The sequence below is a fragment of the Pseudomonas putida genome (assembly GCF_028682175.1).
Taxonomy (GTDB): domain Bacteria; phylum Pseudomonadota; class Gammaproteobacteria; order Pseudomonadales; family Pseudomonadaceae; genus Aquipseudomonas; species Aquipseudomonas putida_AD.
On record NZ_JANHKS010000022.1, the window covers coordinates 1 to 89,905 of the forward strand.

The window sequence follows — 89,905 nt, forward strand, 5'->3', positions numbered from 1 at the left end:
CTACGGGGCGGAGTACAAACAAAGATCTTGATCTGGCTTTTGATCTTCTTACGCGATGGTGCAGACACCGCTGAACGCGACGTTAAGGCGCCAGGCCGAGCGCAGGTGTCGTAGAGGGGGATGAGCGGCAGGAAGCCGCGAAAGCCGTGCGGGCCAGGGACGGCCCATCACGGCGTGCCCCCGGAACGGCGCCGGAGTCGAGGGAAGTCCGAAGGACCCCAGCCTGTCGCAGGGCTTTTTTGGTTACTTTTTCAGCTCTTGGAAAAAGTGACCCGCCGTAAGGGCGGAAGGCGCAATCAGCACCAGCCTAAGAAACGGATATACACACGATTCAACCGCCGCCGACGCGGATCGTCGCTCAAGGCGTTACCACGCAGAGCGTGGGAACGATCAGGACCACGCGATCAAGAACAGATCACCGAGCCTTGGGCGTCGCCACCTTGTCCCGCAAATAAACCGGCTGCGCCTCATCAGCAACAATGGCCTCGCCGCGCTGCCAGGCAAAGGTCGCCAGCGTCAGCAAATCCTGCGCATGGGGCAGCATCAAAGCATCCTGCCCAGAGACAGCGACAGGCATACGCCCCGCATACCCCCAACCCGTACCCGCGCCAAACCACTCACCCGACGCATCGGCAGGCAAAGCGGCACGCTCTGGCGGCATCACCGCCTCCTCGCCCACCAGCCGCATCTCACCGGCAGCTTCGCGATAGCAACCCCAATACACCTCATCCATCCGCGCATCGATTGCAGCAGCCACCTGCGTGGCGCCATGCTCACGCAAGGCCCGCTGCGCCAGCACCGCCAGATTCGACACCGGCAACACCGGACGATCCAGCCCGAACGCCAGCCCCTGCACCACACCAATGGCAATGCGCACGCCAGTGAACGCCCCCGGGCCACGCCCGAAAGCAATCGCATCCAGCGCCGACAGCCCGATGCCGGACCCTGCCAGCAGCTCCTTGATCATCGGCAGAAGCTTCTGCGCATGCAGCCGCGGAATCACCTCATAGTGCGTGGTGATTTTTCCGTCGTGCAACAGGGCAACAGAGCAGGCTTCAGTGGCGGTGTCCAGGGCCAGCAACGTGGTCATCGGAGTTTCCATGATCGGGGGAGAAAAGTGGGAGAAATGCGCGGGCATTATAAACAACAACGGCCCGCAAGCGGGCCGTCATCGCAACGCCTGGTGAAGATCAGGCCAGTGCTGCGCTCACCTTGGCGGTGATTTCCTTGACCGAACCTACGCCCGGGATGCTGCTGAACTTCGGCGTGCCGTCCTTCTCTTCGAGCTTCTTGTAGAACTCGACCAGAGGCTCAGTCTGCGCGTGGTAGACCGACAGGCGATGACGCACGGTCTCTTCGACGTCGTCCTTGCGCTGAACCAGGTCTTCGCCGGTCACGTCGTCCTTGCCTTCAACCTTCGGCGGGTTGTAGACGGTGTGGTAGACGCGGCCCGAACCTTCGTGCACACGACGGCCGGAGATACGCTGGACGATCTCTTCGTCGTCGACCTTGATCTCGACCACGTGGTCGATGGCAAGGCCGGCATTCTTCAGGGCTTCAGCCTGGGGAATGGTACGCGGGAAGCCGTCGAACAGGCAGCCGTTGGCGCAGTCGGGCTGCGACAGGCGATCCTTGATCAGACCGATGATCAGGTCATCGGACACCAGGCCGCCGCTGTCCATGACGCTCTTGGCCTTCAGGCCCAGCTCGGTGCCGGCCTTGACCGCAGCGCGCAGCATGTCGCCGGTGGAGATTTGTGGAATGCCGAACTTTTCAGTGATGAACGTTGCCTGAGTACCTTTACCGGCCCCGGGAGCTCCCAGCAGAATCACGCGCATTGTTGTGCTCCTCAATTTTTATAGAGATTTCGTCGGATTCGCCTACATGGGGCCAATCACTAAAAAAAATTAACTGACCCAACGGCCAAAGGCTGATCAAGATACACAGCCGATTCATGCCGCACAAGACGCCAAAAGTCGCAGCAACCCGCGACAAACCAATAGCTTGGCAACGATCGGTACTTTGGTAGCACCGCAGTGCAACTTCAGGGGGCAGCTCTGCGGCGGATCGGCTGTGCGCCGCAGGATGAAGCCTTCGAGCCTCATCTGCGGCACCAATCTCACCTTAGCCGGTATTGCGCAAACCGGCGGCAATGCCTGCAACAGACACCAGCAGCGCCTGTACCAGAGGACTGTCCAGGCTGACCTCGCGACTGCGCGAGCGTGCCAGCAGTTCGGCCTGCAATAGATGAAGCGGATCGAGGTAGGTGTTGCGCAAGCTGATGAATTCAAGGGTTTCCGGGCTGTGGGCCAGCAGTTGCGACTGGCCGGTCAGCCCGAGCACCACGTCGCACGCCTGCGACAATAGGTCGCGCAAATGCGCACCCAAATGCAGCAGTTGCGGCTGCACCAGACGTTCGTCGTAGAGCTGGGCAATGTCGCTGTCGGCCTTGGCCAGGACCATCTCCAGCATGTCGATGCGGGTGCGGAAGAACGGCCACTGCTCGCGCATCTGCCCCAGCAACTCGCCCTGGCCCCGCTCCAGCGCCTTGCTCAGCGCGTCTTCCCAGCCGAGCCAGGCAGGCAGCATCAGGCGGGTCTGGGTCCAGGCGAAGATCCACGGGATCGCCCGCAGGCTTTCCACCCCGCCCTCGCGACGCTTCGCCGGCCGGCTGCCCAGCGGCAGACGTCCCAGTTCCTGTTCGGGTGTGGCCTGGCGGAAGTATTCGACGAACTCGGGATTTTCCCGGACCACGGCGCGATAGGCGTTCACGCCATCTGCGGCCAGTTGATCCATCATCTGACGCCACTGCGGCTCAGGCATCGGCGGCGGCTGCAAGGTTGCCTCCAGCACCGCGGCCAGATACAGGTTCAGGTTCTGCTCGGCGATGTCCGGCAGGCCGAACTTGAAGCGGATCATCTCGCCCTGTTCGGTGGTGCGGAAACGCCCGGCCACCGAACCTGGCGGCTGCGACAGGATCGCCGCGTGAGCAGGACCACCCCCGCGGCCTACGGTGCCGCCACGGCCGTGGAACAGCAGCAGTTCGACTTGCTGGGCCTTGCAGATCTCCACCAGTTTTTCCTGGGCCCGATACTGCGCCCAGGCGGCTGCCGTGGTGCCCGCGTCCTTGGCCGAGTCGGAATAGCCGATCATGACTTCCTGCGGGCCATGCAAACGCTGGCGATAGCCCGGCAGGCTGAGCAGGTGCTCGATCACAGGCCCCGCGTTGTCCAGGTCCGCGAGGGTTTCGAACAACGGCACTACCCGCATCGGTCGCTGCAAGCCAGCTTCCTTTAGCAGCAACTGCACGGCCAGGACATCGGAAGCCGCGCCCGCCATGGAGATCACGTAGGAACCCAGCGATGCCGCAGGCGCCGCCGCCACCACCCGGCAGGTCGCCAGCACTTCGGCGGTGTCGGCTGCCGGCTTGAAATGCGCGGGCAGCAGTGGGCGTTTGTTGCTCAACTCGCCGAGCAGGAATTCGATGCGGGTTTCTTCGTCCCAGTCGTCATATCGGCCCAGGCCCAGGTAGTCGGTGATCTCGGTCATGGCCGAGCTGTGCCGGGTGGAGTCCTGGCGGACATCGAGCTTGACCAGGAACAGGCCGAAGGTGACCGCACGGCGCAGGCAATCGAGCAGCGGGCCATCGGCGATCACGCCCATGCCGCACTCGTGCAGCGAGCGGAAACACAATTGCAGCGGTTCGAGCAGCTCGCGATTGTCGTGCAACACGCCCTCAGGCGCAGGCTGGGTGACGCGCAGCGAGGCATGGGCCCAGTTGCGGGTGGCCCGCAGGCGCTCGCGCAGTTGCTTGAGCACGGCGCGATAGGGCTCGGCGCTGTCGCCGGCCACGGCCATCAGCTCGGGGCTGGCCTGTTGCATCGACAGCTCGGCAGCCAGTTGATCGACATCGCGCAGGTACAGGTCCGCGGCCATCCAGCGCGCCAGTAGCAGCACTTCGCGGGTCACGGTGGCGGTGACATTGGGGTTGCCGTCGCGGTCGCCGCCCATCCATGAAGCGAAGCGGATCGGCGCCGCTTCCAGAGGCAGGTGCAGGCCGGTGGCCGCTTTCAGCGCCTGGTCGGCCTTGCGCAGGTAGTTGGGGATGGCTTGCCACAGGGAGTTTTCAATCACCGCAAAGCCCCATTTCGCCTCATCCACGGGCGTGGGTCTGACACGGCGAATTTCTTCGGTGTGCCAGGCTTCGGCGATCAGGCGTTGCAGGCGCTCGGTGATCTGCTGGCGCTCGATGGCATTCAAGTCGCGATGATCGAGGGCCGCCAGTTGCGCGGCGATGGCATCGTACTTCTGAATCAGCGTGCGCCGTGCCACCTCGGTGGGGTGGGCGGTGAGGACCAGTTCGATTTCCAGTTTCCCCAACTGGCGCGCCAGGGCTTCAGGTGACTGACCGGACGCCTTCAAACGCTCAAGCAGTTCAGGCAGCACGCGCGATTCGAAGGGCTGCGGCTTGCTGTCGTCGCGGCGATGGATCAACTGATACTGCTCGGCGATATTGGCCAGGTTCAGAAACTGGTTGAAGGCCCGCGCAACCGGCAACAGTTCGTCCTCCTTGAGGCTTTCCAGATTGGAACTCAGTTGCTCGGTGCTTTGTGTCGTAGCGTGCCGACCGGCCTTGGCGCTCTTGCGGATACGTTCGATCTTCTCCAGAAAATCAGCCCCGTGCTGATCACGAATGGTGTTGCCCAACAGCTCACCCAGGAGGTGAACGTCCTCGCGCAAACGTGCATCGATATCAGCCATCCAGCCCTCTCCTTCAGCGTTTTTTGTTGTTCCGGTCACGCGTGGCTTCGGGTCCGAAAAGTCCCTGAAACTGAACGCTCGGTAAAAATCCGTCTCTATCTACTGTGCATACAGCGACAAATTCATACAAGCATGCAACCCCTTGCCTCACATCCGTGGGGAAAAGGCTAGGGTTTGTAGTGGACCCCACGAAGGTCTGCATACTCGCCAGCTCCCGTCATCCTGCGGGCGCCAGGTGCGAGAACCATGAAGAGGTCTTTATGAAAATCCGTGAGCTCGCAAAACAATGGGAACAGTCCGCCAAAGGCCGCCTGACCAAGACCGGGTACGCCGTGCATCTGGACGTCGAAGCCGCAGCGCGCCTGGCGGCCATCGCCGAAATGTACCCCAAACGCTCCCCGGAGGAACTGCTGGGCGAATTGATCGGTGCTGCCCTTGAAGAGCTTGAAGAAAGCTTTCCGTACATCCAGGGCACCCACGTGGTCGCCACTGACGAAGAAGGCGATCCTCTCTACGAAGACGTAGGACCGACACCGCGTTTCCTCGCCTTGTCGCGTCGTTTCCTACAAGACCTGTCGGATCTGACAGACAGTCAGCAGCACTGATAACGACGTCGTTTTCAATGCCAGTCAAAGTGCCGCGCCGCCCCGTAAAACCGGGGCCGGCGCGTCTTTTTATGTGTCATTAAAAAAGCGCCAGTTTTACAACGCGCAACAAATCACCCGTTTGGCAGCTGTAAAAAACGCTGAACTATTCAAAAACCGTGTTGGTCCGAGCAATTAGCCATGACAGAAAAAGCCGACCAATGGCATCAGGCGCGACGCGTGTTTGCTGCAAGCCGCCCGCTCCCGACCAGGGCAAGACTGAAATGGACCATCATGTTTTCAGGAGTTTCGAAATGGAGTTGACCACCATGAACATCAGCACTGCCAACACCAAGTCCAACCGCCTGCGCGGGCTGAAACTGGCCGCGTTGGTCGTGGGCACCAGCGTGCTCCTTGCCGGTTGTGCAGGCAAACCTCCAAGCGAGCAGTACGCCGTGACCCAGTCGGCGGTGAACGCTGCCGTGACCGCAGGTGCCACCGAGTACGCTCCGGTCGAGATGAAATCGGCGCAGGACAAGTTCAAGCAATCGGAACTTGCGATGCAGGAAAAGAAATACGACGAGGCCCGCAAATACGCTGAACAGGCCGAGTGGGACGCCCGTGTAGCCGAGCGCAAGGCGCAAGCGGCCAAGGCACAGAAAGCCGTGCAGGACGCTCGCCAGGGCGTCAATGAACTGCGTGAAGAAGGCATGCGCCAGGCCCAGCCGGTCAGCCAGTAACCCTTCGCATTTCCTGCATTGCCATTGATTTAAGGACGAAACCATCATGCGTAAACAAGTACTGATTCCTGCCCTGCTGGCCCTGAGCGTTGGCCTGGCTGCCTGCTCTTCGCAACCGAACGTGAATCTGGAGCAGGCCCGCACCAACTATTCGGCGCTGCAAAGCAACCCAAAGGCCACTGAACTGGCGGCCCTGGAAACCAAAGACGCGAGCGAATGGCTGGACAAGGCCGATGCGGCTTTCCGCAGCCACGAAAACGAGCAGAAAGTCGACCAACTGGCTTACCTGACCAATCAGCGCGTGGAGCTGGCCAAGCAGACCATTAACCTGAAGACCGCTGAAAACGATCTGAAAAACGCCTCGGCTCAGCGTGCACAGGCACGTCTGGATGCACGCGATGCGCAGATCAAGGCGCTGCAGAACAGCCTGAACGCCAAGCAGACCGAACGCGGCACCCTGGTGACCTTCGGTGACGTGCTGTTCGATCTGAACAAGGCCGAGCTGAAATCCAGCGGCCTGGTCAACGTCAACAAGCTGTCTCAGTTCCTGCAAGAGAACCCTGACCGCAAGGTGATCGTCGAGGGTTACACCGACAGCACCGGCTCCGCGAGCTACAACCAGTCGCTGTCCGAGCGTCGCGCCAACTCCGTGCGCATGGCGCTGGTGAAGATGGGTGTGAGCATGGACCGCGTCGTGTCCCAGGGTTACGGCAAGGAATACCCGGTGGCTGACAACGCCAGCGCGTCGGGCCGCGCGATGAACCGTCGCGTGGAAGTGACCATTTCCAACGACAACCAGCCAGTGGCACCGCGTTCTTCGATGCAGTAACGCAGCTCTTGCGGTAATCAACAGCCCTGCCTGGCGATGCTCAGGCGGGGCTGTTTTGCGTCCGTCTGTGGGAGCGGGCTCGCCCGCGAAGGCGGTGTGTCAGGCACCCAAACAGGCGTCTGGCAAACAGCGTTCGCGGGCGAGCCCGCTCCCACAGATAACAGATATCAGGCGGCGATGCTTAGCGTGTTATTGAACCTGCTGTGGCGTCTGCTGCCCCATGCAGCGCACCGCCTGTTTACGGTCGTTGACCAGCACGCCGGTCAGGCCCTTCTGTTCGGTATCGAACAGCACCAATACCCCTTCGATGCATTGCGCAGCCTGCGGCGCGGGTTCCAGCGCGACTTTGTAATCCTCCCCCGGCATGGTCTTGAGCATGGTGAACTGGCTCAATTGCAGGGCGTCCTCAGGCTTTGCGAAGTGCAGGTAGCCGTAGTACCACAACACCCCCACCGTGCCGAAAATACAGGCGATGCCGGTCAGAATCTGCGGGATGACGTTACGCTCTTCACTCATTTGTGGCTCTCTGCTGGGTTGCCTGGCGACGGTTTCGCGTCAGGATCGGGGTAGTTGGGGATTTCTGCCAGACGCCGCAAACCGTTGAAGTGCTGCGGGTCGTCCAGGTAGTTGACCATGACTTGCTGCCAGGTCGGGTCGGCGAAGGTCTGTACGTGAGGCCCGCGCGTCAGTTGCAGCACCCGCGGGGGCGGTGCGGCCTGATACAGGCTGATGCCGTTTTGCAGCGGAATCTGCGCATCGTCCAGGCTCTGGAACAACAGGATCGGCGTGCCCTTGAGCCGGGGGATGGCGGTGATGGCGCTGTCGCCGTCAGGAATCACCCAGGACAATGGCCGCTTGAACGCCCAGGTCAGCCACGACGTGCTCAGGGTGTAGCGCGCAATTTCACGGTAACTGGCCGGGACGCCGTCGAGTACCAGTGCCTTGAGCCGCGAGCGTTGCTGCGGATGTTCGGCCAGGTAATGCACGCCGATCGCGCCGCCCAGGCTCTGGCCCAGGACTATCAGCGGTTTGCCCTGTACTTCGGGGGCCTTGCTCAGCCAGTCGAAGGCGGCGTCGACGTCCTGATACACGGCAGGCAGGCTTGGATCGCCCTCGGAGCGACCATAGCCGCGGTAGTCCAGCATCAGCACCTGGTAGCCGCGCTCGGGTAGCCAGCCACTGCCGCCCAGATGCCAGGCCATGTTGCCGCCGTTGCCGTGCAGGTGCAGCACCGTGCCCTTGACCGGCACGCCCGCCTTGGCCGGCAGCCACCAGCCGTTGAGCCGGGTGCCATCGGCGGCGACGAGGGTGACATCGCGGTAGGCCAGTTGCGCCTTGTCCGGGGTCATGGGCACATGGCGCTCGGGGTAGAACAGCAACTCGCTGCAGCCGGTGAGGGAGATGAGCAGGAGCAAAGTCAGAAGCGGCTTCAAGCGATGTCCTTTTAAGTGAAATATCCAACCACACCCAGGACCTGTAGGAGTGAGCTTGCTCGCGATAGCGGTGTGTCAGACGGTACGACTTAAACTGACACTACGCCATCGCGAGCAAGCTCACTCCTACAGGGGAGGCGGTGGGTCAGGTAGATCCGAGTCGTCTGACACCACGCCATCGCGGGCAAGCGCGCTCCTACGGGATGTGTTGTTCAGAGGATGTTCGAGTAATCCGCCTCGATCCGGTCCAGGCTCAGGTGATTGAGGAAGTTGGAGAAGCACATCCACGCCGACAGCGCGTTCATGTCGCGGAACTGGTCGGGCAGGTACTTGGGCGGCACCACCAGTCCTTCGTCCACCAGTTGGCGCAGGGTGCGCATGTCTTCCAGGGTGGTCTTGCCGCAGAACAGCAGCGGCACCTGCTCAAGCTTGCCCTTTCTCACGGCCAACTGGATGTAGTTGTAGACCATGATGAAACCCTTCAGGTACGAAAGGTCCTTGGTGAATGGCAGACCGTTCGGCACAGAGCCTCGGAAAACGCGGCTGGCGTTGCCGTAGCTTTCCGGCATGCCGAAGCCCTGCTCGCGATAGAAATCGAACACCTGGAGGAAATCCGCGCCCTCCTCGGCCATGTGGATGGCGCGGGTGCGGTTGGTGAGCTTGCGCAGGCGGCTCGGGTACGAGGCGAAGCCGATCACTTCCATCAGAATCGCCAGCCCTTCCTGAGTCACCGTCGACGAGGGCGGACCCTTGGCCAGGAAGGTGCAGATTGGCTGGTTCAAGCCGTTGAGCGTGGTGCCCACGTGGACCAGGCCTTCGTGGACTTCCAGCGCCCGCACGTCACGCTCGTTGAACATCGCGTCGCTGCGGATCTTGATGTAGTCGGCGCCCGCCGCAGCGTCAGCCACGATGCCGTCGGACTCGAACACGCGGATGGTTTCCTCGGCCTCGCCGAAGGTGCGGTTCAGGCGGCTTTGCAGCATGGCCACCGCGTCCTTGGCGTTGAGTGTCTTGGGTTCGTCCTTGAGGTCACCACGCCCGGCGATGTTGTTCAGGTAATCGGAGAGCATCATGCCCAGGTCGGCCAGGGTCGGGTCGCCGGCATGGAACGCATCGGAGGCCGCGCCGTACAGCTCCTGGGAGATCAGGCCGAAATCCGGCGTGCCCCGGGCTTCGAGCATGCGGATCACCATGCGGTATTCCTTGCACATGCGGCGCATGATCTGCCCGACCGGGTTGAACTGGCCCAGTTGCCGGGTGATGTCGCGCTCGATGTTCTGGAACTCGAGCTTCACCGCGCCCGAATCGAACCCCAGCGGGCGGTTCTGGTAATAGGCGCGGTCGACCTCGGGCGGTTCCTTGCCCTTGGCGGCCAGGAACGTCTTGCGGATGCTGTCGTCCCATTTCACGGCATCGAGTACGCGAATCGGCGTCTGCGCCAACACAATACGATCGGACAGCGTGCGTATGGTCTGTTGGTAATCGTCCACCCAATACCCCTTTGATTAACCGGTAGCGCTATTTGGTCATGCGCTGATATTTGGCCGCATTGATGAAGACATCGGAATTGGCGGTGTCGTCCAGGTAGGCGAACACCTTGTCCATGGAGCTGGTGATCAGGACGCCGTCGCCCTTCTCGGTGTCCACCGTCTGGCCGTCGAAGACCTTCTGTTCCACCAGTTGCTGGAAGCGTTCGAGGTCAAGATCATAGACCTCCAGCTCGTCGGCGGCGTTTTGATTGTCGATCAGGTCGAAGCCTGCGATCACGTAGTTGGCGCCGTACTTGTCCGGCAGCGAGGCGCACAGGTACCAGCGGCTGCCGTGGCGGGCCACGGTGAAGGTGTATTCGTCACGGTTCTGGCGATCGCCCTTGCGATAGCTGACCGCCCGGTATTGATTGGTGCCGGCGCGACTGATCTCGAGCTCCAGCGGCTCGCCCCAGGCGTTCTTGCTGGTCCAGGTGCCGAGCAGTCCGGGCGGCGCGGTATCGCGGGTCGCGATCGGGTCCTTGAACGTCACCAGGCATCCGCTCAACAGGGCGAACGACAAGGCGAGCACGACGCTCCAGACTTTCATCCTTTCCTCCCCATGTGAGCCGTGAACCGGCGAACGATCAACCCGCCACGGGCCTTGCAGTGCCCAGCACCAAGTGCATCTGGCGGGTAAGAATAGCGAGCATTTGCTCGTCTGCGTCGGGCCGTGGGCCTTCGAGCAGCCCCTGATATTCCATCCGCCCGATAATCCCCGTCAACACTTGCGCGTCCGTCTGCGGCTGGGCCGAGCCCATGACCTCGAGAAACTGGGCACTTCCCTGCAGCAGAATCTCCTGATGGGCGCTCACCAGAGGTGCCAGGCGCGGGTTGATCAAGGCTTCGAGGCGGAAGGCATGCTCGGCGATCAACTGGTCGCGGCGGGTCATCAGTTGATGACGCACGTATTCCATCGTCATGCGCGCGATTTCGTCGGCCAGGCGTCCACGGGCCTCGGCACTGCCATCGTTGCGCGCAACCATTTCGCGCAGCAACACTTCGGTGTTGGTCCACAGCTTGGCCATGTAGGCGGCGCTGCGCTCGACGTATTGGGCGAAGGCATCGGTGAGCAGGTCGTCGATGTCCTTGAAGTAATAGGTGGTGGCCGACAGCGGCACCTGCGCCTCGGCAGCCACGGCACGATGGCGAACGGCGCGCACGCCATCGCGGATGAGGATGCGCATGGCGGCATCGAGAATCTGCTGGCGACGCTGTTCACTGCCCTGTCGGCTCGCTTTGCGGCCTTGATACTGAACACTCTGCGCCACAGCCGTGGCAAGGCCGGCGGCTCCCTTTTGAGCGATCGTACGATTCACGACAGGTTTCCTTTTTAGTCTTCGAAATCGGGGCATCGGAAAGCTTCGGTGTCTGCACCGGCCCCGTCGCGGGCGAGCGCGCTCCTACAGTCGAGCACAATACAGTGTAGGAGCGCGCTTGCCCGCGAAGGCGTCAGCACAGGTAACCGAACATCCGCAAAACAGGCAAAAAAAAGCCGCCCTCTCCAGGCGGCTTTTCTGACAACGCTTAAGCCTGAGGCCGCATGTGCGGGAACAGGATCACGTCGCGGATCGATGGCGAGTTGGTCAGCAGCATCACCAGACGGTCGATACCGATACCCTCACCCGCCGTCGGCGGCATGCCGTATTCCAGCGCGCGAACGAAGTCGGCGTCGTAGTGCATGGCTTCGTCGTCACCGGCGTCCTTGTCGGCCACCTGGGCCATGAAGCGCTCGGCCTGGTCTTCCGCGTCGTTCAACTCGGAGTAGGCGTTGGCGATTTCACGGCCGCCGATGAACAGCTCGAAACGGTCGGTGACGTTCGGGTTTTCGTCGTTGCGGCGCGCCAGCGGCGACACTTCGAACGGGTACTGGGTGATGAAGTGCGGCTGTTCCAGCTTGTGCTCGACCAGCTCTTCGAAAATCATCACCTGCAGCTTGCCCAGGCCTTCGAAGCCCAGCACCTTGGCACCGGCTTTCTTGGCGATGGCGCGAGCCTTGTCGATGTCGTTCAGGTCATCGGCGGTCAGATCCGGGTTGTACTTGAGGATCGAATCGAACACCGACAGACGCGCGAACGGCTCGCCGAAGTGGAACACCTTGTCGCCGTACGGCACGTCGGTGGACCCCAGCACAAGCTGCGCCAGTTCGCGGAACAGTTCTTCGGTCAGGTCCATGTTGTCTTCGTAGTCGGCGTAGGCCTGGTAGAACTCCAACATGGTGAATTCAGGGTTGTGACGGGTCGAGACGCCTTCGTTACGAAAGTTGCGGTTGATCTCGAACACCTTCTCGAAGCCGCCAACCACCAGACGCTTGAGGTACAGCTCAGGCGCGATACGCAGGAACATTTCCATGTCCAGGGCGTTGTGGTGGGTTTCGAACGGCTTCGCCGCGGCGCCGCCCGGAATGGTCTGCAGCATCGGCGTCTCGACTTCCAGGAAATCACGCTTCATCAGGAAGCTGCGGATGTGGGCGATGACTTGCGAGCGCACGCGGAAGGTGTCGCGTACTTCTTCGTTGACGATCAGGTCAACGTAGCGCTGACGGTAGCGCTGTTCGGTGTCGGTCAGGCCGTGGTGCTTGTCCGGCAGCGGGCGCAGCGACTTGGTCAGCAGGCGCACGGTGGTCATCTCGACGTACAGGTCGCCCTTGCCGGAACGGGCCAGGGTGCCTTCGGCGGCGATGATGTCGCCCATGTCCCAGGTCTTGACCGCGGCCAGGGTTTCCTCGGACAGGGTCTTGCGGTTGACGTAGACCTGGATGCGACCGGTCATGTCCTGGATCACCATGAACGAGCCACGGTTGAGCATGATGCGACCGGCAACCTTGACCGGAATCGCCGCTTCAGCCAGCTCTTCCTTGGTCTTGTCCGCGTACTGTTTCTGCAGGTCGTTGCAGTAGTTTTCGCGGCGGAAGTCGTTCGGGAAGGCGTTACCCTTCGCGCGCTCGGCTGCAAGCTTTTCCTTGCGCAGGGCGATCAGGGTGTTTTCTTCCTGTTGCTGGGCTTGCGGGTCGAGTTGTTGGTCGCTCATGTCTTCAGTTATTCCATCAGGTTCGTTGCCCATCATCCGCCACGGGTCAGCGGTGAGGAATCGCGGGCCGGTCATGCGCAGTGGCGTGCCGTGCCCGCAACGGTAGTTTCGCGGTTACAGGCCTTGCTTGAGGCTGGCTTCCAGGTAACCGTCGAGGTCGCCGTCCAGCACCTTGTTGCAGTCACTGCGCTCGACGCCGGTACGCAGGTCCTTGATGCGCGAGTCATCGAGGACGTACGAACGGATCTGGTGACCCCAGCCGATGTCGGACTTGGTGTCTTCCAGGGCCTGGGACGCCGCGTTGCGCTTCTGCATTTCCAGCTCGTACAACTTGGCCCGCAGCATTTTCATGGCGGTGTCCTTGTTGGCGTGCTGGGAGCGCTCGTTCTGGCAGCTGACCACGGTGTTGGTCGGCACGTGGGTGATACGCACCGCCGAGTCGGTGGTGTTGACGTGCTGACCACCGGCACCGGACGAACGATAGGTATCGATGCGCAGGTCCGACGGGTTGATGTCGATCTCGATGCGGTCGTCGATCTCGGGGGATACGAACACCGCCGAGAACGAGGTGTGGCGACGGGCGCCGGAGTCGAACGGGCTCTTGCGCACCAGGCGGTGAACGCCGATCTCGGTACGCAGCCAGCCAAAGGCGTACTCGCCCTTGATGTGCACCGTGGCGCCCTTGATGCCGGCGACTTCGCCTTCGGACAGTTCCATGATGGTGGCGTCGAAGCCACGCTTGTCGGCCCAGCGCAGGTACATGCGCAGCAGGATGTTGGCCCAGTCCTGTGCTTCAGTACCGCCGGAACCGGCCTGGATGTCCAGGTAGGCGTTGTTGGGGTCCATCTCGCCGCTGAACATGCGACGGAATTCAAGCTTGGCCAGCGATTCTTCAAGGCCCTGGAGCAGCTCGACGACGTCATTGACGGCGCCTTCGTCGTTTTCTTCGACGGCCATGTCCAAAAGCTCGCGCGAATCGGTCAGGCCGCTGGACATCTCGTCCAGGGTCTCGACGATCTGCGCCAGGGTGGCGCGCTCGCGGCCCAGTGCCTGGGCGTACTCGGGCTTGTTCCAGACGTTCGGGTCTTCCAGCTCGCGGTTGACTTCGATCAGACGATCACTCTTGTGATCGTAGTCAAAGATACCCCCGAATGGACTGGGAGCGTTCGGTCAGGTCCTTGATGGTGTTCAGGATCGGGTTGATTTCCATGGTCGACAGGACTCGCAGGCGAATTTAGCAAAGCCCGCGAGTATAGCTCATTCGTCCCCATTGCGGCAGTCCGTCCGGCTGCCTGGCCTCCTGACTAATCGCGAACCGCGATAACCCTCATCGCGAAACAGCCTAGCGCCCGCATCGGCTGCGCACATACTCGGAAAAGGACATCAGGAAACACCGAAAAGGAGGTCGAGATGAAACCCGGGCAACTTGCCTTGTGGGTGATGGTGACGCTGTTCGCGGCGTCCCCCATCCACGCAGAAGAAAACCCGTCGACTGTCTATCCTGCCGCGACACAGGCCGAACAGTCCGGCGTGGGCGACGAAATACCGTCGCAAGCACCGCCCACCTCCCCCGAATCAGCGGCCAGCGGTGTCTTTCAGGCTCCGGCTTCCGCTTTCGCCACCGATGGCAACCTGGACATCGGCAAAGCGGGCGCTGCGGTACCCTTCAAAGTCGATTACTCGAGCTTCGGCCCGGGACACAAGGTGATCCTGCGCTGGACCGGCACCAGCACCTATAATGCGCCGGTGCAGACCACCGCCGCCGCGCACCCGCTCACGTTCACGGTGCCCAAGGCCACAGTCGCCCAGGATTTCGGCAAGACAGCGACCATCACCTATACCGTCGAAGTGCCCGGCGCACCTATCCAGACCTCCGAGCCACTGACGGTCAACGTCATGCTCGAAGCGCTGCCGGCACCCGAGTTGCCGCTGGCCCCGGACAACAAGCTGGACGTGGGCAAGGCCCCGCTGTCCGTCCCCTTCAAGGTGGCCTTTGCGAGCCTGGCCGCCGGCCAGAAGGTCACGCTGATCTGGGGTGGCGTCACGCCTTACCGGGCGGCGGCCCAGAACACCACGAGCACGGCACCATTGGTGTTCAACGTGCCCCGGGAGGTGATTGCCAGGGAATTGGGCAACACGGTGCCCGTGACCTACACAGTCGAGATTGCGGGCGTCGCGCTGCAAACCTCCCAGCCCCTGAACATACAAGTGCAGATCGGTGACTTTCCGCCGCCCAACCTGCCGCTGGCGACCGGGGTGGACACGGCGCTCAGCCTAAACAGGCGCTATGCCGATACCCGCGAGCAATGTGACGAGGGCACGCCGGCGTTCTACTGCAGCGGCGTGGTGATTCGTGCAACGCAGAATGGCAACTACGACCCCTGGGACCCAAGCACCACGGCCATCACCCTGGGAGGCGTGTCGTTTTCGTACATGCGCAAGGATGCATTCGTCAGCACGCTTTACCACAACAGCGGCTTCATCTTCCTCGCCCAACAGGACGCAATTCGCCAGGGCAAGGCTCAGGAGTATCTGTGCACATATCCCTATGATGCCTGGACTGCCCAGCCCAGAAGGCCCGACGCAGGCTGTGGTTTCCAGCCAAGAGCCGCCCAGGCGGACCTGAGCACTTGCCAGAGCGTGGACGCCATCACCACCGAAGGCTGGTACGCATTCGCCCGACAACTGACCCACCCGCAGGAACAGTGCTCGTTCAGCACCCGGGACTGGAGCCAGTTCCTCACCAGCCTGAAAGTGCGGGCCAACCGGCCTGCCAACATGCCGGACGCGTGGAACGAGATTCTGGTCAGGGTCTGGGACCAGAACATCCCGGCCCAGTTGCCGATCGAGGCGTTCTTCTACAAGAACCCCGCAGGCCTTGCCGAGGCCAGGACCTATCAGCAGAAATACGCGGCACGGACCGCAGGCGCCTGGCTGCCGGTCATCAAGCTTGACCTCGCTGCCCCCAACGATGCGCCCTTCAGCTACATCCCCACCGACCAATTGATTCAACCCTGATATCGACAGGACCGACTCCCTGCCGGGCATTTTCGCAGGCAGGGAACGATGCATGACTCTGCCGACCGACGACATGGAGGTCACATGAAACTCTTGTATGCGTTGCTGATCACAACGCTGATGTCCCTTGCAGCCCTGCCCGGGGTACAAGCTGACAGCCAGCCATGCAATTGCCAGTGCCAATGCGAGGCATCCCCTGCGACGTCGCCCGGCGGCAGCGTGCTGGCGATACCCAAACCGCCGCCGCCTGTGGTCGTCGAAGCATCGAACGACGAGCTCGATCTGCAGACCCTGGGCACTGCCGATGCGACAGTCGAGGTGAGCTACCCCGAAATCGCCGACGGGCATACCGCAGGGTTGTACTGGACCAGTCCTGCCGGGCAGTACCGGGCGCCGGTGCAGACCGTCAGCGGTGGCGCCAAAAAGCTCATGTTCAAGATCCCCAATGCCACCGTCGTCAATGATCTTGGCCAGTCCCCGGAGATCACCGCAAGTGTCGGCGTTGCCAACGAGAAACTGGTGATCTCCGAGCCCCGCACCATCACGATCATCAGCGGCGCGCCACCGGGCGAATACCCGGCAGCGGCATTACCCGATTTCACGGATAACCTGGTGGACGTCGGAGTGCTCACCGGCGACCTGAACGTTCGTGTGGCCTATGACAGCCTGGCTGCCGGACAGCAGGTAAAGGTGCTGTGGCGGGGTCCGGTGACCTATGACACCCCTTTGCAGTCCCCTGAGGACGACACGCCCCTGGGCTTCACCATCCCCCGCGACGTCGTCATCGCCAGTCTCGGCAAGCCGGTCACCTTGAGCTACGAGGTCACGCTCGACGGACAGGTGTTTCAGCCCTCCGATAGCCTGACCCTGAACGTCGTCCTCAGAACCCTCAAGGAAGTTCCGGTCATCCCCTCGGCGGTCGATGGAAAAGTGGATCTGAAAGCTTTGCTGTTCAAGCCCCTGATCATTACGTACAGCTACACCGGCATCACCCCGGGCCACACCGCGGGCATCCGTTGGGCCGGCAACCCGGCCTATGACACGCCGCACCCTGCAATCGGCACCACGCCCAGGCCACTGGAATTCACTATCCCCTACGACAAGGTCCGGCTGGAGAGAGACAAGACCGTGCTGGTCAGCGCCTCGGTGGGTACCGGGGACAACCATCTGACGATATCGCCAGAGGTGTCGGTGGAGGTGGTCGACACCCGCCCCGGAGGCGAGGAAGTCGCTGCCGATCTCAACGCGCGCTACAACGACACGCGCAAGACCTGCGACAGCGATCTGCCGTCCTATTACTGCAACGGTGTCACGATCCGCGGGACGGTCAATGGCGGTTACGACCCCTGGGATCCGAGCCCTACTCAACTGACCAAAGGCTCGATGTCCTTTTCCTATCTGCGCAAGGACGCCAGGGTCACCCAGCTTTTTCGTCCCAGCGGCTACATCCTGCTGTCCCAGGACAACGCCATCGCCCAAGGCAAGGCCTACGACTACCTGTGCAGCTATCCGCACGATGGATGGACTGACCTCGTCGGCAGGCCAGGCCTGGGCTGCGGCCTGCAACCCAAGGCGAACCAGCCGCTTATTGACATGCTCACGCAGAACCCTGAGCTGGCCAACCTGCTCAAGAATGATGATGCCCTGGTTGAGCGTTTGAAGAACGACCAGAGCCCTGCCGGCCTGCTCACGAGCGATTCCAGGCTGGCCGAGTTGCTCAGGGCGGCACCCACTCTGGGCGCCTTGCTCAGTGATAACGAGCGAATGGTTGAGCACTGGCGCGTGGCGCCTTACGCTGACGACCTGAGCACCTGTGCCGGGCAGAACGCAGCGACCATGGCGACATGGAACAGCTATTCGAGCAAGTTGACCCATCCATCGCAGCAGTGCTCCCTCAGCGCCCAGGATGCGACGCAATTCGACACCAGCCTCAAGGCCCGAGAGTTTGCCCTTCCGGTGATCAAAAGCACCTGGAACGAAGTTCTCGTCAAGGTGTGGCCAGCCGGCATCCCCAACCGGCTGCCCATGGAAGGCTTCTTCTACACCAGCGCGCCGGGCCTTGCGGAAGCCAAAGCCTACCAACAGAAGTACGTGACCCGGACCGGGGGCATGTGGCTGCCCGTCATAAAGCTGGACATGACGAAGCTGGCGGGCAACCCCTTCAGCTACAGCACAGCCGATCAGGCCGTACAACCGTAGCGGCCGGACGGCAAGGGTCGCCTCGAGTGACATTTGCCCCGCCGTCGAAAAGGAGATCGACATGAAAACCAGGCCATTTATCCTGTGGGCACTGACAGGGCTGCTGGCAGCATTCGCCATCCAGGCGGACGAGGCCGTACCGGCTCCCGATTCCGGTCTGTGGGTGGCTGCGGTAGTCGCCAGCCCCCAGGCAGCGCCTGCCACCTCGCTGCAGGGCACCGTCAGGGCGATAGCCACCCCACCGCCACCGCTGGTGGTCGAGGCGGTGAACGACGAACTCGATCTGCAAACCCTGGGCGCTGCCGATGCGACGGTGGAGGTGACCTATCCCGAGATCGCAAAGGACCATACCGTAGGGCTGCGCTGGAAAAGCAACAGTCAGACTTATAATGCTCCTGTGCAGAGGGTCAGCGATGGCGCCAGAAAGGTCACGTTCAAGATTCCGAATGCCACGGTCGCGAAGGATCTGGGCCTGTCGCCGGTGCTGACCGGCAGCGTCGGCATAGGGAATGATCCGCTGGTGATTTCCCAGCCGCGCAGCATCAGGATCATCCGCAATGCACCACCGGCGCAATACCCGGCACCGACGCTACCCGGCGCGCCTGACAATGTGGTGGATGTCGACGCCTTGACGGGAGACCTGGTCGTCCGGGTTCACTACCCCGACATCGGCGCAGGACAGACCGTGAGAGTACTCTGGAGGGGTGCCACTTCCTATGACACACCTTCGCACGACACCGTGGACGACAGTGCGCTGACCTTCACTATTCCCAAGGCAACTGTTGCAGCGACAGTGGGCGTGGCTGTGAGCTTGAGTTATGAGGTGATTCGCAATGGGCAACCTGCACAGTCTTCCGCCCCCGCTTCAGTGAGGGTGATGAGCAAGGCGCTGAGCACCGCACCGAAAATCAGCTTGCTGCAGGGCGGTTTGCTCGACCTGGCATTCGTCCAGTCCAAGGACGTCAGGGTTACCTATACCTACCCCGGCATCGCAAAAGGCGACACCGTGGGCATTCGCTGGGCTGGCAAGCCCGTCTACGAAACCCCGCATCCACCGATCGGGGACACGCCACGCCCGGTGAGATTCGACATTCCCTATGACAAGGTCCGCGACGCCAAAGGCACGCTGGTCACGGTCACGGCGACCGTGGGCAGGCCTGGCTTGCCCCTGGAAACGTCACAGGAGCTGAAGTTCATTGTCCTCGACTCCCGTACCCCAGGCGAAATCGTGATCGAGGATCTGAACAACCGTTTCAACGACACGCGTTCCACCTGCCTCAACAATCAGCCTTCCTACTACTGCAATGGCGTTACCACCCGCGGTACGGACAACGGTAACTTTGATCCATGGGATCCTAGCGCGACCCAATTCCGCAAAGGCTCAATCTCGTTCTCGCATATTCGCAAGGATTCCAGAGTCACCTACCTGTGGAGGAACAGCGGCTACGTCCTGCTTTCTCAGGCGGAGGCGATCAAGCAAAACAAACAGCAGGAATACCTCTGTGTATTCCCGCACGATGGCGCCACCGACCTGGGAAGACTCGCGTACGGTTGCGGATTCGCAGGAAAGGCCGGGCGGGCAAGCGACACCGGGGAGAAGCTGATGCAGATCGCTATCGAGCATCCCGAGCTGCCAGCGCTGCTCAGGAACAACGAGCAACTGGCTGACCGACTCGCCAATGGCAAAGACGCCAGCGATCTTCTGCAAAAGGATCCGGCCTTTGCCGCCTTGATCCGCAAAGTGCCCAATCTGGGAATGCTGTTGAGCCATAGCCTGGACGAGGTGCAAGCCTCCAATCAGTTTTCCATCAACGTTGCGGACCAGAGCACCTGCGCAGGCCAGAATGCCACGACACTCAACACCTGGCTTGCCTACACCAACCGTTTGACCCACCGCCTTCAGCAATGCTCGCTGAGCGCGCAGAATCCGGCGCAATTCTCACTCAGCCTGCTGGCACGGGGCTCTTCGGTACCCGCTGCGGTATTCAGCACCTGGAACGAGGTGCTGATAAAGGTCTGGCCTGCCGGTATGGCTTCCAGAGTGCCGCTGCAAGCGTTCTATTACCAGAGCGCAGCTGGGCTGCCGGAAGCTCGGGCTTATCAACAGAAGTACAAGACCCGGACATCGCTATGGGTGCCTGTCATCAAGCTTGACGCAACAAAAATGGCGGCCGGGGTTGCCCCATTCAGTTACATTCCCGCCGACCAGGCCGTGCAGCCTTGAGCGCAGCGCAGACAAGGCCGGATTCATGTCCGGCCTTGTCTCACCCCACCGCCACCTGATTGCGCCCGCTGTTCTTGGCCGCATACAACCCCTGATCCGCGCTCTGGATCAGTTGCCGGCTGTGGCTGCCCACGGCAGGCACTACGGTGGCCAGGCCAATGCTGATGGTCAGCACGGAACCTTCTACCGGGGCGATGTGCGGGATGTTCATGCCGGCCACGGTCTGGCGCAGTTTCTCGGCCAGCAGGCGCGCACCGCCCGGCGAGGTGTTGGGCAGCACCAGGGCGAATTCTTCGCCGCCGTAACGGGCGGGCAAGTCCGAAGGACGGCTGCAGCTTGCGCGGATGGCCTTGGCCACCTGACGCAGGGCCTCGTCGCCTTCAAGATGGCCGAAACTGTCGTTATAAGCCTTGAAGTAGTCGACATCGATCATCATCAGCGACATCTGGGTCTGTTCGCGAATGGCCCGGCGCCATTCCAGTTCCAGGTATTCGTCGAAGTGCCTGCGGTTGGAGAGGCCCGTCAGGCCGTCGGAGTTCATCAGGCGCTGCAGCACCAGGTTGGTGTCCAGCAACTGCTGCTGGCTCACGCGCAGGGCACGATAGGCCTCGTCGCGCTGCAACAGGGTCATGTAGGAACGCGAGTGGTAGCGAATGCGCGCCACCAGTTCGATGTTGTCCGGCAGCTTGACCAGATAATCGTTGGCCCCGGCCGCGAACGCCGCGCTCTTGATCAGCGGGTCTTCCTTGGTGGAAAGCACGATGATCGGGATGTCGCGGGTGATCGGGTTGTTGCGGTATTCACGCACCAGGGTCAGGCCGTCGAGGCCTGGCATGACCAGGTCCTGCAGGATCACCGTCGGCTTGATCTGGATCGCCTGGGCAATGGCCTGATGCGGATCGGCGCAAAAGTGGAAATCGATGTTTTCCTCATTTGCCAGCCCGCGCCGGACGGCCTCGCCGATCATTGCCTGATCGTCGACCAGCAACACCATGGCAGCGTTTTCATCCGTGGTGTTTACATCGTCCAGTTGCAAATCATGCATCAGGGTGCTCCTGGTCACAGCCGGGCTGTGAAATCACCTGGTAATTCATTGGGTGAAAACCTCTTTCAAACGAGGTGCAATGGTGTCCAGCGGGCGAATTTCCACGGCTGCGTCGATGGCCGCTGCCGCCTTGGGCATGCCATACACCGCGCAGCTTTCCTGATTCTGGGCGATGGTCAGAAACCCCCGCTGACGCATCAGCTTGAGTCCCTGCGCGCCATCACGCCCCATTCCCGTCAACAGAACGCCCACTGCATCCCCGCTCCAATAACTGGCTACGCTCTCGAAAAAGACATCGATCGAGGGCCTGTAAATTTCGTTTACCGGCTCGGCGGTGTAAGCCAGCGTGCCGTTCTTCAAAAGACGTATATGGTGATTGGTCCCCGCCAGCAATACAGCGCCAGGCTGCGGCGGCTCGCCGTCACGGGCCAGGCGCACGGCAAGGCCGGACGAGCTGCTCAGCCACTGCGCCATGCCGGCGGCGAACACCTGATCCACGTGCTGAACCAATACGATGGGGGCCGAAAAATCCTTCGGCAGCCCTTTCAACAGTATTTCCAGGGCAGCAGGGCCGCCGGCCGAGGAGCCGATTGCCACAAGCCCGCGCCGCTGAACCGCATCGCGAACCGGCACAGGGGCCTGGCGCACGCGGCTGTCACGCTGGCCAATCAGCCAGCCTATATTAAGTATCTTGCGCAACAAAGGGGCGGCAGCTTCTTTAGGGTCACCCGCACCGATCGCTGGCGTATCTACCACATCCAGCGCACCGTGGCCCATGGCTTCGAATACGCGGTGTACGTTCTGCTCGCGGTCCACCGTGACGATCACGATGGCGCACGGCGTGGCCGCCATGATACGACGAGTCGCCTCCACGCCGTCCATGACCGGCATGATGAGGTCCATCAGGATCAGGTCCGGCAATACCTCAGCGCATTGCTCGACCGCCTCGGCGCCATTGCGGGCGACCCAGACCACCTGATGCGCAGGCTCGAAAGCCAGCGCACGGCGCAGCGCTTCGACGGCCATGGGCATGTCGTTGACGATGGCGATTTTCATCCTTGCGCATCTCCTATCAACTCAACGACCGCGTCAAGCAACGCATCGTCATGGAAACTGGCCTTGGCCAGGTAGTAGTCGGCGCCTGCGTCCAGCCCTCGTCGACGATCCTCTTCGCGGTCCTTGTAGGACACTACCATGACCGGCAACGACTGCAGACGGCTGTCGCGTCGCAGCAAGGTCACCAGTTCGATACCGTCCATGCGCGGCATGTCGATGTCGGTGATCAACAGGTCGAAATCTTCGGCACGCAAGGCGTTCCAGCCATCCATGCCATCCACCGCCACGGCCACTTCGTAGCCGCGACTGAGCAGCAGTTTGCGCTCGAGCTCGCGTACGGTCAGCGAGTCGTCCACCACCAGCACCCGTTTACGCGGCTGGGCCTGGGCCTCGCGACTGCGCCGGTCGATGCGCTCCAGGCGCCCGGTGTTCAGCAGTTTTTCCACCGAACGCAGCATGTCTTCGACATCGACGATCAGCACCGCCGAACCATCGTCGAGCAAGGCGCCGGCCGAAATATCCTGAACCTTGCCCAGCCGCGGGTCCAGCGGCAACACCACTAACGTGCGCTCGCCGATGAAACGTTCCACCGCCACGCCATACACCGCGTCGCGTTCGCGGATTACCACGACCTTGAGCACGTCTTCACGGTGTTCTCCGGCCGGACGATTGAGCAACTGGCTGGCCGCAACCAGCCCGACATGCCGTTCCTCGTGCCAGAAATGCTGGCGCCCTTCGAGCTGCACGATCTCATCGGCCTGCACATCGCGCATGCGTTCGATGTGCGCCAGCGGGAAGGCGTAGGCCTCGCCGCCCACTTCCACCACCAGGCTGCGGACCACCGAAAGCGTCAGCGGTACTTCAAGGTGGAAGCGACTGCCCTGCCCCGCCTGCTGATGCAGATCGACCCCGCCGCGCAACTGGCGAACCATGTGCAGCACCGCATCGAGCCCAACACCACGGCCCGACACCTCGGTCACCTTGTCGCGCATGCTGAAACCGGGCAGGAACAGGAAGCTCAATAGCTCTTCCTCGCTCAACTGCGCGGCGGTTTCAGCGGGCGACAGTTTGCGCTCGATGATGTTCTGGCGCAGGCGTTCCAGATCGACACCGGCGCCGTCGTCGATCAACTCGACCACCAGCAAGCCGGCCTGATGGGAAGCCCTGAGCTGAATCAGGCCCTCGGCAGGCTTGCCCGCAGCGATGCGCCGCTCAGGGGATTCGATGCCGTGGTCCACCGCGTTACGCAGCAAGTGCGTCAGCGGTGCTTCGAGTTTTTCCAGTACGTCGCGGTCGACCTGGGTCTTCTCGCCGTCGATTTCCAGACGCACCTGCTTGCCCAGCGAGCGGCCCAGGTCGCGGACCATGCGCGCCTGGCCTGCCAGCACGTCGGCGAACGGGCGCATGCGACAGGCAAGGGCGGTGTCGTAGAGCAGTTGCGCACGCTGGCTGGCCTGCCAGCCGAACTCGTCCAGGTCCGAAGTCTGCTGGATCAACAGGTGCTGCGCTTCGCCCAGCAGGCGGCGCGCTTCTTCCAATGCCTTTTGTGCATCGGGGTCGGCGTTTGCGCCCAGCAATGCATCAAGGTTGTCCAGTGCCCGGCTCGCGCCGCTCTGCGAGCGTTTGACCCGCTGCATCGCGGTCAGATAGGGCTTCAGGCGCTGGGTCTCGACCAGCGATTTGCTCGACAGGTCCAGCAGGTTGTTCAAGCGTTCGGCGGTCACCCGCAGGACACGTTCGCCGCCCTCGGCCACGCGACGCTCGCGACGCGGCTCGGCCCTGGCCGCAGGCGCCTGCTCGGTAACGGATTCTTCTTCGGCGACAGGCGCTGGCGCAGGGGGCACAACGGGCGGCTCGGCAAGAGGATGGTCGAACGCCGCCGGGCCCAGTGCCGATTGCACGGACTGCACCAGGGACTGGGCGTTGGCCAGCAGGATGTCTTCCATCGACGGCGCAGCACTCGGCGGCGCAGCCGAAGGCCTGGCGCCGGGTTTGATAAGGTCGTTCATCAACGCGACGTAACCGTCGACGTCGCTCTGCCCTACGCTGCTCTCACCGGGGGTGGCGATGCGCATCAGCATGTCGGTGCCCATCAGCAGCGCATCGATGTGCTCGGGCGCAAGACGCAGGCGGCCTTCCTGGGCTTCGACCAGGCAATCCTCCATGACGTGGGACACGCTGACCCCGGCGTTGACCCCGACGATCCGCGCCGCGCCCTTGAGCGAATGGGCGGCGCGCATGCAGGCTTCCAGTTGATCGGCCTGGGCCGGATTGCGCTCCAGCGCCAACAGGCCTGCGCTGAGCACCTGAGTCTGGGCTTCGGCTTCCAGGGTGAAGAGTTCGAACAACGAGGCGTCGCGCATCTGATCGGGCGTCATGTCATGCTCCGGTTCACTGCCGACAACAGCTGTTCTTCATCCAGCAGGCGCAGGCTGCGGTCGCGCCATCGCACCACACCCCGGGTGAACCGGGCATTGGCGTTGTGCGCAGGGGCCGAGGCCGAATCCAGCAGGCGCGCCTCGATGGCATGAATGCCGTCGACTTCATCCACCGGCACCACCACCGGCCCGCCTTCGGCAGCCACGATCAACATGCGCGGCATGACCCGCGCCTTGCTGGCAGGGGCGAAAGACACATCCAGCCCCAGCAGTTCGACGAACGACAGGCACGCCACCAGCGCACCACGCACGTTCGCCACACCCAGCAGGGCGCGGGAACGCTGGTGCGGCAGCGAATGAATGGTCTGCACCGGCGACACCTCGACCAGGCAACGGGTCGGCAGGCCGAGCCACTCCTCCCCTAAGCGAAACACCACCAGCGAGCGGGTCTGAACGTCACTGGCAAGCTCTTCAGCGCCGGCCACCACGCGATGTTCCTGGGCCAGCGCGTAGCGGTCCAGCAGGCGCGTGGCCGCTGCCGAATACACCGAGCAGTTGCGGCAATGGATGTGTTCTTCGAGCAGCGGACAGGAACGGTCTCCATGGATACCGATGCGGTTCCAGCAATCGTCGATGGCCTGGGCGTCGTTGCTGATGAGTTCGCTGTGCACGCCGGTCATCGGTTGCGTCCTTCTTTATTCACACCGCGCGCAGCACGCTCCTGCAAGCGTCTGGCACCTGCCGTGTCGCCTTGGGCGGCCAGCAGCGCGGCCAGTTGAGCCAGGGCCTCGGGGTGTTGCGGCTCAAGGTAAAGCGCCTTGCGGTAGAAGCCTTGCGCACTCGCGGCATCGCCCTCGACCTCGGCGAGCAGGCCCTGCCAGTAGAACACCCGCGCGACGGGCTCGAAACGCTTGAGGTATTGCTCGCACGCAGCCTTGGCCTGGGCACTCTTGCCCTCGTTGGCCAGGCGCTTGATGCTGTCGAGCAGGGTCGTGGCTTCGCTGTTGTCCAGCGCCGGGCTCGCCGGAGTACGCGGCGGCGCGGCGAACGGACGGACGCTGGCCTTGACTCGCGGCGGGGCAACAGGAACCGGCCTGGCACTGACCGGCAGCGACTCGCTGCGCGCAGGCACGCTGGGCGCGGGGGACTGTTGGGCCAGCGGTTCAGCCCGATGCCTGAAGGCAAACGACTGGGCCACGCCAATGGACGCCATGCCCATGCGCCCCAGCAGGCTGCCCTCGGCAGGCCCGATGAACAGCACGCCGTCGTCGCGGGTCATGCGTTTGAGCGCCTCGAAACCCCGGCGCTGAGTCTCGACATCGAAATAGATCAGCAGGTTGCGGCAGAACACGAAATCGTACGCCGACTGCGCCACCGGCAAGGCCGGATCGAGCAGGTTGCCGGCTTGAAACCCGACCCGCTCGCGCACCCGATCCTCGACCCGATAGCCCTCATCGACCTGGGTGAAGTAGCGCTGGCGAAAACCCTGGTCCTCGCCACGAAAGGAGTTCTTGCCGTAGACCGCACGCCGCGCCCGTTGCAGGGACAAGGGGCTGATGTCCACCGCTTCGACCTTGAACTGCTGCGCCTGCAAACCGGCATCGAACAACGCCATGACGATCGAATACGGCTCCTCGCCGGTCGAACACGGCAGGCTGAGGATGCGCAAAGGCCGCGCGCCGTTGAGCTGCGCCAACCGTGCGGCCGCAAGTTTGCCGAGGGTGACGAAGGATTCCGGGTACCTGAAAAACCAGGTCTCGGGCACGATCACCGCTTCGATCAGCGCCTGTTGTTCTTCAGCCGATCCCAGCAGCAACAGCCAGTAGGCGTCGTGGTCGGCGGCATTGGCCTGGATGCAGCGCTGACGCACCGCGCGCTCGACAATGGCCTCGCCCACCGATGCCACGTCCAGCCCGATGCGGTTTTTCAGGAAACCGAAGAAACGCGCGTCGGCACTCATGGCGTCGCCTCGAACTGCTCAAGGCTCATGGGCTCGCGGGGGAACAGCAGGTCACGCACCGCATCGTTGAGCAGGTCCGGCACGCGAATCCACTGCAACAGGCCCAGTTCATCCTCGCGCACCGGCCCCAGGTACGGCGCCTGGCGGTTGTCCAGCCCGTAGGCCTTGAACTCCAGAGGGCTGCAACGCAGGGTGTCGGTGGCCTGTTCCAGAATCAGCCCCAGCCGCTGCGGCGCCCGGTCGGCTCCGGGGCGATAGTGCACCAGCACCAGCCGCGTACTGGTGCGCAGCGGGGCCAGTTCGCCGAAAGTCAGGGCGCTCAGGTCGATGACCGGGATCACCGCGCCGCGATGGGCAAACACACCGGCCACCCAGTGCGGTGCCTGGGCGATGGGCTTGAGCATCAGGCGCGGCAGCACCTCGGCGACTTCCGTCGCTTCCAGCGCATAGCGTTCCGTGCCGATCCGGAACAACAGGAACAGCTTGTTCTTGGGCAGCACGGGCGCATTGCGTTTGGCGGAATGCTCAGTCATGGAAAGGCTCAGACCTTGAATCGCGAAACGCCGCTGCGCAGCCCCACGGCCACCTGACTCAGTTCGTCGATGGCGAAACTGGCCTGACGCAGGGACTCCACGGTCTGGCTGCTGGCATCACCCAGTTGCACCAGCGCCTGATTGATCTGTTCGGCGCCGGTGGCCTGGGCCTGCATGCCTTCGTTGACCATCAACACCCGCGGCGCCAGCGCCTGGACCTGGTGGATGATCTGCGAAAGCTGCTCGCCGACCTGGGTCACTTCGAACATGCCGCGACGCACTTCCTCGGAGAACTTGTCCATGCCCATGACCCCGGCCGACACCGCCGACTGGATCTCGCGCACCATCTGTTCGATGTCGTAGGTGGCCACGGCGGTCTGGTCGGCCAGGCGCCGCACTTCGGTGGCGACCACGGCAAATCCGCGGCCGTACTCGCCGGCTTTTTCCGCTTCGATGGCGGCGTTGAGCGACAGCAGGTTGGTCTGGTCGGCGACCTTGACGATGGTCACCACCACCTGATTGATGTTGCCGGCCTTCTCGTTGAGGATCGCAAGCTTGGAGTTGACCAGGTCGGCTGCGCCCATCACCGAGTGCATGGTCTCTTCCATGCGGGCCAGGCCTTGCTGGCCGGAGCCTGCGAGAATGGATGCCTGATCGGCGGCAGACGTGACTTCGGTCATGGTACGCACCAGGTCTCGGGAGGTCGCGGCGATCTCCCGTGAAGTGGCGCCGATTTCAGTGGTGGTGGCCGCCGTCTCGGTGGCGGTGGCCTGCTGCTGCTTGGAAGTGGCGGCAATTTCGGTCACCGAGGTTGTGACCTGCACCGACGAGCGCTGCGCCTGGGACACCAGCGCCGCCAGTTCCGTGACCATGTCATTGAAGCCGGTCTGCACGGTGTTGAATTCGTCCTGGCGTTCCAGGTTCAGGCGGCTGCTCAGGTCACCTGTGCGCATGGTTTCCAGAATCTTCACGATACGGTTCATCGGCGCCAGGATCGTGCGCATCAGCAGCAGGCCGCAAGCGACCGCCGCCAGCACGGCGATGATCAGCGAGATCCCCAGGGTGATTTTGGATACCGAAACCGCCGCCTGAATGTTATCGGCGGCGCGGTCGGCATTGACCTTGTTCTTGGTGCCCAGGGCATTGAGCACCTTGCGGCCATCGAACCACAATGGGGTCAACTGTTCGACGAAGATGCGCTGGGCCAGGGCGTAGTTGTCACCCTGATAGGCCGCCAGAATGCCATTGAGCACTAACTGATAGCGTTCGCGCAGTTGCAGGAACTGGGCGAAGTCGGTGCGATCGGCTTCTTCGAAGATACTCTTCTGGTAGTTGGCGATCTGCGCCTGCAAGCGGTCTTCGAAGTCCTTGTACTGGTCTTCTTCGGCGTTGGTCAGGCTGCGCCCGGTGCCCTCGGCGAGCAATTGCTGGGTGCGCACATAGCTTTCCACCCAGGCGCCGCGCACGGTGCTGCTGTAATAGACGCCAGGCAAGGCATCCAGACGCACTTCATCTGCACTGTCTTCAATGACCAGAAGCCGGGTGAAAGCCACGACAACCATCAGCAGCATGATGGCGATGATTACAGCGAAGCTCGCCAAGATACGTTGACGCAACGTCCAGTTCTTCACAGTCAGCCCTCAAGAGTTCAACACCGGCGCAACCGGGTTCAAGAAGCGGACCGAAGAACGGCCCGAAGCGAGCGGAGTATAGCCTAGTGCCTTACCGATTAATCTGGCTGTTTCCGACATAACTTACGTAATTACGCACACATATAACGGAAATATCTGACAGGTTATCGGCATTGGGGGCGTTTACCTTACCCGTAGCAGCACGGCTTGCCGGCGACAGCGCCAGCTGAGACACGTTTATATCAACTGACACACTGCGATCGCGGGCACGCGCTCCTACGGCCTCCGGCCAGAGCCCGGTTGCGCGTCCGACACAAACCCGTAGCAGCCGGGCTTGCCCGCGGGATCGATCTTGCGGCCGCCCCGCCGGCAAGCCGGACTGCTACGGGGCGATGGTGTGCTTTCGACTTTGACTCGGAGCTTTGTGCGCGGGCTATTGTTGCGCTTGGCGGACCTGGTTTTCCAGTTCGGCCTTGAGGCTCGGTTCAAGCTTCAGTTGGCGGGCCAATTCATCCAGGTATGCGCGCTCCATGAAGTGCTCTTCATCGACCATCATCACGCTGGCCAGGTACATCTCGGCGGCGATTTCCGGGGTCTGGGCGGCGCGGGCGACGTCGGCGGGGTCCAGCGGTTTGTTCAGCTCGGCGTGGAGCCAGTGCTGCAACTGTTGATCGCCGGTCAGGCGGGTGAATTCGCCTTCGATCAACTGCCGCTCATTGTCATCCACATGCCCATCGGCCTTGGCCGCTGCCACCAGCGCCTTGAGGATCGCTTCGCTGTGTTGCTCGACCTGGGCGGGCGGTACGCGGTCGACGGTTTGCGGTTCGGCGGCGTTGGTCGCGCCCTGGTTGGCCTGCCAGTTGCCATAGGCCTTGTAGGCCAGCACTCCCAGCGCGGCGAGGCCGCCGTAGGTCAGCGCCTTGCCGCCGATCTTGCGGGCTTTCTTGTTGCCCAACAGCAAACCCATGGCCCCGGCCGCCAGCGCGCCGCCTCCGGCCCCGGACAGAAACCCGCCTGCATTACCGCCGGCGACTTTGCCGAGCAAGTCACCCAGGCCGCCCTGCCCGCCGCTGCCCTGAACGCTTCTGCCTTGGCCGCCGGCCTTGCTTTGCAGCAGGTCCTGGCCGGATTTCAACAACTGATCGAGCAAGCCGCGCGTATTCATGGAAAACCTCGTGATAACGGAACAGACCATTCGACTCGCAGGTTAAGGCGAAGTCGTCAGGCCCGGTTTTCGGGAGTGCTTCCAGATGTTGCAGCGGTATTCCGGGCCGCTGGCAGCCTTTCTAAAAAAACGATATACACTCGACAAAATCAAAAAAACCAAGCGAGCTACCCTTTTCATGATGACGCTACGCCAGATCCGCCACTTCATCGCCGTGGCCGAGACCGGATCGATTTCCGCTGCGGCCCAGGCGGTGTTCATTTCCCAGTCCACGTTGACCCTGGCCATCCAGCAACTGGAAGAGGACATCGGCGTCAGCCTGTTCAGCCGCCACGCCAAGGGCATGACCCTGACCCATCAGGGGCATCAGTTCCTGCGGCAAGCGCACCTGATTCTCGCCACCGTGGAAAACGCCAAGCGCAGCCTGCAGCAAGGTGCCGAACAGGTGGCCGGGCAGCTCATCATCGGGGTGACCAGCCTGGTCGCCGGTTATTACCTGGCGGACCTGCTGATCCGCTTTCAGCGCGCCTACCCCAATGTCGACATCCGCGTCATGGAGGACGAACGCCCATACATCGAGCATTTGCTGGTCAGCGGCGAGATCGATGTCGGGGTGTTGATCCTGTCCAACCTCGAAGACCGTCATGCGCTGCAGACCGAAGTACTGACCCATTCCCCGCACCGGTTGTGGCTTCCGGCGCAGCATCCGTTGCTTGAACACGACAACATCAACCTGAGCGACGTGGCGTGCGAGCCGCTGATCCAGCTCAACGTCGACGAGATGGGGGTGAACGCCCAGCGCATCTGGTCCCGCGCCGGCTTGCAGCCCAAGGTGACGCTGCGCACCGCGTCCACCGAGGCGGTGCGCAGCCTGGTGGCCGCAGGGCTTGGCGTCTCGATCCAGCCGGACATGACCTACCGGCCATGGTCGCTGGAGGGCGACATCATCGAGGCGCGCCCGATTGCGGACCTGACCCAGACGCTGGACGTGGGCCTGGCCTGGCGCCGGGGCACGGCACGGCCTTCGCTGGTCGATCCCTTCTTGAGCGTGGCGCGGGAACAACCCCACCCCGGGCGCAGGCCATCGATTTAATCGAACGCTGCATTCTTTATTTAGAATTTGTCGAGCGCTGTATGTGGCACTAGGCTCTGAGGCTTGGAAACAGTTCCATCCTCGTCGCGGGCAAGCGCGCTCCTACAGGGGAATGCGATCGACTGTAGGAGCGCGCTTGCCCGCGACGACGTTGGCATCAACGACCGTTTCATCGGATCGGACACTGACACAAGGACGCTCGAACAATGGCTGGCACTGCAACCCCACAATTCTTCACCTCGCTGTTGATCGACGGTGAACTGGTCGCGGGCCAGGGGTTTGTCGAGCCGATCGTCAATCCGGCCACCGGCGAGGTGCTGGTTCATATCGCCGAAGCCAGCATCGAGCAGGTAGAAAGCGCGATCCTGGCCGCCAACCGCGCGTTCATCGGCTGGTCCCGGACCACCCCGCAACAACGCTCCAACATTCTGCTCGGCATCGCCGACGCCATCGAAAAACACGCCGACCACCTCGCCCGCCTGGAATCGCTGAACTGCGGCAAGCCGCTGCACCTGGCGCGTCAGGATGACCTGAGCGCCACCGTCGATGTGTTCCGCTTCTTCGCCGGTGCCGTGCGCTGCCAGACCGGGCAGTTGTCCGGTGAATACGTGCCGGGCTACACCAGCATGGTGCGCCGCGATCCGATTGGCGTCGTGGCTTCGATCGCGCCCTGGAACTACCCGATCATGATGGCTGCCTGGAAAATCGCCCCGGCGCTGGCGGCGGGCAACACCCTGGTGTTCAAGCCATCGGAGCACACGCCGCTGTCGATCCTCGCGCTGGCCCCGGTGTTCGCAGACCTGTTGCCCAATGGCGTGATCAACATTGTCTGCGGTGGCGGCGAGGGCGTCGGCAGCCACCTGGTCAGCCACCCGAAAGTGCGCATGGTGTCGCTGACCGGCGATATCGTCACGGGCCAGAAAATCCTCCAGGCCGCTGCCAAGACCCTCAAGCGTACTCACCTGGAACTGGGCGGCAAGGCGCCGGTGATCGTCTGCAATGACGCCGACATCGCCGCAGTGGTCGAAGGCGTGCGCACCTACGGCTACTACAACGCAGGCCAGGATTGCACCGCCGCCTGCCGCATCTACGCCCAGGCCGGAATTCACGACAAGCTGGTGGCCGAACTCGGCGCCGCCGTCAGCAGCCTGCGCTTTGCCAGCAAACGCGACGCCGACAATGAAATCGGGCCACTGATCAGCACCCGCCAGCGCGACCGCGTGGCCAGCTTCGTCGAGCGCGCCCTGAGCCAGCCACACATCGAACGCATCACCGGCGCCGCCGTGCATTCCGGCCCGGGTTTTTTCTATCAGCCGACCTTGCTTGCGGGCTGCAAACAAGGCGACGAGATCGTCCAGCGCGAAGTGTTCGGCCCGGTGGTGACCGTGACCCGCTTTGACGAACTCTCCCAGGCCGTGGACTGGGCCAACGACTCCGAATACGGCCTGGCCTCCTCGATCTGGACCCAGAATCTGGACAAGGCGATGCAGGTTGCGGCGCGTCTGCAATACGGCTGCACCTGGGTCAACAGCCATTTCATGCTGGTCAGCGAAATGCCTCACGGCGGCTTGAAGCGCTCGGGGTACGGGAAAGATCTGTCCAGTGATTCGCTTCAGGACTACAGCGTGGTGCGCCACATCATGGCCAGGAGCAGCTACGAGCTGTAAGCCGCAAGCTTCAAGTAAAGCAATAAGAACAGCTGTACCTGCGATCTTCCAGCTACAAGTAAAGGGCATGAGTGACGACCTCTTGCCGCTTGAAGCTCGCAACTGATGTCTCTCTGCCCAAGAACATAAATAAACGAGGGGAAGCACCATGTCAGTACACAAGACCGCGCTCCTGAGCGCCATCATTACCGCGCTGTTCGCCAGCGGCACGCTGCAAGCGGCCGAAGCGCTCAAGGCTGTCGGCGACGGCGAAGGCCAGCTGGATATCGTCGCGTGGCCGGGCTACATCGAGCGCGGCGAGAGCGACAAGGCCTATGACTGGGTCACCGGCTTCGAGAAGGAGACCGGTTGCAAGGTCAACGTCAAGACCGCCGCCACGTCCGACGAAATGGTCAGCCTGATGACCAAGGGCGGTTATGACCTGGTGACGGCGTCCGGCGATGCTTCGCTGCGCCTGGTGGCGGGCAAGCGTGTGCAGCCGATCAACACCGACCTGATCCCCAACTGGAAGAGCCTGGATCCGCGCCTGAAGGACGGGCCGTGGTACACCGTCAACAAGCAAACCTACGGCACGCCCTATCAGTGGGGCCCGAACGTGCTGATGTACAACACCGATGTGTTCAAGACGCCGCCAGTGAGCTGGAGCGTGGTGTTCGAGCCGCAGAACCTGCCGGACGGCAAGCCGAACAAAGGCCGCGTGCAGGCCTACGACGGCCCGATCTACATCGCCGACGCTGCGCTGTATCTGAAATCCGCCAAGCCTGACTTGAAGATCGAAGACCCCTACCAGCTCACCGAAACCCAGTACAAGGCCGTGCTCGACCTGTTGCGCGCCCAGCACCCGCTGGTGCATCGCTACTGGCATGACGCGACGGTGCAGATGAGCGATGTGAAAAACGAAGGCGTCGCGGCGTCCAGCTCCTGGGGCTACATGGTCAACGGCCTGGTGGCCGACAAGCAGCCGGTGGCCTCGACCATCCCGCAGGAAGGCGCCACTGGCTGGGCCGACACCACCATGCTGCACGCCGACGCCAAGCATCCGAACTGCGCCTACAAGTGGATGGATTGGTCGCTGCAACCCAAGGTCCAGGGTGACGTAGCCGCCTGGTTCGGTTCGCTGCCGGTGGTGCCTGCGGCGTGCAAGGGCAGTGAACTGCTGGGCGCCGAGGGCTGCGCCACCAACGGCTTCGACCTGTTCGACAAGATCGCCTTCTGGAAAACCCCCGAGGCCCAGGGCGGCAAATACGTGCCGTACAGCCGCTGGACCCAGGATTACATCGCGATCATGGGCGGGCGTTAGTCCCTCGATTCGCCGGATGAACCCGTTCTCCGGCGCACCACTAAACCTGTAGGAGTGAGCTTGCTCGCGATGGCGTCGTATCAGTCAGCCAATCTGCGACGCCAAGAATGCGATCGCGAGCAAGCTCACTCCTACAGGGTCCCGGGCATCCCGATCGGCATACACCGTTTGTACCGGCCTTTAGGCGGATCGATCCGCTCCCACGAGGGCCAATTGGAGTTTCACCATGACCCTTGCAGTCCAGTTCACCCACGTTTCCCGTCAGTTCGGCGAAGTGAAGGCCGTTGACCGGGTTTCCATCGATATCAAGGACGGCGAGTTCTTTTCCATGCTCGGCCCCTCGGGCTCGGGCAAGACCACCTGCCTGCGCCTGATCGCAGGCTTCGAGCAGCCCAGTGCAGGCTCGATCCGCATTCACGGCGAGGAAGCCGCAGGACTCCCGCCCTACGAGCGTGACGTCAACACCGTGTTTCAGGACTACGCCCTGTTCCCCCACATGAACGTGCGCGACAACGTCGCCTATGGTCTGAAGGTCAAAGGCGTGGGCAAGAGTGAACGCCTGGCCCGCGCCGAAGAAGCCCTGGGCATGGTTGCCTTGGGCGGGTACGGCGATCGCAAGCCGGTGCAACTTTCGGGCGGTCAGCGCCAGCGTGTGGCCCTGGCCCGCGCACTGGTCAATCGCCCTCGCGTGTTGCTGCTGGACGAACCCCTCGGCGCCCTCGACCTGAAGCTGCGCGAGCAGATGCAGAGCGAGCTGAAAAAGCTCCAGCGCCAGTTGGGCATCACCTTCATCTTCGTTACCCACGACCAGACTGAAGCGCTGTCGATGTCCGACCGCGTGGCGGTGTTCAACAAGGGCCGCATCGAGCAGGTCGATACCCCGCGCAACCTGTACATGAAGCCGGCCACCACTTTCGTCGCCGAATTCGTCGGCACCTCCAACGTGCTGCGCGGCGAACTGGCGCAACACCTCAGTGGCAAACCCAACGCGTTCTCGATTCGCCCCGAACACATCCGCTTTGCCGATGGCCCTGTGGGCAGTCACGAGATCGAAGTCAGCGGCCTGCTCCACGACATTCAGTATCAGGGGAGCGCCACCCGCTACGAGCTGAAACTGGACAACGGCCAGACCCTGAGCGTCAGCCAGGCCAACACCCAGTGGCTGGACACCAGCGCTCAGCACCAGCCCGGCCAGCGCGTCACCGCACGCTGGGCACGGGAGGCGATGATCCCGCTGCATGACACCGTTGCCGAGGCCCAGTGAGATGAGCCAGACACTCGCCCATTCAGCGCCGGTACCGGGGCAATCGCCCATGCGGCGCTTCTCCAGCCTGCTGTACCGACGGCCCAACCTGTACCTGTCGCTGCTGCTGATTCCGCCGCTGCTGTGGTTCGGCGCGATCTACCTCGGCTCGCTGCTGACCCTGCTGTGGCAGGGTTTCTACACCTTCGACGACTTCAGCATGACGGTCACCCCGGACCTGACGCTGGTCAACTTCGGCGCACTGTTCAACCCGTCGAACTTCGACGTGATCCAGCGCACGCTGACCATGGCCATCGCCGTGTCCATCGCCAGCGCCATCGTCGCCTTTCCCATCGCCTACTACATGGCGCGCTACACCACGGGCAAGACCAAGGCGTTTTTCTACATCGCGGTGATGATGCCGATGTGGGCCAGCTACATCGTCAAGGCCTACGCCTGGACCCTGCTGCTGGCCAAGGGCGGCGTGGCACAGTGGTTCGTCCAGCACCTGGGGCTGGAGCCGGTGTTGCAAGTGATCCTGGGGATTCCGGGCGTGGGCGGAAGCACCTTGTCGACCTCGCATCTGGGGCGGTTTCTGGTGTTCGTCTACATCTGGCTGCCGTTCATGATCCTGCCGATCCAGGCCTCCCTCGAACGCCTGCCGCCCTCGCTGCTGCAAGCCTCGGCGGACCTGGGCGCCAAACCTCGGCAGACCTTCATGCAGGTGATCCTGCCGCTGTCGGTGCCGGGCATTGCCGCGGGTTCGATCTTCACCTTTTCGCTGACCCTGGGCGACTTCATCGTGCCGCAACTGATCGGCCCGCCCGGCTACTTCATCGGCAGCATGGTTTACGCGCAGCAAGGCGCCATCGGCAACATGCCCATGGCCGCAGCCTTCACGCTGGTGCCCATCGTGCTGATCGCCATTTACCTGTCCATCGTCAAGCGACTGGGAGCTTTCGATGCGCTCTAAGCCGGTTATCAAACAAGGCGATCAGGCCTCATGGGGCCTGAAAATCGCCGCTTGGGGCGGGCTGGTGTTCCTGCACTTCCCGATCCTGATCATCTTCCTGTACGCCTTCAACACCGAGGACGCAGCCTTCAGCTTCCCGCCTCAAGGGTTTACCTTGAAGTGGTTCAGCGTGGCGTTCTCGCGGCCCGATGTGCTGGAGTCGATCAAGCTGTCGCTGCAGATCGCCTGCGTCGCCACGCTGATCGCCCTGGTGCTCGGCACACTGGCGTCGGCGGCGTTGTATCGCCGGGACTTCTTCGGCAAGGACGGCATCTCGCTGATGCTGATCCTGCCCATCGCCCTGCCCGGCATCATCACGGGGCTTGCGCTGTTGTCGGCGTTCAAGACGCTGGGCATCGAACCCGGGATGTTCACCATCATCGTCGGCCACGCGACCTTCTGCGTGGTGATCGTCTACAACAACGTCATCGCCCGCCTGCGCCGAACGTCCCACAGCCTGATCGAGGCGTCGATGGACCTGGGGGCCGACGGCTGGCAAACCTTCCGCTACATCATCATGCCCAACCTGGGTTCGGCGCTGCTGGCCGGCGGCATGTTGGCGTTCGCGCTGTCGTTCGACGAAATCATCGTCACCACCTTTACCGCAGGGCATGAACGCACCCTGCCGATCTGGCTGCTCAACCAGCTCAGCCGCCCTCGCGACGTACCGGTGACCAACGTCGTCGCGATGCTGGTGATGACCGTGACCATGCTGCCGATTCTCGGCGCCTATTACCTGACCCGCGGCGGCGAAAGCGTGGCCGGCAGCGGCGGGAAATGACGTAGCTGCGGACAACAAACATCCCCTGTGGGAGCGAGCTTGCTCGCGAAGAGGCCGACAGATCCAACGCATATGCCGGCCGGCAGATTGCCTTCGCGAGCAAGCTCGCTCCCACAGAAACACAACAATGAGTCTGGAGAGGACAAACCCCATGCAAACCAAACTGCTGATCAACGGCCATCTGGTCGCCGGTGAAGGTCCCGCGCAACCGGTGTTCAACCCCGCGCTGGGGCGTGTGCTGGTGGAAATCAACGAAGCCACCGAAGGCCAGGTCGACACCGCCGTGCGCGCCGCCGATGCCGCGTTCGAAAGCTGGTCGCAGACCGCGCCGAAAGACCGCTCGCTGCTGTTGCTCAAACTGGCCGACGCCATCGACGCCAATGCCGAAGAACTGGCGCGCCTTGAGTCGGACAACTGCGGCAAGCCTTATCATGCCGCGCTGAACGATGAGCTGCCGGCAATTGCCGATGTGTTCCGCTTCTTCGCCGGGGCCAGCCGCTGCATGGGCGGCTCGGCGGCGGGTGAATACCTGCCCGGCCACACCTCGATGATCCGCCGCGACCCGGTAGGCGTGATCGCCTCCATCGCACCCTGGAACTACCCGCTGATGATGGTGGCCTGGAAGATCGCCCCTGCCCTGGCTGCCGGCAATACCGTGGTGCTGAAGCCGTCCGAGCAGACCCCGCTCACCGCGCTGCGCCTGGTGGAGCTGGCCAACGACATCTTCCCGGCTGGCGTGCTCAACCTGGTGTTCGGCCGCGGGCAGACCGTCGGCAATCCGCTGGTCACCCACCCGAAGGTGCGCATGGTGTCGCTGACAGGCTCCATCGCCACCGGCTCGCACATCATTTCCAGCACCGCCGACAGCGTCAAACGCATGCACATGGAATTGGGCGGCAAGGCCCCGGTGATCATCTTCGACGACGCCGACATCGACGCCGCGGTCGAGGGCATTCGTACCTTCGGCTTCTACAACGCAGGCCAGGACTGCACCGCCGCCTGCCGCATCTACGCGCAGAAGGGCATCTACGAGAAGTTCGTCGAGAAGCTCGGCGAGGCGGTCAGCACCATCAAGGTCGGCCAGCAGGATGATCCTGAAACCGAACTCGGCCCGCTCATCACCGCGCAACATCGCGACCGCGTGACCGGCTTCGTCGAGCGCGCCGTGGCGCAATCCCACACCCGCCTGGTGACCGGCGGCAAGGCCATCGAGGGCAACGGTTTCTTCTTCCAGCCAACGGTGATCGCCGACGTGCAGCAGGACGATGAAATCGTGCGCCGGGAAGTGTTCGGGCCGGTGGTGTCGGTCACGCAGTTCGACGATGAAGCACAGGTGCTGGGCTGGGCCAATGACTCGGACTACGGCCTGGCGTCGTCCGTCTGGACCCAGGACGTGGGCCGCGCCCACCGGCTGTCTGCGCGCCTGCAGTACGGCTGCACCTGGGTAAACACCCACTTCATGCTGGTCAGCGAAATGCCCCACGGCGGGCAGAAGCTGTCTGGTTATGGGAAGGACATGTCGATGTACGGGCTGGAGGATTACACCACGGTGCGGCATGTGATGTTCAAGCACTGATCAACTCTTGTAGGAGCGCGCTTGCCCGCGATGGCAGTGTGTCAGTCGACACATCAGGTGCAGACGTACCGCAATCGCGGGCAAGCGCGCTCCTACAAGGCAACATATTCCAACGATCATTCGCGCTACCGGCAACGGCTTTAAAACAATAACCACCGATCCTGGCTGGCCCTCGCGGCACAGCCACGGGTTCGGCCATCCAAAATCTGCCGATTTTCTGGAGAAACACCATGAGCAGCGTCCCTGTTCCACCGGCCGCCGACCACGACGCCGAGCAACTGAGAAAACTGGGCTACACGTCCAACTTCAACCGCAGCATGACCCTCTGGGAAAACTTCGCGCTGGGCTTTACCTACCTGTCGCCGGTCGTCGGCGTCTACACCCTGTTCGGACTGTGCCTGGCCGCAGGCGGGCCGCCGATGTTCTGGGCCTATCTGCTGGTGGGCATCGGCCAGATGCTGGTGTGCCTGGTGTTCGGCGAAGTGGTCTCGCAATTCCCCATCTCCGGCGGCGTATACCCTTGGGCACGGCGCCTGGTGGGCAAGCGCTGGGCGTGGATGGTCGGCTGGATCTACTCCATTGCCCTGTGCGTGACCATCGCCGCCGTGGCGGTGGGTGCAGGTCCCTACCTGGCGGCCATGATGGGCTTCGAACCGAGCGCCAACACCAACATCGTCATCGCTCTGGTGCTGACGCTGTTCGCCACGCTGGTCAACCTGAGCGGCACCAAGGTACTGTCGCGCATCGCCATGTTCGGCTTTCTCTGCGAGCTGATCGGTGCGGTGCTGGTGGGCGGCTACCTGCTGATCTTCGAGCGTCATCAGCCGCTGAGCGTGTTCTTCAACACCTTCGATATCCGCATCGACGGCTCTTACCTGCCGGCCTTCCTCACCGCCTCCCTGGCCGGGATGTTCCTTTATTACGGCTTCGAAGCCTGTGGCGACGTCGCCGAAGAAACGCCCAACCCGAGCAAACAGATCCCGCGCGCCATGCGCATGACCATCTGGATCGGCGGCGCCGCCGCGATGTTCGCCTGCCTGGCGCTGATCCTCGCCGTGCCGGACATGAACGCCGTCATCAACGGCACCGACAAGGACCCGGTCACCACCATCCTCAGCAATGCCTTCGGCGTGACCGGCTCCAAAGTGGTGATGGCGATCGTCATGGTCTCGTTCATCTCCTGCGTCATCAGCCTGCAAGCCGCCGCCAGCCGGTTGCTGTACGCCTACGCCCGGGATGAAATGATCATCGGCAGCCACCTGCTCAAACGCATCTCGCCCAACACCCAAGTGCCGGTCGCTGCGCTGTTCGTCTCCGGCGTGCTGCCCGCGATCATCATCTGCATGGGCTTCGTGCTGCAGGACGCCGTCGCCACCATCGTCAGCTTCGCGGCCATCGGCATCTACCTCGCGTTCCAGATGATCGTCCTCGCCGCCCTCTTCGCCCGCATGCGCGGCTGGGTCCCGAGTGGCCAGTTCAGCATGGGCAAATGGGGCCTGCCGGTGAACCTCGGCGCGCTGATCTACGGCGTGCTGGCGATCATCAACATGGCCTGGCCGCGCACCCCGGATGCGGCGTGGTACATCAATTACTCGATGGTGCTGACCACCGTGATCGTCATCGCCCTGGGGCTGATCTACATGTGGATCGGCCGGCCGTATGACCACGGGACTGCGCCAGCCGGGGATGCGTGGAAGAGCGGGAGGTGACATAAGTGCCTGCTTGAACAACGCGAGGACAAATTCGGACGTGAGACACATCTCACGTCCCCTTTTCCTACAAACCGGCCCTTGGTTATAATTCGGCGGTATCATATTTTGATACTATGAATACCAGACAAGCCAAGACCTTAAAAATCATCTTTTCCAGGCCTGTTCCCAGCACGCTGGAATGGAGCCGAATCGAGGCTCTGTTCCATGCACTGGGCGCAAGAAGCATCGAAGGAAATGGTTCCAGGGTTCGATTCGAACTCAACGGGGTGGTGGCCACATTCCACCGCCCTCACCCAGACAAGGAAGCCAAACCGTATCAGATTCGTGATGCGCGAACGTTCCTGGAGCAAGCAGGAGTTACCCCATGAACATCATGAATTACAAGGGATACGCAGCCCGAATCAACTACAGCGACGAAGATGGTCTGTTCGTGGGACACGTTGCCGGCGTCCGCGATGTCATCGGTTTTCACGGTGAGTCCGTCCATGAGCTGCGGGCAGCCTTCGAAGAAGCGGTCGACGATTATCTCGATACTTGTGCGAAGCTGGGCCGCGCACCACAAAAAACCTATTCCGGGAAATTGAGCCTGCGCCTGGAGCCCGCGCTTCACGCCAGCGTCGCGTGCAAGGCTGAGCTTGCTCACAAAAGCATCAATCAGTGGGTCAGCGATTTGCTCTGTCACGCCACGCAAACCTGATTTTAATTTGATATCACCCGCAACCCCTGAACGTTCCCATGGTCAACAGTGAATGCGCTGCTTTGGATGGGCAGGGGTTTTTTGGCACTCATATGATGGCCAAATCGCTTAAAGCCTCATCCAACAACCATTCAATTGGATATGAATGGCAGGGACTCTTTCGATCCGGCTCCGTATACTGATTTCTTCTGACTGGAGCCTGTCCGTTGACCAGATACCCCCGCTTCCCCGCAGGTGACAGTCAGGCTGGTCTCACGCTCAGGCAGATCGACTTGAGCGCAGAGCTGAGTTGCCTGTGGGAGATTTCTCCGGACTTGCTGGCGATGGTCGATCCCAATGGCTTGTTCCTACGGGTCAGTCCTGCCTGGACGACGGTCCTGGGTTACCAATCACACGAACTGGTCGGCACTCATGTCACGAGCCTGGCTCATCCGGACGACGTGCACGCCACCGAGTCAGCGCTGACCCAGGCCACCAGCGGCGTTCTGCCATTGTTCGAGAATCGCTACCGGCACAAGGACGGTTCCTACCGCTGGATCGGCTGGACCGCAGCGCCCGACCACGGCCTGATCTTCGCCCTGGGCAAGGACATGAGCGCCGAGAAAGAGCGATCGGCTGCCCTGCGCGCCGCCGAAGATGCGTTGCGCCAATCGCAGAAAATGGAAGCGGTCGGACAGTTGACCGGTGGCCTGGCCCATGACTTCAACAACCTGCTGATGGGCATCAGCGGCAATATCGAATTGCTCAAAGGCCGTGTCGCCAAAGGCCGGACCGAGAACCTTGCGCGCTACATCGACTCGGCCCTGGAAGGCTCACGCCGGGCCGCTGCGTTGACCCATCGCCTGCTGGCATTTTCACGCAGGCAGACGCTGGATCCGCAACCTGTCGATGTCGATGATCTGGTCGACGGGATGGCCGAACTGATCAGGCGTACGGTCGGACCTTCCATTGCCATGGACATCATCGCCACGCCAGGGCTGTGGCCAACGCTGGTCGATCTGCATCAGCTGGAAAACTCCCTGCTCAACCTGTGCCTCAACGCCCGCGACGCCATGCCCGAGGGTGGCCAGGTGCTGATCGAAACCTGCAACACGCAGCTCGACCCGCTACAGGCCGCCGAGCTGGAGCTGCCTGCCGGGCGTTATGTGATGCTGTGTGTCAGCGACAACGGCTGCGGCATGACCCAGGAGGTGGTCAAGCGCGCTTTCGATCCGTTTTTCACCACCAAACCCATTGGCATGGGCACGGGGCTGGGGCTTTCGATGACCTACGGCTTTGCCCGTCAGTCCGGCGGTGGCGTGCATATCCATTCGGTGCCGGGGCGCGGCTCGCGGGTCTGCATCTATCTGCCGGCCTACACCGAGGTGGCCGCGGTGAGCGCTGAACCTCATGCACACCTTGACCCGCTGACACACACCAGTGGCGGCGAGACGCTGCTGGTAGTCGATGACGAACCCTCGGTGCGTGCATTGATGATCGAAACGCTGACCGATCAGGGCTACACAGTGCTTGAGGCGGACACTGGCCCAGGTGCACTGACCATCCTGCAATCGCGCCAGCACATTGACCTGCTGGTTTCGGATGTCGGCCTGCCCGGTGGCATGAATGGCCGGCAGTTGGCCGACGCGGCGCGGGCATTGCGACCCGGGCTCAAGGTGTTGTTCGTGACCGGTTATGCGGAAAACGCCGCACTGGGGAAGGGACGGCTTGAGCCGGGGATGCACGTGCTGACCAAACCGTTTTCGATTCCGGTGCTCAGCGAGCGGGTGAAGGGGTTGCTTGAAGGGTGACCGGTCTTGAGGCCGCCCCCGCCGGCAAGCCGTGCTGCTACGGGTTCGTCCCGAATGACGTGACCACGCGTCTCATTTGTGGGAGCTGGCTTGCCAGCGAATGCTTGGGGTCAGCCGCCATCATCGTTGCATGACCCACCGCTTTCGCGGGCGAGCCCGCTCCCACAGTCGTTAGTTTCGCGCACCGTCCTGAGCGCTCTTCAATCGCGCAAATCCGACTCGTGGATCGGTTGGTCGCGGTGGGTTGCGCGTTGGTATTGCGCCGGCCATACGGCGTTGCGACCGCCCAGGTCGTCGTCGGCGTGTAGGGGCCAGTACGGATCACGCAGCAGCTCGCGGGCCAGCAGGATCAGGTCGGCCTGCCCCGTGCGAAGGATGGTGTCGGCCTGGAAGGGTTCGGTAATCATGCCCACCGTCCCGGTGGCGATGCCCGACTCCCGGCGCACACGCCCGGCGAACTCGGTCTGGTAGCCCGGCCCCACAGGAATCTCGGCATTGGCCGCGGTCCCGCCCGAGGACACATCGATCAAGTCCACCCCCAGCGCTTTCAACCGCTTGGCCAGCTCCACGGTTTCATCCGGGTTCCAGCCATCCTCGACCCAGTCGGTCGCCGACACGCGCACGAACACCGGCAACTCCTGCGGCCAGACGTTGCGCACGGCTTCGGACACTTCCAGGGTCAGACGAATGCGGTTCTCGAACGAACCGCCGTAGCGGTCTTGGCGCTGATTGCTCAACGGCGAGAGGAACTGGTGCAACAGGTAGCCATGGGCGGCATGGACTTCCACCACCGAGAACCCTGCCTCCAGCGATCGCTTGGCGGCATCGACGAAGGCCTGGATGACCTTCTGGATCTGCGACTCGTCCAGCGGCGTGGGCGGCGTGTGCTGGGGATCGAAGGCGATCTTCGACGGCCCCCAAGGCGTCCAGCCACCTTCATCGGCCTTGATGCTGCCGTGCTTGCCCAGCCACGGGCGGAAGGTGCTGGCCTTGCGCCCGGCGTGGGCCAGTTGAATGCCGGCCACTGCGCCTTGAGCGGTGATGAATCGAGTAATGCGTTGCAGTGGGGCGATCTGCTCGTCGTTCCAGATCCCCAGGTCTTCCGGGGTGATGCGGCCATCGCGCGTCACGGCAGCGGCTTCGGTGAAAATCAGGCCGGCACCGCCCACGGCACGACTGCCAAGGTGGACCAGATGCCAGTCATTGGCCAGACCGTCGGCGCAGCAGTACTGGCACATCGGCGAAACCACGATGCGATTGCGCAGGGTCAGTTGGCGAAGGGTGTAGGGTTCAAGCAGCAGGCTCATGGGCACCTCTCAGGGTCGAGTCTAAGGTTCCTTCTCGTTCTGAACCTTGAGCCTAGTCGACAACCTGAGAGAAGTGGGGTTCCTGGTCCCTGATTCAGCGCGGCGAGATATGCGCCACCATCAATTGCACCGTCTCGTTGCCACGAAACTCGTTCAGGTCCAGCTTGTAGGCCAGTTCGACCCAGCGAATGCCCGGGTTAGGCCATACGTCACGGTCGATGCTGAACGCGATGCCATCGAGCTTCACCGTGCCACATTCGGTCTTGAGCACCATCTTCAAATGCCGTTCGCCAACGATGCGCTGCTCCACCAGCTGGAACACGCCATGGAACAGCGGCTCAGGGAAATGCTGGCCCCAGGGACCGGCATTGCGCAGGGCGCGGGCCAGTTCCAGGTGGAACTCCTCGACGGCCAGCGTGCCGTCCGACAGCAGCCGGCCGGTCAGGTCCTCTTCGGTGAGCTGACGACGCACTTCGGCATCGAAGGCATCGCAGAATGCCGGGAAGTTTTCCTCGGGCAGCGACATCCCGGCTGCCATGGCGTGGCCGCCAAACTTGCTGATCAAATCAGGATGTCGTGCCGCCACGGCGTCCAGCGCGTCGCGAATGTGAAAGCCCGGCACCGAGCGCGCGGAGCCTTTCAATACCCCCTCCCCTGCACTGGCGAAAGCGATGGTTGGGCGGTGATAGCGCTCTTTGAGGCGCGAGGCCAGAATCCCGATCACACCCTGGTGCCACTCGGCCTCGAAGAGGCACAGGCCGAACGGCATCGACTCCACAGGCAGATCCTTGAGCTGGGCCAGCGCTTCACGCTGCATGCCCTGCTCGATGGATTTGCGGTCCTGGTTCAACTCATCCAGTTGTACGGCCATTTCCCGGGCCAGGGTTTCGTCCTCACAGAGCAGGCATTCGATGCCCAGGCTCATGTCGTCCAGACGCCCGGCAGCGTTCAGTCGCGGGCCGAGGATGAACCCAAGGTCAGTCGAGGTGATGCGCGACGCCTCACGGCGGGCGACTTCCAGGATCGCGCGCAAGCCAGGCCGTGCGCGACCGGCGCGAATGCGCATCAGCCCCTGATGCACCAGGATGCGGTTGTTGGCGTCCAGCGGCACGACGTCGGCCACGCTGCCCAGCGCCACCAGGTCCAGCAGTTCGCCCAGATTCGGCTGGGCGCGGCCATTAGCCTCGAACCAGCCGAGCTCCCGCAGTCGCGCGCGCAGCGCCATCAGCACGTAGAACATCACGCCAACGCCGGCCAGCGCCTTGCTCGGAAAGGTGCAGCCGGGCTGGTTCGGGTTGACGATGGCGTCGGCGGCGGGCAGTTCATGGCCCGGCAAGTGGTGATCGGTCACCAGCACTTGCAGCCCCGCCGCCTTCGCAGCGGCAACGCCTTCGACGCTGGAAATGCCGTTGTCCACGGTCATCAGCAGATCAGGCTGGCGCTCGAGGGCCACACCGACGATTTCCGGGGTCAGGCCGTAGCCATATTCGAAACGGTTGGGCACCAGGTAATCGACATGAGCAGCGCCCAGCAGGCGCAGGCCCAGCACGCCGACGGTACTGGCCGTGGCGCCGTCGGCATCGAAATCGCCAACGATGAGAATGCGCTGGCGCTGCTCCAAGGCCGTCACCAGCAGATCGACGGCGGCATCGATGCCCTTGAGCTGCTGATACGGAATCAGCCGCGCCAGCCCCTTGTCCAGCTCATCCTGCGAAACGACGCCGCGCGCCGCGTACAGGCGAGTCAGCAAGGGTGGCAGGTCGCCGAGAAATGGCAGGGTGTCGGGCAACTGGCGTGATTCGATGCGCATGCGGTTTCCGCTGATGTTCTTCTTTTGAGCTTTTGATGTGTGGCAGAAGGCTGAGGCAGCGGATCAGCCGCGCTCACCTGCCAGCCACTGCAACTGCACTTCATGCTGGCCGCGATCGTCGGTGACGAACACCGTGCCTTCGCTGATCATCACGTCCCACTTGATCGCCCGGGGCATGTCCTTGGCCAGGGTTTCCAGCACATCCTGCGGCACCGCAGCGATGTTGACGTTCTTCAGCGCCTTGGCGGCGGGCACCACCTTGCCTTCCCAGACGCGCAGGCTGCCGTAGGCCAGCAGGCTGGTGCGCTCGGTGCGGCGCGAGCACCAGGTCAGACGGTCAACGTCCGGCTGGCCGACTTCGATCCAGTGCAGGACGCGGTCGTCCAGGCTTTTTTCCCACAATGCAGGTTCATCGACTTCCGACAGACCACGGCCGAACGACAGCTGCTCGTTGTACCAGAGCGCGTAGGCCAGCAGGCGCACGGCCATCCGTTCTTCGGTTTCGGAAGGATGGCGGGCGATGGTCTGCTTGACGTTTTCGTACACCCCGCGATCAAGGTCGGTGAGGTTCAGTTCGAATTTGTAGGTCGTGGACGGCTGGGCCATGAACGGGCTTCTAAAGGCTGGAAAGGCGCCAAGTCTACCCGATGCCGGCCCATTGAACGACCGGACCGTGCACCTTGCCAGCCGATCTGTGTAAATAGCCGGGCCGGACCCTGATCCCGGTGCTTTACTGATCCAACGGTGACGAGTGTTAAACAAATGATCCACAACGCCGATACCTTGGTGCGAGACCCTCTAGCATGAAGTACACAGCGCGGCCCGTTGCGACGACAGGCCTTAGTGATCAGGGTTGTGCCAGTCCGGGCAGCCGTCAGCTTTTTCAGGATTCATATCGACGGATGGTCAATCGTTCTTCCCACCGCCACAGAGCCGGGCTTGTGGCACTGCTTTTCACATCGGCATTGAGTACCACGGCCGGAACGGCAGAGGCCAAGGAAACGCTGACGTGGCTGTTGCGTGATTTTCCGCCGCTGACCATATTTGCAGGCCCGCAGGCCGGCCAGGGCGCCATCGACAGGATCATGCCCGAGCTGATCGCCCGCATGCCCGAATACGAGCACCAGATCATGCACGTGAACCGCGCACGGGGAACGCAGATGCTGCAGGATCCCGATGTGTTCGCCTGCGACCCCACCCTGCTGTGGACCCCGGAACGGGACAAGACCATCCTGTTTTCGATTCCGACTTACGCAACGCCGGGCAACGGCATCACCATCGAACGCAGCAACCACAAGCTGTTCGCGCCCTACCTGACTGAGGATGGCCACCTGGACCTCGCTGCGGTACTGGCGAGCAATACGGTCAAGGTCGGCATTGTCGGCGAGCGCAGCTACGGTCCGGTGATCGACAAGGTCATCCGTTCCACGACGCAGCCGGACAACCTGATCCTGCACTACGGCAACGCCGCCGTGGGCAGCATGTTGCAGATGGAACGCATGGATCGCTTCCAGGCCATCATCAGTTACTGGCCGGAGGCACGGTTTCACGCACAGCAACAGGGCATCGCGCTGGATGAACTGGAGTTTTTTCCGGTCAAGGACGCGCCCAAATACCAGTTCGCCCACATCGGTTGCTCGAAGACGGACAAGGGCCGTGCGGCCATCGAGATCATCAATCGGGAAATGCGCACGCTGCGCGTGACCCGGCTGATCGGCTTCTACGCCGAGTGGATGGTCAAGAAGGAGGAATACCTGCGCGACTCCAAAACCTTTTTCGACGACGCCGGCGAGTGAGCCGTCTGACACAGGCGAGCGGGCAAAAAGAAACCCCGAGCAGCGGGGAGACTACTCGGGGTCAACCGTGGTCCATCTTGGACCCGTACGGCAGGCAACATAAACACCGGAGCACAATGCCTGCGCCTGCCGTAATGGATAGGAGCCTATCGGACCCGGAAGGTTCCGCAGGCATCAGACAAAAGCCCGACCGGCGGCATAGGCAGCAGATTGCGAAACGTTGCGCATGGCCGCGATGACGCATGGCTCGATGCGCCCCTCTGCCACCATCAAGTCACGATGCAAGCCGTCTACCACGTCGGTCAGCTGGCGTTTGTCGCACAGTTGCCCGGCCGAAAAAACCCTTTCGATCACGATCGCACCGGCCGCATTTCTCAGCGTCACCAGACGCTCGCCATTCACGCCGGCAGCCCCCAGGCTCGCCTGATACGGTGCCAGTGCTTCGCTTAGCAGTAAGCTGATATTTTCCATCTGGTTCACCACTCAAGAGGTTGAATGCAAAGGTGCTTATCAATGACCACCGGCAAGCGCACAAAGTTCGTCCTGCCGTAGCCTGGGTGATTGCCCCCTACCCGTTCACTGGAGCATGCCTGCCCAATGTGACAGGCAGAATTCATGCCGAAGACACCGGGCGGGCGCCCTTGCACTCACTCAGTTCGGTCCAGCCCCCGACCAATCCCTGCAACTGTCCGTCCGCGAGATAAAAAGGTGCTGACCACTGCCGGGTCTCCAGCCGCCGCCCTGGGAGATCCAGGCAACGGTCCACAAGCACTGGCTCCCGTGATTGCAGCAGCCCCATGTGTTCTTCATGCATCGCCAGCGCGACAGCCTTGGGAATGAGGTCGACGTCGATCAGTCGCCGCCCGTTCATCTGCTCGAAGCTGATGCCCAACGCCTGCTCGTAACTGGCGTTGCAGGCCACCAGACGACCGGTCAGGTCCCGCACATACAGAGGCTGGGGGATGCCGTCGAACAACGCCCGCTGAAACACCAGTTGATCATTCAGCTGTCTCTGGGCGTGCATGCGTTGATGGATCTGGCGTCTGATCCTGTGGCGCCAGAACAGCGAAACGCCCACCGACAGCGTTGTCATCGCCAGTAACCAATAGACCCAACCCGGGATGCGGTGCAACAAAGGCTCCTGCGGCATGACGCCGCCGAGCCATTTCATGCGAATGGCGCGCAGTTCGGCCACGGGAAACTCCACCAGGGCCTTGTTGAGGATGCTGAGCAATTCGGGATGCTCCTTGACCACCGCCAGGCGATCCGGGGACCAGAGCCCCTCGACACCGCGTCCGACCTTCAAGCGCCCACGGCTGGCCATCACCGCTCCGGCCTCATTCTGAATGGTCGCATCCGCTTCCCCGGCCTCCACCAGCGCCCGGGCCTCCTGATAGGTCGGAACCAGCCGCAGTTTGATACCGGGCGCGCTGGTGCGGATGAACTCGAGCAGGGCATGGCCCGTCGGCATCGCCAGAACCTTTCCCGACAACTCGGTGAGGGTGACCGGGGATTCGCGATCATCACGGATCACATAGACCCAGCTGTGCCCGCCGTAGGCATAGGTGAAGTCGAGGAATTTCCGGCGTTCGGACGATTCGGCCAGCGTGGTGTTCATGTCGGCGGATCCGGCGCGCAGGACCTCGATGGCGGCCTGGGTCGAAGGCATCGCCTCATGTACGAACATCAACCCCGTCATGCGCGAGATGCGGTTGAGCACATCGATGTTCAGCCCCACCCACTGGCCGTGTTCGTCCTTGTAGATATAGGGCGGGTGCAGGGTCGAGGCCACCATCACTTGCGGGTGACGACGGACCCACGCCTGCTCGTCGGGGCTGAGGCGAATCCTCTGGCGCCCGGCATCGACGTCCAGCCCGCTGGTCCAGCGGTGCAGGATTTCACGGGCGACCGACTCGTCCAGCTCATCCAGTGACCGGTTGAACAGCCCGAGCAATTTCGCATCTTGCTCCCGCATGGCAAAGGCGAAACCTGCCGCTGGCAACAGGCTGTCGAACCGGATCTGCAACCCCAGGTAGCGGCGCATGCTGATGTAGGCACGTGCGACGACCTCATTGACGATGACAGCATCGGCTTCACCGTGCTCCAGGGCCTCCATGGCGCTGTAGAGCGTGGGCGCCAGGATGACCTGGCTTTTCGGGTAGATACGCTCCACGGCGGCGATGTCGGCGTAACCGTCCTGGAGGATCACGCGCTTGCCGACCAACCCGGCGCTCAGGGAATGGTCATTTTCCCGGACTACGACCACCGCCCGGTCTGGCAGGTATTCACCGGTGAACGCCAGACCGCCGATCCCGCGATCATAGCGATTCGCGCTGGCCAGCACATCGACGCTGCCCTCGAGCAGTGCCGCGACCATATCCTCGGGCCGGGCGAAGCCGGTGATCTGTAACGTCACCCCGAGCTTCGCGCCGACCAGGCTCAGATAATCGGCACTCAGGCCCTGATAGCGATTGCGGTCGCTGGTGATGTCGATGGGTTCGTAGTCGGCCGTTGCAATCGCGACCCGCACCACCCCACGTTCGTCGAGCCACTGGCGGTCATGGCTGTCGAGCGGTAATGCCGATTGCGCCACGAACGGCGGGCTCAGGTTGAATGGAAGCTTTTCGGTGCCGCTCGCTGCTGGCGCGAAAACACATGCCAGCACCAGGAGGGTGCACAACAGGCGTTCGATTGTTCGGGTCTGGACGGGCACTCCCTGCTTGTCCATGTTCATGTACTGCACCCCACGTATTGATCCGGGAAATCACAAATGTCCGGAAAGTGTGGCACGCACAAACAAGAAGGCCCGCTGGAGAGCGGGCCTTAGTTGTTACACGGAGCAACCGTCAGAGCGGCTTGCCACGGTTACCATGCTGGCTGACAAAGGCCTGCATGGCCTTGAGGTCGTTCGGCAGCACGGTGCAGCGCTCGTCGCGTTCGAACAAATCAGACAAATGTGCAGGCAGCTCGAGTGCTTTTCCTACACCGGCCTTCTGTACGGCTTCCGGGAACTTGACCGGGTGCGCGGTGCCCAGCACCACCATCGGCGTGTCCAGGCTGCGACGGCAATCACGGGCCGCCTTCACCCCGATGGCCGTGTGCGGATCGAGCAGCTCGCCAGTGCTGGCGAATACTTCAGCGATGGTCTCGCAGGTCTGCTCGTCGGTGACGGCCAGGGAGTCGAACAGCTTGCGGGTTTCGGTCCAGCGGTCTTCTTCGACGCTGAAACCGCCACCCTTCTTGAAGCTTTCCATCAGCTCGGCAATAGCCGCACCGTTGCGACCGTGCATGTCGAACAGCAGACGTTCGAAGTTGGACGAGACCATGATGTCCATCGACGGCGACAGCGTGGCGTGCAGGGTTTCCTTGACGTACTGGTTGCCGCTCATGAAGCGGTGCAGGATGTCGTTGCGGTTGGTGGCCACGATCAGCTGGCTGATCGGCAGACCCATGTTGCGGGCCAGGTAACCGGCGAAGATGTCGCCGAAGTTGCCGGTCGGTACCGAGAACGCCACCGAACGCGCAGGGCCGCCCAACTGCAGGGCCGCGTGGAAGTAGTAGACGATCTGGGCCATGATCCGCGCCCAGTTGATCGAGTTCACCGCCACCAGGCGCGTGCCTTTGAGGAAGCTCTGGTCAGCGAAGCTGTTCTTGACCATTTCCTGGCAGTCGTCGAAGTTGCCTTCGATGGCGATGTTGTGGATGTTGTCGCCGAAAATGGTGGTCATCTGGCGGCGCTGAACGTCCGAGACACGGTTGTTCGGGTGCAGGATGAAGATGTCGACGTTGTCGCAGCGACGGCAGCCTTCGATGGCCGCAGAGCCGGTATCGCCGGAGGTGGCACCGATGATGACCACGCGCTCGCCGCGCTTTTCCAGCACGTAGTCGAGCAGGCGACCCAGCAGTTGCAGGGCGAAGTCCTTGAACGCCAGGGTCGGACCGTGGAACAGCTCCATCACCCATTCGTTACCGTTGAGCTGACGCAGCGGCGCCACGGCGTTGTGGGCGAATACGCCGTAGGTTTCTTCGAGAATCTTCTTGAAATCGGCATCGGGAATGCTGCCGGTGACGAACGGACGCATGACCCGGAAGGCCAGTTCGTGATACGGCAGACCGGCCCAGGAAGCGATTTCTTCCTGGGTGAAACGTGGCAGGTTCTCAGGGACGTACAGACCGCCATCGCTGGCGAGGCCGGCGAGCAGGACGTCTTCGAAATTCAGGGCCGGCGCCTGGCCGCGAGTACTGATATAGCGCATTGGGGCAAACCTTTGGTTTGAGCGGCAAGCTCCAAGCTGCAAGCCACAAGTAAAAGCGAATCCGTTTTTACCTGCCTGGCGCAGCATGAAGCTCACCGCGAAGTTGTTTTGCTCTTGCTTGAAGCTTGCAGCTTGAAGCTTGTAGCTGTCTTAGTTCAGATGTTCTACGCGGATACGAACGACCGGGCCGGCAACGCCTTCCAGCGCTTCCAGGGCCTGGATGGCGTCGTTGATGCGCTTTTCCACCACGCGGTGAGTCAGCAGGATCATCGGGACCAGGCCGTCCTGTTCCTCGGCTTCCTTCTGCATGATCGACTCGATGTTGATGCCGCGCTCGGACAGGATGCTGGCCACCTGAGCCAGTACGCCCGGGTGATCCTTGGCCTGGATGCGCAGGTAGTAGGCACTCTCGCACGCCTCGATCGGCAGGATCGGGTGGGCCGACAGCGAGTCCGGCTGGAAGGCCAGGTGCGGCACGCGGTTTTCCGGGTCGGTGGTCAGGGCACGCACCACGTCCACCAGATCAGCGACCACGGACGATGCAGTCGGCTCCATGCCGGCGCCGGCGCCGTAGAACAGCGTCGAACCTGCGGCATCACCGTTGACCATGACGGCGTTCATCACACCGTTGACGTTGGCGATCAGGCGATCGGCCGGGATCAGCGTCGGGTGCACGCGCAGCTCGATACCGGCCGGCGTACTGCGGGCCACGCCCAGGTGCTTGATACGGTAGCCCAGCGCTTCGGCATAGTTGACGTCAGCGGTGGTCAGCTTGGTGATGCCTTCGGTGTAGGCCTTGTCGAATTGTAGCGGGATGCCGAACGCAATGGACGCCAGGATGGTCAGCTTGTGCGCCGCATCGATGCCTTCGACGTCGAAGGTCGGGTCGGCTTCGGCATAACCCAGCGCCTGGGCTTCGGCCAGCACGTCAGGGAAGGTACGGCCCTTCTCGCGCATCTCGGTCAGGATGAAGTTGCCGGTGCCGTTGATGATGCCCGCCACCCAGTTGATGCGGTTGGCAGACAGGCCTTCACGAATGGCCTTGATCACCGGAATGCCACCAGCCACAGCGGCTTCGAACGCGACGATCACGCCCTTCTCGCGGGCCTTGGCGAAGATTTCGTTGCCGTGCACGGCGATCAGCGCCTTGTTCGCAGTAACCACGTGCTTGCCATTCTCGATGGCCTTGAGCACCAGTTCGCGGGCGACGGTGTAGCCACCGATCAGCTCGATGACGATATCGATTTCGGGGTTGCTGGCCACGTCGAATACATCGGCGGTGGTCGCGGTACCGGTAATCTGGCAATTGGGGTTTGGCCTACGCATGGCAATCTGCGCCACTTCGATTCCACGCCCGGCACGGCGGGCAATTTCCTCGGCGTTACGCTTTAGCACATTGAAGGTACCGCCACCGACAGTACCCAGCCCACAGATGCCTACTTTGACCGGTTTCACTATGAACTCCCCATGAAACGGCCGGCGTTCAGCCAGCCGTGAAACAGCCGCATTGCAGTGCGGCTCACTGTTGAATTACTTGGCGCTCAATGCCAGTTTGGCGACTTGCGGCGCCGGCTGGTAGCCCGGGATCACCTGGCCGTCGGCCAGAACGATGGCCGGCGTGCCGTTCACGCCGATTGACTGGCCGATCTCGAACTGCTTGGTGACCGGGTTATCGCACTTGGGCGCCTTGATGTTCTTGCCATCGACCATGCGGTCCATGGCGTCGCGACGATCCTTGGAGCACCACACCGCCTGCAGTTGTTCGTCACCCGGCGAGCCCAGGCCCTGACGCGGGAACGCCACGTAACGCACTTCGATGCCGCGCTTGTTCAGCTCAGGCACTTCGCCATGCAGTTTGTGGCAGTACGGGCAGGTGGTGTCGGTGAATACGGTGATGTGCGATTTGGTTTCACCCACGGCCGGATAAACCACCATCTCGGCGCTCGGAATGCCGTTGATGGTCTTGGAGATCGCCTGACGCTCGACCTTCTCGGTCAAATTGACCGGCTTGCCGCCCTGGATCTGGTACAGGTTGCCCTGCATCACGAACTGGCCATCGGCGCTGGCGTAGAGCACGCGGCCGCCCTTGAGATTGACCTCATACAGGCCATTGAGCGGGCTGCTGGAAATACTTTCGACAGGAATCTCCAGGTTCAGCGATTCCAGGGTCTTGCGGATGGCCTTGTCGGACGCTTCGTCGGCGTGGGCGAACAGGCTGAAGGTGCTGGCCAGCGCTACGACGGCAGCGCCAATAATACGAGTCACGCGCATGAAAACTCCTCGGGCGGTGAGCAGACGGGCGAAATGGAAAACGTTGGACACAAGCGGTACCGGAAGGTTTTCGTGGCTCCAATCTGCGAAACCGGCAAAGCCTATCACATAAGGCTCGCAACACCGACGCCGACTGATGTAAGACACGTCGTTTATTGCCTGGGGTTTTATCCTCGCGGGTGATGCGTGGCGTGCAGATCCTGCAGGCGGGCGCGGGCAATGTGGGTGTAGATCTGGGTGGTGGACAGATCGCTGTGGCCCAGCAACATCTGCACCACGCGCAGGTCGGCGCCGTGGTTGAGCAAGTGGGTGGCGAAGGCATGGCGCAGCGTGTGGGGCGACAGCGACTTGCCGATCCCGGCAACTTTTGCCTGGAGTTTGATGCGGTGCCAGAAGGTCTGGCGCGTCATCTGCTCGCCGCGCAGGCTGGGGAACAGTACGTCGCTGGGGCGGCCGTTGAGCAACTCCTGACGGGCGTCACGCATGTAGCGCTCGACCCAGACAATGGCCTCTTCACCCATGGGCACCAAACGCTCCTTGCTGCCCTTGCCCATGATGCGCAATACACCCTGGCGCAGGTTCACCTGCTCCAGCGTCAGGCTGACCAGCTCCGTGACGCGCAGCCCGCAGGCGTAGAGCACTTCCAGCATGGCCCGGTCACGCTGGCCGATGGCTTCGCTCAGGTCGGGGGCTGCGAGCAGCGCCTCGACGTCGGCTTCGGAGAGGGACTTGGGCAGCGGCTTGCCGAGCTGCGGCATGTCGACCTGCAAGGTTGGATCGACCGAAATCAGCTTTTCGCGCAGCAGGTACCGGTAGAAGCCCCGCACTCCCGACAGTAATCGTGCAGTGGAGCGCGCCTTGTAGCCATTGTCCACGCGCCAGGCCAGATGATCGAAAATCGCCCCACGCCCCACCGCCATCAGGTCGATGCCTCTTTCCTGCAACCACCCGTTGAACAGGGTGAGGTCGCTGCGGTACGAATCGCGGGTGTTGTCCGACAGCCCCTTCTCAAGCCACAAGGCGTCGAGAAAGCGGTCGATCATGGGGTGGTCGATGGCGGGCATGGAATTGGTCTTGAAAGGGGAACAGCGGGAGTCTTTCATATCCAACAGACCAGCACAAAACTGTAGGAGCGCGCTTGCCCGCGACGGCGTCATGTCTGACCCAGATATGCTGCCTGACACACCGCGGTCGCGGGCAAGCGCGCTCCTACCAAGCAAGTAGCCGGGCATATCTCCTGTAGGAGTGAGCTTGCTCGCGATAGCGCTGTGTCAGGCCCTGATGCGGTGACAGCTACACCGCAATCGCGAGCAAGCTCACTCCTACAGGGATTGGGGCGTTTGCGCGATCCGGGGCTGACCACCTACCCGTAGCAGCACGGCTTGCCGGCGGGGCGGCCTTGCGGATGCCCCACAGGCTCGGCCCATAACACCGTAGGACCGCGCTTGCCCGCGACGGCGGCGCGTCTGACCCAAATATGCCACCTGACACACCGCAGTCGCGGGCAAGCGCGCTCCTACAGGGATTGGGGCGTTTGCGTGATCTGGGGCTGATCACCGCACCGTAGCAGCACGGCTTGCCGGCGGGGCGGTCTTGCGGCTGCCCCACAGGCTCGGCCCATAACACCGTAGGAGCGCGCTTGCCCGCGACGGCGTCATGTCTGACCCAGATATGCTGGCTGACACATCGCGGTCGCGGGCAAGCGCGCTCCTACAGGGATTGGGGCGTTTGCGCGATCTGGGGCTGACCACCGCACTGTAGCAGCACGGCTTGCCGGCGGGGGCGATCTTGCGGACGCCCCGCAGCCTCGGCCCATAACACCGTAGGAACGCGCTTGCCCGCGACGGCGGCGCATCTGACCCAGATATGCCACCTGACACACCGCGGTCGCGGTCAAGCGCGCTCCTACAGGGATTGGGGCGTTTGCGCGATCTGGGGCTGACCACCGCCTCGTAGCAGCACGGCTTGCCGGTGGGGGCGATCTTGCGGACGCCCCGCAGCCTCGATCCATAACACTGTAGGAGCGCGCTTGCCCGCGACGGCGGCGCGTCTGACCCAGATATGCCACCTGACACACCGCGGTCGCGGGCAAGCGCGCTCCTACAAAGCAAGTAGCCGGGCATATTTCCTGTAGGAGTGAGCTTGCTCGCGATAGCGTTGTGTCAGGCCCTGATGCGGTGACAGATACAACGCAATCGCGAGCAAGCTCACTCCTACAGGGATCGTGTAAACACCGGGCATAAAAAAAGCAGCCCGAAGGCTGCTTTCTTGTGCATCGAAAAACCGGCCTTAAACCAGTTTTTCCTTGATGCGAGCTGCTTTACCCGACAGGTCACGCAGGTAGTACAGCTTGGCCTTGCGAACGTCGCCGCGACGTTTCACAGCCATGCTGTCGATTTGCGGGCTGTAGGTCTGGAAAGTACGCTCAACGCCAACACCGTTGGAGATTTTGCGAACGGTGAACGCACTGTTCACACCACGGTTACGCTTGGCGATTACAACGCCTTCGAACGCCTGCAGACGAGCGCGATCGCCTTCCTTCACTTTAACCTGAACGACAATGGTGTCGCCCGGTGCAAATGGAGGGATCTCTTTGGTCATCTGCTCTGCTTCGAGGGCCAGAATGATTTTGTTTGTCATGTTGTGCTCCTAAGGTAAATCGTTCGGATCTACCATCGATACGTTAACTATCGTCCCGCTCGCGGAGGTATTCCGTAAGCAGCTTGTTCTCTTCTCCAGAAAGCGAGCGCCTTTCCAGAAGATCGGCACGTCGTTCGTAGGTCCTCCCAAGGGACTGCTGCAAACGCCAGCGCCGGATATGTGCGTGGTTGCCACTGAGCAACACGTCGGGTACACGCTGATCCGCATACACCTCAGGTCGGGTGTAGTGCGGGCAATCGAGCAGACCATCCGTGAAGGAGTCTTCCTCCGCGGAGTCCGCATGCCCTAAAGCTCCGGGCAGCAGTCGTGTAACCGCATCGATCAGGACCATGGCCGGCAGCTCACCGCCAGACAACACGTAATCCCCTATCGACCACTCTTCATCGACATGCGCTTCAATGAAACGCTCATCAATGCCTTCATAACGACCCGCAATCAGGATCAGTGCCTGTTCCTGGGCCAGTTCGCGTACAGCGGACTGCTCCAGCTTGCGGCCTTGGGGCGAGAGGTAAATCACCTTCGCCGCCTCCCCTGCTGCCTGCCTGGCCTGGACCAGAGCATCTTCCAGGGGCTTGATCTTCATCACCATGCCAGGGCCACCGCCAAAAGGGCGATCGTCCACAGTGTGATGCCGATCCGTGGTGTAGTCCCGCGGATTCCAACAGGTAAGCTGCAACACCTCCTGTTTCACCGCACGGCTGGTAATGCCGTATTCGCTGATGGCGGAAAACATCTCGGGAAACAGCGTGATGACTTCTATGCGCAGGCTGGCCATTGCTAGAAATCCGCGTCCCATTCCACCTTCATCTCGCCTGCAACCAGATCGACGGCCAACACGCATTGCTCCGTATAGGGCAACAGGCGTTCGCGATCATCAAGGCTGCCTGCGCAGGGCTTGACCACCATTACATCATTGGCGCCGGTTTCCAGAAGATGATCGATCTTCCCGAGCAGTTGCCCAAGACCATCAATGACCTTCAGACCTTGCAGCTGGTACCAGTAGTACTCGCCGTCGGTCAATTCAGGGAACAGGTTGCTTGGCACGCAGATCTCGTAACCGGCCAGAAGACGAGCTTCTTCACGATCATCAAGACCCTTGAGCTTTGCGACCAGGAACTTGTCAGTTCCGCGTCCGCTGACCAGCTCGACCTGTTTCACACTACCTTCGCGCTTGAGCGTCCAGGTTTTGTACTGCAACAGGTTTTCAGTCGGATCGGTAAAGGAATACACCTTCACCTCGCCGCGAACGCCATGTACCGAATAAATCTTGCCGATGACGATGAGATCGTCGGCAGAAGCTGGCGTCGCGTTCATATTGCTCAGGCCGCAGCCTTAGCAGATTCCTTCAGCAGCGAAGCTACGCGCTCGGAAGGTTGTGCACCAACGCTGAGCCAGTAGTTCAGACGCTCTTGGTTCACGGACAGACGGATTTCCTGACCACGGGCAACCGGGTTGAAGAAACCGATTTGTTCCTTGTGGGAACCATCACGTGGGTTACGGCTGTCGGTGACAGTCAGGTGGTAAAACGGGCGCTTCTTCGAGCCGCCAAGGGCCAGACGGATTGTTAGCATTGAACAATTTCCTGTAGTCGGTGCTGCAAATCTAAGGTGCACGGACGGGCACGGGTGCCCGAAAGGCCGCATATTCTAAGGAATATCCGGACTTTTGCAAATGACTTTTTCGGGCACGAGCCGTCTGGGCCACTCAAGACTTGCCATGAAGCCATCATCTCTGACGACTGGTTAGCGCCTGCGCGAGCAGGCCAGTGGGGCGTCGCCCCAAAGAAAGTCGCGCGAAACGGGGTCTCGCGCGATACGAATCACATCTTGGGCATGCCGCCGCCGGGCAGCATGCCGCCCATGCCACGCATCATTTTGGCCATGCCGCCCTTGGTCGAAAACTTCTTCATCATTTTCTGCATCTGCTTGTGCTGCTTGATCAGACGCCCGATGTCCTGCACCTGGGTGCCGGAACCCATGGCGATACGACGCTTGCGCGAGCCGCTGATCAGCTCGGGGTCGCGGCGCTCGGCCGGGGTCATGGAGTTGATGATGGCTTCCATCTGCTTGAACTGCTTTTCGGCAGCGCTCTGGGCGTTGCCCATCTGGGCCAGGTTCACGCCACCCATGGTCGGCAGCTTGTCCATCAGGCCACCCAGGCCGCCCATGTTCTTCATCTGTTGCAGCTGGTCGCGGAAGTCTTCGAGGTCGAAGCCCTTGCCCTTCTTCAGCTTCTTGGCCAGTTTGTCGGCCTTTTCCTTGTCGAGGGTCTGTTCGGCCTGCTCGATGAGGCTGAGCACGTCGCCCATGCCCAGGATGCGCGAAGCGATGCGGTCAGGGTGGAACGGCTCGAGGGCGTCGGTCTTCTCGCCCATACCGATGAACTTGATCGGCTTGCCGGTGATGGCACGTACCGACAACGCGGCACCGCCACGGGCGTCGCCGTCGACCTTGGTCAGGATCACACCGGTCAGCGGCAGCGCATCGCCGAATGCCTTGGCGGTGTTGGCCGCGTCCTGGCCGGTCATGGCGTCGACCACGAACAGGGTTTCAGCCGGCTTGACCGCTGCGTGCAGGGCCTGGATCTCGCCCATCATCTCGGCGTCGATATGCAGACGACCGGCGGTGTCGAGGATCACCACGTCGATGAACTTGAGCCTGGCTTCCTTGATCGCCGCTTCAGCGATAGCCACTGGCTTCTGGCTGATATCGGACGGGAAGAAGGTCACGCCGATGTCGTTGGCCAGGGTTTCGAGCTGTTTGATCGCCGCAGGACGGTAGACGTCCGCAGACACCACCATCACGCTCTTCTTCTTGCGCTCCTTGAGGAACTTGGCCAGCTTGCCCGCAGTGGTGGTCTTACCCGCACCCTGCAGGCCGGCCATCAGCACGACGGCAGGCGGCGCGACGTTGAGGGTCAGCTCTTCGTTGGCGGCCCCCATCATCTCTTCGAGTTCGGCCTGGACGATCTTCACGAACGCCTGGCCCGGCGTCAGGCTGCGCGACACCTCGGTGCCGACCGCGCGTTCCTTGATGCGATTGACGAAATCCTTGACCACAGGCAACGCGACGTCGGCTTCGAGCAGCGCCATACGCACTTCACGCAGTGTGTCCTTGATGTTGTCCTCGGTCAGCTTGGCCTTGCCGGTGACCTGGCGCAGCGTCTGCGAGAGACGATCTGTCAGATTTTCAAACATGCGTGATCCTTTGAGTTCGTGTCGAACCCCGGTTGTGCGGCCGCCCTGTCACGGCGCACCGGTTCTACAGTGGCTATCTATATAGAAGCAGCCTGTATACAGGGCAGCGAAAACAGCGCTCGGCGAGCCTGTGGCTTGAGCAGGTCGCGGATTATAGCGAAGAGTCGGCCCTGCGCACACCATGACGTCTGCTTCTGTGGTCTTTCGTGCACTGAGGGTTCTATGCCAAACTCAGCGGCTTTCGGGCACGCCCTCCAGGATCTATGTTCCCCTTGCCACCGAGTTTGCTATTCAGCCTCGCCGCCGCCGCTCTCTACGCCGCTGCGACCCTCTATCAAGGTACTCGCCTGCGTCAGGGCAAGAAGGCCGACAAATGGCTGCTGTGCCTGATCGGCACCCTGGCGGTCGCCTGCCAGGCCAGCGCGCTGTTCGGCCAACTGGTACGGCCCATCGGCCTGGGCCTGGACTTCTTCAGCGCCGCCAGCCTGATCGCGGTGGCGGTGATCATCGTGACCATGCTCGCCTGCATCCGCATTCCGGTGGAAATCCTGCTCATCCTGCTGTTTCCGCTAGGGCTGCTGACCACCCTGATGGCGCAGTTCGCCCCCACCGGCACGCTGCAGCCGATCATCGGCGAACAGGGCCTGATCGGGCACATCCTGCTGTCGATCCTGGCCTACGGCATGTTCACCATCGCGGTGTTCCAGGCCTTGCTGCTGCTGTTGCAGAACCATCAACTGAAGAACAAGCACCCCTCAGGCCTGATTCGCAACTTCCCGCCGCTGCAAACCATGGAAAGCCTGCTGTTCGGCTTCCTGTGGGCCGGCTGGACGCTGCTGTCGATGTCGCTGATTTCCGGCTGGCTGTTCGTCGAGAACCTGTTCGCCCAGCACCTAGTGCACAAGACCCTGCTGTCGATTCTCGCCTGGGTGGTGTTCAGCGTGCTGCTGTGGGGTCGCAACCGCCTGGGCTGGCGCGGTCACAAGGCGATCCGCTGGACCCTGGGCGGATTCCTGCTGCTGATGCTGGCCTACTTTGGCAGCAAGCTGGTACGCGAATACATCCTGCATATCTGACGGGCGCCGATCATGGATAACCTGCCAATTGGCACGATGCTCGCGATTCTGGCCCTGCTCACGCTGTGGTCGGGCCTGATGACCGCCGTTGAAGCCGCCCATCACAACCTGCGTGCCGCGCGCATCAACCCGCGCTCGACCGAACCGCCCAAGCCGGTGCTGGCGTTCAACCTCAACAGCCTGATTCTGGGCAACACGCTGCTCAAGGTGTTGATCACTGTGCTGGCGACTCTGCTGGCCGTTGCCCAGTGGTACGTCCATGGCGCAATGATCGCCTGGATCGTGGTGGCCAGCGCACTGGTCATCATCACCGAGTTCATTCCGCGCAAGCTCGCCTCCCGCCGTCCCGAGGCCATCCTGCTGCTGGGCAACAGTGTGCTGCGCATGCCGATGCGCCTGCTGCGTCCGCTGACCTGGATCTACAAGAACGTCGCCAAACTGCTGCTGCGCCCGTTTCTCTCCAAACGACGCCCGGACACCGCCGCCGATGACGACGATCTCGGCGCCACGATGTACCAGGAAAACGACAACACCTTCGGCCGCGCCCAGGTCATTTCCGGCATCCATGCGCTGGACAGCATGACCGTCAATGACATCCTCGTGCCGCGCAGTGAAGTGGACGGGATCAATCTGGACGACAGCATCGAAGAGATCGCCGACCAGTTGATCATTTCCCGCCACACCCGCCTGCCGGTCTATCACAACGACATCAACCAGGTCGAAGGCGTGCTCAACACCCGCATGATCAGCCACCTGCTGCCACGCGGGCAATTGACGGTGGAAGCGCTGAAAGCCGCCTGCTACGAGCCCTACTTCGTGCCCGAAAGCACCCCGCTGCAATTGCAGTTGCTGAACTTTCACAAGCAGCAGCGGCGCATGGGCGTGGTGGTGGACGAATACGGCGAAGTGCTGGGCATCGTCAGCCTGGAAGACATTCTGGAAGAGATCGTCGGCGAATTCGAAAGCGAGCAATCGCTGGACAACCCGCACATTCACCCGCAGCCCGACGGCCGCCTGGTGGTCGAAGGTGCCGCATCGATCCGCGACCTCAACAAAAGCCTTGGCTGGCACTTGCCGGCCGACGGGCCGAAGACCCTCAACGGCCTCATCACCGAGGCGCTGGAAACCATTCCCGACAGCTCGGTGTGCCTGAAGATCGGCCCCTACCGGCTGGAAACCCTGGAAACCGAAGACAACCGCGTCACGCGGGTGCTGATGTGGCAGAACGCCCGGACTAAACAGGTCCACTAGGCTGTTCGGCATGTTTGAAACACTTGTTTTGGCGCCTGCGCCGTTCCTATAATCGGGGCGCTTACCCAGCCCCGCCGATCCGCGTGCTACCCGCACCGTGCGTGATTCGGCCAGTCACCCAGCCTGACGTCTTTTCGCAACACCTCTGGCGCCCGCTCCCATCCCGAGCGTGCGCGATGCCTGCACCCCCATCCGGGCTAGTCTGTTCAGCGCTGTACCCAAAATAATTAATGTTTGCCCCAGCACGCGTGCGAATTTTCGTCGCCGGCTGACAGGCAAGACGACTGCCAGGGATACCCGCATGACTAGCACCTCCGCCTACCAACCCAGCGACGAGCGCGAGAGCCGTCCGGCCAACTCCGCCGCTCGGGTGGCCACCGCCAGCTTCATCGGCACCGCCATCGAGTTCTACGATTTCTACGTCTACGCCACCGCAGCGGCCCTGGTGATCGGGCCGGTGTTCTTCCCGCAGACTTCAAGCACCGCACAGATGCTGTCGGCGTTTCTGACCTTCGGTATCGCCTTTCTCGCACGCCCCCTGGGTTCTGCGCTGTTCGGCCACTTTGGGGACCGCATCGGCCGCAAGTCGACGCTGGTCGCTTCGCTGCTGCTGATGGGCATCTGCACCACGCTGATCGGCGTGCTGCCCGGCTATGACGCCATTGGCTCCTGGGCGCCAATCCTGCTGTGCGTGCTGCGCTTCGGCCAGGGTCTGGGCCTGGGCGGCGAATGGGGCGGTGCAGCGCTGCTGGCCACCGAAAACGCGCCAAAGGGCAAACGCGCCTGGTTCGGCATGTTCCCGCAACTGGGCCCTTCGATCGGTTTCCTCGCGGCCAATGGCCTGTTTCTGACGCTGGCCATGACTTTGAGCGACGAACAGTTCCGCTCCTGGGGCTGGCGCATTCCGTTCCTGCTCAGCGCGGTGCTGGTGGTCATCGGCCTGTATGTGCGCCTGAAACTGGAAGAAACGCCGATCTTCGCCAAGGCCATCGCCCGCCATGAACGGCTGAAAATGCCGATTGCCGAGCTGTTCGCCCAGTACTGGGCGCCGATGCTGCTGGGTGCGGCGTCGATGGTGGTGTGCTACGCGCTGTTCTACATCTCGACCGTGTTCTCCCTGAGCTATGGGGTCAAGAGCCTGGGCTACAGCCGCGAGTCGTTCCTGGCCATGCTGTGCTTCGCGGTGCTGTTCATGGCGCTGGCGACACCGCTGTCTGCCTGGGCCAGCGACCGTTTCGGCCGCAAGCCGGTGCTGGTCGTGGGTGGTGTGCTGGCGATCCTGTCGGGCTTTTTGATGGAGCCGCTGCTGACCCACGGCACCACCTGGGCGGTCACGCTGTTCCTGTCCATCGAGTTGTTCCTGATGGGGGTGACCTTCGCACCGATGGGCGCCATGTTGCCCGAGCTGTTTCCTACCCGCGTGCGTTACACCGGCGCGTCAGCGGCCTACAACATCGGCGGAATCGTCGGTGCTTCGGTGGCGCCGTTCTTCGCCCAGAAGCTGGTGGAAATGGGCGGCCTGAGCTGGGTGGGCGGATACGTTTCCGCAGCGGCCCTGTTGAGCGTGATCGCCGTGCTGTGCCTGAAGGAAACCCGCGACGCCGATCTGGACAAGATCGCCTGACCCTCCCCCTCCCAACCGGACGCTGCTTGCAGTCATTGCACTGCAAGTAGCGTTTGGCGAAAGTTCGGCTACGCTTGCGGCATAACTCTAATGTTCAACTTTGCGTCCGGCACCCTTTCAATCGCATGCCTGCATCGAGATACCCGCCGACGTTAGTCCGACCCAGCGAGACTTTATGCCTGCTGCCTCTGCACGCCAGTCAATTGCCCAGCACAACACGCTCGGCATCATGCAACCTTACTTCTTTCCTTATCTTGGCTACTTCCAGCTGATAGCTTCGGTCGAGCGCGGGGTCATCTTCGACACGGCGCAGTACGGCCGCAAAAGCTGGATGAATCGCAACCGGATGCTCGATGGCAAGGGCGGCACCCAGTACATCAACGTGCCGGTCAGCGCGTCACTGGGCACGTCGATTCAGGCGGCCACGGTCATCGATCGCCAGGCAGCCTTGCAGCGCATTCTCGGGCAACTGGACCTGTATCGGGGCAAGGCGCCGTTTCACCCACAGGTGACAGACCTGCTGCGCAAGACCTTCAACGCGGTCAAGGGCAGCGGGCTGGGCGAGCTGAACGTGCAGTCGCTCAAGGTCACGTGCGAATACCTGGGTTTGAAGTTTGGCTGGACGCCGCTCTCGGCCATGGACCTGCAACTACCACCCATCACCCACCCTGGCGGCTGGGCGCTGGAAATCAGCAGCCGGCTGGGTGCGACGCGCTATATCAATGCGCCGGGAGGCAGGGACATATTCACCAGCAGCGATTGGCAGGACCGCCAGATCGACCTGCATTTTCTCGACCTCACCCCCTTCCAGTACGACACAGCGCCGTACGACTTCATCGAAAACCTGTCGATTCTCGATGTGCTGATGTGGAATGAGCCGCAGGCGGTGATGACGTTCATCCGGGAACACACCCGGACCGTCAGCTAGGGGTCGCTGCCGGGTCGAGACTGACCCGGCAGCAGTGTCGCTTACAACTGGACCTTGACCGCCATGGACGCGCGGGTCGCCTTGGCGCGGGCCGCTTCGATGGACTCGTCACGCGCCAGGGCCACGCCCATGCGGCGCTGGCCGTTGACTTCCGGCTTGCCGAACAGGCGCAGCGCGGTGTCTGGCTCGCTCAGGGCCTGCTCCAGATTGGCGAAAGCGGTCTGGGTCGAAGTGCCTTCCACCAGGATCACCGCAGAAGCGGACGGGCCGAACTGACGGATCAGCGGGATCGGCAGGCCGAGAATGGCGCGGGCGTGCAGTGCGAACTGCGACAGATCCTGGGAAATCAGGGTCACCAGGCCGGTGTCGTGGGGGCGCGGCGAGACTTCGCTGAACCACACCTGATCACCCTTGATGAACAGCTCGACGCCGAACAGGCCGCGGCCGCCCAGTGCTTCGGTCACAGCCTTGGCAACGCGCTCGGATTCGGCCAGTGCCGCCGGGCTCATGGCCTGTGGCTGCCAGGATTCCTGATAGTCGCCCTTCTCCTGACGATGGCCGACCGGCGCGCAGAAGGTGGTGCCGCCGACGTGGCGCACGGTCAGCAGGGTGATTTCGTAGTCGAAGTCGATGAAGCCTTCGATGATGACGCGACCTTTACCCGCCCGGCCGCCTTCCTGGGCGTAGTCCCAGGCTTTCTGCACGTCGGCTTCGGTTTTCAGCAGGCTCTGGCCCTTGCCCGACGAACTCATCACCGGCTTGACCACGCACGGGAAGCCCAGGTCTTCGACGGCCTTCTTGTAGTCTTCGAAGGTGTCGGCGAAGTGGTATGGCGAGGTCGGCAGGTCCAGCTCTTCGGCTGCCAGGCGGCGAATGCCTTCGCGGTTCATGGTCAGCTGGGTGGCACGGGCGGTCGGGATGACGGTAAAGCCTTCGGACTCGAGTTCGACCAGGGTCGCGGTGGCGATGGCTTCGATTTCCGGGACGATGTAATGCGGTTTCTCCGCTTCGATCACTGCACGCAGCGCCGTGCCGTCGAGCATGTTGATGACGTGGCTGCGGTGCGCGACCTGCATGGCCGGGGCGTTGGCATAACGGTCGACGGCAATGACTTCAACGCCCAGGCGTTGCAGTTCGATGACCACTTCCTTGCCAAGCTCGCCACAACCGCAAAGCATGACGCGGGTCGCGGTCGGCGACAGTGGAGTTCCGATTTGAGTCATCTCAGGTCCTCGTGGAGCGGATATCGAGGGCAGCCCGGCATGTGCGAGCGACCACAGGGGAGAAAGGCGCGCAATTTACCATGAAGGCCGGGAAATGGGGTGCTGCGGCTGACGGGTGATCGAATCGTCGACCCAATTCCTGTAGGAGTGAGCTTGCTCGCGATGGCGTTCCATCAGATTCAAATCTATCGCCTGAAAAGACGCTATCGCGAGCAAGCTCACTCCTACAGAAGAGATTGCTATGGCTGGCCCACCGAAAACATCATCCCGCCCGCTCTCGCCCGTTCGCCACACAGCAACAGCACCGCGCGCCGCTCGTCGTTGCTCATGCGGCTCCAGCCGGTAATCTCGGCCACGGTGCGCTGGCAGCCGACGCAAACGTCGTGGTCGTCCAGCGCGCAGATGTTCACGCAGGGCGAACGTACGGGTCTTTCATGAGCGGGGGTTTCGGTGGACATCAGTCTTCCTGTGGTGCCAGATCACGTGCATAACGCTGGGCATTATGAACGTAGTGAGCGGCGCTGGCTTCGAGCATTTTCTTCTGGGCTTCGGTCAGTTCGCGCACGATCTTGCCCGGCGAGCCCATGACCAGCGAGCCATCGGGAATCACCTTGCCCTCCCCGATCAGCGAATTGGCGCCGATGATGCAGTATTTGCCGATCTTCGCGCCGTTAAGGATCACCGAATTGATGCCGATCAGCGTGTTGTCATCGACCGTGCAGCCGTGAAGCATCACGTTGTGGCCGATGGTCACGTTCTTGCCGATGGTCAGCGGCGAGCCCATGTCGGTGTGCATCACGGTGCCATCCTGCACATTGCTGTTCTCGCCGATGTCGATCAGCTCGTTGTCGCCGCGCAGCACCGCACCGAACCAGACGCTGGCGTTGGCCTGCAGGCGTACCTTGCCGATCAGGGTCGCGGTGGGGGCGATCCAGCTTTGCGGATGAGCTTCGACGCGGGCGTCTCCCAGACGGTATTTCATATTGTTCTTCCTTCATGGCGCAGCTCTACGGCCGCAGGTCGAGCGCAGGGGCTCACGGTATGACAACAGGGCTCAGGACTTCAGGGTCAGGATGGTCGAACGGCTGGGCGGACGATGCAGGTCGATGTCTCTGTCGAACAGCACGTTCATCAGCTCGACGATCATGATCGCGGTCAGGCCCCAGATCTTGAACTCGCCATAGCGGTAGCTGGGCACGTACCAGCTGCGGCCCTGGTAATCGATGCGGTGGGTATGCTCGCGTGCATCCTGGCGAAAGAATTCGAGGGGAACACTGAACACGGCGGCGATCTCGCCATCGTTGGGGCGGTATTCGACAAAATCGGGGATCACCCCGACATAAGGCGTGACCTTGATCCCGTGCTTGGAAATCAACTGGCCAAGGGGGCCGACGACCTCCACGAGCCCGGGCGGCAGGCCGATTTCTTCCTCGGCCTCGCGCAGGGCGGTGAACACCAGGTCAGGGTCTTCGGGGTCGCGGCGCCCGCCGGGAAACGCCACTTCGCCACCGTGGGTGGACAGGCCGCTGGCGCGCAAGGTCAGGACCAGTTCGGGGTCGTCGCTGCGGGTGATGGGCAGCAGCACCGCCGCTTCAGGGAAGCGTGCATCAGTCTCCAGGGTGCCTGGCGTGTGGCTGCTTATACGGCGAAGTAGCTCGTCCAGCATGGGAAGCCTCGATCTTTTGCCTACCCGGCATGATGCACCAAAGCGGCGGCGCGCCCAAGCCCTTGTCGGGGGCCCGGGCCGTTTGTCGGGTTTGCCTGGCAACGCCCCCTTGCCGGACACCTGCGCCACACGCCAAGATAGCCGCTGACGCAAGGAACGACTCGAACATGAAATTCTGCAGCCAGTGTGGCGAACAGGTTACCCAGCGCATTCCGGAAGGCGACAGCCGCCCACGCTTCGTGTGCGACCACTGCCAGACCATTCATTACCAGAACCCCAATATCGTGGCCGGTGTGCTGCCGGTCTGGGGCGACAAGGTGCTGCTGTGCCGGCGCGCCATCGAGCCGCGCCTGGGCTACTGGACGCTGCCGGCGGGCTTCATGGAAAACGGCGAGTCGGTCGAGCAGGCCGCACGCCGGGAGACCGTCGAGGAAGCCTGTGCGGTACTGGAAGACTTGCACCTGTACGCGATGATCGATGTGCCGCACATCAGCCAGGTGCACATCTTCTACCGCGCCAACATGGCCAGCGAAGATTACGCTGCCGGCGTGGAAAGCCTTGAGGTAAAGCTGTTCGACGAAGCTGACATTCCATGGTCCGAGCTGGCTTTCCACACGGTCAGGCGTACCCTAGAATGCTTCTTCCACGACCGGCGGCATCAAGTTTTCCCCGTGCATACCGATTGCCTGTCTGTTACACCTGCACTCAAGACCACTTGATAACATGAGCCCGGCGCCACGACGCGCAGGCTTCAGGGATACCGTTTCGATGCGCTGTCTGCTTGCCGTTTCATGCCTGTTCGCCTGTCTGTCTGTCGCTCCGATGTCCCAGGCCGCGTTCACCCAGACCATCGTGCCCAAGGGCAGCGAGCAGAAATTCGTCGACGGCAAGGTGGTGGACACCGCTGACATTTCCGAGCGCTCCATCGACAAGGTGCTGGTGCTCAAGTCCGCGCACCAGTTGCAGTTGATCAGCAAGGGCGAGCCGCTCAAGACCTATCGCATCTCGCTGGGCAAGGCGCCCAAGGGCCCGAAACTGCAGGAAGGCGACCAGCGCACACCGGAAGGTTTCTACTGGCTCGACTGGCGCAAGACCAGCGATGCCTTCAACCTGTCGATGCACATTTCCTACCCCAACATCTCCGATTCCGCACGCGCCCGCCGCGAAGGCGTGAACCCCGGCAGCATGATCATGATCCACGGCACGCCGATCAACGAAGAATACCCGGAGTGGTATTTCCACACCCTGGACTGGACCAACGGCTGCATCGCCATGCGCAACAGCGACATCCGTGAAGTCTGGGACCTGGTCAAGGACGGCACGATGATCGAGATCCGTCCGTAACCAATCTAACACCACTTCTCGCCTGCACTTCCCCCATACGCTTCACCGCATTCCCGGACGGCACCGCATCCCATACTGCTCACCGCACTCCCCCCGTAGCAGCACGGCTTGCCGGCGGGAGCGGTGTATCAGATCCATCCCTTCAAGCTGACACTCCGCTCCCGCCGGCAAGCCGTGCTGCTACGAGGCGTGTCGTTTGCAAGATAGTTGAACGATGCCACAGCAACGGTTTTGTCACCGGGCAGTGACGAACCCGTCATTGACGTGGTATTCAAGTGGTATTACTTTCGGATGCACTCTCCGAACATAATTCCAACCACTTCGGACCCCGTACATGACCTCGATCCTCGCCCTGCGCCCCGATGACAGCCAGCCGACGCCGCTCTATCTGCAACTGGCGCGCAATCTGGAAGCGGCCATCCATGCAGGTCAGTGGAAAGCCGAGCAGGCGCTGCCCTCCGAGCGCAGCCTCAGCGAAACCCTGAACATTTCCCGCGTCACCGCGCGCAAGGCACTGGAAATTCTGCTGGAGCAGGGCCTGATCCGACGCAGCCAGGGCTCGGGCACCTTCATCACGCCGCGCCTGGAACAACCCTTGTCGCGCCTTTCCAGTTTCAGCGAAATGCTCCGGCTCAAAGGCTTCACCCCCAGCTCCCAGTGGCTTGAGCGTGACATCGCCCTGCCGACCCACGAAGAACTTATCCGCCTCGGCCTGTCGCCCACCGAGAAAGTCGCGCGGCTCAAACGCCTGCGCAAGGCCGACGGCATCGTCATGGCCGTCGAGCTCAGTGCACTCCCTGCAGCCCTCCTGCCTGAACCCGAGGCGATTGGCGATTCACTCTACGCCCACCTCGATTCGATCGGGCGTCCCGTGGTGCGCGCCCTGCAGCACATCCGCGCGATCAACGCATCCGAGGAAATGGCGGCGATGGTGGGCATCGAAACCGGCACCGCGATGCTGCTGATGACCCGTATCGGCTATCTGGCGGACAACACCCCCATCGAGCTGACCGACACCTATTGCCGCGACGACTACTACGACTTCGTCGCCGAACTGCGGCGTTGAGCGCCTGACCACGGAGCCAGCATGTCCGACTTCAACATCCTTACCCCTGACGGCTGGATTCGCGGCCGCCTGAATCACCAGGACGGTCGCGTGACGCAGATCGACGGCGTGCCGTGCGACCCCGCTGCGAACGACCTGCCGTACCTGCTGCCGGGCTTCATCGACCTGCACGTGCACGGCGGTGGCGGCGCGGACATCATGGAAGGTGCCGACAGCTTCGCCACCATCGCCCGCACCCACCTGCGCTTCGGCACCACTTCGATGCTGGCCACCACCATGACCGCGCCGGCCCATGAAATCAGCCAGGTGCTGAGCGCGCTGGGTGCCTTCTGCGAAACCCGCCAACCGGGCACCGCCCGCGTGCTGGGCGTGCATCTGGAAGGGCCCTACATCAATCCCGGAAAGCTCGGCGCGCAGCCTAACCATGCCCACGCCGCGCTGCTGGGTGAAGTCGATGATTACCTCACGCGCGCGCCGATCAAAGTCATCACCATCGCCCCTGAAATCGCCGGGCATGTGGAACTGATCAAGACCCTGTCCAGCCGCGGCGTGCGCCTGCAGATCGGCCACACCCTGGGCAGCTATGAAGAAGGCGTCAAGGCGCTGGAAGCAGGCGCCAGCAGCTTCACCCACCTGTACAACGCCATGAGCCCGCTGCATCACCGCGAGCCCGGTATCGTTGGCGCAGCGCTGGCCCATGCACGTTATGCCGAACTGATTCCCGACCTGCTGCACGTGCACCCCGGCGCCATCCGCGTGGCGCTGCGCTCGATCCCCTGCCTGTATTGCGTCACCGATTCCACCGCCGCCACCGGCATGCCCGATGGCGAGTACAAACTGGGCAGCCACACCGTCACCAAATGCCTGGGCGGCGTGCGCCTGGCCGACGGCACCCTGGCCGGCAGCACGCTGACCATGGACCAGGCGCTGCGCAATCTGGTGAAGATCGGCCTGCCATTGAGTGAAGCCTCACAGCGCCTGTCGCAATTTCCTGCGGATTACCTGGGTATTCAGGAACGTGGCCGGCTGGAAAAAGGCAGTTGGGCCGACGCCGTTTATCTGGATCGCGATCTGAAACTGACCGCCGTCATGGTTGAAGGAGAAACCATTGAACTCAAGAATGCTTGATGAGGCACTTGCCTCCCATGATGTCATCCAGCGCCAACTGGACGTGCTGGAACCGCGCCTGATCGCTGTAGCCGAACGCCTGCGCCAGTGTGAGCCAAAGGTGATCGTCTCGGTGGCGCGCGGCAGTTCCGACCACGCGGCCAGCTACTTCGCCTACCTGACCATGCAACTGGCGGGCGTGCCGGTGGCTTCGTTGCCGATGTCGGTGGTCACCCTGCATGACTCGCCCATGCGGGTGCAGGGCCAGCCCGCTTTCGCCTTCTCGCAGTCGGGGCAAAGCCCGGATCTGGTCGGCAGCATGGAGAAACTGCGCCAGCAAGGCGCGCTCACCGTGGCTCTGGTCAACGCCGAAGACTCGCCCCTGGAGCACGCCTGCGAATGCGTACTGCCACTCTGCGCCGGCCCTGAACTGAGCGTCGCCGCGACCAAGAGCTTCATCGCGACCTTGAGCGCCAGCGCCCGCGTCGTCGCTCACTGGCAACAGGACGCGCAATTGCTGCAAGCCGGTCGCACCCTGCCCGGCCAGTTGCAGGCTGCGGCGCGTCAGGACTGGTCCGCCGCCGTCGATGCGCTGCGCGACTGTCAGCGGCTGATGGTCATTGGCCGCGGCACCGGTTTCGCGATTGCCCAGGAAGCGGCGCTCAAATTCAAGGAAACCTCGTCCATCCAGGCCGAGGCCTTCAGCAGCGCCGAAGTGCGCCACGGCCCGATGGCGCTGGTGGGCGATCACTACCCGCTGCTGATCTTCGCCACCCGAGGTGCCGAACAGGCCAGCCTGCTGGCGCTCGCCACCGACATGCGCGAGCGCGGCGCCACCGTGCTACTGGCTGCGCCCGACGACATTGCCGAACGCGACCTGACGCTGATCTGCGCCGACCACCCGGCCCTCGATCCGATTCTCGCCATTCAAAGCTTCTACGTGATGGCCGCTGCACTGGCGCAGGCCCGGGGCCTGGACCCGGACCAGCCGCGCCACCTGAGCAAAGTCACCAAAACCCACTGATCGCACGCCGCCCGGCCGATGCCTGCAAGGACGATGTCATGAATAACAATAAACAGATGACGTTCAGCGCCCCGTTCAGCGGAGCCCTGCTGACACTGGCGCAGATCCCCGACCCGGTTTTCGCCAGCGGCGCGATGGGTACCGGCCTGGCCATCGACCCGCTGGATGACGTGCTGCACGCGCCCTTTGCCGGCGTGGTCATCAACATCGCCCGCACTCGCCATGCCATCAACCTGCGCGCCGACAACGGCAGCGAGTGGCTGCTGCACGTGGGCATCGATTCGGTCGAACTGGGCGGCGAAGGTTTCGAAGCCCTGGTCAAGGAAGGCCAGCGCGTGAGCGAAGGGCTGCCATTGCTGCGTTTCGATCTGGATCACGTGGCGCGCCATTGCCGCAGCCTGGTCAGCGCGCTGATCCTGCTCAATGGCGACCGCTTCACGCTCGACCCTGTTCAGGCTTCTGGCACGGTCAACGTGGGCGAGCCGCTACTTAACGTCGCAGCGCTGGCCCGATCTGATGATTCAGACTCCGCCCACGACCCTCGGGCTAAACAGGCACGGGGCACTATTCGTGTCGCCCATAACGGCGGATTGCACGCCCGCCCGGCGGCGCTGGTACGCCAGACCGCACGCCAGTTCGCCAGCCATGCCGAGCTGCATTTCGCCGGGACCAGCGCCTCCACCGACAGCGTCACCGGCCTCATGGGCCTGGGCGTTGCCGAGCAGGACGAAGTGGAAGTGGTGTGCCTGGGTCACGACAGTGAAGTGGCATTGCAGGCGCTGCTCAAGGCGCTGTCCACACCCTCTCCGGATGAGAAGCCCCACGGGATCGCTGCTATTGCGCAGACGCGCGCCGCTTCGAGCAACGAACCAGGCATCCTCACCGGTGTCACCGCATCCCCGGGGCTGGCCAGCGGCCCGATGTTCCGGCTGGGCACCATCGAACTGGACGAAGACACCGGCGGCCATCGCCCGGACGAGCAACGGCAGATCCTCAGCGAAGCGCTGGTGCAGGTTCGCACAGAGATCAGCGCCTCGCTCAATCACGATCAGGACGAACAGAGCGCGATTTTCGCCACCCACCTTGCGATGCTCGAAGACCCCGCCCTGCTCGACGCCGCCGTCGATGCCATCGACCAGGGCAAGAGCGCGGCCCACGCCTGGAGTCAGGCGGTATTGGCTCAGTGTGACCATCTGCAGACACTGGGCAACCCGCTGCTGGCCGAGCGCGCCAACGACCTCCGCGATCTGCGCCAGCGCGTGCTGTTGAGCCTGCTGGGTGAAGCGCGCTGCGTCGAGGTGCCGGCCTGGGCTATCGTTGTCGCAACCGAACTGACGCCTTCGGATCTGTTGATGCTGGCCGAGTGCGGCATCGGCGGTATCTGCATGGCCGAGGGTGGCGCCACTTCCCATGTGGCGATTCTGGCGCGGGGCAAGGGTCTGCCGTGCCTGGTGGCCATGGGTGGCGATCTGCTCGACGCAGCGCAGGAACAGGAAGTGGTACTGGACGCCGACAACGGTCGTCTCGAGCTGGCACCGGACGCCACTCGCCTGCAGGCGATTCAGGCGCTACGCAGCCAACGCTTCGAACAACGCCAGCGCGAGCAGCAAAGCGCTCACCTGCCCGCCCTGACTCAGGATGGCGTGGCGGTGGAAATTGCCGCCAACGTTGCGTCTCGCGCCGACACCGAAAACGCGCAGCTCAATGGCGCCGATGGCGTGGGCCTGCTGCGCACGGAATTCCTCTTCGTCGACCGCAGCGCGGCACCCACCGAAGACGAACAACTGGCGGCCTATCAGTCGGTACTCAATGCAATCGCGCAGAAGCCGGTGATCATCCGCACCATCGACATCGGCGGCGACAAGCAACTGCACTACCTGCCCCTGCCGGCCGAAGCCAACCCGGTGCTGGGCCTGCGCGGGATTCGCCTGGGCCAGGCCCGGCCCGAATTGCTCGACCAGCAGTTGCGCGCCTTGTTGCGCGTAACGCCCCTGAGCCGCTGCCGCATTCTGCTGCCGATGATCACCGAGGTCAGCGAATTGATCGCGGTGCGTCGGCGTATCGACGAACTCGCGCAACTGGCCGGCATCCACGAACGCCCTGAGTTGGGCGTGATGGTCGAAGTACCCTCTGCGGCATTGCTCGCAGAACGGCTGGCCGAGCATGCGGACTTTCTGTCCATCGGCACCAACGATCTGTCGCAATACACCCTGGCCATGGATCGCGATCACGCAGGCCTCGCCGCGCGGGTCGATGCCATGCACCCGGCGCTGCTGAAACTGATCGACATGACCTGCACCGCTGCCGCCAGCAAAGGCCGTTGGGTCGGTGTGTGCGGAGCCCTGGCCAGCGACCCGCTCGCCACTGCGGCGCTGATCGGCCTGGGCGTGCGCGAGCTTTCGGTGAGCCCGCCACAGGTTGGGCAGATCAAGGCGCAGGTCCGCGAACTCGACACCCGCCAATGCCAGGCCCTGGCCCAGCACCTGCTGACCCTGGGCAGCGCCGCCGAGGTGCGAACGGCCTGCAACACCTTCCAGACTCAGGTCCAGAGCAAGCGATCTGCCTGAACAGAGCCCCTGCTCCTCAATAACAAGCACAAGAACAGAACGCCAAGGAGAGACGCCGTGTACCAACATTTCATCGAAGGGCTGCAACGGCTGGGGCGCGCATTGATGCTACCCATCGCCATCCTGCCGATTGCCGGCCTGCTGCTGCGCCTGGGCGACACCGACCTGTTGAACATCGCGATCATCCACGCGGCGGGCAACGCGATCTTCAGCAACCTGGCACTGATCTTCGCCATCGGCATCGCCGTGGGTTTCGCCCGGGACAATAACGGCACTGCGGGCCTTGCGGGCGCCATCGGCTACCTGGTGATGACTTCCACGCTCAAGGTGCTCGACGCGCACATCGACATGGGCATGCTGGCCGGGATCATCTCGGGCCTGCTGGCGGGCGGGCTGTACAACAGGTTCAAGGACATCGCCCTGCCGGAGTACCTGGCGTTCTTTGGCGGTCGGCGCTTCGTGCCGATTGCGACCGGGCTGTCCGCCGTGGTGCTGGGGCTGGTCTTCGGCCTGATCTGGCCGCCCGTGCAGAACGGCATCAACGCTCTGGGCCAACTGATGCTGGAGAGCGGCAGCGTCGGCGCGTTCTTCTTCGGAGTGATGAACCGCATCCTGATCGTCACCGGCCTGCACCACATCCTCAACAACCTGGTGTGGTTCGTCTTCGGCAGCTTCACCGATCCTGAAACCGGTCGCGTGGTCACCGGCGATCTGGCGCGTTATTTTGCCGGCGACCCGAACGCCGGGCAGTTCATGACCGGCATGTTCCCCATGATGATCTTCGGCCTGCCCGCCGCGTGCCTGGCGATGTACCGCAATGCACTGCCGGGCCAGCGCAAGCTGATCGGCGGGATCCTGCTGTCGATGGCACTGACCTCGGCGCTGACCGGCGTCACCGAACCCATCGAATTCGCCTTCATGTTTCTGGCGCCTCTGCTCTATGTGCTGCACGCCCTGCTGACCGGGCTGGCCATGGCGCTGGCAAGCCTGCTGGACATCCACCTGGGCTTCACCTTTTCCGGCGGCGCCATCGACATGGCGCTGGGCTGGGGCAAGTCCACCAACGGCTGGCGCGTACTGCCGCTGGGCGCCGCCTACGCCGTGGTCTATTACCTGGTGTTCGACCAGTGCATCAAGCGCTTCAACCTGAAAACCCCGGGCCGTGAACAGGTGTCCAGCAGCACCGTCCATGTCGCGCAGAGCGACCGTGCGGGCGCCTACATCAAGGCGCTGGGCGGCGCTGAGAACCTGCTGAGCATCGGTGCCTGCACCACCCGCCTGCGCCTGCAACTGGCGGACCGCACCCTGGCCAAGGATACCGAACTGAAAGCATTGGGAGCGATGGCGGTAGTGCGCCCGGGCAGTGGCGGCAGCCTGCAGATCGTGGTCGGCCCGCTGGCAGACAGCATCGCCGACGAACTGCGTGAAGCCCTGCCACACTCGACATCTGCCCAGCCCGTTGCGCAGCCCGAAGCGCCGGCTCAGCAAACGGTGGATATCGGTCAGGCCGCGCAGTGGTTCAAGGCGCTGGGCGGCAAGGCGGTAGTCGATGTGGAATGTGTCGCGCTGACGCGCCTGCGGGTGCAGTTGAAGGAAGGCCAATCACTGGCCGCCGGCCAACTGGAAGCGCTGGGATGCCAGGGCGTGAGAAGCCTGGGCAGTGGTGTGTGGCATGTGCTGGTGGGGGAAGGTGCCCAGGGGTTGAGCGAGGCGTTGCGGGGGATGGTGACAACCAACTAACACCCACCACTGTAGGAGCGCGCTTGCCCGCGACGGCATTCCAACCGACGCTGCTGCGTCGGATGACACGCCGCCGTCGCGGGCAAGGGCGCTCCTACAGGGGGGTTGTGCCGGACATCAGAAATCTTCCAGCTTCCACACTTCGTAAGCCGGGGTTTCGTAGGGGTGGCTGCTTTTGAGGGCTGCCACCGCCTCGCGGATCAACTCGTCGGCGACGACAAGCTCGACCTTCCACTCTTCAACCTGCTCGATCTGTCCGGTTTGCCCAATGAACGGCTGACTGCCGTCCAGCGGGCGAAACTGGCCCTGACCCAGCACCTGCCATGAGCAGCTGTCATAAGCACCTATCCGCCCCGCGCCGGCGGCGAATAGTGCACTCTTGACCTGCTCCACGTGGCCAGGTGGCACGAAGAAGGCGAGCTTGTACATCTCCTGTCAATTGACCCAGACGCGAGCGTTTCTGAACATCCGCATCCACGCGCCATCTTCAGCCCACTCATCAGGACGCCACGAGTTGTTCACCGCGCGGAATACGCGCTCGGGGTGCGGCATCATGATGGTGACGCGACCGTCGCGAGTGGTCAGGCCGGTGATACCGCGCGGCGAGCCGTTCGGGTTGGCCGGGTAGGTTTCGGTGACCTTGCCGTGGTTGTCGACGAAACGCATCGCCACTGTGCCGGAGACGTCGGTTTCCAGCAGTGCATCGGCCGACTTGAATTCCGCATGGCCTTCGCCGTGGGCGATGGCGATCGGCATGCGCGAACCGGCCATGCCTTGCAGGAAGATCGACGCCGACTTCTGGATCTCGACCATGGCCACGCGCGCTTCGAACTGCTCGGAGCGGTTGCGTACGAAGTGCGGCCAGAACTCGCTGCCCGGGATCAGTTCGCTGAGGTTGGACATCATCTGGCAACCGTTGCACACGCCCAGGGCGAAGCTGTCGGTACGCTCGAAGAAGCCCTGGAACGCATCGCGGGCGCGGCTGTTGAACAGTGCCGACTTGGCCCAGCCTTCACCGGCGCCGAGCACGTCACCGTAGGAGAAGCCACCGCAGGCGACCAGACCCTTGAATTCGTTCAGGTCGATACGGCCAGCGAGGATGTCGCTCATGTGCACGTCAACCGAGGCGAAGCCTGCGCGGTCGAATGCAGCGGCCATTTCGACCTGACCGTTCACGCCCTGCTCGCGCAGGACCGCCACTTGCGGGCGAACGCCTTTCTTGATGTAAGGCGCGGCGATGTCGTCGTTGACGTCGTAGCCCAGCTTGACGCTCAGGCCCGGGTTGTCTTCTTCCAGCAGGGCGTCGAATTCCTGATCGGCGCAGTCGGCGTTGTCGCGCAGACGCTGGATCTGGTAGCTGGTTTCGCTCCACTGGCGTTGCAGCAGGCGGCGATCACCCTTGAACAGTTGTTCGCCGTTCAGGCTGATGCTGACCTCGCTGTTGTTGACCGGCTTGCCGATCACCGCAACGCAGTCTTCACCCAGGCCCGCAGCGCTGAACTGGGCCAGCACCACCGGGGTTGCATCCTGACGCACTTGAATCACTGCACCCAGCTCTTCGTTGAAGAGGATGGCGGCGACTTTTTCGCGCTTGCCGGTCAGGGTGTCGAGTTCCAGGTTCAGACCGCAGTGGCCGGCGAAAGCCATCTCCAGCGCAGTTGCCATCAGGCCGCCGTCGGAACGGTCGTGGTAGGCCAGCAGGTGACCGTCGGCATTGAGGCCCTGGATCACGGCGAAGAACGCCTTGAGGTCTTCGGCGTCATCGACGTCCGGCGCGGCGTTGGCCAGCTTGCCGTGGGTCTGGGCGAGGATCGAGGCGCCCATGCGGTTCTGGCCGCGGCCCAGGTCGATCAGGATCAGGTCGGTTTCGCCCTTGTCCATGCGCAGTTGCGGGGTCAGGGTCTTGCGAATGTCGGTGACGGGCGCAAAGCCGGTGACGATCAGCGACAGCGGCGATGTGACGGTTTTTTCCGCGCCTTCTTCGTTCCAGCGGGTCTTCATGGACATGGAGTCCTTGCCCACCGGAATGGTGATACCCAGCTCAGGGCACAGCTCCATGCCGACCGCTTTCACGGTGTCATACAGACGCGCGTCTTCGCCCGGGTGACCGGCTGCAGACATCCAGTTGGCCGACAGCTTGATGTCGGAAATCTTCGCGATGCTCGACGCTGCAATGTTGGTCAGTGTCTCGCCAATCGCCATGCGACCCGATGCCGGAGCATCCAGCAGGGCCAGCGGGGTGCGCTCGCCCATCGCCATGGCTTCACCGGTGTAGACGTCGAAGCTGGTCGCGGTGACCGCAACGTCGGCTACCGGCACCTGCCATGGGCCGACCATCTGGTCGCGGTTGACCAGGCCTGTGATGCTGCGGTCGCCGATGGTGATCAGGAAGTTCTTGCTCGCTACCGCAGGGTGACGCAGCACGCGCTGAACGCTATCTTCCAGGCTCAGGGTGCTCGGATCGAAATCGTCGCCCAGTTCGGCTTCGCGAGTGGCCGAACGGTGCATGCGCGGAGCCTTGCCCAGCAGCACTTCCAGCGGCATGTCCACCGGGCTGTTGCCGAAGTGGCTGTCAGTCACGGTCAGTTGCGGCTCTTCGGTGGCTTCACCGACTACGGCAAACGGGCAGCGCTCGCGTTCGCAGATGGCTTTGAAGCGTTCGAAGTCAGGGGCGCTGACGGCCAGGACGTAACGTTCCTGGGACTCGTTGCTCCAGATTTCCAGCGGCGCCATGCCAGGCTCGTCGTTCGGCACGTTGCGCAGTTCGAAGCGACCGCCACGGCCGCCGTCGTTGACCAGTTCAGGGAAGGCATTGGACAGACCGCCCGCGCCCACGTCGTGGATGAAGGCGATCGGGTTCTTGTCGCCCAACTGCCAGCAGCGGTCGATCACTTCCTGGCAACGACGCTCCATTTCAGGGTTTTCACGCTGGACCGATGCGAAGTCCAGATCCGCCGAGCTGTCGCCGGTGGCCATGGAGGATGCCGCGCCGCCGCCCAGGCCGATCAGCATTGCCGGGCCGCCCAGCACGATCAGCTTGGCGCCAACGGTGATCTCGCCTTTCTGCACGTGCTCTGCACGGATGTTGCCCATGCCACCGGCCAGCATGATCGGCTTGTGGTAGCCACGGACTTCTTCGCCGTGCGGGGTGTTGATCGACTGCTCGAAGGTACGGAAGTAGCCGGTCAGGGCCGGACGACCGAATTCGTTGTTGAACGCAGCGCCGCCCAGCGGGCCTTCGATCATGATGTCCAGCGGGGTGACGATACGCTCGGGTTTGCCGTATGGCTTCTCCCAAGGCTGTACGAAACCCGGAATGTTCAGGTTGGAAACGGTGAAGCCGGTCAGGCCAGCCTTAGGCTTGGCGCCACGACCGGTTGCGCCTTCGTCGCGAATCTCGCCGCCGGAGCCGGTGGAGGCGCCCGGGAACGGAGCGATGGCGGTCGGGTGGTTGTGCGTCTCGACCTTCATCAGGATATGCACCGGCTCCTGCACCGCGCCGTACTGGCGGGTTTCAGGGTTCGGGAAGAAGCGACCGGCCACGCTACCGACGATGACCGAGGCGTTGTCCTTGTATGCGGACAGCACGCCTTCGTTGTGCATCTGGTAGGTGTTCTTGATCATGCCGAACAGGCTTTTTTCCTGGCTCTGGCCGTCGATGTCCCAACTGGCGTTGAAGATCTTGTGGCGGCAGTGCTCGGAGTTGGCCTGGGCGAACATCATCAGTTCGATGTCGTGCGGGTTGCGCTTCAAACCGATGAATGCGTTGACCAGGTAGTCGATCTCGTCATCGGCCAGGGCCAGGCCCAGCTCGACGTTGGCTTTTTCCAGGGCGGCGCGACCGCCAGCCAGCACGTCCACGGCAGTGAGCGGCTTGGGCTCGGCGTGGCTGAACAGACCGGCAGCGTCTTCCAGCTTGCCCAGCACCAGCTGGGTCATGCGGTCGTGCAGGCTGTCGTTGATCAGTTGTGCTTCGGCGTCGCTGAACTGGCCTTCTACATAGAAGGCAATGCCGCGCTCAAGACGCTGGATCTTGGTCAGGCTGCAGTTGCGGGCGATGTCGGTGGCCTTGCTCGACCACGGCGAAATGGTGCCGAAACGCGGCAGCACCAGGAACAGACGACCGCGAGGCTCTTGAACCGGCACGCTCGGGCCGTATTTCAAGAGACGGGCAAGCACTTGCTGCTCGTCTTCGGTCAGCGCGCTGGTGACCTCGGCGAAGTGGGCGAATTCAGCGTACAGGCCACTGACAGCCGGAACTTTTTCGTTCAGCTGCTCAAGTAATTTCTTGTGGCGGAAGGCGGAAAGAGCGGGAGCACCACGCAGGATCAACATCGTCGGGACAGCCTCAGGGAAGGGGGTGTGCTTTGAGGCCCCGCATTCTAGCCTAAACCGTCACTTTCGGCACCCGAAACCATGGGCCGGACGCACCCGAATATCGGGGTTTGCCGTTTGCCGTGCCGAATTGGTAAAAAATCCTACTGCTCTATCAGACGCAATCATCGCTGTCGAGATATGGCGGCAACGGCGCTTTGCGTATACTGCACCGATGTTTTCCCCATCGGATTTCCGCCCACGCTGCGCCAAGTGGCTCATCGCAACCGGAATCTTCCTGCTGCTCGGTGCCTGTGTTGAAAAACCCAACACACTGGAACGAGTCAAGGAGGATGGCGTCCTGCGCGTTGTCACTCGCAACAGCCCGGCCACTTATTTCCAGGATCGCAACGGTGAAACCGGTTTCGAATACGAACTGGTCAAGCGCTTCGCCGACGATCTGGGCGTCGAACTGAAGATCGAAACCGCTGACAACCTGGACGACCTCTTCGACCAGATGAACAAACCCGGCGGCCCGGTACTGGCGGCAGCGGGCCTTGTCAGCACCGAGAACCGCGCCAAACAGGTGCGCTTCTCCCATTCGTATCTGGAAGTGACGCCGCAGGTCATCTACCGCAATGGCCAGAACCGCCCGACCGACCCTGGCGATCTGGTGGGCAAGAAAATCCTCGTGCTCAAGGGCAGCAGCCACGCCGAGCAGCTGGCGGCCCTGAAAGTGAAGTACCCCGGCATCAACTATGAAGAGTCCGATCAGGTCGAGGTGGTCGACCTGCTGCGCATGGTCGATGAAGGGCAGATCGACCTGACCCTGGTGGATTCCAACGAACTGGCGATGAACCAGGTGTATTTCCCCAACGTGCGCGTGGCGTTCGACCTGGGCGATGGCCGCGATCAACGCTGGGCCGTGGCGCTGGGCGAGGACAACAGCCTGCTCAACGAGATCAACACCTTCCTCGACAAGATGCAGAAGAACGGCATGCTGCAGCGGCTCAAGGACCGCTACTACGGACATGTGGACGTTCTGGGGTATGTCGGCGCCTATACCTTTGCCCAGCATCTGCAGGAACGTCTGCCCAAATACGAGAAGCATTTCCAGGCCGCCGCCAAGCAGGAGCAGGTCGATTGGCGCCTGCTGGCCGCCATCGGTTACCAGGAATCACTCTGGCAACCGGCCGTGACCTCCAAGACCGGCGTGCGTGGCCTGATGATGCTGACCCAGAGCACCGCGCAGGCCATGGGCGTGTCCAACCGGCTGGACGCCAAGCAAAGCATTCAGGGTGGCGCCAAGTATTTTGCCTACGTCAAGGAGCAACTGGACGACTCGATTCAGGAGCCTGATCGCACCTGGCTTGCGCTGGCGTCCTACAACATCGGCACCGGTCACCTCGATGACGCCCGCAAGCTGGCTGAAAACGAGGGCCTGAACCCGAACAAATGGCTCGACGTGAAAAAGATGCTGCCGCGTCTTTCCCAGAAGAAGTGGTACAGCAAGACCCGCTACGGCTACGCCCGTGGCGGTGAGCCGGTCAGTTTCGTGGCCAACATCCGCCGCTACTACGACATCCTGACCTGGGTAACCCAACCGCAGCTCGAAGGCAGCCAGGTGGCCGAAGGCGCCCTGCACGTGCCGGGCGTCGACAAGACCAAGCCGCCGGAAGACAAGGCACCTCTCTAGAATCTGAACCCTCCCCCGTAGCAGCACGGCTTGCCGGCGGGGCGGTGTGTCAGAAACAGATGCGTTGGATGACACACCGCTCCCGCCGGCAAGCCGTGCTGCTACGGGATATAGGTGATCGATCCCTCAGCCCTTCGCCCGTCTCATCCTGAAAAACTCACTCAGCATCGTCCCGCACTCCTCCCCCAGCACTCCCCCCTCGTACAGCACCCGATGGTTGAGAAACGGCTGGGTAAAGAACTGCCCCTGACTCTGCACCACACCCGCCTTGGGCTCGGTAGCGCCATACACCACCCGGCCAATACGCGAATGCACGATCAGCCCCGCGCACATGCTGCACGGCTCCAGCGTCACGTACAGCGTACTGCCCGGCAGACGGTAATTGCTCAGCGCCTGGGCGGCGTCGCGAATGGCGACCATTTCTGCATGGGCGCTGGGATCATTGCCGCTGATGGGACAGTTGTAGCCCCGCCCGACGATGACGCCATCGTGCACCACTACCGCGCCCACCGGCACCTCGCCCAGCATCGCCCCTTCGGCGGCCAGGGCCAGGGCCTCGCGCATGAAATGCTGATCGCGGCTGCGATCAATGATTTGCGGCTGCCGCATTAAGAAACCTCGATAGCTGCCATAAGACCGGTCTCCATGTGATCGATCACATGGCAGTGGAACATCCACACGCCGGGATTATCCGCTACCAGCGCCACCCGTGCGCGCTCGTTTCGTCCTAACAGATAGGTGTCGGTGAAATAAGGGATCACCTCTTTGCGATTCGACGCGATCACCTTGAAGCTCATGCCGTGCAGGTGAATGGGGTGCTGATACTGAGTCATGTTCTTCAGTTCGAAGATGTAACTCTTGCCCTTTTCAAGCCTGGCGATGGGCCGGTCGGCGCAGGTCTTGTCGGTGATGTCCCAGGCCTGGCCGTTGATCTGCCACAGGCTCGGCGGCTTGCCGTTATCGGTATTGACCGACACCGCGCCCGCCCATTCGAAATTGAAATTCAGCTTCTCGGCGTTGGCCAGATCAGGCTCGGCCACCGGGTTAGCGGGCAACTCAGGCGGCCAGTCAGTGGCTGCGTCGTTGTTGGCGACAGAACGGAAAGTGCCCAGCCGCACCGGGCCGTTGCGCAATGACAACTCCTCACCCGCCGCCGGCGCCTTGATCGCCAGACAGATGCGCATCCCCGGCCCCAGCCAGTAATCCTTGCCCAGCGGGCGCGGCTTGACCGGGTTGCCGTCCAGCGCATAGATCATCGCTTCGGCATCCGGCAGGTTAAGCCGATAGGTCACGGTATTGTCGAGGTTGAGAATCCGCACCCGGGTGATCTGCCCGGCGGGCAATTCGATCACGCCCTGGGGCACGCCATTGATGGTCGACAACCGCCCCGCCGTGCCCTCACGCGCGGCTTCCCGGGTGATGCTGAACTCGGTAAACGCGCCCTGCTCGTCCACGTGCCAGCTCTTGAGGCTCACCGTGCGCTCATGCAGGAAACCCGTAGGCTCGCGCTCCTCGACAATCAAAGGCCCCACCAGCCCACGCCCCAGTTCCTCACTGCTGCTGACGTGGGGGTGATACCAATAGCTGCCCGCATCCGGAACGCGGAACTTGTAGTCGAAATACTCGCCCGGCTTGACCGGCAGCTGCGAGACGTAGGGCACCCCGTCCATCTCCAGCGGCAGACGAATGCCATGCCAATGAATGGTCGTCTCCACCGGCAGGTGATTGATGAACCGCACCCGCAACCATTCGCCCTGACGCACCCGCAACTCCGTCCCCGGCGCCGATCCGCCAAACGCCCAGGCAGGCGTCTGATGTCCACTCACCAACTCCACATCCAGAGGCGCCGCGATCAACTCGTAATCATGCCCCTCCCCCGGCCCCGTGCGCCCCAACCAGTAACGCGAAGCGCCACCAGCGCCAAGCCCGACCACGGCAAGACCGGCCAGACCTGCGAGAATTTGTCGACGGGTGAAGGACATACGGGAAGCACCTTGAGAAATACGAATACGATACACGCGCACTTACAAAATCTTAAGCAAACGGCCACTTTCAATTTGATTCCGCACATTGCAAGCCGGGCCGTTGGGATCGATCAGGCTTTGGTCGCCACCAATGTCCCGACCAAAAAAAACCGCTGAACACGTCAGCGGTTTTTCTCACACCTCGGCGGGGATCATTCCCACTCAATCGTCGCCGGCGGCTTGCTCGACACGTCGTAAGTGACGCGGGAGATGCCGTCGATTTCGTTGATGATACGACCGCTGACGGTTTCCAGCAGTTCGTATGGCAGGTGCGCCCAGCGTGCGGTCATGAAGTCGATGGTTTCGACGGCGCGCAGTGCGACGACCCAGGCGTAACGACGGCCGTCGCCGACCACACCTACGGATTTCACTGGCTGGAACACGACGAAGGCCTGGCTGACTTTGTGGTACCAATCGGCCTTGCGCAGTTCTTCGATGAAGATGTGGTCAGCGCGACGCAGCAGGTCGGCGTATTCCTTCTTCACTTCACCCAGGATGCGCACGCCCAGGCCTGGGCCCGGGAACGGGTGGCGGTAGACCATGTCGTACGGCAGGCCGAGTTCCAGGCCCAGACGACGAACTTCGTCCTTGAACAGTTCGCGCAGTGGCTCGACCAGTTTCAGGTTCATCTCTTCCGGCAGGCCGCCCACGTTGTGGTGCGACTTGATGACGTGAGCCTTGCCGCTCTTGGCGCCAGCGGACTCGATCACGTCAGGGTAGATGGTGCCCTGGGCCAGGTACTTGATGTTGTGCAGCTTGGTGGACTCTGCATCGAACACGTCGATGAAGGTACGGCCAATGATCTTGCGCTTCTTCTCCGGGTCGGCTTCGCCTTCCAGGTTGCTGAGGAACTGCTCTTCGGCGTTGGCGCGGATGACCTTGACGCCCATGTTCTCGGCGAACATGGCCATCACTTGCTCACCTTCGTGCAGGCGCAGCAGGCCGTTGTCGACGAAAACGCAGGTCAGCTGGTCGCCAATGGCCTTGTGCAGCAGGGCCGCGACAACCGAGGAATCGACGCCGCCGGACAGGCCCAGCAGGACGTTGTCGGTGCCGACCTGGGCGCGAACCTGGGCGATGGCGTCTTCGGCGATCTTCGAAGGGGTCCACAGTGCTTCGCAACCGCAGATGTCGAGCACGAAGCGCGACAGGATGCGACCGCCCTGCTTGGTGTGGGTCACTTCCGGGTGGAACTGCACGCCGTAGTAGCCACGGGCATCGTCGGCCATGCCGGCGATCGGGCAGCTAGGGGTGCTGGCCAGGATGTGGAATTCGGACGGCAGCTTCGTGACCTTGTCACCGTGGCTCATCCAGACGTCCAGGCCCAGCAGGCCGTCGGCGTCGACGTGGTCTTCGATGCCGTCGAGCAGGCGGCTCTTGCCGACCACGTCGACACGGGCGTAACCGAATTCACGCAGCTCGGAGCCTTCGACCTTGCCGCCCAGTTGCTCGGCCATGGTCTGCATGCCGTAGCAGATACCGAAAACCGGGACACCCAGGTCAAACACGGCTTGCGGGCAGCGCGGGCTGTTGGCTTCGTGTACGGACTCGGGACCACCGGCGAGGATGACGCCTTTGGGAGCGAATTCGCGAATCGCTTCGTCGTCCATGTCGAAAGGGTGCAGCTCACAGTAGACACCGATCTCGCGAACGCGACGGGCGATCAGTTGGGTGTACTGGGAACCGAAGTCCAGGATCAGGATGCGGTGGGCGTGAATGTCGAGGGCCATGAGAAGACTCTGCTGGAGCAGCTTCAAGCCTCAAGCTTCAAGCTGCAAGGTGTTGGAAGGCTGCAACTGCGTAGTGCCAGTCCGGTAAAGGCGCTGGCACTACGGTCGGCTTGCAGCTTGGAGCTGATAACTTGCCGCTGGGAGGCGTTAGCCGACCCGATAGTTCGGCGCTTCCTTGGTGATCTGTACGTCGTGGACGTGGGATTCGGCCATGCCGGCGCCGGTGATGCGGACGAATTCAGGCTTGGTGCGCATTTCCTGAATGTCGGCGCTGCCGGTGTAGCCCATGGAAGAACGCAGGCCGCCCATCAATTGATGGATGATGGCAGACAGCGAACCCTTGTAGGCGACACGGCCTTCGATGCCTTCCGGCACCAGCTTCTCGGCACCTGCGGATGAATCCTGGAAGTAACGGTCCGAGGAGCCTTGCGCCTGGGACATCGCACCCAGCGAACCCATGCCGCGGTAAGCCTTGTAGGAACGGCCCTGGAACAGCTCGATCTCGCCTGGTGCTTCTTCGGTACCGGCGAACATCGAACCCATCATCACACACGAGGCGCCGGCCACGATGGCCTTGGACAGGTCACCGGAGAAACGGATGCCGCCGTCGGCGATCAGGGGAACGTCGGTGCCTTCCAGTGCAGCGGCCACGTTGGCGACGGCGCTGATCTGCGGCACGCCGACACCGGCAACGATACGGGTGGTGCAGATCGAGCCCGGGCCGATACCGACCTTGACGCCGTCAGCGCCGGCTTCGACCAGTGCGCGAGCTGCAGCGCCGGTGGCGATGTTGCCGCCGATGACCTGCACTTCAGGGAAGTTCTGCTTGACCCAGCGAACGCGGTCGATCACGCCTTTGGAGTGGCCGTGGGCGGTGTCGACGACGATGACGTCAACGCCGGCTGCGACCAGGGCGGTGACGCGCTCGCCGGTGTCTTTACCGGTGCCGACAGCAGCGCCGACGCGCAGACGACCTTGATCGTCCTTGCTGGCCAGCGGGTAGGCCTTGGCTTTTTCGATGTCCTTGACGGTCATCATGCCCTTGAGCGCGAACTTGCCGTCGACGATCAGGACTTTTTCCAGGCGATGCTTGTGCAGCAGCTCGCGGACTTCGTTCTTGTCGGCGCCTTCGCGGACAGTGACCAGGCGCTCTTTGGGCGTCATCACTTCGCGGACAGGCACGTCCAGACGGTTTTCGAAACGCACGTCACGGGAGGTCACGATGCCGACGAGTTCGCCGTCATGCAGGACCGGTACGCCGGAAATGTTGTGCAGACGGGTCAGTTCGAACAGGTCACGAACCGTTGCATCCGCCTCGATGGTGATAGGATCCTTGACCACACCCGCTTCGAACTTCTTGACCTTGCGCACTTCGGCAGCTTGCTGCTCGACGGTCATGTTCTTGTGGATGATGCCGATGCCGCCTTCCTGAGCCATGGCGATTGCCAGACGGGCTTCAGTGACGGTGTCCATAGCGGCGGAAACAAGGGGGATGTTCAGTTCGATGCCACGGGTCAATCGGGTTTTCAGACTGACTTCGTTGGGAAGCACCTCGGAATAACCGGGCACAAGGAGAATGTCGTCGAATGTAAGGGCTTCTTGGCTGATACGCAGCATCGCTGGGCTCCCGAGCGGGAAAATGGAAGCGCGCCATTATACCCAGACACCTGCCCTTGCTCAATGTAAAGATCAGGCAATTTGATAATGTTCTTGATAGTTGCTCGCTATCGACCCGAAACCTGTCTACAGACGGACTTTGACCCACGACACCGGGCGATCCAGCCGCTCGGCGAATTCTTCGAGAAACGCCGGTTTGAAGCCTGCATCCAGCCAGTTATTGAAGATGAAGCCCAGGTTGGAGAAGCCGCACGGATCGAGAAACAGAAAGCCGTTGATGTCGTCTTCGAAGCGACACTCGGGGCACATGAAGTTGTCGGTGTGCTTAGGGGTCCATTCTTCGAGGCTGTCGAACAGCGCTTCGCCGATCTCGCGCCGGCACTCCGGGCACCCCGCCTCCTCCTTGAACCCCTGCTGCGGGGTGTAGATGCAGCGCTTGAGCACGATCTCCAGCCCGTTGATGGCCTGGCCATAGGGCAGCGCGTCGGGATTCTCGACAAAACGCCGGGCGCCGGGGGCAATCGCGTAGGCCATGCGATTGAAGCTGCGCCCGCAGGTGGTCAGCGACTCCTCCACCACGTCCAGTTTCACCAGCCAGCGCAGGATCGCCCGCGCCTTGGCTTCATGGGCCGGAAAGCTGGAGATTTGCGGGACGATGATGCTCTGGGTGTTCATGACGGGCCTGCCACTGACATTGAATCGGGGCGCGCAGCTTAATGCCCGCGCCGGTCACGTCAAGTATTGACCTTAACCGGCCAGGTAGCGACCGATCAGCGTGATGCCGCTGATAAGCACCATCCAGGTCACCAACCGCACGAACATCTCCCGCGACATGCGCATGACCAGATGCCGCCCCACCCACGAGCCGAGGATCATCGCCGGTAACAGACAGACCGCCAGCACCAGCAGGGACATCTGCGCGTAAACGCCGGTGATCACGAACAGGCTAAGACGCACGATGGTGCTGCAACTGATGAGCGCGTTCTGCGTGGCGCGGGCCTGGACCTTGTCGGTCAGCCGGCCGTTGAGGTAGATCGCGTAGAGAAAGCCGCCGCTGCCGAACAGCGCGCCGAACAGCCCGCCCGTGGTACCCATGGGAATCGACCATGCGGCAGACAACTGGGTCGGGCGCACTTTCACGGCCAGGCTGTAGACCGAATAACCGATCAGGAACAGCCCCATCATTAATAGAAGGACGTCGGATTTGAGGTTGAGCAGAAACAGCACGCCCAGGGTGCAGCCGACCGCCATGCACGGCACCATGCGAAACAGCTCTGAGCGCACCACCGATTGCCGCGACGGCAACAGGTGGCTGAATGCGGCGAGAAAATCCAGCATCACCAGCAAGGGGATGATCCGCGACAGCGGCATGAAGTGGATCAGCACCGGGCCTGCGACCAGCGCCGTGCCGAAGCCTGCGATGGCGAAGACCAGGTAAGCGGCGATGACGCCGGCTTCGATGAACAGCCAGTCGGTCGGGGTCAGGCCCAATTGGTTGAAGGCGACCGAAAGGTCGTTGAGCGCGGCGAGCATTGTTTCCTCCTTGGATGAATGGCGACGCACAGCATACGCGAAATGCTGCGCGGCTCCCTTGTAGCAGCACGGCTTGCCGGCGGGAGCGGTGTGTC

At 62.4% G+C, this 89,905-nt stretch carries 73 protein-coding genes and 1 pseudogene; 30 read left to right on the forward strand and 44 right to left on the reverse strand.

The window, feature by feature from the left end:
- Nucleotides 1-415: 415 nt before the first annotated feature.
- The 3 genes from tsaB to ppc all read right to left on the reverse strand — a co-directional run bounded on the left by tsaB (nt 416) and on the right by ppc (nt 4,761).
- Nucleotides 416-1,090, reverse strand: coding sequence for a tRNA (adenosine(37)-N6)-threonylcarbamoyltransferase complex dimerization subunit type 1 TsaB (gene tsaB, locus NPS29_RS16155; protein ID WP_274133738.1), 675 nt, complete (start codon nt 1,088-1,090; stop codon nt 416-418).
- A gap of 100 nt (nt 1,091-1,190) precedes the next feature.
- Complete coding sequence (gene adk, locus NPS29_RS16160) at nt 1,191-1,838, reverse strand: adenylate kinase (RefSeq protein ID WP_274133739.1); 648 nt, start codon at nt 1,836-1,838, stop codon at nt 1,191-1,193.
- Nucleotides 1,839-2,124: 286 nt separating this feature from the next.
- A complete protein-coding gene (gene ppc, locus NPS29_RS16165) occupies nt 2,125-4,761 on the reverse strand; it encodes a phosphoenolpyruvate carboxylase (protein WP_274133740.1) in 2,637 nt (878 codons plus the stop codon).
- Nucleotides 4,762-5,021: 260 nt separating this feature from the next.
- On the opposite strand from ppc, the gene NPS29_RS16170 reads away from it, so the two are divergent.
- From NPS29_RS16170 to NPS29_RS16180, 3 genes are all read left to right on the forward strand, one after another.
- Nucleotides 5,022-5,366, forward strand: a complete 345-nt coding sequence (locus tag NPS29_RS16170; RefSeq protein ID WP_274133741.1) for a pilin assembly protein — start codon at nt 5,022-5,024, stop codon at nt 5,364-5,366.
- A gap of 293 nt (nt 5,367-5,659) precedes the next feature.
- On the forward strand, nt 5,660-6,085 hold the full coding sequence (locus tag NPS29_RS16175; RefSeq protein ID WP_274133742.1) for a DUF4398 domain-containing protein: 426 nt from the start codon (nt 5,660-5,662) through the stop codon (nt 6,083-6,085).
- A 46-nt stretch (nt 6,086-6,131) separates the two neighbouring features.
- Nucleotides 6,132-6,914, forward strand: coding sequence for an OmpA family protein (locus NPS29_RS16180; RefSeq protein ID WP_274133743.1), 783 nt, complete (start codon nt 6,132-6,134; stop codon nt 6,912-6,914).
- A gap of 189 nt (nt 6,915-7,103) precedes the next feature.
- Here NPS29_RS16180 and NPS29_RS16185 read toward each other — a convergent pair whose 3' ends face one another.
- The 7 genes from NPS29_RS16185 to prfB all read right to left on the reverse strand — a co-directional run bounded on the left by NPS29_RS16185 (nt 7,104) and on the right by prfB (nt 14,113).
- On the reverse strand, nt 7,104-7,430 hold the full coding sequence (locus NPS29_RS16185; protein ID WP_274133744.1) for a hypothetical protein: 327 nt from the start codon (nt 7,428-7,430) through the stop codon (nt 7,104-7,106).
- Entirely contained in the window at nt 7,427-8,347 is a 921-nt protein-coding gene (locus NPS29_RS16190) for an alpha/beta hydrolase (protein WP_274133745.1), read from the reverse strand. Before NPS29_RS16190 ends, NPS29_RS16185 begins: the two co-directional genes overlap by 4 nt.
- Before the next feature lie 212 nt (nt 8,348-8,559).
- A complete protein-coding gene (locus NPS29_RS16195) occupies nt 8,560-9,837 on the reverse strand; it encodes a flavohemoglobin expression-modulating QEGLA motif protein (RefSeq protein WP_274133746.1) in 1,278 nt (425 codons plus the stop codon).
- A gap of 28 nt (nt 9,838-9,865) precedes the next feature.
- The gene (locus NPS29_RS16200) at nt 9,866-10,423 is read right to left on the reverse strand and encodes a hypothetical protein (protein WP_274133747.1); all 558 of its coding nucleotides are present in this window, start codon (nt 10,421-10,423) and stop codon (nt 9,866-9,868) included.
- Between the two features lie 37 nt (nt 10,424-10,460).
- On the reverse strand, nt 10,461-11,228 hold the full coding sequence (locus NPS29_RS16205) for a TetR/AcrR family transcriptional regulator (protein WP_274133748.1): 768 nt from the start codon (nt 11,226-11,228) through the stop codon (nt 10,461-10,463).
- A 172-nt stretch (nt 11,229-11,400) separates the two neighbouring features.
- Complete coding sequence (gene lysS, locus NPS29_RS16210; RefSeq protein ID WP_274133749.1) at nt 11,401-12,903, reverse strand: lysine--tRNA ligase; 1,503 nt, start codon at nt 12,901-12,903, stop codon at nt 11,401-11,403.
- A gap of 114 nt (nt 12,904-13,017) precedes the next feature.
- Nucleotides 13,018-14,113 (reverse strand): peptide chain release factor 2 gene (prfB, locus tag NPS29_RS16215; protein ID WP_274133750.1). Its coding sequence is split into 2 segments (ribosomal slippage): nt 13,018-14,040 and nt 14,042-14,113, totalling 1,095 coding nucleotides; the frame shifts between segments, so codons are not numbered across the junction.
- Between the two features lie 200 nt (nt 14,114-14,313).
- On the opposite strand from prfB, the gene NPS29_RS16220 reads away from it, so the two are divergent.
- The 3 genes from NPS29_RS16220 to NPS29_RS16230 all read left to right on the forward strand — a co-directional run bounded on the left by NPS29_RS16220 (nt 14,314) and on the right by NPS29_RS16230 (nt 20,344).
- A complete protein-coding gene (locus NPS29_RS16220; protein ID WP_274133751.1) occupies nt 14,314-15,921 on the forward strand; it encodes a hypothetical protein in 1,608 nt (535 codons plus the stop codon).
- An 84-nt stretch (nt 15,922-16,005) separates the two neighbouring features.
- Nucleotides 16,006-18,120, forward strand: a complete 2,115-nt coding sequence (locus NPS29_RS16225) for a hypothetical protein (RefSeq protein ID WP_274133752.1) — start codon at nt 16,006-16,008, stop codon at nt 18,118-18,120.
- Nucleotides 18,121-18,385: 265 nt separating this feature from the next.
- Nucleotides 18,386-20,344, forward strand: coding sequence for a hypothetical protein (locus NPS29_RS16230; protein WP_274133753.1), 1,959 nt, complete (start codon nt 18,386-18,388; stop codon nt 20,342-20,344).
- 40 nt (nt 20,345-20,384) lie between these two features.
- Here the strand turns inward: NPS29_RS16230 and NPS29_RS16235 are convergent, their stop codons facing one another.
- The 8 genes from NPS29_RS16235 to NPS29_RS16270 form a co-directional block, all read right to left on the reverse strand.
- Nucleotides 20,385-21,389, reverse strand: a complete 1,005-nt coding sequence (locus NPS29_RS16235) for a response regulator (RefSeq protein WP_274133754.1) — start codon at nt 21,387-21,389, stop codon at nt 20,385-20,387.
- Nucleotides 21,390-21,434: 45 nt separating this feature from the next.
- Nucleotides 21,435-22,445: a chemotaxis response regulator protein-glutamate methylesterase gene (locus tag NPS29_RS16240; RefSeq protein ID WP_274133755.1), complete on the reverse strand. Its 1,011-nt coding sequence runs from the start codon at nt 22,443-22,445 to the stop codon at nt 21,435-21,437.
- On the reverse strand, nt 22,442-24,823 hold the full coding sequence (locus NPS29_RS16245; RefSeq protein WP_274133756.1) for a hybrid sensor histidine kinase/response regulator: 2,382 nt from the start codon (nt 24,821-24,823) through the stop codon (nt 22,442-22,444). Before NPS29_RS16245 ends, NPS29_RS16240 begins: the two co-directional genes overlap by 4 nt.
- Nucleotides 24,820-25,503 carry a chemotaxis protein CheW gene (locus NPS29_RS16250; protein ID WP_274133757.1) on the reverse strand — a complete coding sequence of 228 codons (684 nt, stop codon included), beginning with the start codon at nt 25,501-25,503 and terminating at the stop codon, nt 24,820-24,822. The genes NPS29_RS16245 and NPS29_RS16250 overlap by 4 nt, the downstream gene beginning before the upstream one ends.
- On the reverse strand, nt 25,500-26,783 hold the full coding sequence (locus NPS29_RS16255; RefSeq protein ID WP_274133758.1) for a CheR family methyltransferase: 1,284 nt from the start codon (nt 26,781-26,783) through the stop codon (nt 25,500-25,502). Before NPS29_RS16255 ends, NPS29_RS16250 begins: the two co-directional genes overlap by 4 nt.
- Entirely contained in the window at nt 26,780-27,316 is a 537-nt protein-coding gene (locus NPS29_RS16260) for a chemotaxis protein CheW (protein ID WP_274133759.1), read from the reverse strand. The genes NPS29_RS16255 and NPS29_RS16260 overlap by 4 nt, the downstream gene beginning before the upstream one ends.
- An 8-nt stretch (nt 27,317-27,324) precedes the next feature.
- Nucleotides 27,325-28,947 carry a methyl-accepting chemotaxis protein gene (locus NPS29_RS16265; RefSeq protein ID WP_274133760.1) on the reverse strand — a complete coding sequence of 541 codons (1,623 nt, stop codon included), beginning with the start codon at nt 28,945-28,947 and terminating at the stop codon, nt 27,325-27,327.
- Nucleotides 28,948-29,380: 433 nt separating this feature from the next.
- Complete coding sequence (locus tag NPS29_RS16270; RefSeq protein ID WP_274133761.1) at nt 29,381-30,112, reverse strand: tellurite resistance TerB family protein; 732 nt, start codon at nt 30,110-30,112, stop codon at nt 29,381-29,383.
- A 178-nt stretch (nt 30,113-30,290) separates the two neighbouring features.
- Here NPS29_RS16270 and NPS29_RS16275 point away from each other — a divergent pair, with 178 nt between their 5' ends.
- From NPS29_RS16275 to NPS29_RS16325, 11 genes and pseudogenes are all read left to right on the forward strand, one after another.
- Nucleotides 30,291-31,205 (forward strand): LysR substrate-binding domain-containing protein, encoded by a 915-nt coding sequence (locus NPS29_RS16275; protein ID WP_274133762.1) that lies wholly within the window; start codon nt 30,291-30,293, stop codon nt 31,203-31,205.
- Nucleotides 31,206-31,411: 206 nt separating this feature from the next.
- A complete protein-coding gene (locus tag NPS29_RS16280; protein ID WP_274133763.1) occupies nt 31,412-32,872 on the forward strand; it encodes a gamma-aminobutyraldehyde dehydrogenase in 1,461 nt (486 codons plus the stop codon).
- 148 nt (nt 32,873-33,020) lie between these two features.
- Nucleotides 33,021-34,172, forward strand: a complete 1,152-nt coding sequence (ydcS, locus tag NPS29_RS16285; protein ID WP_274133764.1) for a putative ABC transporter substrate-binding protein YdcS — start codon at nt 33,021-33,023, stop codon at nt 34,170-34,172.
- Between the two features lie 226 nt (nt 34,173-34,398).
- Nucleotides 34,399-35,436 (forward strand): ABC transporter ATP-binding protein, encoded by a 1,038-nt coding sequence (locus tag NPS29_RS16290; RefSeq protein ID WP_274133765.1) that lies wholly within the window; start codon nt 34,399-34,401, stop codon nt 35,434-35,436.
- Nucleotide 35,437: 1 nt separating this feature from the next.
- Entirely contained in the window at nt 35,438-36,388 is a 951-nt protein-coding gene (locus NPS29_RS16295; RefSeq protein WP_274133766.1) for an ABC transporter permease, read from the forward strand.
- Nucleotides 36,378-37,208, forward strand: a complete 831-nt coding sequence (locus tag NPS29_RS16300) for an ABC transporter permease (RefSeq protein ID WP_274133767.1) — start codon at nt 36,378-36,380, stop codon at nt 37,206-37,208. The genes NPS29_RS16295 and NPS29_RS16300 overlap by 11 nt, the downstream gene beginning before the upstream one ends.
- 151 nt (nt 37,209-37,359) lie before the next feature.
- Entirely contained in the window at nt 37,360-38,784 is a 1,425-nt protein-coding gene (locus tag NPS29_RS16305) for a gamma-aminobutyraldehyde dehydrogenase (RefSeq protein ID WP_274133768.1), read from the forward strand.
- Nucleotides 38,785-39,014: 230 nt separating this feature from the next.
- Complete coding sequence (locus tag NPS29_RS16310) at nt 39,015-40,493, forward strand: APC family permease (RefSeq protein WP_274133769.1); 1,479 nt, start codon at nt 39,015-39,017, stop codon at nt 40,491-40,493.
- Between the two features lie 116 nt (nt 40,494-40,609).
- Nucleotides 40,610-40,864 (forward strand): type II toxin-antitoxin system HicA family toxin, encoded by a 255-nt coding sequence (locus NPS29_RS16315; protein WP_274133770.1) that lies wholly within the window; start codon nt 40,610-40,612, stop codon nt 40,862-40,864.
- A complete protein-coding gene (locus NPS29_RS16320) occupies nt 40,861-41,193 on the forward strand; it encodes a type II toxin-antitoxin system HicB family antitoxin (protein ID WP_274133771.1) in 333 nt (110 codons plus the stop codon). Before NPS29_RS16315 ends, NPS29_RS16320 begins: the two co-directional genes overlap by 4 nt.
- Before the next feature lie 281 nt (nt 41,194-41,474).
- Nucleotides 41,475-42,983: pseudogene (locus NPS29_RS16325) on the forward strand (response regulator); the annotation flags it as partial.
- Between the two features lie 200 nt (nt 42,984-43,183).
- Here NPS29_RS16325 and NPS29_RS16330 read toward each other — a convergent pair.
- The 3 genes from NPS29_RS16330 to NPS29_RS16340 form a co-directional block, all read right to left on the reverse strand.
- Complete coding sequence (locus tag NPS29_RS16330; RefSeq protein ID WP_274133773.1) at nt 43,184-44,290, reverse strand: NADH:flavin oxidoreductase/NADH oxidase; 1,107 nt, start codon at nt 44,288-44,290, stop codon at nt 43,184-43,186.
- Between the two features lie 94 nt (nt 44,291-44,384).
- On the reverse strand, nt 44,385-46,100 hold the full coding sequence (gene recJ / locus NPS29_RS16335) for a single-stranded-DNA-specific exonuclease RecJ (RefSeq protein ID WP_274133774.1): 1,716 nt from the start codon (nt 46,098-46,100) through the stop codon (nt 44,385-44,387).
- A 63-nt stretch (nt 46,101-46,163) separates the two neighbouring features.
- Entirely contained in the window at nt 46,164-46,706 is a 543-nt protein-coding gene (locus NPS29_RS16340; RefSeq protein ID WP_274133775.1) for a YaeQ family protein, read from the reverse strand.
- Between the two features lie 296 nt (nt 46,707-47,002).
- On the opposite strand from NPS29_RS16340, the gene NPS29_RS16345 reads away from it, so the two are divergent.
- Nucleotides 47,003-47,896: a TIGR02285 family protein gene (locus tag NPS29_RS16345; protein ID WP_425312517.1), complete on the forward strand. Its 894-nt coding sequence runs from the start codon at nt 47,003-47,005 to the stop codon at nt 47,894-47,896.
- Nucleotides 47,897-48,070: 174 nt separating this feature from the next.
- On the opposite strand, the gene NPS29_RS16350 is transcribed toward NPS29_RS16345, so the two are convergent.
- From NPS29_RS16350 to ffh, 11 genes are all read right to left on the reverse strand, one after another.
- The gene (locus NPS29_RS16350; RefSeq protein ID WP_274133777.1) at nt 48,071-48,367 is read right to left on the reverse strand and encodes a DUF3509 domain-containing protein; all 297 of its coding nucleotides are present in this window, start codon (nt 48,365-48,367) and stop codon (nt 48,071-48,073) included.
- 142 nt (nt 48,368-48,509) lie between these two features.
- Nucleotides 48,510-50,630: a transporter substrate-binding domain-containing protein gene (locus NPS29_RS16355; RefSeq protein ID WP_274133778.1), complete on the reverse strand. Its 2,121-nt coding sequence runs from the start codon at nt 50,628-50,630 to the stop codon at nt 48,510-48,512.
- Between the two features lie 112 nt (nt 50,631-50,742).
- Nucleotides 50,743-52,152, reverse strand: a complete 1,410-nt coding sequence (gene thrC / locus NPS29_RS16360; RefSeq protein WP_274133779.1) for a threonine synthase — start codon at nt 52,150-52,152, stop codon at nt 50,743-50,745.
- Nucleotides 52,153-52,302: 150 nt separating this feature from the next.
- Nucleotides 52,303-53,607: a homoserine dehydrogenase gene (locus NPS29_RS16365; protein ID WP_274133780.1), complete on the reverse strand. Its 1,305-nt coding sequence runs from the start codon at nt 53,605-53,607 to the stop codon at nt 52,303-52,305.
- A gap of 75 nt (nt 53,608-53,682) precedes the next feature.
- The gene (dsbC, locus tag NPS29_RS16370) at nt 53,683-54,423 is read right to left on the reverse strand and encodes a bifunctional protein-disulfide isomerase/oxidoreductase DsbC (protein ID WP_274133781.1); all 741 of its coding nucleotides are present in this window, start codon (nt 54,421-54,423) and stop codon (nt 53,683-53,685) included.
- Between the two features lie 167 nt (nt 54,424-54,590).
- Nucleotides 54,591-55,487, reverse strand: a complete 897-nt coding sequence (xerD, locus tag NPS29_RS16375) for a site-specific tyrosine recombinase XerD (protein WP_274133782.1) — start codon at nt 55,485-55,487, stop codon at nt 54,591-54,593.
- Nucleotides 55,488-56,712: 1,225 nt separating this feature from the next.
- The gene (rplS, locus tag NPS29_RS16380; RefSeq protein ID WP_037012438.1) at nt 56,713-57,063 is read right to left on the reverse strand and encodes a 50S ribosomal protein L19; all 351 of its coding nucleotides are present in this window, start codon (nt 57,061-57,063) and stop codon (nt 56,713-56,715) included.
- 43 nt (nt 57,064-57,106) lie between these two features.
- Entirely contained in the window at nt 57,107-57,859 is a 753-nt protein-coding gene (gene trmD, locus NPS29_RS16385) for a tRNA (guanosine(37)-N1)-methyltransferase TrmD (protein WP_274133783.1), read from the reverse strand.
- A gap of 2 nt (nt 57,860-57,861) precedes the next feature.
- On the reverse strand, nt 57,862-58,398 hold the full coding sequence (rimM, locus tag NPS29_RS16390; protein ID WP_274133784.1) for a ribosome maturation factor RimM: 537 nt from the start codon (nt 58,396-58,398) through the stop codon (nt 57,862-57,864).
- A gap of 5 nt (nt 58,399-58,403) precedes the next feature.
- Nucleotides 58,404-58,655: a 30S ribosomal protein S16 gene (gene rpsP / locus NPS29_RS16395; RefSeq protein ID WP_166593605.1), complete on the reverse strand. Its 252-nt coding sequence runs from the start codon at nt 58,653-58,655 to the stop codon at nt 58,404-58,406.
- A gap of 248 nt (nt 58,656-58,903) precedes the next feature.
- Nucleotides 58,904-60,280 (reverse strand): signal recognition particle protein, encoded by a 1,377-nt coding sequence (gene ffh / locus NPS29_RS16400; protein ID WP_274133785.1) that lies wholly within the window; start codon nt 60,278-60,280, stop codon nt 58,904-58,906.
- Nucleotides 60,281-60,543: 263 nt separating this feature from the next.
- Here ffh and NPS29_RS16405 point away from each other — a divergent pair, with 263 nt between their 5' ends.
- The 4 genes from NPS29_RS16405 (at nt 60,544) to NPS29_RS16420 (ending at nt 65,159) form a co-directional block, all read left to right on the forward strand.
- Nucleotides 60,544-61,356, forward strand: coding sequence for a cytochrome C assembly family protein (locus NPS29_RS16405; RefSeq protein WP_274133786.1), 813 nt, complete (start codon nt 60,544-60,546; stop codon nt 61,354-61,356).
- A gap of 12 nt (nt 61,357-61,368) precedes the next feature.
- Nucleotides 61,369-62,607, forward strand: coding sequence for a CNNM domain-containing protein (locus NPS29_RS16410; protein WP_274133787.1), 1,239 nt, complete (start codon nt 61,369-61,371; stop codon nt 62,605-62,607).
- 301 nt (nt 62,608-62,908) lie between these two features.
- Nucleotides 62,909-64,231 carry an MFS transporter gene (locus tag NPS29_RS16415; protein ID WP_274133788.1) on the forward strand — a complete coding sequence of 441 codons (1,323 nt, stop codon included), beginning with the start codon at nt 62,909-62,911 and terminating at the stop codon, nt 64,229-64,231.
- Between the two features lie 175 nt (nt 64,232-64,406).
- Nucleotides 64,407-65,159 carry a WbqC family protein gene (locus tag NPS29_RS16420; RefSeq protein ID WP_274133789.1) on the forward strand — a complete coding sequence of 251 codons (753 nt, stop codon included), beginning with the start codon at nt 64,407-64,409 and terminating at the stop codon, nt 65,157-65,159.
- A gap of 41 nt (nt 65,160-65,200) precedes the next feature.
- Here NPS29_RS16420 and purT read toward each other — a convergent pair whose 3' ends face one another.
- The 4 genes from purT to NPS29_RS16440 form a co-directional block, all read right to left on the reverse strand.
- Nucleotides 65,201-66,382 (reverse strand): formate-dependent phosphoribosylglycinamide formyltransferase, encoded by a 1,182-nt coding sequence (purT, locus tag NPS29_RS16425; protein ID WP_274133790.1) that lies wholly within the window; start codon nt 66,380-66,382, stop codon nt 65,201-65,203.
- A gap of 239 nt (nt 66,383-66,621) precedes the next feature.
- Complete coding sequence (locus NPS29_RS16430) at nt 66,622-66,840, reverse strand: DUF1289 domain-containing protein (protein ID WP_274133791.1); 219 nt, start codon at nt 66,838-66,840, stop codon at nt 66,622-66,624.
- On the reverse strand, nt 66,840-67,364 hold the full coding sequence (locus NPS29_RS16435) for a gamma carbonic anhydrase family protein (RefSeq protein ID WP_274133792.1): 525 nt from the start codon (nt 67,362-67,364) through the stop codon (nt 66,840-66,842). Before NPS29_RS16435 ends, NPS29_RS16430 begins: the two co-directional genes overlap by 1 nt.
- A 72-nt stretch (nt 67,365-67,436) precedes the next feature.
- On the reverse strand, nt 67,437-68,048 hold the full coding sequence (locus tag NPS29_RS16440; RefSeq protein WP_274133793.1) for a CoA pyrophosphatase: 612 nt from the start codon (nt 68,046-68,048) through the stop codon (nt 67,437-67,439).
- A gap of 167 nt (nt 68,049-68,215) precedes the next feature.
- Between NPS29_RS16440 and NPS29_RS16445 the strand changes: the two genes are divergently transcribed.
- The 7 genes from NPS29_RS16445 to NPS29_RS16475 all read left to right on the forward strand — a co-directional run bounded on the left by NPS29_RS16445 (nt 68,216) and on the right by NPS29_RS16475 (nt 76,896).
- Nucleotides 68,216-68,767: an NUDIX hydrolase gene (locus NPS29_RS16445; protein WP_274133794.1), complete on the forward strand. Its 552-nt coding sequence runs from the start codon at nt 68,216-68,218 to the stop codon at nt 68,765-68,767.
- Between the two features lie 49 nt (nt 68,768-68,816).
- A complete protein-coding gene (locus NPS29_RS16450; RefSeq protein ID WP_274133795.1) occupies nt 68,817-69,392 on the forward strand; it encodes a L,D-transpeptidase family protein in 576 nt (191 codons plus the stop codon).
- A gap of 334 nt (nt 69,393-69,726) precedes the next feature.
- Nucleotides 69,727-70,458: a GntR family transcriptional regulator gene (locus NPS29_RS16455; protein WP_274133796.1), complete on the forward strand. Its 732-nt coding sequence runs from the start codon at nt 69,727-69,729 to the stop codon at nt 70,456-70,458.
- Between the two features lie 21 nt (nt 70,459-70,479).
- Nucleotides 70,480-71,586, forward strand: a complete 1,107-nt coding sequence (gene nagA / locus NPS29_RS16460) for an N-acetylglucosamine-6-phosphate deacetylase (RefSeq protein ID WP_274133797.1) — start codon at nt 70,480-70,482, stop codon at nt 71,584-71,586.
- Entirely contained in the window at nt 71,579-72,589 is a 1,011-nt protein-coding gene (locus NPS29_RS16465) for an SIS domain-containing protein (RefSeq protein ID WP_274133809.1), read from the forward strand. The genes nagA and NPS29_RS16465 overlap by 8 nt, the downstream gene beginning before the upstream one ends.
- Before the next feature lie 38 nt (nt 72,590-72,627).
- Nucleotides 72,628-75,156 carry a phosphoenolpyruvate--protein phosphotransferase gene (gene ptsP, locus NPS29_RS16470; RefSeq protein ID WP_274133798.1) on the forward strand — a complete coding sequence of 843 codons (2,529 nt, stop codon included), beginning with the start codon at nt 72,628-72,630 and terminating at the stop codon, nt 75,154-75,156.
- Between the two features lie 105 nt (nt 75,157-75,261).
- Nucleotides 75,262-76,896, forward strand: coding sequence for a PTS transporter subunit EIIC (locus NPS29_RS16475; protein ID WP_425312519.1), 1,635 nt, complete (start codon nt 75,262-75,264; stop codon nt 76,894-76,896).
- A gap of 117 nt (nt 76,897-77,013) precedes the next feature.
- Here NPS29_RS16475 and NPS29_RS16480 read toward each other — a convergent pair whose 3' ends face one another.
- Together NPS29_RS16480 and purL are read right to left on the reverse strand one after the other, a co-directional pair.
- A complete protein-coding gene (locus NPS29_RS16480; RefSeq protein ID WP_274133800.1) occupies nt 77,014-77,325 on the reverse strand; it encodes a YqfO family protein in 312 nt (103 codons plus the stop codon).
- Between the two features lie 6 nt (nt 77,326-77,331).
- On the reverse strand, nt 77,332-81,231 hold the full coding sequence (gene purL, locus NPS29_RS16485) for a phosphoribosylformylglycinamidine synthase (protein WP_274133801.1): 3,900 nt from the start codon (nt 81,229-81,231) through the stop codon (nt 77,332-77,334).
- A 214-nt stretch (nt 81,232-81,445) separates the two neighbouring features.
- On the opposite strand from purL, the gene mltF reads away from it, so the two are divergent.
- Entirely contained in the window at nt 81,446-82,906 is a 1,461-nt protein-coding gene (gene mltF, locus NPS29_RS16490) for a membrane-bound lytic murein transglycosylase MltF (RefSeq protein WP_274133802.1), read from the forward strand.
- Between the two features lie 126 nt (nt 82,907-83,032).
- Here the strand turns inward: mltF and tadA are convergent, their stop codons facing one another.
- The 6 genes from tadA to NPS29_RS16520 all read right to left on the reverse strand — a co-directional run bounded on the left by tadA (nt 83,033) and on the right by NPS29_RS16520 (nt 89,810).
- A complete protein-coding gene (gene tadA / locus NPS29_RS16495; RefSeq protein ID WP_274133803.1) occupies nt 83,033-83,515 on the reverse strand; it encodes a tRNA adenosine(34) deaminase TadA in 483 nt (160 codons plus the stop codon).
- A complete protein-coding gene (locus tag NPS29_RS16500; RefSeq protein ID WP_274133804.1) occupies nt 83,515-84,888 on the reverse strand; it encodes a multicopper oxidase family protein in 1,374 nt (457 codons plus the stop codon). Before NPS29_RS16500 ends, tadA begins: the two co-directional genes overlap by 1 nt.
- Before the next feature lie 194 nt (nt 84,889-85,082).
- Complete coding sequence (gene guaA, locus NPS29_RS16505) at nt 85,083-86,660, reverse strand: glutamine-hydrolyzing GMP synthase (RefSeq protein ID WP_274133805.1); 1,578 nt, start codon at nt 86,658-86,660, stop codon at nt 85,083-85,085.
- A 147-nt stretch (nt 86,661-86,807) separates the two neighbouring features.
- Nucleotides 86,808-88,277, reverse strand: a complete 1,470-nt coding sequence (guaB, locus tag NPS29_RS16510) for an IMP dehydrogenase (protein WP_274133806.1) — start codon at nt 88,275-88,277, stop codon at nt 86,808-86,810.
- A 126-nt stretch (nt 88,278-88,403) separates the two neighbouring features.
- Nucleotides 88,404-88,952, reverse strand: coding sequence for a sugar ABC transporter ATPase (locus NPS29_RS16515; RefSeq protein ID WP_274133807.1), 549 nt, complete (start codon nt 88,950-88,952; stop codon nt 88,404-88,406).
- 72 nt (nt 88,953-89,024) lie between these two features.
- Entirely contained in the window at nt 89,025-89,810 is a 786-nt protein-coding gene (locus NPS29_RS16520) for a sulfite exporter TauE/SafE family protein (RefSeq protein ID WP_274133808.1), read from the reverse strand.
- Nucleotides 89,811-89,905 lie beyond the last annotated feature (95 nt).

Excerpts from the sequence above, each read along its gene's own strand:
- tsaB (WP_274133738.1), bottom strand. The coding sequence starts at position 1,090 with ATGACCACGTTGCTGGCCCTGGACACCGCCACTGAAGCCTGCTCTGTT.
- adk (WP_274133739.1), bottom strand. The coding sequence starts at position 1,838 with ATGCGCGTGATTCTGCTGGGAGCTCCCGGGGCCGGTAAAGGTACTCAG.
- ppc (WP_274133740.1), bottom strand. The coding sequence starts at position 4,761 with ATGGCTGATATCGATGCACGTTTGCGCGAGGACGTTCACCTCCTGGGT.
- NPS29_RS16170 (WP_274133741.1), top strand. The coding sequence starts at position 5,022 with ATGAAAATCCGTGAGCTCGCAAAACAATGGGAACAGTCCGCCAAAGGC.
- NPS29_RS16175 (WP_274133742.1), top strand. The coding sequence starts at position 5,660 with ATGGAGTTGACCACCATGAACATCAGCACTGCCAACACCAAGTCCAAC.
- NPS29_RS16180 (WP_274133743.1), top strand. The coding sequence starts at position 6,132 with ATGCGTAAACAAGTACTGATTCCTGCCCTGCTGGCCCTGAGCGTTGGC.
- NPS29_RS16185 (WP_274133744.1), bottom strand. The coding sequence starts at position 7,430 with ATGAGTGAAGAGCGTAACGTCATCCCGCAGATTCTGACCGGCATCGCC.
- NPS29_RS16200 (WP_274133747.1), bottom strand. The coding sequence starts at position 10,423 with ATGAAAGTCTGGAGCGTCGTGCTCGCCTTGTCGTTCGCCCTGTTGAGC.
- NPS29_RS16205 (WP_274133748.1), bottom strand. The coding sequence starts at position 11,228 with ATGCCCCGATTTCGAAGACTAAAAAGGAAACCTGTCGTGAATCGTACG.
- lysS (WP_274133749.1), bottom strand. The coding sequence starts at position 12,903 with ATGAGCGACCAACAACTCGACCCGCAAGCCCAGCAACAGGAAGAAAAC.
- NPS29_RS16220 (WP_274133751.1), top strand. The coding sequence starts at position 14,314 with ATGAAACCCGGGCAACTTGCCTTGTGGGTGATGGTGACGCTGTTCGCG.
- NPS29_RS16225 (WP_274133752.1), top strand. The coding sequence starts at position 16,006 with ATGAAACTCTTGTATGCGTTGCTGATCACAACGCTGATGTCCCTTGCA.
- NPS29_RS16235 (WP_274133754.1), bottom strand. The coding sequence starts at position 21,389 with ATGCATGATTTGCAACTGGACGATGTAAACACCACGGATGAAAACGCT.
- NPS29_RS16240 (WP_274133755.1), bottom strand. The coding sequence starts at position 22,445 with ATGAAAATCGCCATCGTCAACGACATGCCCATGGCCGTCGAAGCGCTG.
- NPS29_RS16245 (WP_274133756.1), bottom strand. The coding sequence starts at position 24,823 with ATGACGCCCGATCAGATGCGCGACGCCTCGTTGTTCGAACTCTTCACC.
- NPS29_RS16250 (WP_274133757.1), bottom strand. The coding sequence starts at position 25,503 with ATGACCGGCGTGCACAGCGAACTCATCAGCAACGACGCCCAGGCCATC.
- NPS29_RS16255 (WP_274133758.1), bottom strand. The coding sequence starts at position 26,783 with ATGAGTGCCGACGCGCGTTTCTTCGGTTTCCTGAAAAACCGCATCGGG.
- NPS29_RS16260 (WP_274133759.1), bottom strand. The coding sequence starts at position 27,316 with ATGACTGAGCATTCCGCCAAACGCAATGCGCCCGTGCTGCCCAAGAAC.
- NPS29_RS16270 (WP_274133761.1), bottom strand. The coding sequence starts at position 30,112 with ATGAATACGCGCGGCTTGCTCGATCAGTTGTTGAAATCCGGCCAGGAC.
- NPS29_RS16275 (WP_274133762.1), top strand. The coding sequence starts at position 30,291 with ATGATGACGCTACGCCAGATCCGCCACTTCATCGCCGTGGCCGAGACC.
- NPS29_RS16280 (WP_274133763.1), top strand. The coding sequence starts at position 31,412 with ATGGCTGGCACTGCAACCCCACAATTCTTCACCTCGCTGTTGATCGAC.
- ydcS (WP_274133764.1), top strand. The coding sequence starts at position 33,021 with ATGTCAGTACACAAGACCGCGCTCCTGAGCGCCATCATTACCGCGCTG.
- NPS29_RS16290 (WP_274133765.1), top strand. The coding sequence starts at position 34,399 with ATGACCCTTGCAGTCCAGTTCACCCACGTTTCCCGTCAGTTCGGCGAA.
- NPS29_RS16295 (WP_274133766.1), top strand. The coding sequence starts at position 35,438 with ATGAGCCAGACACTCGCCCATTCAGCGCCGGTACCGGGGCAATCGCCC.
- NPS29_RS16300 (WP_274133767.1), top strand. The coding sequence starts at position 36,378 with ATGCGCTCTAAGCCGGTTATCAAACAAGGCGATCAGGCCTCATGGGGC.
- NPS29_RS16305 (WP_274133768.1), top strand. The coding sequence starts at position 37,360 with ATGCAAACCAAACTGCTGATCAACGGCCATCTGGTCGCCGGTGAAGGT.
- NPS29_RS16310 (WP_274133769.1), top strand. The coding sequence starts at position 39,015 with ATGAGCAGCGTCCCTGTTCCACCGGCCGCCGACCACGACGCCGAGCAA.
- NPS29_RS16315 (WP_274133770.1), top strand. The coding sequence starts at position 40,610 with ATGAATACCAGACAAGCCAAGACCTTAAAAATCATCTTTTCCAGGCCT.
- NPS29_RS16320 (WP_274133771.1), top strand. The coding sequence starts at position 40,861 with ATGAACATCATGAATTACAAGGGATACGCAGCCCGAATCAACTACAGC.
- NPS29_RS16330 (WP_274133773.1), bottom strand. The coding sequence starts at position 44,290 with ATGAGCCTGCTGCTTGAACCCTACACCCTTCGCCAACTGACCCTGCGC.
- recJ (WP_274133774.1), bottom strand. The coding sequence starts at position 46,100 with ATGCGCATCGAATCACGCCAGTTGCCCGACACCCTGCCATTTCTCGGC.
- NPS29_RS16340 (WP_274133775.1), bottom strand. The coding sequence starts at position 46,706 with ATGGCCCAGCCGTCCACGACCTACAAATTCGAACTGAACCTCACCGAC.
- NPS29_RS16345 (WP_425312517.1), top strand. The coding sequence starts at position 47,003 with ATGGTCAATCGTTCTTCCCACCGCCACAGAGCCGGGCTTGTGGCACTG.
- NPS29_RS16350 (WP_274133777.1), bottom strand. The coding sequence starts at position 48,367 with ATGGAAAATATCAGCTTACTGCTAAGCGAAGCACTGGCACCGTATCAG.
- NPS29_RS16355 (WP_274133778.1), bottom strand. The coding sequence starts at position 50,630 with ATGAACATGGACAAGCAGGGAGTGCCCGTCCAGACCCGAACAATCGAA.
- thrC (WP_274133779.1), bottom strand. The coding sequence starts at position 52,152 with ATGCGCTATATCAGTACTCGCGGCCAGGCGCCGGCCCTGAATTTCGAA.
- dsbC (WP_274133781.1), bottom strand. The coding sequence starts at position 54,423 with ATGCGCGTGACTCGTATTATTGGCGCTGCCGTCGTAGCGCTGGCCAGC.
- xerD (WP_274133782.1), bottom strand. The coding sequence starts at position 55,487 with ATGCCCGCCATCGACCACCCCATGATCGACCGCTTTCTCGACGCCTTG.
- rplS (WP_037012438.1), bottom strand. The coding sequence starts at position 57,063 with ATGACAAACAAAATCATTCTGGCCCTCGAAGCAGAGCAGATGACCAAA.
- trmD (WP_274133783.1), bottom strand. The coding sequence starts at position 57,859 with ATGGCCAGCCTGCGCATAGAAGTCATCACGCTGTTTCCCGAGATGTTT.
- rimM (WP_274133784.1), bottom strand. The coding sequence starts at position 58,398 with ATGAACGCGACGCCAGCTTCTGCCGACGATCTCATCGTCATCGGCAAG.
- rpsP (WP_166593605.1), bottom strand. The coding sequence starts at position 58,655 with ATGCTAACAATCCGTCTGGCCCTTGGCGGCTCGAAGAAGCGCCCGTTT.
- ffh (WP_274133785.1), bottom strand. The coding sequence starts at position 60,280 with ATGTTTGAAAATCTGACAGATCGTCTCTCGCAGACGCTGCGCCAGGTC.
- NPS29_RS16405 (WP_274133786.1), top strand. The coding sequence starts at position 60,544 with ATGTTCCCCTTGCCACCGAGTTTGCTATTCAGCCTCGCCGCCGCCGCT.
- NPS29_RS16410 (WP_274133787.1), top strand. The coding sequence starts at position 61,369 with ATGGATAACCTGCCAATTGGCACGATGCTCGCGATTCTGGCCCTGCTC.
- NPS29_RS16415 (WP_274133788.1), top strand. The coding sequence starts at position 62,909 with ATGACTAGCACCTCCGCCTACCAACCCAGCGACGAGCGCGAGAGCCGT.
- NPS29_RS16420 (WP_274133789.1), top strand. The coding sequence starts at position 64,407 with ATGCCTGCTGCCTCTGCACGCCAGTCAATTGCCCAGCACAACACGCTC.
- purT (WP_274133790.1), bottom strand. The coding sequence starts at position 66,382 with ATGACTCAAATCGGAACTCCACTGTCGCCGACCGCGACCCGCGTCATG.
- NPS29_RS16430 (WP_274133791.1), bottom strand. The coding sequence starts at position 66,840 with ATGTCCACCGAAACCCCCGCTCATGAAAGACCCGTACGTTCGCCCTGC.
- NPS29_RS16435 (WP_274133792.1), bottom strand. The coding sequence starts at position 67,364 with ATGAAATACCGTCTGGGAGACGCCCGCGTCGAAGCTCATCCGCAAAGC.
- NPS29_RS16440 (WP_274133793.1), bottom strand. The coding sequence starts at position 68,048 with ATGCTGGACGAGCTACTTCGCCGTATAAGCAGCCACACGCCAGGCACC.
- NPS29_RS16445 (WP_274133794.1), top strand. The coding sequence starts at position 68,216 with ATGAAATTCTGCAGCCAGTGTGGCGAACAGGTTACCCAGCGCATTCCG.
- NPS29_RS16450 (WP_274133795.1), top strand. The coding sequence starts at position 68,817 with ATGCGCTGTCTGCTTGCCGTTTCATGCCTGTTCGCCTGTCTGTCTGTC.
- NPS29_RS16455 (WP_274133796.1), top strand. The coding sequence starts at position 69,727 with ATGACCTCGATCCTCGCCCTGCGCCCCGATGACAGCCAGCCGACGCCG.
- nagA (WP_274133797.1), top strand. The coding sequence starts at position 70,480 with ATGTCCGACTTCAACATCCTTACCCCTGACGGCTGGATTCGCGGCCGC.
- NPS29_RS16465 (WP_274133809.1), top strand. The coding sequence starts at position 71,579 with ATGCTTGATGAGGCACTTGCCTCCCATGATGTCATCCAGCGCCAACTG.
- ptsP (WP_274133798.1), top strand. The coding sequence starts at position 72,628 with ATGAATAACAATAAACAGATGACGTTCAGCGCCCCGTTCAGCGGAGCC.
- NPS29_RS16475 (WP_425312519.1), top strand. The coding sequence starts at position 75,262 with ATGCTACCCATCGCCATCCTGCCGATTGCCGGCCTGCTGCTGCGCCTG.
- NPS29_RS16480 (WP_274133800.1), bottom strand. The coding sequence starts at position 77,325 with ATGTACAAGCTCGCCTTCTTCGTGCCACCTGGCCACGTGGAGCAGGTC.
- purL (WP_274133801.1), bottom strand. The coding sequence starts at position 81,231 with ATGTTGATCCTGCGTGGTGCTCCCGCTCTTTCCGCCTTCCGCCACAAG.
- mltF (WP_274133802.1), top strand. The coding sequence starts at position 81,446 with ATGTTTTCCCCATCGGATTTCCGCCCACGCTGCGCCAAGTGGCTCATC.
- tadA (WP_274133803.1), bottom strand. The coding sequence starts at position 83,515 with ATGCGGCAGCCGCAAATCATTGATCGCAGCCGCGATCAGCATTTCATG.
- NPS29_RS16500 (WP_274133804.1), bottom strand. The coding sequence starts at position 84,888 with ATGTCCTTCACCCGTCGACAAATTCTCGCAGGTCTGGCCGGTCTTGCC.
- guaA (WP_274133805.1), bottom strand. The coding sequence starts at position 86,660 with ATGGCCCTCGACATTCACGCCCACCGCATCCTGATCCTGGACTTCGGT.
- guaB (WP_274133806.1), bottom strand. The coding sequence starts at position 88,277 with ATGCTGCGTATCAGCCAAGAAGCCCTTACATTCGACGACATTCTCCTT.
- NPS29_RS16515 (WP_274133807.1), bottom strand. The coding sequence starts at position 88,952 with ATGAACACCCAGAGCATCATCGTCCCGCAAATCTCCAGCTTTCCGGCC.
- NPS29_RS16520 (WP_274133808.1), bottom strand. The coding sequence starts at position 89,810 with ATGCTCGCCGCGCTCAACGACCTTTCGGTCGCCTTCAACCAATTGGGC.